84 protein-coding genes and 7 pseudogenes are annotated in these 85,320 nt (G+C 47.5%); 55 read left to right on the top strand and 36 right to left on the bottom strand.

Features of this window, described 5'->3' with window-relative positions; genetic code table 11:
• The first annotated feature begins 74 nt into the window (after positions 1–74).
• A complete protein-coding gene (locus tag C7M51_RS22195; RefSeq protein WP_160623818.1) occupies positions 75–638 on the top strand; it encodes a hypothetical protein in 564 nt (187 codons plus the stop codon).
• 585 nt (positions 639–1,223) lie between these two features.
• Here C7M51_RS22195 and C7M51_RS22190 read toward each other — a convergent pair.
• Together C7M51_RS22190 and C7M51_RS22185 are read right to left on the bottom strand one after the other, a co-directional pair.
• Entirely contained in the window at positions 1,224–2,156 is a 933-nt protein-coding gene (locus C7M51_RS22190; RefSeq protein WP_160623817.1) for an S-4TM family putative pore-forming effector, read from the bottom strand.
• Positions 2,157–2,159: 3 nt separating this feature from the next.
• Positions 2,160–3,155, bottom strand: coding sequence for a nucleotidyltransferase family protein (locus C7M51_RS22185; RefSeq protein WP_160623816.1), 996 nt, complete (start codon positions 3,153–3,155; stop codon positions 2,160–2,162).
• 518 nt (positions 3,156–3,673) lie between these two features.
• On the opposite strand from C7M51_RS22185, the gene C7M51_RS22180 reads away from it, so the two are divergent.
• The 3 genes from C7M51_RS22180 to C7M51_RS22170 all read left to right on the top strand — a co-directional run bounded on the left by C7M51_RS22180 (position 3,674) and on the right by C7M51_RS22170 (position 6,188).
• A complete protein-coding gene (locus C7M51_RS22180; protein ID WP_160623815.1) occupies positions 3,674–4,006 on the top strand; it encodes a hypothetical protein in 333 nt (110 codons plus the stop codon).
• Between the two features lie 30 nt (positions 4,007–4,036).
• Complete coding sequence (locus tag C7M51_RS22175; RefSeq protein WP_160623814.1) at positions 4,037–4,363, top strand: hypothetical protein; 327 nt, start codon at positions 4,037–4,039, stop codon at positions 4,361–4,363.
• A 553-nt stretch (positions 4,364–4,916) separates the two neighbouring features.
• On the top strand, positions 4,917–6,188 hold the full coding sequence (locus C7M51_RS22170; protein ID WP_160623813.1) for a colicin-like pore-forming protein: 1,272 nt from the start codon (positions 4,917–4,919) through the stop codon (positions 6,186–6,188).
• A gap of 17 nt (positions 6,189–6,205) precedes the next feature.
• Here C7M51_RS22170 and C7M51_RS22165 read toward each other — a convergent pair whose 3' ends face one another.
• The 4 genes from C7M51_RS22165 to vapB all read right to left on the bottom strand — a co-directional run bounded on the left by C7M51_RS22165 (position 6,206) and on the right by vapB (position 7,601).
• A complete protein-coding gene (locus C7M51_RS22165; protein WP_160250113.1) occupies positions 6,206–6,550 on the bottom strand; it encodes a colicin E1 family microcin immunity protein in 345 nt (114 codons plus the stop codon).
• Between the two features lie 69 nt (positions 6,551–6,619).
• Positions 6,620–6,898 carry a hypothetical protein gene (locus C7M51_RS22160; protein WP_160623812.1) on the bottom strand — a complete coding sequence of 93 codons (279 nt, stop codon included), beginning with the start codon at positions 6,896–6,898 and terminating at the stop codon, positions 6,620–6,622.
• 23 nt (positions 6,899–6,921) lie between these two features.
• Complete coding sequence (locus C7M51_RS22155; RefSeq protein ID WP_160623811.1) at positions 6,922–7,374, bottom strand: type II toxin-antitoxin system VapC family toxin; 453 nt, start codon at positions 7,372–7,374, stop codon at positions 6,922–6,924.
• On the bottom strand, positions 7,371–7,601 hold the full coding sequence (vapB, locus tag C7M51_RS22150; protein ID WP_160623810.1) for a type II toxin-antitoxin system VapB family antitoxin: 231 nt from the start codon (positions 7,599–7,601) through the stop codon (positions 7,371–7,373). Before vapB ends, C7M51_RS22155 begins: the two co-directional genes overlap by 4 nt.
• Before the next feature lie 619 nt (positions 7,602–8,220).
• Here vapB and C7M51_RS22145 point away from each other — a divergent pair.
• The 5 genes and pseudogenes from C7M51_RS22145 to C7M51_RS22125 all read left to right on the top strand — a co-directional run bounded on the left by C7M51_RS22145 (position 8,221) and on the right by C7M51_RS22125 (position 11,762).
• A complete protein-coding gene (locus C7M51_RS22145; RefSeq protein WP_160623809.1) occupies positions 8,221–9,144 on the top strand; it encodes a FitA-like ribbon-helix-helix domain-containing protein in 924 nt (307 codons plus the stop codon).
• 64 nt (positions 9,145–9,208) lie between these two features.
• A pseudogene (locus C7M51_RS22565) lies at positions 9,209–9,349 on the top strand (hypothetical protein); the annotation flags it as partial.
• Between the two features lie 95 nt (positions 9,350–9,444).
• Positions 9,445–9,990 (top strand): hypothetical protein, encoded by a 546-nt coding sequence (locus tag C7M51_RS22135; RefSeq protein ID WP_160623807.1) that lies wholly within the window; start codon positions 9,445–9,447, stop codon positions 9,988–9,990.
• A gap of 274 nt (positions 9,991–10,264) precedes the next feature.
• Positions 10,265–11,038, top strand: a complete 774-nt coding sequence (locus C7M51_RS22130) for a site-specific integrase (protein WP_160623806.1) — start codon at positions 10,265–10,267, stop codon at positions 11,036–11,038.
• Between the two features lie 55 nt (positions 11,039–11,093).
• Positions 11,094–11,762: a DUF6710 family protein gene (locus tag C7M51_RS22125; RefSeq protein ID WP_160623805.1), complete on the top strand. Its 669-nt coding sequence runs from the start codon at positions 11,094–11,096 to the stop codon at positions 11,760–11,762.
• Positions 11,763–12,003: 241 nt separating this feature from the next.
• Here the strand turns inward: C7M51_RS22125 and C7M51_RS22120 are convergent, their stop codons facing one another.
• Positions 12,004–12,933 (bottom strand): Rpn family recombination-promoting nuclease/putative transposase, encoded by a 930-nt coding sequence (locus C7M51_RS22120; RefSeq protein ID WP_160623804.1) that lies wholly within the window; start codon positions 12,931–12,933, stop codon positions 12,004–12,006.
• A gap of 272 nt (positions 12,934–13,205) precedes the next feature.
• Here C7M51_RS22120 and C7M51_RS22115 point away from each other — a divergent pair, with 272 nt between their 5' ends.
• Together C7M51_RS22115 and C7M51_RS22110 are read left to right on the top strand one after the other, a co-directional pair.
• On the top strand, positions 13,206–14,411 hold the full coding sequence (locus C7M51_RS22115; RefSeq protein WP_160623803.1) for an AAA family ATPase: 1,206 nt from the start codon (positions 13,206–13,208) through the stop codon (positions 14,409–14,411).
• Positions 14,408–15,370 carry a ParB/RepB/Spo0J family partition protein gene (locus C7M51_RS22110; protein ID WP_160623802.1) on the top strand — a complete coding sequence of 321 codons (963 nt, stop codon included), beginning with the start codon at positions 14,408–14,410 and terminating at the stop codon, positions 15,368–15,370. Before C7M51_RS22115 ends, C7M51_RS22110 begins: the two co-directional genes overlap by 4 nt.
• Positions 15,371–15,877: 507 nt before the next feature.
• Here C7M51_RS22110 and C7M51_RS22105 read toward each other — a convergent pair.
• On the bottom strand, positions 15,878–16,060 hold the full coding sequence (locus C7M51_RS22105; protein WP_160623801.1) for a ribbon-helix-helix domain-containing protein: 183 nt from the start codon (positions 16,058–16,060) through the stop codon (positions 15,878–15,880).
• A gap of 242 nt (positions 16,061–16,302) precedes the next feature.
• On the opposite strand from C7M51_RS22105, the gene C7M51_RS22100 reads away from it, so the two are divergent.
• Positions 16,303–16,629 carry a chromosome segregation protein ParM gene (locus C7M51_RS22100; protein WP_244323862.1) on the top strand — a complete coding sequence of 109 codons (327 nt, stop codon included), beginning with the start codon at positions 16,303–16,305 and terminating at the stop codon, positions 16,627–16,629.
• 1,392 nt (positions 16,630–18,021) lie between these two features.
• Here the strand turns inward: C7M51_RS22100 and C7M51_RS22090 are convergent.
• From C7M51_RS22090 to umuD, 3 genes are all read right to left on the bottom strand, one after another.
• Positions 18,022–18,876: a replication initiation protein gene (locus C7M51_RS22090; protein WP_160623799.1), complete on the bottom strand. Its 855-nt coding sequence runs from the start codon at positions 18,874–18,876 to the stop codon at positions 18,022–18,024.
• Positions 18,877–19,173: 297 nt separating this feature from the next.
• Positions 19,174–20,442 carry a translesion error-prone DNA polymerase V subunit UmuC gene (umuC, locus tag C7M51_RS22085; RefSeq protein WP_160623798.1) on the bottom strand — a complete coding sequence of 423 codons (1,269 nt, stop codon included), beginning with the start codon at positions 20,440–20,442 and terminating at the stop codon, positions 19,174–19,176.
• Between the two features lie 2 nt (positions 20,443–20,444).
• A complete protein-coding gene (gene umuD, locus C7M51_RS22080) occupies positions 20,445–20,858 on the bottom strand; it encodes a translesion error-prone DNA polymerase V autoproteolytic subunit (protein ID WP_425281027.1) in 414 nt (137 codons plus the stop codon).
• Positions 20,859–21,143: 285 nt separating this feature from the next.
• On the opposite strand from umuD, the gene C7M51_RS22075 reads away from it, so the two are divergent.
• The 4 genes from C7M51_RS22075 to C7M51_RS22065 all read left to right on the top strand — a co-directional run bounded on the left by C7M51_RS22075 (position 21,144) and on the right by C7M51_RS22065 (position 24,111).
• The gene (locus C7M51_RS22075) at positions 21,144–22,100 is read left to right on the top strand and encodes a plasmid segregation protein ParM (protein ID WP_160623823.1); all 957 of its coding nucleotides are present in this window, start codon (positions 21,144–21,146) and stop codon (positions 22,098–22,100) included.
• 5 nt (positions 22,101–22,105) lie between these two features.
• A complete protein-coding gene (locus tag C7M51_RS22070; protein WP_160623796.1) occupies positions 22,106–22,459 on the top strand; it encodes a plasmid partitioning/stability family protein in 354 nt (117 codons plus the stop codon).
• Positions 22,460–22,862: 403 nt separating this feature from the next.
• Positions 22,863–23,066 carry an AcrVA2 family anti-CRISPR protein gene (locus C7M51_RS22885; protein WP_482805588.1) on the top strand — a complete coding sequence of 68 codons (204 nt, stop codon included), beginning with the start codon at positions 22,863–22,865 and terminating at the stop codon, positions 23,064–23,066.
• Positions 23,067–23,685: 619 nt separating this feature from the next.
• Positions 23,686–24,111: a hypothetical protein gene (locus tag C7M51_RS22065; protein ID WP_160623795.1), complete on the top strand. Its 426-nt coding sequence runs from the start codon at positions 23,686–23,688 to the stop codon at positions 24,109–24,111.
• Positions 24,112–24,458: 347 nt separating this feature from the next.
• Here C7M51_RS22065 and C7M51_RS22560 read toward each other — a convergent pair.
• Positions 24,459–24,615: pseudogene (locus C7M51_RS22560) on the bottom strand (hypothetical protein); the annotation flags it as partial.
• A 242-nt stretch (positions 24,616–24,857) separates the two neighbouring features.
• On the opposite strand from C7M51_RS22560, the gene C7M51_RS22060 reads away from it, so the two are divergent.
• The 6 genes and pseudogenes from C7M51_RS22060 to psiB all read left to right on the top strand — a co-directional run bounded on the left by C7M51_RS22060 (position 24,858) and on the right by psiB (position 29,544).
• Positions 24,858–25,133, top strand: a complete 276-nt coding sequence (locus C7M51_RS22060; RefSeq protein ID WP_425281026.1) for a DUF905 domain-containing protein — start codon at positions 24,858–24,860, stop codon at positions 25,131–25,133.
• Positions 25,134–25,178: 45 nt separating this feature from the next.
• Positions 25,179–27,166: pseudogene (locus C7M51_RS22055) on the top strand (ParB/RepB/Spo0J family partition protein).
• Between the two features lie 49 nt (positions 27,167–27,215).
• Positions 27,216–27,698 (top strand): annotated as a pseudogene (locus tag C7M51_RS22050) (plasmid SOS inhibition protein A); the annotation flags it as partial.
• Positions 27,698–27,931, top strand: a complete 234-nt coding sequence (locus C7M51_RS22045) for a hypothetical protein (RefSeq protein ID WP_160623793.1) — start codon at positions 27,698–27,700, stop codon at positions 27,929–27,931. The pseudogene C7M51_RS22050 and the gene C7M51_RS22045, both read left to right, overlap by 1 nt.
• A gap of 462 nt (positions 27,932–28,393) precedes the next feature.
• A complete protein-coding gene (locus C7M51_RS22040) occupies positions 28,394–28,942 on the top strand; it encodes a single-stranded DNA-binding protein (protein WP_160623792.1) in 549 nt (182 codons plus the stop codon).
• A gap of 95 nt (positions 28,943–29,037) precedes the next feature.
• Positions 29,038–29,544, top strand: a complete 507-nt coding sequence (gene psiB, locus C7M51_RS22035; RefSeq protein ID WP_160623791.1) for a conjugation system SOS inhibitor PsiB — start codon at positions 29,038–29,040, stop codon at positions 29,542–29,544.
• Between the two features lie 730 nt (positions 29,545–30,274).
• Here the strand turns inward: psiB and C7M51_RS22030 are convergent.
• Entirely contained in the window at positions 30,275–30,625 is a 351-nt protein-coding gene (locus C7M51_RS22030; RefSeq protein WP_160623790.1) for a hypothetical protein, read from the bottom strand.
• A gap of 212 nt (positions 30,626–30,837) precedes the next feature.
• Here C7M51_RS22030 and C7M51_RS22025 point away from each other — a divergent pair, with 212 nt between their 5' ends.
• The 4 genes from C7M51_RS22025 (at position 30,838) to C7M51_RS22010 (ending at position 33,802) form a co-directional block, all read left to right on the top strand.
• Positions 30,838–31,233: an ammonia monooxygenase gene (locus C7M51_RS22025; protein ID WP_160623789.1), complete on the top strand. Its 396-nt coding sequence runs from the start codon at positions 30,838–30,840 to the stop codon at positions 31,231–31,233.
• A 53-nt stretch (positions 31,234–31,286) separates the two neighbouring features.
• Positions 31,287–31,631, top strand: a complete 345-nt coding sequence (locus C7M51_RS22020) for a hypothetical protein (RefSeq protein WP_160623788.1) — start codon at positions 31,287–31,289, stop codon at positions 31,629–31,631.
• Between the two features lie 1,073 nt (positions 31,632–32,704).
• A complete protein-coding gene (locus C7M51_RS22015) occupies positions 32,705–33,082 on the top strand; it encodes a hypothetical protein (protein ID WP_160623787.1) in 378 nt (125 codons plus the stop codon).
• Between the two features lie 312 nt (positions 33,083–33,394).
• Positions 33,395–33,802, top strand: coding sequence for an LPD29 domain-containing protein (locus C7M51_RS22010; RefSeq protein WP_244323861.1), 408 nt, complete (start codon positions 33,395–33,397; stop codon positions 33,800–33,802).
• 74 nt (positions 33,803–33,876) lie between these two features.
• Here the strand turns inward: C7M51_RS22010 and C7M51_RS22005 are convergent, their stop codons facing one another.
• Positions 33,877–34,494 carry a lytic transglycosylase domain-containing protein gene (locus tag C7M51_RS22005; protein WP_160623786.1) on the bottom strand — a complete coding sequence of 206 codons (618 nt, stop codon included), beginning with the start codon at positions 34,492–34,494 and terminating at the stop codon, positions 33,877–33,879.
• A gap of 293 nt (positions 34,495–34,787) precedes the next feature.
• On the opposite strand from C7M51_RS22005, the gene C7M51_RS22000 reads away from it, so the two are divergent.
• Entirely contained in the window at positions 34,788–35,189 is a 402-nt protein-coding gene (locus C7M51_RS22000; RefSeq protein WP_160623785.1) for a relaxosome protein TraM, read from the top strand.
• A gap of 52 nt (positions 35,190–35,241) precedes the next feature.
• Here C7M51_RS22000 and C7M51_RS21995 read toward each other — a convergent pair whose 3' ends face one another.
• The gene (locus C7M51_RS21995; RefSeq protein ID WP_160623784.1) at positions 35,242–36,549 is read right to left on the bottom strand and encodes a helix-turn-helix domain-containing protein; all 1,308 of its coding nucleotides are present in this window, start codon (positions 36,547–36,549) and stop codon (positions 35,242–35,244) included.
• Positions 36,550–36,824: 275 nt separating this feature from the next.
• Between C7M51_RS21995 and C7M51_RS21990 the strand changes: the two genes are divergently transcribed.
• The 24 genes from C7M51_RS21990 to repA (C7M51_RS21875) all read left to right on the top strand — a co-directional run bounded on the left by C7M51_RS21990 (position 36,825) and on the right by repA (C7M51_RS21875) (position 64,451).
• Positions 36,825–37,151, top strand: a complete 327-nt coding sequence (locus C7M51_RS21990; protein WP_160623783.1) for a type IV conjugative transfer system pilin TraA — start codon at positions 36,825–36,827, stop codon at positions 37,149–37,151.
• 10 nt (positions 37,152–37,161) lie between these two features.
• Entirely contained in the window at positions 37,162–37,458 is a 297-nt protein-coding gene (traL, locus tag C7M51_RS21985) for a type IV conjugative transfer system protein TraL (RefSeq protein ID WP_160623782.1), read from the top strand.
• 19 nt (positions 37,459–37,477) lie between these two features.
• The gene (locus C7M51_RS21980) at positions 37,478–38,050 is read left to right on the top strand and encodes a TraE/TraK family type IV conjugative transfer system protein (protein ID WP_160623781.1); all 573 of its coding nucleotides are present in this window, start codon (positions 37,478–37,480) and stop codon (positions 38,048–38,050) included.
• Positions 38,043–38,768, top strand: coding sequence for a TraK domain-containing protein (locus C7M51_RS21975; protein ID WP_160623780.1), 726 nt, complete (start codon positions 38,043–38,045; stop codon positions 38,766–38,768). The genes C7M51_RS21980 and C7M51_RS21975 overlap by 8 nt, the downstream gene beginning before the upstream one ends.
• Positions 38,758–40,125, top strand: a complete 1,368-nt coding sequence (locus C7M51_RS21970; protein ID WP_160623779.1) for a TrbI/VirB10 family protein — start codon at positions 38,758–38,760, stop codon at positions 40,123–40,125. The genes C7M51_RS21975 and C7M51_RS21970 overlap by 11 nt, the downstream gene beginning before the upstream one ends.
• The gene (locus tag C7M51_RS21965) at positions 40,122–40,478 is read left to right on the top strand and encodes a hypothetical protein (protein ID WP_160623778.1); all 357 of its coding nucleotides are present in this window, start codon (positions 40,122–40,124) and stop codon (positions 40,476–40,478) included. Before C7M51_RS21970 ends, C7M51_RS21965 begins: the two co-directional genes overlap by 4 nt.
• Positions 40,471–41,022, top strand: coding sequence for a TraV family lipoprotein (locus C7M51_RS21960; protein WP_160623777.1), 552 nt, complete (start codon positions 40,471–40,473; stop codon positions 41,020–41,022). The genes C7M51_RS21965 and C7M51_RS21960 overlap by 8 nt, the downstream gene beginning before the upstream one ends.
• Before the next feature lie 7 nt (positions 41,023–41,029).
• Positions 41,030–43,636 carry a type IV secretion system protein TraC gene (gene traC, locus C7M51_RS21955; RefSeq protein ID WP_160623776.1) on the top strand — a complete coding sequence of 869 codons (2,607 nt, stop codon included), beginning with the start codon at positions 41,030–41,032 and terminating at the stop codon, positions 43,634–43,636.
• A complete protein-coding gene (locus tag C7M51_RS21950; protein ID WP_160623775.1) occupies positions 43,633–43,986 on the top strand; it encodes a TrbI F-type domain-containing protein in 354 nt (117 codons plus the stop codon). The genes traC and C7M51_RS21950 overlap by 4 nt, the downstream gene beginning before the upstream one ends.
• Before the next feature lie 55 nt (positions 43,987–44,041).
• Positions 44,042–44,671 carry a type-F conjugative transfer system protein TraW gene (traW, locus tag C7M51_RS21945; protein WP_160623774.1) on the top strand — a complete coding sequence of 210 codons (630 nt, stop codon included), beginning with the start codon at positions 44,042–44,044 and terminating at the stop codon, positions 44,669–44,671.
• A gap of 11 nt (positions 44,672–44,682) precedes the next feature.
• A complete protein-coding gene (gene traU / locus C7M51_RS21940; RefSeq protein ID WP_160623773.1) occupies positions 44,683–45,696 on the top strand; it encodes a conjugal transfer pilus assembly protein TraU in 1,014 nt (337 codons plus the stop codon).
• A 10-nt stretch (positions 45,697–45,706) separates the two neighbouring features.
• Positions 45,707–46,129, top strand: coding sequence for a type-F conjugative transfer system pilin assembly protein TrbC (gene trbC / locus C7M51_RS21935; RefSeq protein WP_244323864.1), 423 nt, complete (start codon positions 45,707–45,709; stop codon positions 46,127–46,129).
• 114 nt (positions 46,130–46,243) lie between these two features.
• Positions 46,244–48,088, top strand: coding sequence for a conjugal transfer protein TraN (locus tag C7M51_RS21930; protein ID WP_160623772.1), 1,845 nt, complete (start codon positions 46,244–46,246; stop codon positions 48,086–48,088).
• Between the two features lie 2 nt (positions 48,089–48,090).
• Complete coding sequence (gene traF, locus C7M51_RS21925) at positions 48,091–48,870, top strand: type-F conjugative transfer system pilin assembly protein TraF (protein ID WP_160623771.1); 780 nt, start codon at positions 48,091–48,093, stop codon at positions 48,868–48,870.
• Between the two features lie 3 nt (positions 48,871–48,873).
• Positions 48,874–49,416 carry a type-F conjugative transfer system pilin assembly thiol-disulfide isomerase TrbB gene (gene trbB / locus C7M51_RS21920; RefSeq protein WP_160623770.1) on the top strand — a complete coding sequence of 181 codons (543 nt, stop codon included), beginning with the start codon at positions 48,874–48,876 and terminating at the stop codon, positions 49,414–49,416.
• The gene (locus C7M51_RS21915) at positions 49,416–50,777 is read left to right on the top strand and encodes a conjugal transfer protein TraH (RefSeq protein ID WP_160623769.1); all 1,362 of its coding nucleotides are present in this window, start codon (positions 49,416–49,418) and stop codon (positions 50,775–50,777) included. Before trbB ends, C7M51_RS21915 begins: the two co-directional genes overlap by 1 nt.
• Positions 50,778–50,783: 6 nt before the next feature.
• Complete coding sequence (gene traG, locus C7M51_RS21910) at positions 50,784–53,633, top strand: conjugal transfer mating-pair stabilization protein TraG (RefSeq protein ID WP_160623768.1); 2,850 nt, start codon at positions 50,784–50,786, stop codon at positions 53,631–53,633.
• A gap of 5 nt (positions 53,634–53,638) precedes the next feature.
• The gene (locus C7M51_RS21905; protein WP_160623767.1) at positions 53,639–54,169 is read left to right on the top strand and encodes a hypothetical protein; all 531 of its coding nucleotides are present in this window, start codon (positions 53,639–53,641) and stop codon (positions 54,167–54,169) included.
• Between the two features lie 168 nt (positions 54,170–54,337).
• On the top strand, positions 54,338–55,243 hold the full coding sequence (locus C7M51_RS21900; protein WP_160623766.1) for a DUF6012 family protein: 906 nt from the start codon (positions 54,338–54,340) through the stop codon (positions 55,241–55,243).
• A gap of 126 nt (positions 55,244–55,369) precedes the next feature.
• The gene (gene traD / locus C7M51_RS21895; RefSeq protein WP_160623765.1) at positions 55,370–57,457 is read left to right on the top strand and encodes a type IV conjugative transfer system coupling protein TraD; all 2,088 of its coding nucleotides are present in this window, start codon (positions 55,370–55,372) and stop codon (positions 57,455–57,457) included.
• 8 nt (positions 57,458–57,465) lie between these two features.
• On the top strand, positions 57,466–62,613 hold the full coding sequence (gene mobF / locus C7M51_RS21890; RefSeq protein ID WP_160623764.1) for a MobF family relaxase: 5,148 nt from the start codon (positions 57,466–57,468) through the stop codon (positions 62,611–62,613).
• A 277-nt stretch (positions 62,614–62,890) separates the two neighbouring features.
• Complete coding sequence (gene repA, locus C7M51_RS21885) at positions 62,891–63,139, top strand: replication regulatory protein RepA (protein WP_160623763.1); 249 nt, start codon at positions 62,891–62,893, stop codon at positions 63,137–63,139.
• 228 nt (positions 63,140–63,367) lie between these two features.
• Complete coding sequence (tap, locus tag C7M51_RS21880) at positions 63,368–63,445, top strand: RepA leader peptide Tap (RefSeq protein WP_160623820.1); 78 nt, start codon at positions 63,368–63,370, stop codon at positions 63,443–63,445.
• The gene (gene repA, locus C7M51_RS21875) at positions 63,438–64,451 is read left to right on the top strand and encodes a plasmid replication initiator RepA (protein WP_160623762.1); all 1,014 of its coding nucleotides are present in this window, start codon (positions 63,438–63,440) and stop codon (positions 64,449–64,451) included. Before tap ends, repA (C7M51_RS21875) begins: the two co-directional genes overlap by 8 nt.
• A gap of 881 nt (positions 64,452–65,332) precedes the next feature.
• Here the strand turns inward: repA (C7M51_RS21875) and C7M51_RS21870 are convergent.
• A complete protein-coding gene (locus C7M51_RS21870; protein ID WP_160623761.1) occupies positions 65,333–65,851 on the bottom strand; it encodes a hypothetical protein in 519 nt (172 codons plus the stop codon).
• Between the two features lie 189 nt (positions 65,852–66,040).
• Here C7M51_RS21870 and C7M51_RS21865 point away from each other — a divergent pair.
• Positions 66,041–66,202 (top strand): annotated as a pseudogene (locus C7M51_RS21865) (transposase); the annotation flags it as partial.
• A 191-nt stretch (positions 66,203–66,393) separates the two neighbouring features.
• Positions 66,394–67,002: a 4'-phosphopantetheinyl transferase superfamily protein gene (locus tag C7M51_RS21860; protein ID WP_160623760.1), complete on the top strand. Its 609-nt coding sequence runs from the start codon at positions 66,394–66,396 to the stop codon at positions 67,000–67,002.
• Here the strand turns inward: C7M51_RS21860 and C7M51_RS21855 are convergent.
• Genes C7M51_RS21855 through C7M51_RS21800 form a run of 12 tightly spaced genes read right to left on the bottom strand, consistent with a single transcriptional unit; the run spans position 66,980 to position 75,839 of the window.
• On the bottom strand, positions 66,980–67,420 hold the full coding sequence (locus C7M51_RS21855) for an SRPBCC family protein (protein ID WP_160623759.1): 441 nt from the start codon (positions 67,418–67,420) through the stop codon (positions 66,980–66,982). The two genes, C7M51_RS21860 and C7M51_RS21855, sit on opposite strands and share 23 nt — an antisense overlap.
• 22 nt (positions 67,421–67,442) lie before the next feature.
• Positions 67,443–68,591 carry an MFS transporter gene (locus tag C7M51_RS21850; protein ID WP_160623758.1) on the bottom strand — a complete coding sequence of 383 codons (1,149 nt, stop codon included), beginning with the start codon at positions 68,589–68,591 and terminating at the stop codon, positions 67,443–67,445.
• Positions 68,592–68,600: 9 nt separating this feature from the next.
• On the bottom strand, positions 68,601–68,978 hold the full coding sequence (locus tag C7M51_RS22350; protein ID WP_208852155.1) for a hypothetical protein: 378 nt from the start codon (positions 68,976–68,978) through the stop codon (positions 68,601–68,603).
• The gene (locus C7M51_RS21840; RefSeq protein ID WP_160623757.1) at positions 68,978–69,391 is read right to left on the bottom strand and encodes an EVE domain-containing protein; all 414 of its coding nucleotides are present in this window, start codon (positions 69,389–69,391) and stop codon (positions 68,978–68,980) included. The genes C7M51_RS22350 and C7M51_RS21840 overlap by 1 nt, the downstream gene beginning before the upstream one ends.
• Complete coding sequence (locus C7M51_RS21835; protein ID WP_160623756.1) at positions 69,391–69,849, bottom strand: SRPBCC family protein; 459 nt, start codon at positions 69,847–69,849, stop codon at positions 69,391–69,393. Before C7M51_RS21835 ends, C7M51_RS21840 begins: the two co-directional genes overlap by 1 nt.
• Positions 69,833–70,483 (bottom strand): hypothetical protein, encoded by a 651-nt coding sequence (locus tag C7M51_RS21830; protein WP_160623755.1) that lies wholly within the window; start codon positions 70,481–70,483, stop codon positions 69,833–69,835. The genes C7M51_RS21835 and C7M51_RS21830 overlap by 17 nt, the downstream gene beginning before the upstream one ends.
• Entirely contained in the window at positions 70,476–71,624 is a 1,149-nt protein-coding gene (locus C7M51_RS21825; RefSeq protein WP_160623754.1) for a beta-ketoacyl synthase N-terminal-like domain-containing protein, read from the bottom strand. Before C7M51_RS21825 ends, C7M51_RS21830 begins: the two co-directional genes overlap by 8 nt.
• Positions 71,621–72,358, bottom strand: coding sequence for a cyclase family protein (locus C7M51_RS21820; RefSeq protein ID WP_160623753.1), 738 nt, complete (start codon positions 72,356–72,358; stop codon positions 71,621–71,623). Before C7M51_RS21820 ends, C7M51_RS21825 begins: the two co-directional genes overlap by 4 nt.
• Positions 72,351–73,280 (bottom strand): hypothetical protein, encoded by a 930-nt coding sequence (locus C7M51_RS21815; RefSeq protein WP_160623752.1) that lies wholly within the window; start codon positions 73,278–73,280, stop codon positions 72,351–72,353. The genes C7M51_RS21820 and C7M51_RS21815 overlap by 8 nt, the downstream gene beginning before the upstream one ends.
• Positions 73,277–73,705 carry a hypothetical protein gene (locus C7M51_RS21810; RefSeq protein ID WP_160623751.1) on the bottom strand — a complete coding sequence of 143 codons (429 nt, stop codon included), beginning with the start codon at positions 73,703–73,705 and terminating at the stop codon, positions 73,277–73,279. Before C7M51_RS21810 ends, C7M51_RS21815 begins: the two co-directional genes overlap by 4 nt.
• The gene (locus C7M51_RS21805) at positions 73,698–74,423 is read right to left on the bottom strand and encodes an SRPBCC family protein (protein WP_160623750.1); all 726 of its coding nucleotides are present in this window, start codon (positions 74,421–74,423) and stop codon (positions 73,698–73,700) included. Before C7M51_RS21805 ends, C7M51_RS21810 begins: the two co-directional genes overlap by 8 nt.
• Positions 74,424–74,438: 15 nt before the next feature.
• Entirely contained in the window at positions 74,439–75,839 is a 1,401-nt protein-coding gene (locus tag C7M51_RS21800) for a coproporphyrinogen-III oxidase family protein (protein WP_160623749.1), read from the bottom strand.
• A gap of 1,048 nt (positions 75,840–76,887) precedes the next feature.
• Here C7M51_RS21800 and C7M51_RS21795 point away from each other — a divergent pair.
• A complete protein-coding gene (locus C7M51_RS21795; RefSeq protein ID WP_280116116.1) occupies positions 76,888–77,214 on the top strand; it encodes an HTH domain-containing protein in 327 nt (108 codons plus the stop codon).
• Between the two features lie 55 nt (positions 77,215–77,269).
• The gene (locus C7M51_RS22840; protein WP_160623819.1) at positions 77,270–77,593 is read left to right on the top strand and encodes a WYL domain-containing protein; all 324 of its coding nucleotides are present in this window, start codon (positions 77,270–77,272) and stop codon (positions 77,591–77,593) included.
• Here the strand turns inward: C7M51_RS22840 and C7M51_RS21785 are convergent.
• The 8 genes and pseudogenes from C7M51_RS21785 to C7M51_RS21750 all read right to left on the bottom strand — a co-directional run.
• Positions 77,536–78,143 (bottom strand): annotated as a pseudogene (locus tag C7M51_RS21785) (Tn3 family transposase); the annotation flags it as partial. The gene C7M51_RS22840 and the pseudogene C7M51_RS21785 sit on opposite strands and share 58 nt — an antisense overlap.
• A 96-nt stretch (positions 78,144–78,239) precedes the next feature.
• Entirely contained in the window at positions 78,240–78,773 is a 534-nt protein-coding gene (locus C7M51_RS21780) for a hypothetical protein (RefSeq protein ID WP_160623747.1), read from the bottom strand.
• An 829-nt stretch (positions 78,774–79,602) separates the two neighbouring features.
• On the bottom strand, positions 79,603–80,544 hold the full coding sequence (locus C7M51_RS21775) for an Rpn family recombination-promoting nuclease/putative transposase (RefSeq protein ID WP_160623746.1): 942 nt from the start codon (positions 80,542–80,544) through the stop codon (positions 79,603–79,605).
• 172 nt (positions 80,545–80,716) lie between these two features.
• Complete coding sequence (locus C7M51_RS21770; RefSeq protein WP_160623745.1) at positions 80,717–81,022, bottom strand: hypothetical protein; 306 nt, start codon at positions 81,020–81,022, stop codon at positions 80,717–80,719.
• Between the two features lie 60 nt (positions 81,023–81,082).
• Positions 81,083–81,364, bottom strand: a pseudogene (locus C7M51_RS21765) (Rpn family recombination-promoting nuclease/putative transposase); the annotation flags it as partial.
• A gap of 65 nt (positions 81,365–81,429) precedes the next feature.
• Positions 81,430–81,693, bottom strand: a complete 264-nt coding sequence (locus C7M51_RS21760; protein WP_160623744.1) for a DUF1003 domain-containing protein — start codon at positions 81,691–81,693, stop codon at positions 81,430–81,432.
• Positions 81,694–81,788: 95 nt separating this feature from the next.
• Positions 81,789–83,117 carry a DUF1173 family protein gene (locus C7M51_RS21755; protein WP_160623743.1) on the bottom strand — a complete coding sequence of 443 codons (1,329 nt, stop codon included), beginning with the start codon at positions 83,115–83,117 and terminating at the stop codon, positions 81,789–81,791.
• A gap of 170 nt (positions 83,118–83,287) precedes the next feature.
• Entirely contained in the window at positions 83,288–83,686 is a 399-nt protein-coding gene (locus tag C7M51_RS21750; protein ID WP_160623742.1) for a DNA-binding protein, read from the bottom strand.
• Positions 83,687–85,320: the final 1,634 nt, after the last annotated feature.

The raw sequence follows: 85,320 nt of genomic DNA, 5'->3' as shown, positions 1-85,320 counted from the left end.
AGCTTACCATTCGTTATAAGTTCAGAGGAAAATGGCTGACCGTATCGCAGCTGGCTAAAGAGCTGAAAGTTTCAGTGCCTCACATTCGACGCAGGCTTAAAAAGTTCGGGGTCTTACCGGGTGATGATGTTACAACTGTGAATTTTGAGAAGACATCACGCTATAACCTCTACAGACTAAACGGAAAGTTAGTTAATCTGGGATTTCTGGCAGAGAAAAATCATGTTTCTGTAAATTTTTTAAGAATGAAATTCAAGGCGTTAGATGTGGTTCCGGGCGATGATATCTCAGGTTTAGAACTGTCTGATAAATATGCAGGTAAAATTGTTTACCGATTTAAATACCACGGCAGAGATATTAACCTCCAGGAGATAGCTCAGAAATTCGATATAAAAGTTACCCTGGCAAGAAAAAAAATCCATCGAATGGGGATTACTAATGGAGCCGATATTACTCACATTGACTTCTCTCCTGAAAGAAAAAGAAATAAATTTATACTCAACGGGAATGTTGTAACAGTAAAAGACCTGGCTGCATTACTGGACGTAACGACTGCTGTGATTTATGCGAAAATAAAGAAGCACAATATACTGCCTGGAGATGATGTTACTGAATTTTTTAATTCAAAAACTTTCTGAACCTTGCACTCATCTTAACGCCATACTTCATATGGCGTGCCACCGGCAGTTTGCGCCATTCCTGCCTGCCCTTCGAAACTGGTTGAGGTTAGTTTCTAACTATTGTTCCTACTTTGATTTTTCCCCGTCAGGCTCTTAAGCTGGCCTTAGCACGCCGGTAATCAGGGTCAGTTTTCATGCCTGGCCAGCATGTTTGACTGGTCAGGCAAAGGGTGGAAATCACGCCAGTCTGATAGCAGAGTCAAACCAGATCGTTTTCAGCCAGACTGATCACTTTCCACACGGCCCTGGTGTACCCGCTCCAGCCTGAACTGAGATGTTGGTCAGTTGATCCATCGCCTCCAGTCCCCCAGAGCCCTCCCCTTGCAGGATGAAACCCGGACATCACCACCAGTTAACTCCCGTCAGCCTCACTATTCAGCAGACAGTGGGTACGGTGTAACTGCATCAAAAGGTAAAACCGGATGCTGTCCATCTGAGGCGAAGATGGCTATGAGTTTACGCTGACATTCATTCAGGCAACCTGAATGGTTTATTATGATGTGGCTCCGGCATAAATAAACCATTTACCGGAGCTAAGGGGTATCACTCCTGAAGGTGCAATTCTTTCAGATTCGTTTCAAAGTAATCAACATAAATTCGCTCATTTTTGGGCTTCATTATCAACTGAATACCGTTAGGTACGGGCGGGCATGAGGCGCGGTAGGCGAAAATTTCATCCTGAATATTCCGGAGTGTATAACCCAGTTGCTCTTCTTCTGCCCTTCCGGAAATCCTGATGCCGGATAATTCCTTCTCAACGTACTTTTTCAGCTTCTCGCTTCTTTTCATACTGCTGCGATTATCCAGAAACTGAAGCAAGAAATAGCGGATGACCGGCAAAGTGAACACTACATAGAAAAGGATTTCATTCAGCCCGGATTTCATGGCGATGCCGTAAACAAGCATCGCGACAGGCGAGACAATGAAAGCTGAAAGATAAAACACGTGCAGCACCTCCCTGAGCGATTTGTCCCAGCCGAGGTTTTTTCCGTGGCACAGAAGCGCCATTACGGACTGCGGCGCATCATACACCTTACTGACGTACCACCCCTCATCGCCAAATCGCTTTCGTGCTTTTTCCGGACTGTCTCTGAAATATGCAGCTGCCCGGATGATCTCATCCCGGGAGATCTCCTCCACCTTCAGTTCATTGCGCCGGATGCCAAGTACCCGGCAGTCGTACATTTCCTGGATTGAGGCTGCCTTCCTGCGCAGTGCCGAAATGTGTCCGCTGATAGCAACGTTAAAGGTAAGCATTAGGAGTCCATACAACCCCAACAGCGAAGACAGCAGCTCTGAATCGACAAATCCCCGGCTTTGGTTGTATACGGTAACGAGCGAAAGCAGGAGTGGCACAATGATGCTGAAGAGAAAATTCAGCCTGTTCCAGTTTTTTACCCTGTCGTAGACACGGGCCTGCGCATACAGTAAATCCAGGTTTTCTCTGGTCGACTGGTTCGTGTAAATGGCATTCATGGTTCACCCACAGGCCGGAAACTGCGGTCCGAATACTTCACGCCACATACTGACAGCTTCCTGATGGTTCTGTTGCCGCTCAAAAATGCAGGCAACGGCAGCTTTATCTGCATCGAGGAAACATCTTTCAGATATTTTCAGACGATCCTCTGCCTCCAAGGTGTTAATGTCTCCCTGAATACCCTTCGGATCGTTCACGCCAAACAGAACGAACCCGCCAAGATAGCGGAAAAGCTTCTCCAGCTCCACTCTGACAAACTTTGAGCAAAAATTTTTGTTGCTGTAATAATTAAGGATTAGCGTTTCCAGAAGATAGGAACTCATTGAAGGCATCGTCGATCTCCGCTGCCAGTATTTAACGGCCCTGATTACATTGAGGACATTGCCCTGATTCTGAACATTAACAGCCGTGACCCTGTCCCTGTCGATCCGGGGATCAGTAAACTTCCAGTGTCCTTTACCATCCGGGATCAGATAATAGTTTCGTCCATATACATCATATCGGGTGCAAAAGCATGGCACGATATCAAAATTCCAGTCCCTGCTGACCAGCTTAAGCGTGACCGCCTCCTGGTTACGCCTTATTTCAGCCTGGGCATACTGGGCAATATTCTGCAGACGTCTTTTAAATGCATTCAAAATTTTAACGGAGCAGATGGTATTTGCACCGTCATGCCGGTACCGGTGGAGACGGGAATACGTTCCTGGTGAGATGATAATGATTTGGTTGCCCAGACTGAAGTATCGGGCATTATCACCGGATAAACCAAACATCAGGTCGATATCGTCAAGAGGCCTTATTTTTGTTCTTCTGGCAAACGATCCAAAAGCAATATGTATATCCGGATAACTGACAGGAAAAAGTCCGTCCTTTTCAAAATCATTCACCTTATAGATAAGCCAGTCCCGGCTGGCCCTTGCAACATCATTATCTTCTTTTCTGATATTTACTGTATCTTTCATCAATTCATTGAAGGCAGTCGTTACGGTAGTGGCCATAGTCAGTTCCGTGATTTTTTCTGATGAGGAAATGGCATCTGGTAATTACATTCTCCGGAGGAAACCACGCCAGCTGTCCGGATGGTAAAGGGAACCCAACCGGAATAAGTTGGCAGTAAAAGGCGGCGTACCGGACACATATTACGCAGTGGTTATCGGGTTAAGTATTTTAACCAAAAGCCCGGCAGAGTGATACCGGGTCCTGAATATGAACCGAAAAGCTGATACAGGCACGGTTTAAACTGACAGGGAAAAATAATTGTCTTCTCCGTATATCCCGGAAATATTACAGCAACAGCATATAATCTAACTGAAATTAATAATTAAAAATTAATAAGCAGGCAAAGCAGAAGCGTCAAACATGACAGAAATAAACCTGTTAACTGACCAGCTTTGCTTATATTCGCACGACATAAACCCACATTCTTGACAGGGAAAAAAATGGGGTGTAGCTTAATACTGTATATATATACAGTTATTTGTTTAATGTATTGTTTTAACTAAAAAAAGGAATTTTAATGTCTAAAGAACTTGGTGGATATGGGCCAACCGCCGGTGACTATATGGGCGGGACCGGTGGTAATCTGAACCAGCAGACCGGAAAAAGCAGCAGCGTAAACTGGGGGGGCGGATCAGGAAACGGCAATAGTGGTGGCCAACGCGATACTACCAGCAGTAGTTCGCTAAGCCAGCAGATTTCAGCCATTCAGCATGATCCGAAAATTAAACAGAAGTTGGTAGGTATTTTGTGTGCTGCAAGATTAATGAATCCCGCAGCGACAATGATCCTGAGGAGTATTTCTCCTTCAGGCATGATGGCAGTTACTATAGACGGAATTAACGCGGATTAGGCCAAAAAAGTTGGCCTGGTCGGTTTCATTATGGGGGTTGAAGCTCCTGGCCATATAGGGGCAGTTGGTGATATTGATACAGGCCATCCTCTTAATCAGTCAGGAGCAATTATTCCAGGAAGTGAAATAACCGTTGATAGCCTTGAATTCGTCCGGAGGGTATATCAAATATCTTTTATGATTTTTATGAAAGGGCGCTGGATTAATAGCAGGAGCCTGGCCTCCGGAAAAAATAAAAACTTTTCACTGGTTCAGGGAGGAATCTTGAATAAATCAGAGATGTTCAGTCTGGCTCATCACTTTGCCCGGGCATGCAAAGCAAAAAAAATTATAAGTTGTCTTTTTCGCGTGCGCTGAAAGTTTTACATGACAGAAAGAGTCGAAAAAACTGCGTGATACTTTTAAATCATGAATACTGATTTCGTTATATATCCGCGTTTCAGCTGACCGGGTGAGAAATCCGGCAGGGTTAAAGATATCTTATCGGGAACAATCCCAAATATATGAGCGGCGAAGCCATTTTTATTAAACAGGATAATACTGTATGTTAATGATGCCCGGTGGGTTTAATCAAATTTTGTCTGAAGATTATGTCGATAAAATCATTAGTATCCTGATGCTTTTTATTTACTGGTTAACTAATAAGTTTGATTTATAAATAATTGTTTCAGCTTTTCATTAAATCATTCAGGGCGCGTTATGCGTCAGGAAAAATAATTTACGTCTGGCTGCCTTTTATATGCTCATAAGCAGGGAAGGTAACTTTTTCACATGAAGACAGTTTATGAAAAAAACAGGAGGGGCAGATATGGAAAAACTATAAATAGCAACCGTAAGCGGTTTTGTGTTTTTTACTAAATATATAAGTGACTAATAATTTCTGAAATTTAAATAAGTAAGGATATATATTATGGCGAATGTTGCCTACTATGTAAATGGTGTACCCTATACCTCTGATGGTTCTGTTATTATTACGATAACGCATGGCCCACTTAAACCTGCGTCTAATCCTTCGGTTTTCGTCAACTGGCCGGGGATGAATCCCGTACCACGTGGTGCAGGTGCGATTGCTTATAATGCCAAAAAACTTTCCTTCCACGCATTATATTCCCTGCAGGAAGGAAGAAAAAAAATTGACCAGATACTGGAGCAGGCGCAAAAAAACGCCCCGAAGGAGGCCTCCAGGCTCAGGGATGAAGCTAATGCACTGATTAGTGCACTGAAAAGTAACGGGATGTTTTCCAATCCTGCACTCAGTTTTCTCATCAATGATTTACAGGATGCAGTGAATTCCCTGAAAATTAATATAGACCTGATGAATACATCGCAGCAGGCAGTAGTCAGCAAGCATGCAGATACTGAAAAGGCATTCCTGAATTTCATGACAAAATATAAGTTAAAAAACTTTATTGGTAAGCCTTACAATATGATTGACTTAGCAATTTCAACTACAGGGCCTTTTCTTATTAAACTATGGGAAAAAGAAGTTACGCCAAAGTTCAGTGCAGAAATCCAGGAAAAGAACCGGCTGGTTAATTATCTTGACCGCGTAAAAATTGCGTGGAACGACGTTATGTTAAAGAAAAAAAAGGTTGAGGACACAAAGAAAAAAGAAGAGGAAAAGAAAAAAGAGCAGGAAGCTGTCCAGGCCGCCATGAAAACCACAGCTAACTTCTATAAAGAGCTGACGGAAAAATTCGGTGACCGGTATGCAGATGCTGCCAGAGAGCTGGCAGAATCTGCAAAAGGAAAAAAATTAAAAAATGCTGAGGAGGCTCTGAAGGCATTTAATAAATACAATAATGAACTGAATAAAAAATTCGGCGCCAAAGATCGGGAGGCGATTACCAAAGCCCTGAGGGCCCTGGATCGTAACCAGATAGCCAGTAATCTGAAAAATTTCAGTAAAGCATTCGGCTACACGGGTAAGGCGATTGATTTTTATGATATTTTCATTGTTGAACTCCCGAAAGCTGTTGAATCGCAAAATTTCCGGCCTTTTTTTGTCAAGATGGAAACCTATGGAGCCGGAATGGCCGCAACGGCATTAACCGCATTCAGTTACAGTATTATGCTGGGTACGCCGTTAGGTATATTTGGGTATGTCTTAATGATGACGCTGGTCAGCGTTCTTGTTGATGAAAAACTGATGGAAAAAATTAACAAAGCCGTTGGGATCTAAAAATATATGCAAGGCTGTCAGACAGCCTTGCGTTTTCTTCTGAGGCCGATTATCAGATATATCAGACCAACCGGCAGAGCAATGACAAAGCACAACATGTAATACAGTACACAGATGGGGTTTTTGCCAACAGTGTCGACAAATAACCCCCTGTGCCAGAACTCCCGGCTGGTGAATTGCAGTGCCAGTTTCTCAAGGCCGGATTTGCTGAAGGGATAAAGTATCAGGCTGAGGACGGCGATGATTACACACAGTTCTGTGCTTAAATTAAAGCGCTCATGGAACCGGAACACGTAGTAAAGAGAAAGCAAAAAACAGGGTATGCCCCATAACTGACTTTTCCAGTAAACGCTTTTTGTCATGGCAGTTTCCTCGCCTCTTATTCCACAGTATCTCCGGAATTTATCACAGAAAAGGCATGCGTATCAGCTTCAGAGATCCCCGTAAATACAGCGCAGGCTTTCCAGCGTCTGATGCAGCTCGCCGCGTTCGCAGCGCGTCACAAAATCCCCGGCCAGCGCTGTAAACACCTCTTCTGACATAAACACCCGCAGCGCATCCAGTCCCAGGATCACCTCGCCGACCGCGGTCGCACGGGTCGAAAACATGGCGCCATGCCCCTGCCAGCCCTGCGGAATGATATCCGGATGGTGATGATAGACCGTCAGCAGGCGCAGCAGCTCAGCGAACTGCTCCCAGCCAAACGGCATGATAAACTCGCTGCCGGTCACGGTCAGGAACAGGCGGGGCGCCTCATACCAGCCTCCCGGACGTTCGCCCAGTCTTCAAGTACTAACCCCGGCACCCGCGCAAACTCCCTGACATTGTTCGTCACCAGAATCGCCCCTGCCGCAATGGCATGCCCGGCAATCGCCGTGTTGTTCGGGCCGATCGGCGTGCCGGCGAGGCGCAGCGCCACCTTAATCTCCGCGGTCGCATCCACCGCAGCGCGATCCCAGGGCAGGATGGCATCGAGGCGGGAGCAGAACGCGTCAACCAGCTGCATGTGGCGGGGCGAGGCCTTCGGGCCGGTAGCGCCGAAGCGCATCTCGGAGTAAGTGATGGCCGAGACCACAATACGGTGGCCGCGCAGCACCGCCTGCTCCAGGCGCGTCAGCACCGCTTCCGGCTGCTCGCGCATGATGAACGAGCAGATGTTCGTGTCGAGCATATAGATACTGTTCACAGGTTAACCCGTCCTTCGTCGCTGACAACATCCTCGCGCTCCGCCATAAAGTCCGGGTTTGCTTTTTCCATCTGCGCGAACGAGCCCCAGGTCGGCCGGACGGGACGCAGGATGATGCTGTCCCCTTCCCGGACGATCTCCAGCTCGCTCACCCCCTCAAAATCCAGATCGCGGGGTAAGCGGATGGCGCGGTTGTTGCCGTTTTTAAAAATGGATACGGTTCTCATATTTAACTCCCGAATAATTTGGATATGCTTGACATATCCGATATGAAGTCCATGCACCGGGTGTGCACATATGCTAAGTATAGGCAGATGTTCGGCATATGTATAGATAAAGCATATGCAGATGGTGAGTATATGCGTATGTCATACCTATGCAGATGCCAGGCATATGGATATGTCATGCCTATACTCTTTTACCTCTTTCTCCGCGCAGATCCGAAAAAAGGCAGAGCCGGATCTGCCGATCGTCGTCACCCGCCGCCCGGCCTCAGATGCTGTATATAGTGGTAATGGCAGCTGGTCATGCCACCACATGTTGTGGTTTCCGGTCAGATCGATAACCGGTCCTGCGCACCGGAAAAGGCCGCTTTGCTTATTCCGTGCGCTTGGTAAACTTCCGGAAAATTGTGAATACACTGAAAACCGGATCACTCCCGGACCGGCGTCCGGTAATTTCACAGCGTTACTTTTATCAGGGTAATAATGTGTACTTTCTCAGGTATGCATGCACTGCGGAGACAATTTTAATTTTTTACACCACCTGGTTCCCTCTTTTGCTGCAATGATTCATTATGTACTCATTGTGCCATCGAATTACGGAATTCAACGCCGGGAGGACCACGTGGCAAAAATACAGGCCAGAAACATCGAGGACGCGCTGCACGAGCGCATTGAGCAGGCGGCCATGAAAAATGACCGTTCAGTGGAGGCGGAGGTGCGCGTGGCGCTGCGGGAAAAATACATGACCCCGCCGAAAAGCAACGTCCCGCCTCCCTCGATGCGTGAGCGCTGGCAGCAGGAAACCGGCGAGCGCCTTCGCCAGCTGTTCGACAGGCTGACGGCAGATAACTGGTTCAGGACGCCAGGGCACCCTGACCGCGTCGGCGTACCCGAGCTGATCCGTCTGGCCAGACGGCTGGACGTCATGCCCGGACTCCTGATGGATATTCAGGAAGGGCACCAGCCGCTGACGCTTTCCCTGGCCGACGCGATCGCCGCAGAGTCTGACGCCAGCGCCGACTGGCTGCTCAGCGGCAGTGGCTCCCCGTTCCCCACCGTCAGCCTGGGCATGGATTATCACGACTTTTTCCTGCCTGACGGCGGTAACATCGCCCACGTTTTTGAATTTATCCGCATCAGCCGGGGACGTCACGCGGGCACCCTGCTCTGCCTGCGCATTCATCCGCAGACGCGGAGCATGGCCCTGGGCGCGGTGACCGCGGAATTTATGCTCTGCAACGACGGCACGGGCGGTACCGGGCACGGCAAACTGCTGGATTTTCTGCTGTTCCTGAAGACGCGCTGCGCCGGGCTGTCCATGAACGCGTTTGATTTTGTTCCCGACGATCCCGATTTTGATTTCTGGTCCGTTGTCGGCTGGCATCACCCTGTCTGGTTTCAGGACTTCCGCCGCCGCACGACTGCGGGCTGGCTCGCCCAGCTGCTGCGCGGGGAAGATCCGGACCGCTGGTTCCGGGGCTGGGAGCCGGACCTGGAGAAAATACGGGACACACCGTTCGGCGGCGACAACAGCGTATCCGGCTGAATTTTTAAAAACACAGAAACCAGATGAAAGCACCGATGATGAACCACAGACAGGAACGGGCGTGATGGCCACCGCCTGCAGCATCATGTGCAGGTACGGCATGAATATTTTCACCGCCGCCCAGCATATGGATATTAATGCTTACATGAAATCCGATCCGCGAATGCCGGGAACGCGGCTGCGCGGCTACCCGGGACAGTATGGCCAGCCCTCCGTCACCGCGCCGGTGATTAACCCACCGCTGAGGATCTGGCGGAGCGGAGCCAGCGGGCTGTGCAGCCTGACGAAAGGATTAAAAGGATGATAAACAGAATCAGGAGGATTGCGCGCGGATGTTGTGCGGTGGCCGCTTTATCTGGCGCGGCGTCTGATGCCGGGGCTGCAACACGGGAAGAGGTTCAGCGCCTCGATGCCGCCTACCCACCAGGCAGCGTCGTTGTATGCCGGGCCGATCTGCCGGGTGACGGCAGGGACCGCCTGCCGACCCGGCTGGAGAGCCGGGTAATCGTCGTGACCCGTACGGCAGACCAGACCGTTGGTCGTGGCACCGTCTCATGGATTACCGGGGGCCACACGAGCCCCGGCCTGACGCTCACGTTCACCGTCACGCAGAGAAAAAGTGAGTCCGGTTATTACTCGCGGATCGATCCCGCCAGCATGGTTGTTTCAATGCCGGGTGCAGGGCCGGAAGGCGAAAAACTCGTGCTCGATGGTATGCGCCAGCGCTTGCCGGCAGGTGAAGAATTTGCGCCTTTCTCACAGACAGAAATTACGGATTTTCCGTCTTATATTACCCGTAAACCGGGTGAACCGCCGATCTACTGTCACAAAGAAAAGCAGGAATGACCATGACGCTCCCGTCTTTCTTTCTGCCGCCGCCCGATTTACTCTCTTTTTCCCGTATCGCTGCGCCGAAAGCTCGGCGCTTGCTGGCACTGGCTGTGTTAAACGTTAACAGTACGAACAGTTTTTTACAGCGGAGAGTGAGATGGAGAATTCACAAGATGAAAACGGTGTGGCGACGGGGATGCCGGATGAGCCGGTTCCTGTCGTCGTTAAAGCTCGCTTGTGTGAGCCCACACGGCGGTCCGCGATATTAACACCAGAGGTACTGTGAGCTATGAGTTATCCTGCCCTTCCCGGCAATAATTCCCATAATGCGGCGCTGCCGGTGGCGTTAGACTACCCGGCAGCGCTGGCCCTGCGTCAGATGGCTTTGGCTCAGAACGAACTGCCGAAATACCTGCTGGCACCCGAAATCATTGCCTTGCTCCACTACGTGCCCGATCTGCACCGTAAAATGCTGCTGGCGACGTTGTGGAACACTGGTGCCCGTATTAATGAGGCGCTGGCGCTGACAAGAAGTGATTTTTCGCTGACACCGCCATACCCTTTCGTGCAGCTGGCCACCCTTAAGCAGCGCATCGAAAAAGCTGCCAGAACGGCTGGACGAGTGCCAGCCGGCAGTCAGACCCATCGTCTGGTGCCGCTATCCGACAATCAGTATGTCAACCAGCTGGAGATGATGGTGGCCACACTGAAGATTCCGCTGGAGCGGCGAAACAAGCGTACAGGAAGAACAGAAAAAGCGCGGATCTGGGAGATAACGGACCGTACTGTTCGCACCTGGCTGGGCGAGGCCGTGGATGCCGCAGCTGCAGATGGGGTGACGTTCTCAGTACCGGTGACGCCACACACGTTTCGTCACAGCTATGCCATGCACATGCTCTACGCAGGCATTCCTCTGAAGGTTTTGCAGAGTCTGATGGGACACAAGTCGATCAGCTCGACGGAGATCTACACGAAAGTGTTTGCGCTCGATGTCGCGGCGCGCCACAGAGTGCAGTTTCATATGCCGGAAACCGATGCTGTCGCCATACTTAAAAAAGTATGACGCTGTCAGGTATCTGTCTGCCCATGCCATGTTTTGAAAAAAATAAACAGGGACTGTGATGTTCTGGAAATTTAACCGGGAAAACACCGCCGCGATTAGCAATAAAAAACATTTTGACCACCTGCTTTCAGTCGCGGCATCTTTGCCGGTAACTGCGTTACCTGATTTCATACGGGCAGTAGTTCGCCCGCTGCAGAGTGAGTTTCTTCTTGCGGTTGCAGAAGAAGGCTCTGATGCCCGCCCTGACATGACACCAGGAGAGTTCTTTTTCTGTGATATTGGGCGGGTTCAGGACTATGCATTTATGAAGGCACATGAGCTTAATCCTGATGATTACCCACTCTCTCTGGCCTGCGATATGGTTCTTCCGTGGCCTTGGAGTCTGTCACGTTTTATTGATAATGTATCCAGTATAGGCTTAAACAAAGGAAGGCCCTGGAAGCAGGATCATTCTAACCATTATGTCGAACTGTGGCTTCCATGGCGTATTGGTTTTGTGATGGGAGGAAATCATTCGATCGCTGCGGGCATACTTGCCGGAGAAGGAACACTTATACCCAAACATGTGTGGGACATGAATTATCTGCTTGAGCGGATAAGCACTGACGGTGTTCACTGGTTTGTTGACAACATAAAAACAGAGGCGGTCAGATCTTGGCGATCCGCAGCGGTCTTTGAAACGGGACGATTTATGAATAAGGGAAACAGCAAGACGCAACGCTGACAGAAAATCAGGCCATCTGACATGGTGCGCCCTGGTAACGTCAGCGCAGAAATGGCTGACATGCTGAATAGTTTCTGGCGTCTGAGCAAATGATCTGTTCTGGCAGAAAGGCTGTAATACTGAAAGCAGGGGTGATGACGCTAGTTTAATCGCAGTAGCTGACAGGCGGAGCCTGAATGGGATACTTCCCGGCCACACCAGTTTACGCTGATGGCCCGGCTGAGGAGTCGGGAAATGGTGTTCAGTGGCGGATTTGCGCCAGTTCGTCTTCAGTCAGACCGGTCATTTTCATGACAGTAGTGCGGTCAATGCCGTTCTGGAGCATGGTACGTGCGATTTTAATAGTGGCTTCGCGCTCGCCTTCTGAACGGCCTTCCTGTCTGCCAAGCTGGATACCTTTCTCTATACCCTTCTGCTCGAGTTGTTGTGCGATGGTCATAAGTACGTCTCCGTGTTGCGGCACACGCTGTGCCAGTTCGCGTACAAAGGCTTCGGCGTCAGATGTTTCGCCTGCCTGTACAATATAGTGTACCAGCGATATCACCTGCGATGAAGACAAGTAGCCGGCCAGCAAAATAGGCGCAAGCCTGTCCACCAGTTCTGCCAGATCCCGCTGATGAATATGTTTCTGCAGCAGTGTCAGCGCCGCCATGCTGCGATGGTCAGCTATTTCCTCATCCGGAATAACAGTCACATCAACGAGTGGAAAAACACCGCTGTAGAGTCTGCCTGCCAGTTCCGGATTGTCAAACTCATCCAGCCACCGGGTAGAGTAAGGATACGGGCTGCGCTTACCGGTATAGAACAGCACCGGTATTACCAGTGGCAGCATCTTATGACCAGTATCAAGATGACGCTGCATGGCTGCCACCGCATAGCGGATCAGGCGAAATGCCATATGTCTGTCCGGCGTTGACTGGTGCTCGATTAGCACATGAATGTATCCGTCGCCGGCTGATGTCTTCAGGCTGTAAAGCACGTCGCTAAAATACTGACGAAGGTCATCCTCGACGAAAGAACCAGATTCCAGCTTCAGTGTGCTGAGATCGCAGATGGCACGCAGATCTGCAGGCAGGTGTATTTCCATGAAATCGCGTGCAATATCCGGCTGTGTCAGAAACTGCCGGAACGTAGCATCATGGGGAGTCGGTGAGCTGCTTTTCTTCTTCATTGACTCAGAACCTAAAAATGACCCCTGTACGGTATCACATCCCTTAAATCCTAAATCCTGTTTCGTCCCTGCTCAATGAATATAGAGCTTTTCCTTTCGAAAACTGGTCTGATGCATTATTACCCACTGTTAAAACCTGAGCCTAATCACTGATTACGTACAAAATTTATCTGCCTGTCATTAAAATATTGTACGTAGCTTCTTATGGTGTACCATGACGCTGTGGTTACACTATCACCGTTGTTCAGGGATTTAGCTTCAGGAGAATTTTAATGAAACGTGATTACGGCGGCGTCGGTACGATAGCTTTAAGGGCCAGCACATTGCTTAAAGAAATGAGCCGGGATATTGAAGAACAGCGTAAAGAATTTAATCTCACCGAATATCATCAAACGTATACCCGCAACGCTGTGGCGAAACTGCCCAAACTGAGTCGTCGCATCGTTGAGCAGGCCATCAAAGAGATGGAGGAAAGTGGATATGAGTTCAATAAAAAACAGGTGGGCAATGTCGAGCAGTACGCGCTGACTATCCAAAATGTCATTGATATTTATGCTCACCGTGGCATTCCGAAATACCGCGATATCCACAAAGAGCCGTACACCATTTTTGTCGTAAACCTCAAAGGAGGCGTTTCAAAAACAGTCAGCACAGTCACGCTGGCGCACGCACTGCGAGTACATCAGGATTTGTTGCGCCACGATTTACGCATCCTTGTTATCGATCTCGATCCGCAGGCTTCGAGCACGATGTTCCTGGACCATACACGCAGCATCGGGGCGGTTCTTGAAACGGCTGCTCAGGCGATGTTGAACGATCTGGATGCGGAAACCCTGCGTGAAACGGTTATTCGTCCGACAATCATTCCCGGAGTGGATGTTATTCCTGCCTCTATCGATGATGGATTTGTGGCCAGCCAGTGGGAATCACTTGTCGCTGAGTATCTGCCGGGAATGAAGCCCTCTGAAGTCCTGAGAAAAAAAATCATTGATCGTGTTGCCAGTGATTATGACTTTATTTTCATTGATACCGGACCACATCTCGATCCTTTCCTGCTGAACGGACTGGCTGCCAGTGATCTTCTGCTGACTCCCACTCCGCCAGCGCAGGTTGATTTCCATTCAACACTGAAATACCTGACCCGTTTGCCTGAAATGCTGGAACGTCTGGAAGAGGAAGGCATTGAACCGCAATTGAAGGCTAATATTGGATTTATGTCAAAAATGACTGGTAAACGCGATCATGAGACATCACACAGCCTGGCGCGGGAAGTTTACGCCAGCAGCATTCTTGACTCGTCTCTGCCTCGTCTGGATGGTTTTGAACGCTGTGGTGAATCATTTGACACTATCATTAGCGCTAACCCGATGTCCTATCCAGGCAGCGCTGAAGCTCTCAAGAAAGCGCGTACTGAAGCCGAGCGTTTCACTAAAGCCGTTTTCGATCGTATTGAATTCATCAGGGGAACGGCAGAATGAAAAAGGTTTTAGCCCGTGGCCGAACGCTGGGAAACAGCAGTTCTGAATTTGCGCGCATGCTTGAAAGCGACGGAAGCTACAAAACGTTTACGCTGAAATCAGGCAGGCAGGCGAAATTTGTCAGTACCGTGATCTTAAGCGGTGATATTGAGCGCCAGACCTACGTTGATCCCACAGTGAACGGGCGTGATCAGACTATGTTGACGCCTGAATCTGTCAGCGACATCAGTCGTACAATCAAACTTCAGCAGTTTTTCCCGGCTATTGGCCGTGAGATAAATGGCCGAATCGAAATACTCGATGGAACCCGTCGTCGGGCTGCCTGCATTTTTAATCAGGTTAAATTTGAAGTTCTCGTTACGAAAGATGACATAGATCTGGCCGACGCACGTCAGCTGGCCAAGGACATTCAGACGGCCCGGGAACACAGTCTGCGTGAGCTCGGAAAACGCTTCGAAGTGATGTACGGTAACGGCATGACAAAAGAGGAAATCGCGCAGGCAGAAAATATTTCTCCGGCCAAAGTAACCCGTGCGTTTCAGGCTGCCTCGGTTCCTGATGAAATGATTGCCGTTTTCCCGGTAATCAACGATATTTCCCTGGCAGACTATCAGTTTCTGCTTCAACTGTCAGAGGACTCAAAGAAAAAGCAGGTGCCGGTGGTCGATCTGATGACCAAAGTTCGCCAGCGACTCAGCGAACTGCCTGAACATATGCAAGTCGATAAGGCTAAAATTTTGGCTATATTCCGGACAGAGTGTAAGGGACTCAAAGCTCCGCCTGCTAAAACAGTGGAAACTGAAAAGCTGGGCGCTTTCTCTGGCCATAACCAGTTTGCCCGTAAGAAAACGAATTCCCAGAAACGGCTCGTCATTTATGAGTTTTCCCGTTTGCCTGCTGAGATACAGGCTGAAATCGATGAAGCGATCAAAAAAATAGTCGAAAAGACGTCCCTCTGAAGCTGTGCCGGAAACATAAAAGGATGCCATTGGACATCCTTTTCACTTAAAAATTACCAGGCCAATTTCACATGTAATTCATTGAATAAGGCGGTTATTTTTCTTTTCTTTCATACTGAAATTACCACGATTAACGTACCTCATCAGCGCTTTTACGCCTGGTTACCGGTTGTCCTGCAGCCGTGTTTTAATACGGCTCCACAGGAAAGTAATTTTTACCGCTTATGACGGAACGTGAAATTGCTTACGTCTGATTACCACAGCCCTTTACTCAGTTTTATCCTTTGCCTTAATCTGCATAACCGTGCTGTTTGAAGGCTAGCAAATGCAGGCTGAAAGGTATCTGAATATCTACAAATCACACGTTATTCAATGCGGGGTTGTCCGCTGTTCCTGAAGACGTCGCGCAGCACCTGATGCGTTTATATATTTCTGAGCTGAAACTTTTCATGCTTAAGTGAACAGGACTGACGCTGTTATCAGCCTCATCAGCTTTATTCTCAGCAATCAATTCTGCTCATCTGAAGGTATGGTCAGAGCATGCTTTTTAAGTAGATCTTCGATTGCCTCGTCTAACAAACGGCTCTTGGGAATGCGGCTTTTACGCGACAACTCATCGAACAGAGGTACAAGTCTATTATCCAGTGATGAAGTAAAACGTTTACGATTTTTCAGATATGGCTCAGCCATAGGTTGCCTGTCCTGTTACTGTCAAACCGTTAGTGTATGGCGCACAAAAATAGAATAAAGTGGTTGCACATAGGCACTATATAATGATTATATGATGCTTGGTTATTCGTCCAAACCAGGGAAATTAAAGCCGCCATCAAGAGCGGCTTCTTTGCCTGTCAAATCATCCTCAAATTCATCCCTGTTGATGTGTCACATCATTTAAGATAAGTTCTGGTTATAATCGTAAAATAGGGTGGTTCATGGAAGATTCAGATACTCTTAAGTCCGTAATGCGCCTGTCTGGTATTCAGAAGGACATATTATTTGTTTTATACGGATTCAGTGAACATCAGGCGGGTCCAGTGCCTGCGATATGGCTTCTGGATATCCTCAACAAAAATCGCCAGCAGGTAGTGGCCGATACAAATTTTCGTCGTTCATGCCATACGCTGGTTAAGCACGGATTACTCTGTAAGTTCCGCAATCAAAAGTCGCTCCATCTCGCGTTCAGCCTGACACCTTTGGGCCTGATAACTGCAGGAAAAATATATAAGGAACGGATGAGCACGATTCAGGAAGAGGGGTGAGCCTGAATCCGGAAGGAGGCATCAGCTTGCCTGATGGCTTATTCCGGATTGGACAAGTCCGGCACGGGCCGGACGCGTCAGCTGTCAGGAAGAGGGCATGGTAACAATAACTAACCACACCGATAAACATTACCAATGATCAGTTTTAATGAGCATTTAAAACTTTTAGCGAGCGCTATGAACTTAACCAGGCGGGATATCGCAGAGATCGTTGAGTTGGGAGGCGTGAGTGTTTCTAAAAGCCGTGCAGATATGTGGATGAGAAACCCTGCTTCAACAAAGATTAATGTAAGGGGCACTCGATCGTCACTTTACAGGGAGATGACGGAAGAAGAATTCACTGCGTTTTGTGCAGGACTAAAGCCCTGGCTGAATGAGCTCCGCTAATTCACCATTCCACTAAGGACACCGGTCATGGCAGTTAGTCATATAATATTGCCGGACGATACGGTGCAGAACATTTTCAAATAAAGGAAAAAGTACGTATGTCCAGCATATATATCGTAGGTGATGGCTTTCAATAATACAATATGACAAAAGCTGCATATCCTGTTATGCCTGTAAATTTAATAATCCAAATGGTAAGGATAAATCATGGTCAGCATAAAGATGTGATTTTTTTGAAAATCTTTTAAAATCATTGGCTTACATTGATTTAATATGATACATCACAAGAGCCAAATTACTTTAAGGCAACATAATACATACGATTTTATATAGCTTAGAAAGCTATATAAAAAGAATTTGAAAGATAGCAGTACCGAATTTTAGTAATCCATGTATTTTTTAAAAAAACCGTGATTATTAGTGTGTTAAACCAATTCGGTACGAATTTTAAATTTACTGAAAATACATCAATCCCCCGTCGCTCGACATATCCCATACAGATGTGGGAAAGACATCAACATCAGGAGCGGGACACATGCCTGGCCGATGTGGGAAACACATCAACATCAGCACCGGGACACATGCCTGCCAGATGTGGGAAACACATCAACATCAGGAGCGGGCACATGTCTGTCAGATGTGGGAAATACGTCAACTTTACGAGTTGAACACAATTCTCACGGGTATGGGAAACACATCAACTTTTCAGGCTGGATTCAGTTAACCCGGGTATGGGAAACACATCAACATCATGTCGAGGCCGGTATAAGTACCTTCCACAGAAGCGCGGCCCCGGCTGTTGGTCAGGTGGCCGGGCTTTTTGTTCGGCTGCGTGATGATATTTCTGTCCAACCATGTGGGAAACAGGTCAAGTCTGAAACCGGCTGTGTGGGAAACAGGTCAAGTTCGGGCAAACTGCAGAGCCAGGGAAGCGCCATATCAGGTCAGGTTGATGTTCTAATATGGGAAAAAGGTCAACTTAATGGAGCACTGTGCACAGGGCTGTTATTTTCCAAGAGGCTTGTCCATGACAGAAAAAAGAATTCTCCCGTCTTCCTCAATCCGGTAACTTACCTTAAGAGGTGTTTTTTCGTTGATCTTCTTGATGGCGGGCTCCAGAAATGTGCGCTTCATTTCAGCCTTGTTATGACGCTGTGACGCTGGCAGAACAAAGCGTTCACAGAGCCAGTCATGAGAGGTAATCCATGTGCCGGTGCTGCGAAACTGGCACAGGCTTTCGTATAAACGTATAACCCGCACACTGTTAAGCTGGCCACAATCGTACAGAGAATAGGTAGTGAACTGAGATGAAAGTCCGACAAGGAAAGGCATCACCTTATAGTTGAATTCGATCTGCCAGACCCCGCGCCCCTTTTTCAGACCCGCCTCCGAAAGCCACGGTCGCTCAATCTGCTCAAATTCCCCTTCACGCGGATAAAAAACCACTACCGACTGACCAAGTGCTTTGACGCCAGCCCGGACATCCCTGCTGGCTACCGCAGTAGCAACGTTGAAATATTTTACGTAGTCCGAGACGCTGACATTAAACAGTGGCAGGACGTCATCGTCCATATCTTCAACATTGTCACGAAAATAGGCCTGCAGCAGGCACAGCCAGAGTACACGTTTTGCCTGAAGGGGCAGGTAATACGCAGCCTCAGTTAATTCGTTCGACTGTTTAATGTTCGCTTTTTTCTTATACGTGCGTAAAACAGTTGATGGAATTCCCTTCATTTCCGTTCCGGTACCTGTGGGCAGAAAAATATTCGCCCATAATGGCAGACTGACTGTAAAAATCAACGGAAAGTCGGGTTTATCCACAGGTGGATAAACTGCCCACGAAGTTGATGTCTTTCCCATATCAACTTGACGTATTACCCATAAGAAGTGATCGGATTCCCACAATGAGTTGATTATTTTCCCACATTGAATGAACCTGTTTCCCATAATGACCCGGCTGAAAAGCACGCCACATGCGGGCTGGCACAGGCTTAAAAGGATAAAAAGCTAAAAAGAAAGTAAAAAGGTATTAAAAAATGGAAGGGGGATAAGTGGACAAACCGGACTCTGCAAATGACTACCGCCCTCGCTTCGCTCGGTTGGTCAACGGCGGCACCGGCCTCAGAACAAGTTCTGAGACCTCCCGCCGTTCTCTCTTCACAGACGTGCTACAGGTAACTCGTCCCACCGGGTTGTGTAACCTGGAGAAAGCAGCTGGCGTTTCATCTGCCACTCAGGAGAAATACCCTGTCCTGCAAACCATACCGAACCACGTCCGTTCAGATTGATTGCATCGATAACCGACATCAGCTGTGCACTGTTTGCCTGCGGCTGATAGTCATCAAACAACTGCAACTGAGCGGCAGGATCAGTTATGAAGTCGCCCAGCATAACGCCCGCTTTCGCATAACGGTATCCGGGACGCCAGATACGATCGAGGCTCCTGGCCGCAGCGCCAATAATATCGCGTGTGTCCTGTGACGCCAGGACCAGACGCTCGCTGGCGACATTTGCATAGAACGGATCATCACCAAATGATGCAGTTTTAATAAAAACGGCAATATTTAGACAATACTGCCTTTCAGAGCGCAGTTTTTCAGCAGCTCTTTCAGCGAAACGACAAACAGCCTGCCTGACTGACTCATATGACTCCGTTCTGGTACCGAATGAACGACTGCAAACGATCTGCTGTTTTGGAACTGGCGCATCAGCCAGACTGATACATGATTCTCCCCGCAGTTCCCTGACCGTTCGCTCAAGAACAACGCCGAAATGTTTACGTATAAACCGGGTATCAGCGCCTGAAAGCTCGAGAGCAGTTGATATGCCCATCCGGGCCAGTTTCTTACTGATCCGCTGACCACAGCCCCAGATCTCTTCCACCGGCTGCAGGGAGAGTAATTTTTCAGTCCGGCGCGGGTTTCCGGGTTCAAGCGCCAGAATGCCATTAAACTGGGGCCAACGTTTTGTCGCCCACTGGGCGGATTTTGCCAGCGTTTTGGTTGGTCCCATTCCAACTCCAACCGTCAGGCCTGTATGGCTCTTTACGGTATGACGTACCTGGCGACCAAAATCTTCACAGGGTAAACAGTTACTGATGCCACCGACGTCCAGAAAACATTCGTCAATGCTGTAAATTTCGGTTCGTGGTGCGAGCGACTCCAGTATCTGCATCACCCGGCACGACATGCTGGCATATAACGCATAGTTGCTCGAGAAACAGTGAATTTTTTCAGGAAAGGATTTTGCGCGCAGCTGAAACCAGGGTTCGCCCATTTTTACACCGAGGCGTCTGGCCAGCGCGCTCCGGGCAATTACGCAGCCGTCATTGTTACTGAGCACCACAATGGCCTTGTCCCGGAGATCGGGACGAAACACCTGTTCACATGAGGCATAGAAGCTGTTTACGTCCGCAAGTGCAAACATGGCTATTTACGTGTCGAATGGATGAAATGCGTGACCACACCAAAAATCTCAAGCGTATCTGGTTCCGGATAGATGGGACTGTATGCCGGATTCATCGGAAACAATGCTATACGTGGCCGCAAATGCAACGTCTTGACAGTAAACTCGCCATTCAAAGCGGCAATAACAATATCCCTGTGCTGTGGTGTTAAAGCCCTGTCTACCACCAGTAAATCACCATCGCTGAGCCCCGCATCCGTCATGCTGTCACCGGCAGCACGTAAGAAATAGGTGCTGGTTGGATGACGTATGCAGTAACTGTTTAAATCCAGCTCCGCCTCAACATAGTCCTGTGCAGGTGAAGGAAAACCTGCCGGGACCCTGCTTGCAAAAAGTGGTAAAGGTAAAACAGAAGGGCTGGAGATAAAAGTACACATCATCCGTCTGTTCATAACTGCGACTCACATTATACTGTTGTTTTGTACAGTATAATGACTACGATAATTATATCAAATAGTGCCGTTTCGTTTGTTTAACCGGCAAGCGGGTCAGACAGGTCTGTCTGAGTTCAGTCTTCATTCTTCCCATAGTTTTCCCAAATTTTTCCCTCATATGGTTCTGATATGTGTATTGAATGAGAAATTGTTTTGATATATCATCCATTTGTCTCTAATTTTTCCCATAAACGTACAAAATCCGGGAAGGAACACCTTATGGATAATCTGAAGATTTTTATTGATGACGGCTCCACCAACATCAAGATGATGTGGAGAGATGAGGAAGACGTTAAGCAACATATCAGCCCTAACAGTTTTAAACGAGAATGGTCCGTCGCCTTCAGCGGTCAACCTGTTTATAACTACACATTTAATGGTGAAAACTATTCTTTTGATCCCATCGCTGCCGATGCGGTAACCACAACAAATATTGCGTGGCAATACAGCGATGTTAATGTGGTGGCGATTCACCATGCTCTGCTTGGTACCGGTATGGCACCGACAGATGTGGATATTACAGTTACACTGCCCCTTACCGAATTTTATGACCGTAATAATCAACCTGATAACTCTAATATTGAACGCAAAAAGAAAAGCCTCATGCGCGAAATATTATTGAACGGTGGGAAGACATTCCGTATTTGCAGCGTTTCTGTCATGCCGGAATCCATACCAGCCGGGTATGACGTTCTGCGGCACCTTGACCCACTGGAATCCCTGCTCATTATCGATTTAGGTGGTACAACACTGGATATTTCGCAGGTCCGGGGAAAAATGTCCGGAATAACACGGATATATGGAGATGCCACTATTGGCGTTTCATTGATGACGTCAGCGGTACGGGATGCGCTTCGCGCTGCAAGAACACAGGGAAGTAGTTATCTTGCCGATGATATTATTATCCACAGAAATGATGATAATTACCTCCGCAGTCGAATTAATGATACCAGCCGAATTGATTTGGTTAAAGAAACGATTGCTGAAACAGAACAGCGTCTGGTCCAGCGTGTACTGAATGCCATAGACTCATTTGCCGGATATACACACGTAATGGTAATAGGTGGCGGAGCCGAAATCATTGCTGATGCAGTCAAAAAACATTGTGGCATACGGTCAGAAAGATTCTATAAAACAATGACATCGCAATATGATCTGGTAAACGGTATGTACGCCATTGGGTAACTGAAATGTCAACTATTCGCCGTAAAATTTTATTTAACCTGAATCCTGAAAATAATCCGGCAGACAGGTATGTTTGTGAATGTCTTGCCAGAATTGCTCAGGGTGACCGCGGAAGAATGAATCGCGCTGCTTTGCTCAGCGGTTTCGCATTACAACGTATTGATCCACGCCTGCCACATATTCTGGCTGAATTACTGACCAGTAATACTACTGTTGATGAAATACTGCAGGTGATACGCGCTGTATTACCTTCAGAAAAGTCCAGGGAAATTAGCCAGAGTTCCGGTAAGACTGAACCGGATGAACCTGCCGGGGATATAACAAGAAAAAATGCTCTGAATATATTTGGACAAAAATGAGCAATAAATATGGATTCGGTTAGGCCGTTCCAGTTCGGTAAATTAATCAGACGGGCATAGCCCGTCACCACTATTTACCGCGAAACAGTGCTGCCCCTGTAATGGTTGTGACGCGCAATAAACGCGCCGCAGGTCTGCGACCTGCCCGATAAAAAAGCAGGGCACCTGGCTGCGTCCTGCGCATTCTCTGTTTTAGGCCTGTTATGGTGGAAATGCCTGTAATCCGGACTTACAGCGTCCGTAGCCGGACGCACCGCATGTCGCGCCGTTACCTGCGCTCCGTTCAGTCGGCAATGCCGACTGTAAAGCTTGGGACGCCAGGGACGCCTGGCTCCAGCTGTTTATCTGTGATCAGGGCTTAATACCTTTGCTCATAAAAACGAGCGGGAACCTCTGAGCAGACCTGGCTGGCTTCCCGCAACCCAAAAAGATCAGGCGTAGCTGGAGACAGTTCTCACCAGACAGAGCCCGTTTGTGGTCAGTTGGCACTACTGCGGGGCAACAACTTCGACAACACCCGGTCGGAGAATCAACCGGCAGGACGATTAAGGCTCATCTGCGACGTGGCCACTGGCATGGTTACTGGACTGGTTCACGCAACAGCTAACAAAAATTTGTATACAGGTGGATCTCCCCCCTGGTGGCCGGAAGCTGAAAACAGCATATAACCTGTAAGACCGAAATTTTCAGGCCCGGACCGCACTGCGGACCGGGCCTGAACTGAAAAAGTGGTTTACTGGCAAAAACAGGATCATCTGCTGAAAATGCAGAAGGAGGAAAGAAAAACACAATATATAGAGTGTGATTATTCAAAATGAACAATATGTTGATTATCCACAGATTCAGGGGATAAGTGCGGGATAACCCGGGAGAACCTTTAATTAAAGGATAATTAAGCATTCTGCAAAACTTAGATTAAAAAATTATACCATAATCATATTATTAGAAAAGTAGCGGGTCAGTTAATAACGAATATTAGCTATGTAAGGTCAATGTCGGGCAACCCGACGAAACAGATGTGAGATAAAACAGGTAGGCATGTGTAATATTACCGCCAGTAAACGCAGAAGCAGCCCGTAAAATAATAAAGTTTATGTGCATATATTGATTAATGTGGAATTTATAAGATATACTGCATTAAGTTTTGATAACCGTTCGTACAGAGATGATGCTTATTTAATACAGCAGAAATATTTACATGCCGCAAAAAAAATGGAGATATATAAATGACTGACATGGAAGCTAATGGAAACCGGTTCTGGACTACAAATGTGATTATATTTGCAGTTTTACAGTTCATATTTTACATGACCGCTTTTTTTATATTATATAAAACCAGCGGAAATTTCCCCGGCATTTTCTGGCGAGTAAACCTGTTAATAGCTCTGGCAGCAGCTGCGTACACTTCAGTAGTCCCGGTCCGGGTCAGAAAATATTCAGAAAAAATCCTGAATGGCAAAGGCATAAATATGGGGTATTGTTGTGTTGTGCTTCCGGTAATGTATTTGCTTATTAAATGTTTGCTGTTTGCATACTTTAAATGGGAACTTGAAGTTACAAATAAATTAATTGGAGGATTTTGCAGGACATATATGCTTTTAGCACCATTTACCGGATTTTTCATAATAAAGTATTATAAGGATTTAAAATAATATAAAATTTAAATTATTCAGGTATTTTTTTTCATAGCAAATTATGTCGATGGAAAAATACATTAAAGACCGAATAAAATAAATTATCCGATCCAGACCGTGAAAGGACATCTTATCCGGTCTGCCATCATTTTCTGTTTGCCATTGTTTCTGCATCTGTTATCTGGTCACTTAATCTTTACTCTCTTTGCCACCCCGGGCGACTTCCCTGCGGGAACCGGGGCTGTCATGCTGCGCACTGAGCCAGCTTCGCTGTCTCCGCCCGGCCCCTGCGGGGCAGCGGGTTTCCATCCCCTGTCGCAACGTCAACACCGGCTTACAGCGTCCGTAACCGGACGCGCCGTTACCGCAACATCAGGGCTTGCAGCCTCCGTTCCGGATGCGCCGCCCCTTTTACGCGCCGTATCCTGCGCTTTCTGCACCCCGGCAAACTGACGCCGGGCTGTAAGGCGCAACGCCGTTTCGCGCCCGCGCTTTCCGTCGTTGCGGCGGGTTCCTGCTCATTCCTTGCCTGGTTTTTTCACCCTTTTGAGTCCTTTCGCCGGGGCTGAGACAAGCACAGTCGCTGTCAGCTGTCCAGGGTAAATGGCACGCGGTAAACCGCGCCCTGGACATCCGCCATCGCCCGCGCTGGTTTACGCCCTTGCGGCGAACGGCTCTCAAACGGGTGAAGGTAACAATCAGCGGGCGCGTTCAGCAGGTCCCCGCAAAACGTCAAAACCGCGGCCCCGGCAACTCAACGGGTGATGGTTTTTAAAAGCAAAACAACCGGAAGGAGATTCATCATGATGCCTGACGGCACATTCACCCGCGAACAGGCTGAAGCGGTCGCAGCGCAGTATCAGGATGTCGCGATTGAAGACGATCAGGGGACGCACTTTCGCCTGGTGGTTCGTCAGAACGGCGAAATGGTGTGGCGGTTATGGAATTTTAAGCCGGGTGGTGAGTACCTGATGAACCGTTATATCCAGGACTATGGCATCCGTAAACAGCAGCAAAAAGGTGCCCTGCCGGAGCTGTAACTCCGCAGGGCCGGACAATCATCAATATCCAGTGAGGTATCAACTATGTCAGTAACCGAGTCTAAAGCAAAAATCCCCGCGAAAACCAGCAAAAAAGCAGTTAAACCTGCCGAAGCCGCAGCCCTTAAGGCGGCGCTTGAGGCCACTCAGATTGAAATGGTGCCGCTGTCGGCGCTCGTCAAATCCCCGCTGAACGTCCGTATTATTCCGTACCCGGCTGAGAGTGTCAGGGAAATGGCAGACTCCATTCTCGCGATCGGCCTGATCCAGAATCTGGTGGTTCACTCGCTGCCTGATGACCTGTCAGGCGTTGCAGCGGGCGGTCGTCGTCTTGCTGCCCTGCAACTGTGCTCAGTGAACAGCGCATCGATGCCGGGTATCTCGTTGTCGTCAAGCGCGTCAGTGACGACCTGGCTGTGGTCGCCTCAATGGTGGAGAACAACCAGAGGGCGGCAATGCATCCGGCAGAACAAATCAGCGGGTTCCGCACGTTGTCTGAGCAGGGTAAGACCCCGGCGCAGATTGGTGACCTGCTGGGGGACGGCTCGCGCCACGTCCGGCGCATGCTGAAGCTGGCGAACCTTGCCCCTGAACTTCTCGCCCTGCTGGCAGAGAACAAGCTCGACGTGGAACAGTGTCAGGCGCTGAGTCTGGAGAACGATCCGGTGCGTCAGGTGGAGATTTACGAGCGTGTGAAGGCGCAGCACAGCTATGCCCCCGCGCACATGCTTAAACGCGCTGTCACTGATACCGAAATCGGTGTGAACCACTCCCGCTTCGTGTTTATCGGGCGGGAGATGTATGAGTCTGCAGGTGGCGTGGTGCGTGAAGATTTGTTCAGCGCTCAGGAAGGGGATGGTACGGCAGACGGTGTGCTGGTTGAGCGTCTGGTGCAGGAGAAGCTGGAGTCCGCCGCACTGGCAATCGAACTGCAGGAAGGGTGGTCATGGTCACTGGCCCGGGAGGGCGCGATCAGAAGTTACGGTGACGACCGCGAATATTATCTGCTTTTACCAGAGCCGGAGGCACAGTTCACCACTGACGAGCAGCAGCGTCTCGATGAACTGTACGCCACTCAGGAGGCCACTGAAACGTTTGAAGATGAAGCCGCGATTCAGGTGCTGATTGACGAAATTGAAAATGCGGCATCGATCCGGGCGTGGACACCGGAGCAGAAATCGGCCTGTGGCGTGGTAGTCAGCCTGTATGACGGTGAGCTTTGTGTCCAGCGAGGGGTGCAGAAGAAGCCTCAGAACGAGGATAAAGAAGGGCAGGGAGAGAATGGCAGTAGCGGCTCCCTCCATGTGGTCAGCAGCAAGCCGGATGTGACGAAGGGGATCAGCGCCCCGTTACTTAAGAAGATGTCTTCAGAGAGAACATTGGCAGTGCAGGCAGCCCTGGTACAGCAGCCTGAAAAAGCGGTGGCCCTGATGGTATGGCGGCTGTGCAGTTGTGTTTTCGATTACTGCAACACCACCCGTCATCCGTTCGTGATGCGTCTTGAGGTGCATCACAGTGGGCTGACCAGCGAAGCGCCGACCGGAAAAAGTGGTCAGGCATGGCTGAGTCTGATGCAGGAGAAAGCCCGCCTGGAGGCGCTGTTACCGGATGGCTGGAAGAAGGATTTCACCAGCTTCTTTACGCTAGACGGACAGACTTTGATGAGTCTGATGGTGTTCTGCACGGCCTGTTCGGTGGACGGGGTGCAGATCCGGACAACGGGGCATACCACACAGAGCAATCTCGATGGCGTGGAAACGGCGCTCGGGTTCTGCCTGCGCGACTGGTGGCAGCCAACGGCAGAAAACTTCCTCGGTCTGCTCAGTAAGAACCAGATTGTGGAGGCGCTGAAAGAGGCCGGACTGACCGGAGCCGCCTCGGATGCCGAAAAAATGAAGAAGGGAGATGCCGCCAGTCATGCCGAACAGTGGCTCTCTGATACCCGCTGGGTGCCTGGCTGGATGCAGTCCCCGGATGCAGCGAAGCCTGACGATGCGCCAGCCACTGAAGAACCGTCCTCACATGCAGTCTGATAACGGAGACGCCGCCCTGCGGGGCGGCGATAAGGAGACCATTATGCGAAACGTAATTATTGAGAGCCGTGGCGCGTGTTGCTGGTTACCGTTGTCTGCGCAGGATGGCTGGCGACTGTTCCCTGAAATGCGGTTTCAGTGGTCGGAACGTTGTCGCAGGCAAAGTGAACTGAATGCCGAAAAATACACCCGTCAGCGCCGGAAAGAAGCGTGCCAGCGCGAAACCGCGTATCAGGCGCTGGCGGGTCAGGCGGAAATTGAGCTGGCTTTTCATACCCCGCAAACGGTCAGCAGCTGGAGCGCACGCTGGTCGGGTACTGAACTACGCCAGTACGACCTGGAGGATATGTTCTGGCGCTGGAGTGAGCGTTTCCCGTCACTTGAGCCAATGGAGCGCAGGATGATGGCGAGCCAGCCTTTCTGGAGTGTGATGGTCGAATCTGATGCCCTCGCAAAAGAAAGCCCGGAATCTGTCCGGCAACTGGAGCGCTGGATGGTACCCAACAAGCTGATGCATCAGGAGGCAAGCTGATGAGAAACAATCCCTGCAAAACAGTGCTTAAGGTAGCCCGAAGCCAGCGTAACCGGCTTCGTACCATTGAGAAAAAACTGACTGATATGTCCAGTGAGTGGGACGGACTCAGCGGCTGGCTGGAGACAGAAAGCGACCGGCTGGCCAGAGAGGTCGGTCAACATCTGCAGGCACTGGAAGAACAACTTCAGGAATGGGCTGAGGGGAGCGGCTACCGGGAGGATGACGAATGATTAAGGAAGCGGTCGCTGAAATCGCGACGAACACGCCCGTAAGTGGCCCTGAAGGCCCGCTAACGCGGAGATACGCCCCGGCCCGGCTTCGCCAGTCCGTGACCACTCCGACGGCGCACAGACGCATCTGTGAGGCTGACAGCGGGTCTGGCCTGGCAGGGTGAGGGGCGGGTGCGGCAAAACCTGACAGCCCGCAACCGGCTTCGCCGGGCCCCGGTGCCGTCACGAAAATAAGCCCCCTTCAGCATCACCAGGCACCTTATATGCCGCAGGCAGCATGGGGGGGAACGCTGCGCACTGCTCGCGTTACAGGCCGATCGGGGAAGTATTTCTATTTATCGTGACGTTAATTACTAATTGATAATTAACGAAAAGATTAAAAGTGACTAATCACATATAATTAATCCGTGAGCAAAGCACAGTGAAATATATTTTCAAATCAATCCGAAACAGGAGTTACACATGGCAAGCAGGGGCGTAAATAAAGTGATTCTTATCGGCAATCTGGGACAGGACCCGGAAGTTCGTTATATGCCGAACGGTGGAGCAGTTGCGAACATTACGCTGGCCACCTCTGAAAGCTGGCGTGACAAGCAGACCGGAGAAACCAAAGAGAAAACAGAATGGCACCGCGTTGTGCTGTTCGGAAAACTGGCTGAAGTGGCAGGCGAATACCTGCGTAAAGGTTCTCAGGTTTACATTGAAGGTGCTCTGCAAACGCGTAAATGGCAGGATCAGCACGGCCAGGAACGCTATACCACGGAAATAGTGGTGAACGTAGGTGGCACCATGCAGATGCTGGGCAATCGCCAAAATGGCGGAGCGGGCACTCAGGCGAGTAGTGGCACGGGACAGGCTCAGTACAGCGGGACACCTGCCCGGGATGAAAGTAAATCTCAGGCCACCAAAAAAGATAAGAAAAGCGCTAAAAGCGATGCAGCGCCTGATCCAGCCCCCGCTCAGAGTGAACAATACCCGCCAGTGGATTTTGATGATGATATTCCGTTCTGAATGGGCTGAAAAGGAGATCCAGTTCAAAGAGGTGCCGGACAGGTGGGCTGTCCGGCAGACATTAACCAATACAGATTTTCAGAGAGGTATCGATTATGTCAGTGACAGAGTCTAAAACAAAATTACCGGCCAGAACCAGCAAAAATGCAGAAGCAGTTTCCGAAACCATTCATCCCGGGCTTGATGAACTGGTATCTATGGCCCCTTACGAATATGAAGATCTCCGCGACTGTGGCAATGATTTTCGTCATAAACTTAACTGTGCCGTGCTACGTTACCTGCATATTCCGGAAAGCTGGGGTGTCAATGCGGAATATAAAAATGAATATGGCGGGCTGTATCCTGTGCAGTGTCGCTTTACTCCGCCAGGAGAGGAATTTTGTATTGCCTTATGTAGCCCGGGTGAAATTACAGATAAATGGCTAATGATCCTGGCTCCGTATGAACAGAGCCGGATCTATTTACTGAAAAGCTTCGCCAGGTTTGACTCTGGCTTTATAAACCAGGTTCTGAGCGAGGCCGAAAAACTGGTCCGAAATGGTGCAGGACTGGATCAAATCATTTACGCACTTCTTGCCTGCAAGGGAGGCGTAAATGGCTGATTTCGTTAATAATCACCTGGAATGATAAACATGATATTATATTAACCACTAGAGCTGGTTATATAATTAAATACGGGACAGTCGCTGCCGTGATGGTCTTCGCTGTATGGGGAGCTGGATACAAGCTGAAAATATGGGGAGATCACAGTTCAGAAGGTGATTTTATAAGCGTGTTCCGTCTTGGCGGCATGATGAGTTCCGTGGCCGTGTTGTCAGGTACCATCATGCTTTGCTTCATTGGTTTCCGGGCGCACTTTCAATGGAGGTGACACGGCATTTATAGCAACAGGGTACAGGACACAGTAACGCTGCAAAGAAACCGGATTGCTGATTAATCAAAAATAAACAGATGCACATAAGTTACAGATAATTTAACTGACTGCCAGAAAGTCAGCAGGGAATATGGACCGTTCAAAAGGAGATTTGAAAATGTGGTGCTGGTTCCAGGTTATATTGTACAACATTTTTTTTATAACAATCATAGACTTTATTGCACCAGAAATGTACAACAGCACAACCTACTACGCTGGAATGGTTGTTGGAACAGTGTGGATTTTGATTACTAACAGATATGAGAAGTCGAAAAAAACGGATTCCGTGCTGAAGAGATTCTTAAAATGGATAGGTCGGATCGTTGTTTTCTTTCTTCTGATATGGAGTATTGGATCATTACTGGACATCATTATCTGGGGTATCGGATGCATGCTGGAATAAAACTGCAGCGTTAACCTCAGGTGCCCCCACGCTGTATTTTTTGAAAGGAGGGTATGCGGTGTACACGATTACTGTCGACGTAATTCTCCTGCCCATCCACTTCATTCTCTTTGCCACCCCGGGCGACTTCCCTGCGGGAACCGGGGCTGTCATGCTGCGCACTGAGCCAGCTGCGCTGTCTCCGCCCGGCCCCTGCGGGGCAGCGGGTTTCCATCCCCTGTCGCAGGGTCAACACCACGCTTGCAGCGTCCGGTAACGGACGCGCCGCTTTCACCGTGCCAACGGTAAATCTGTCGGCACTCTGATGACGCCACGCCGTTCCGCCGTGTCGGGTGTGTTCATCCTCTTCCACCTCTGGTACAGCCATCTCACGGTCGGTTCCCGGGCGAGGGGCCGGTCGTAGCACCGCCGTGTCGTCCTGCAAGGGGTTAAATGAACTCCGACAAAACTTTTTGCGCGAGGCTGCAAAAACTTTTGTCTCCGCCCCCTGCACTCCTCCTTACGTCGTTGCTCCTTGCCCTTTGCCGCCAGGGAACTCACCGAGAGATGGATTAACAACCAGACGAGAGGAAAAGAAGGATGAACACACAGAACGTCAAGGTCAAAACCGCCACCAAAGAATCTACCGAAAGATGGGATGAAAACCCGTTGTCCGGCGTGATTGCAGAACAGAAATTATTTCTGACTGAAGTCTGCGGCCTGTGGAATCTTCAGTTAGAAGGAGCGGCCCTGGAGAAGGAACTCTCACGCATTCTCGTTGCCATGAGCGTGAATATACTGAAATACGGGGTGCTGTGCTGGTTTCGTCCGGCTCCGCTGATTTCACTGCCGGTTGTTCAGCCGTGGCTTCAGGCAAAAAGTCAGGTTATCCGACTGTATGGGGTATGCGGACGGGAGGCGTGGGAGTTATCACGCAAGCGTCTGATCGAGGAAATGGATCTCGCCAGGAGTTTGTTAACACTGGAAGCGCGTTAAAACAGTAACCCGTGGCGGCAGGGAATGTCGCCATTAAATGTAAAGGAGAAAATATGCACCAGATGTTTGATCATTCGGTTACAGAGCATGGAATGTCCGACACCGCCGAAGCGGAAAGAGCGTACTGGCAGAGCCGTGAGAAAGCTGCGGTTAAATCACCGGAAGAAATTGATGTTCATGCGTTCCATGACGCGCTGGGAGTAATGTACCCAATGAACTGGCAAGGCAGCGGGGAAGGCGAGTATGAAACATTCATGTTGGCCGAAATGGTTTGTGGCGATGTTACGCAGATTTATGCCCGACTTGGTAACCGTTATTACCGGATGTGCGACAAAAACACTCTCCGGCACGCTGACATTCTGGCACGCGTCAGGGAAGAATGGCGAAACGTTAAATAAAAAAGCAGGCTTACGCCTGCTAATTCCACGCCGGATATTACGCGCCCGCAAAAGCTGTATCCGGCATATACACATAATGGAGATAACAACACGAAGTTTGATTCGTAAATCGTCTCACAGGCGAAGCCGTTTGTAAATATCCGGGTAGCAGCCGTATCCGTCACTGGAATGGCAGGAACGTGAAAGCGGGCTGATGATCCGGACTGATTGCAACAGTAAAGCGCCAGGCCGGGCAGGCTCAGGGGGTACGGTCTGGCCCCGTCCAAAAGCAAGCGGCCCTCCGGGCCGGAAAGAAACCTGCGCTGACGCGCCGGTTTTCCCCCTCCGCCTGCGCTTTTTCCGCTTTGTCGTCAGTTAATGCTGGCGTTCAGTCTGTTTCCTGCTGTTCCTGCTGTTCCCGCCTTCCGGACGCTTGCCCTTATTCCTTTTGCCACCCCGGGCGACTTCCCTGCGGGAACCGGGGCTGTCATGCTGCGCACTGAGCCAGCTGCGCTGTCTCCGCCCGGCCCCTGCGAGGCAGCGGGTTTCCATCCCCTGTCGCAACGTCAACACCGGCTCGCAGCGTCCGTAACCGGACGCGCCGCCCTGTCGCGCCGTTACCTGCGCTCCCTGCCCACGGCTGTCGCCGTGCGTAAGGAAGCGGTCGCTGAAATCCTGACGAACACGCCCGTAAGTGGCCCGAAAGGCCCACTAACGCGGAGATACGCCCCGGCCCGTCTTCGCCGGTCCGTGACCACTCCGACGGCGCACAGACGCATCTGTGAGGCTGACAGCGGGTCTGGCCTGGCAGGGTGAGGGGCGGGTGCGGCAAAACCTGACAGCCCGTAACCGGCTTCGCCGGGCCCCGGTGCCGTCACGAAAATAAGCCCTTTTCAGCATCACCAGGCACCTTATATGCCGCAGGCGGCATGGGGGGTAACGCTGCGCACTGCTCGCGTTACAGGTCTGTTGGGGAAGTACTTTAATTATCGTGACGTTAATTACTAATTGATAAGTAACGAAAAGTTTAAAGGTGATGCATCACGTATAATGATCACATCAAAAGAAAGATGCTTACCAGGAAGGGGATCGCAATGAAAACAGCAAACAGCTCTAATCAATTCCGCGTAGTGGTAACAGGAAATATGGAATATCCGGAAGACCATAATGATTACGGAACATATTTTAAACGTTCTGAAATATTGCTGTGTTGCGCAGACTCGTTAGCTAAAGCGATGGAATGTGTTGCTGAAGCCTGGTCAAAAAATCAGTGGAAATTCAGGGAGGATAAAGATTATTTTGATCCCGATTTAGGTAAAGATTGTGGGCCAATAAATTTTTTGCCTGAAATCATTTTAATCAAAGATAAAAATGAAAAACTCGTTTTAACAGGACACGCAGCGGATTTAAAATGGTTTCAGAAAGGTACTCCGGAAGAACGTCAGCGTGCAATTTTTGAAAAAAATCATTGACTGAAGCTGCTGAAAAAGCAAGCAGAGAGGATTTTTATACAACCGCTAAGGATCTACGACGCAGAGCGGAAGAAGTAGATTCAACGTTAGTAGATGACCAATAGTTTAAACATCCGGATGTATTAGCTGCCATCAAAAATTTTATCCATCCATTCGACGCGATAGCATCAGAAACTTTTTTTGAAACCGATCAGCCTGAAAGCTGGGGCTAATATTTCGATAACTGGTTAAGAACACACTCAAAAAACTTAGCCAGATTTTCTGTCTTGGATTTTTGGATCAGCTGTTTAACTTACACGGTGGAGATTTATTTTGATTCAGCGCAGCCAAGGAAGACAAGTTGTATCACATATCCGCAAGGACTTAAAAATAGAATTTCCAGGCGTAAAGTTTTCAGTTAAAAAGCAAAGTATAGACAGCATTAGCATTAACTGGACTAATGGGCCTACTGAAAAAGAGGTAAGGAGAATTATAGTTAAATATTCCTCCGATTTTGTGGAAATAAAATATATTTTCACAGATCGCCATTATTCAGATGTTATGAAGAGAAAAGCTGTCGAGATGATCATACGGAAATTTGGCCGCTATCTTGATGGAGAAGAGATAACGTTAGAACGTTTCAACAAAGGTGAACTGTACCATGTAGGCCAGGTTTATTTTCGGCATGGTCAGGGAGTACAGGGAGAAATAAAGGCAACTCTGGAAAATATGAAGGAATAAAATTAGCTTGAAATTTATTTCACATTATAACCCACTCTTAATAGAAAGCTGAGTGGGTTATCATTTCGTTTATATTACTGTATTATTGGTCTTGGAACTTTACCGTTCTTGATATCTTTGTAGTGTCCATCAATAAGCATTGCGTAATTATAACGATTTTGAATCGTTACCGGGCTGTTTTTCATTCCGGCATTATACATGCCTACAGCAAGCCATGTCGTTCCGTACTGATTGAAGTTACGGCGCAGAAGCATTGCACCGATGAAAATATTCAGGCATGGATCATCAAGAAGCATTTCCTTACTCAAACCTGGGTATTCTTTCTGTAATCTCCACATGGTATTTGAATTTATCTGCATGATGCCGTAATCACTGCTAACGGTTTTCCCATCCTTCGATTTATTCTTATTTATTGCAACTGGATTATAACGGGACTCCTGCCAGGCGATAGCACGAAGATAATCTAGATCTATAGAATACCATTCACCCGCTTTAGTAAAGCAATCCGCTTCCACACATGCTGAAAAAAAACTGTTACCAGCAGAGCTATTGTACGGGTAAATAAACGCATAGCCGCCCCTTTTTTGAAAATTACAAAGTTCCGTCTTTCCACTATAATACCATAAGAATGGGGTCTTTACACACCACTCGCAAATTAAAATTTGCAGGTTATTCTTTTTGATATCATGCATTTAACTATAAAATTTCGTTTTTTTAGATAATTAACCGGTTGCCAGATGGATGCTCGTTTAATGCTTAATGGCATCCATAAAGTTGCTTTATGGCAAATAATTTTAAATCAACAAGTTAAGCAGTCCGTTTATCTGGTAGTTGCCAAATGGTTGCTTTGTAATATCCTTTTGGTGGCTATGTGGTTGCCTCGTGGCATCCTATAATGCCCATTATTTTGAGCAAATCATTTCGTCTCGTAACTCATCAGATGAGTGATTTCACGCTGGTAATAAGCCGTTAAGGGAGATTTTAAATGAATGAAGAGAGTGCAAATAAAAGAAACCGTATCTATCTCACGTTCCCGTTCTCTGCGTTAGAAAAGGTTGATTATTACGTTGATAAAAGACTTGAAGATGGGGAGTCTCGCGATACTGCTAACAGGTCAGCTTTTGTAATGGACATGTACAAACTAGGATTAAGAGTCCATGAAAATAAACTGAAAAAGGATGCTTCAGAGAAAACATTAGATCAAAAACTGGAGTTAATTGCCAGGAATGCACTCATGAATGGCTTTCTAATTGATGCGATTTTCGGGATAATCAAAGAAACTGTGGACTCATCTAAAGTTATCAAAAATGAAACATTCCTCGATCCTGACTGGCCGAAGGAAATGAAGGAAAGGGTTGCCGGGAAATTACTGGAGTATTTTAAATGATGTTCTGAATAATTTTTATGCACAAAAGAGAGCCAGTTGCAGTAGCAACAGTTCAGCTATCATCATTTTTATCGCTATCCTCTGCTTTTCTACTTAACGCTTCTGCTTCTCTTTTTTGTGCAGCACGAATATAACGGCGCAATGTAAGTGCATTAATACCATATTGAGTATATATCTGATTTCTTGTGTGGCCACCCTTCAAGACAGCATTTACAGCCTGTTCACGATCACGCTTGGTTAGTGCATTCCTGTTGTCATATTTCAACCGTTTCTCAATTACAGTCGGTGAGTGTTTCTTTTCCCGCCATACTTTTTTCACCCAATGAAGATTTACGCTAAGGATATCAGCTGTCTGTTGCAGCGTTTTTCCCTGTATGCGAAGCCTAATCGCTGCCTCCTTTAATTCTTCTGGTATAACCCTGTAGTTCTCACGTCTTCCTATATATCTGATTAGTGTTTCCCTGGTAATGCCGTATTCTTTACATATCTCCTTTCTTAAGGCTCCGTTTTCAAGTTTCTGTTTTATGTTTTCCACATCCTCTGCTGAAAGTTTTTTAGGCCTCTCACGATATTCATTTTTCTTACCGTCACGTTCGGCCACTTTTCGGAGAGCGTGATAAATCGCTGCACGTGTCACTCCGCATGTTTTTTCTATTTCTTCAAGCGTTACCTTTGGTTCTGCGTGATACATAAAAGAAATCAGCTCCCACTGTTTCCAGCGGTAATCCATAGCGGAGCAACCATTACGCTTTTTAATAAGCTTATAAACATATGCCTCAGAGCACCCTTGCTCTTCACAAATATCCCTGACGCGCCAGCCAAGCTGAACACGTTCTATCACTTTATCAGCATCCGGTGATCCTTTTCTTTTAGATGTCGCGGGAGATTTTACTTTTACCGGTTTAACACTTTTTTTCTTACCTAAAGCTTCCTTTTCCTGTTCAGGTTCGATGAAATCCATCTTGCTGAGGCTGTTATTTAGCTTTTGGGACAGAAACTTGTTTTCTTCAGGAGAGGGGATTGGTGTAAAAAAGTTCTCGTTAACCATAATCCAGGTTTCAGGAACTTTTTCTTCATAATTAACAGCAATATTTGCCATTACACGTTCAGCTTCGACCTGTAAACGTTTGTCCGGCACCCGTTTTTTAATGTATGCAAGTAAAGGAATAGTAACAAGCTGACACGCATAGTAGCGGTGTTTTTTAACTATGACTTTAATCCAGCCCGGGTTTCGCATGTAGTGAAAGAGGGCCTCATTCAGTAGCTTGGTTAAGACCTTCTCATGCTTATACCCATATACCTGCATTGCAAAGCCAGTTGCATCGGTAACGAAAATAACCAACTCGGCTGTTCCAGTCATGGCTTTTAATTTCCATTCAACAAGCTAGTGAATCAAGTGAAAATACTTACTTTAACGATAAACGAAATTGATCGATAAGATCAATAACTTATGTTGAAGTATATGATCCGAAAGCGTAAAAAACCTCAATCAGTGAGGAAACTGTAAATTTCTGTTGCAAAGTCATAAATATGTAAACGGGGAATGACTGTTAAAACAACCGTTTGCCTATAGACCATACAGTTTTAAATAGTTTCATTCACTGAATATTATATCCATAACAGAGGAAAAATCCTATGAAGGGCACACTCTCTTCGTCTGTAAATTACTGTCGTAAGGCAGGGGCGGTAGCGTGGAAGAAAACGAAAAAAACTGCGGTGGTAGCTGCGCTGGGGGCGCTGGCATTTTATATGGTGCCAGCCCACGCCGTGGACTACTTTGCTTCAGCTAAAACAGATGTTGGTGATACTTTCGGTAATGGGTCTGCTGCTGTATATATTCTCTATATTCTTGAAGTTCTGGCTGTTCTATTTGCTTATATCAAGACCAAAAACCTTGCTATCTTCGGCAGTATTGCCGCAGTTCTCGTCTTCATTAACATCGCCTTTAGCTTAACTCCTTAAGTATCCGTTTATGGAAAAACGTGACCGGTATACCTTCGCGGCTACGTTTTCCGAGCAAAAGCGGTTCTTGGGGCTGCCACCTGATGAATTTTGCGTGTATGTGCCGCTGGCATTACTGGCCATATTTATCAACATTTGGGTGTTTGGCCCCTCCCTTATAGCTGCTGTTGTTGGAATTCGATACCTCAAGAAAGGCCGCGGCTCTCAATATATTCTCAATCTCGCGTACTGGTGCCTGCCTACCTCCGTGATGCGTTTCTTCCTCAGCATCTTGCCTGATAGCTATAAACGGCACTGGATCGCCTGATTTACTCCCCGGAGACAACATGGAATTAAAGCTACGTTCAGCGGGAAACCGCAATATGGCCGTGGCTATTCTGGTGCTGCTTGTAATCACTATCCTTGCGCTGGGGCTTTGCTGGCGCATTTACAGCGATAACCAGGCGCTCACGAATAAGCTTTTGAATAACCGACAGACCATTATCATGCCCTACGGTGCGGATACGCCATTCAGCTTTACTGGCGAACGTGGCGATGCCCGTTATCTGCGACTCATGGCACTGGCATGGCTGAATCTGCGCCTCAATATCTCCGATAAAAACGTTGATAGCAGCCACGAGATATTGCTGGCAGGCGCATGCGACGGCGCGGATAAAACCCTTAAAGGGATACTGGCTAATGAAGCCTTACGCATAAAAGAAAATAACGGTGGGTCTGTATTCTATCCAAGAGATATCAGGGTATGGCCAGACAGTGGCATCGTCGATATTACTGGTGATCTGCACCTGAGTTACGGAATACAGGATGGCAATCCAGTAGCGAAACATTACCGGCTACGAACTGATACACGTAACAGCCGTCTTTGCTGGAATGCTTTCCTGGAGGTGTCCGATGTATAAATGCTTTTTTATCAGCGCAATTGCATTACTTACCACATTCCCTGTCCGTGCTGAGCAAATTACGCTGAACCCCGGTGCACGTGTCAGTGCTGCTGTCAGTAATACCAATCCTAACTACCTGCGTGTAAACGATGATCGCATTCTCAGCGTGCAAGCTGCGAAAGGAGTACTGAGTGACAAATCTCCGACACCGGAAGGTGCGATTGTGTTTTCTACCCTAACCGACAAACCTTTCACAATGTTCGTACAGACGGCATCAGGTTTTGCTTTTTCGGTGCAGGCCACACCTGGCAAGCGTGCTGGTCTTAGCCTGACGGTAGATAACCTGGAGGTGCGTGGCACTCATGAGGCGCAAGAGTATGAACAAAAGCAAGACACTTACAGTGCACTCATCAGCAGCCTGATTGGGCGCTTTATTACTAACCGTAAGCCTGCAGGTTATGTCTTCAGCAAAAACACCGACATCCCGGTAAGTAAGGCGGTCAAAAGTGTGTTTGCGCTGCGTCCCGTAACCGCGTGGCAGGGGGATCGCATCCGCATCGTGCGCACAGACCTTACCAGCCTGTCCTCACAGCGTATCCAACTGAGTGAACGCTATTTCTGGAGTCCGGGCGTGATGGCTGTGTCATTCCATCCGCGGCTCGATGTGCTTGAGCCGGGAAAGAGCGTTTCTCTCATTACTGTCTTTCGGACGACAGGGGGGGCAGATGAACCTTAATAATCTGATCCGCAATAATCAGCGCAAACTCTTTGGCATCATTTTGGGTGTCGTAATTGTCATTATTGGCACTTTGTATCTGGCTAACAAAGGCATGCTAAATGATTCCGGCGTGGGTGAGGAAATACTCGATACCGCTTCCCCGGAACCTGACCTGACCGGTGGAGGTGTAGTTAACACCTTTGATGGTACCGGACAAAACTCTCTGCTGGTGAGTGCTCAAAGCCGCGAAAAGGAAGCCCGGGAACAGCTCTCAGCAATGCAGAAGGATTTTAAAGCGCTCAAAGATCAGCTGACTGAAGTAATACATAACAACACGTCTCTGCAGCAGAAAGTAAACGATCTGATGGCGCAGATCCAAAACCAGCCTAAAACACAGTCAGTCGGGCAACAGACACCGCCAGCTTCACATCAGGCCACGGGCTATACGCCGCCACGTCAAGAATACTCTTTTGGTCCCGCGCCGGTGCAGAAAGGTCAAATCGATAACCAGGTATTTGATTACTCAAAATTTGAGCCGGAGAAGAAAGACACATCTTTCTGGGTACCAACCGGCACATTCTCCAAAGCCACCGTGATTGAAGGTGCTGACACTAATGCTTCAGTACGCGGTGAACAAAATATGGTGCCTATGCAGTTCAAGCTTCAGGGAGAAGCTCATCTGCCGAACAACCACAAAATGGGACATCTTAAAAACTGTTTTCTAACAGGCGCGGCCTACGGAGATATCTCCAGCGAACGCGCTATTGTTCTGGCGCAGCGCCTGTCATGTGTTATCAACGGCAAACATATCGATCAGGAAGTGGAAGGCCACGTTACGTTCTATGGCAAAAACGGCATCAAAGGCATACCGGTGATGCGAAACGGAAAAATACTCGGACTCGCTTTTACTTCAGGGGTATTTGGTGGTTTAGGGCAAAGTGCTTCACAGGTAGGCCAGACTGTTGCAGGCCTTGGTGCAACAACCAGTATAAGTGGTGGAGATGTGGCCCGCAGCGCCATAGGCGGCGGTCTGGGAAAGGGCGCGGATAAGCTGGCTGATTATTACATCGAGAGAGCCGAGCAATATCATCCGATTATCCCGATTGGCGCAGCAAACCGCGTGGAAGTGGTCTTTATCAAGGGGTTCCGGGCAAAGTTTATAGAAGATGAAGAGGCCAGGAAACAGACGAAAGAAAAAAAACGCTCTGAGGGAGAGCCGACAGACAAGCTGACACGCGAAATCGGTAACAGCGGCCTGTCGCCAGATCTTGTCGGTAAACTTGGTGACGCGGTCCGCCTTAATATTAATGACTTCGTGACGCCGAACAGTAACGGTCAGGCTAAAAACAATGTTCAGGAGGAATTTAGAAAATGAGTGACAACAAAATTCGTTTTCGTCACGCAGAACACTGTGGCTGGATGATTTTTACCGAACGGACGGTTACCTGTTTTGGGCGTGATATCGACTCGCGTATTCCGGATCTCAAAGCGCTGGGCTACGGCATAAAAAAACTTTACTGCAAGCCAGGACTTATTCCTGACGACGGTTACATCACACTGTTAGGAGAAGCGCTGCGGCGACTATTAGAGATCGCACCAGGCGATACCTTTGCTTTAAACATACTGTCCCGCCTCGGAACAGGCAGCAATGACAGCAATATTTATATTGAAATTACAGAAATTGATGCGTTACCCACAGGAAGCGCAGAAGGGGGGCTTTGTGATTAAAACGAATCCGTTTCTTATCAGCATACTTGCGGTTACTTTGAGTGGCTGCTCGGGCATGAACAGCGATTTTGAATTCAATGAGCCTGCGAAAGATAATGGCATCTGGATGTCAGAAGCTGATGATATGTCTGCAGGCAGCAACGATATACCAGCAGCTGCAACCGTGGCAGGTGGTTACAGCAATACAGGTATCCGTCTGAACGATTACCGTCTGATCGATACCGGCGCTATCCGCCTCGAACCTCATAATGATGTCACGGCTGACCGGGAATATCTGACCGGGAGCATGTCTGAGCCTCTGGCATCATCTGGCCAGGTTCGCCCTTTTACGCGTGAAAACGGCGAATTACGCACAGTCCTGCAGCAGAGCGCGTACTGTAACGCAGCTCACTGCTTTCCTGAACCAACCGCTGCATTTCGCCGTCCGGATGACGTAATGCGCATCTGGATAGCCCCTTACGTTTCTCCGGATAACAATGTTCATATGGGCGAGATCATATACAGCGTTTCCAGTCATGGTGACTGGAATGGCATTCTGATGTGAGGGCTGTATGAAATTTTTAAAAGGCTTCCGCTTTGATCCGCTGAATGTGGTGGAAACGGTAACGGGAATATTGGGGGAGCGCGACACGACCAACGAGACGCGCCAAAAGCTGCTGGATATGGATTATCCTCATATTCGTGACCTGCTGCCTTATAAAGACTACGACTCGGAAAGTCAGATCTGGGTTAATAAGGACTCAGTAGGTTTTGTCGTGGAATCTCAGCCGCTGATTGGCGCTAACGAGAAACTGGCCGAAAGCCTGGAGTATTTGTTGCGCGATATAATACCTCGTAATATTCCACTGCAGGTGATGCTGGTTTCAACCCGGGCGGTCAAAGAACAGGTTAAGCAGGGACTAAAAGATTTTGCATGGAAGGGACACCGCGCAGATGAATGTAATGACGTTACCGCCCGATTTTACCTGAACGGTGCCCGCTACACTTTCAGCAACGGTCTGGATCATCCACTTACGCTGCGTGACTATCGTCTGTTCTTTATCTGGGGCATGCCAGTAAAGCATCTGACTGAAACGGATCTTATCCGTGTTCGCGAAGTGCGACGTAACCTGCTGAACGCTCTGAACGCCGCCGATATCTGGTCATCCGCCATCGGTGTCAATGAGTTTAGCAGCGTACTGCGCGAATTTATTAATCACGAGACTGCGCGACTGGAGCGTTATGACAGCGAATACGATCCGGCAGCGGACCTCGGCACACAGTTCGTTGATCGCACCACGTCCTGGCACGTAAAACCGTCACATATATGCATCCGGGGTAATAATAATAAAAACCAGCCGTTTGTGACGCGTATGGTTAACCTTAACCTGGATAACAACCCGCAGGAGCATTACCTCTGGCAGAATGGCAATATAATCCAGGATCTGATGTCTCCGACAAATGGCATACCCTGTCCCTTTATCTGTACGATGGTGCTTACCACTGAAGAGCAGGTGAAAAGCCAGGGTGAAGCAAACAGCCGCTTTCTGGCGCTGGATTCACGTGTAAATACCAGTTATGCCAAGATTATTCCCTCTGTCACTCGTCAGCATGCCGAGTGGAAAGACGCACGTGCACGCCTGCTGTCAAATCAGACGTCACTCACCAGCTACTTTTACGGTATTACGCTGTTCTGCCCGGATGATGACGATCTCACATCACGCTATACGGAGAAAACGCGCAACGCCTTCGCTGCTCAGGGACTACGTTTTGTCAGAGCCGAGTTTATGCAACTACGCAACCTGCTTGCCACGCTGCCGTTTACAATGGTGAATAAAAAACTGCGCGACGACTGCCGTAAAACTGGCGCTATTCAGCGTGCAGAAACTTTTCACGCAGTAAACCTGATGCCGATGATTGGGGATAATAAACTTTGCTCATCAGGTATTCTGATACCGAGCTACCGCAACCAGATCGCCTTTGTTGATGTATTCGACGAAAGCCTGCCGAACACCAATTTTAACTGGTTTATGTCCGGCACTTCGGGAGCGGGTAAATCGGTCCTGGCTAACTCCATAGCCCGTTCGGTGCTGGATAAGGGGGGAACAGTCGCGATACAGGACATCGGTGACTCCTATAAAGCAGCCTGCAGTAGTCTGGGTGGCACTTATATCAACGGCGAATCACTACGCTTTAACCCATTTGCAAACGTCACTGATATTACGCTGGCAGCCGAACGTATCCGTGACCAGTTGTGTATTCTGGCCAGTCCAAACGGCCTTCTGGATGAGGTGCATGAATCCCTGATACTGGAAGCTATCTGCGAATCATGGCCAGCTTATCAGCAGGACATGCGCATTGATCACGTGATTATGTATTTAAAAGCGCGTCAAAAGGATATTACGCTTAAGCATTCTCAACTGATAGGCGGACGCATTGATGAAATCCTCACGCTGCTCAGTAAGTACAGTACCACTGGCATTTACGGCAAATTCTTTAATTCCTCAGAGCCAACGCTGAAGCCGGATCTGCAATTTGTGGTTACAGAACTTGGCGATCTCCGTAAACAGCAAGATCTGCTATCGGCTATCCTGTTCACCATCATGATCTGGAACGAAAACATGATGTATACCACGCCGAGAAGCATGCGAAAAATGAACATCATTGATGAGGGATGGAAGCTGCTGGGTGGATCAAGTACAAAAATCAAGGATTTTATAGAGGAAGGTTATCGCACCGCCAGACGTCATAATGGCTCTTACGGCACGGTTACTCAGGCCATTCGCGATAAAAATCTTTCCACGGCGGCGCTGGCAGCTTATGACAACAGCTCGTTTAAATTTACCTGTATGCAGGACTCCAAGTCTTTTGCCACCTTCCAGAAAGAGGAACCGCACACCTTTAACGAACTTGAATGGGAAATGATCCGTAAGTTTCCACCTGCCAAAAAAGCACGCTACAGCTCGTTCCTGCTGAGCGTAGGTGAGTTCTCAAGCTTTCACCGCCTGATACTCGATCCACTGAGTGACAGTCTGTTTTCCTCCAGAGGGGAAGACTTTACTTATCGCGAAAAACGCCTGCGTGAAGGCGCGGATATCAAGGACATCTTGTTTGAGATGGCCGAAAACGATGCACATAAGCGCGACATTATTCACATGCTTAAGGAGATGGAGCTGTGAAACTAAAACAGACCGTGATCTGTGCCGGAACATCTGTTCTGATGAGTGTGACCATCTGTATGACCGTATGGTTTATATGGTTTAAACCCCCCGCAATGGTTACTTTCGATATAAAAGGGACAACAAATGCTTTTCTTCGACAGAGTGCAAAGCTTAACCTGAACTCCGATGAACGCCGTCAGATTCTTACACGCTTTGACCATAGTGTTATCACGGCTACCCGGGAGTATGCAGATGAACACCACGTGGCAATTCTGGTTAGCCCAGCAGTGGTCACTGGTCTACCGGATGCCACGCCAGAGATTCAGGCGCGTCTTGCCGAGCTAATGAAGGCTGGCTCACAGAAGTAACCCTGCCCGATCATCTTAAACCGGAAATATCTCGATGAAACACGTTACTCCGCTGGTGCGTCTGGCCGCTGGCGCGCTGTTCGCTACCTTCAGTCTGCAGTTATTCGCCTCTGAACTTGGTACATATGGCGATACATGGGATATCCATGAGCGAAACCTTATTGCTGCCCTGAAAGATAACCTTACTCAACACTTCGGGAACCGAACACAGGAAGACATTGAGCGGGAGATGCAGCGAAAAGCTGAAGAAAGGGCATTACGTCCAACGCCGGTACCCGGGCTGACAACCGCCCGCGAAACACACAGCCGCCTGTTTGACCCGTCTTTCACAGTTCAGCGTGATATTGCCGACCATAACGGCGTTGTATTCGCGCAGAAGGGGCAAAAAATAAACCCCTTTGACGTTATCCCCGTTTTTGATGAAACGCTCTATTTCATTGATGCCGATGACAGCCGTCAAATGGCCTGGATAAAGCAGCAGGTACCGCATACCACTTCATCGCGTGTAATTCTGGTCAATGGCAACGTGCGTGACAGTGCCACAGCTCTCGGCATGCGGGTTTACTTCGATCAGACAGGCAGCATTACTAAAAAATTCGGCATTTCGCAGGTGCCAGCAGAAGTGAAGCAGGCACCTGGTCAAAAACTCTTCCTTATTACTGAATTCGGCCTTCCCGATCCATAACGGAGCCAGAGATGAAGAAACCATTTCTTACCATCGCTTTAATGTTAACAGTGTGGATTAGCCAACCGGCAGTAGCAGCTGGCAGTAGTGGCAATACCTCTCTGACATGTGACGGACGCTGGGTTAATCCCATTACTGATGTGTGCTGGGAGTGCCTGTTCCCAATGAGCATCGGAAACGTAAAGGTATCAATGTCGTCACTACCGGATACAGAGAACCCGTCTTCACCGATCCAGTTCTGCCCGTTTCCACCACCAATCTTTGAGCGTCCGGGCATCGCTATTGGCTTTTGGGAGCCTTTCGCGATGACAGATGTAACGCGATCACCAGGATGCATGGTGAACATGGGCGGATTCAACATCAATATTCCGAACACTGGTACGGGAGCTGGAACAAAAACAGCAAATGAGCATCCGGGTACGTTTTATCACGTCCACTGGTATAAGTACCCATTGATCTCGTGGCTCAACATCATTTCCTCGGAAATGTGCATGCAGGGCGGTGAATACGACATCGGCTATCTTTCTGAACTGGACCCAACCTGGCAGAACGATAACCTGGCCTTGTTTCTCAATCCGGAGGTGATGTTATTTGCAAATCCAATAGCGCAAATGGCCTGTGCCGGAGATGCAGTAGCAGCCAGTACAGGTAAGCCAATTGACGAGCTGTTCTGGTGCGCCGGATCGCACGGTTCAATGTACCCGTTCACCGGTAATATCGTGAATGAGTCAAGCAGCCTCAACAGCGCAGTGCTTCTTTCCGAACGCATGGACTTCAAACTGCACCGGGAGGGACTCATCCTCGATACCGTACCACGAAACACAGCAGTCTGCTTCGAATACCCGTCTGCAATTATGCCAAAAAGCCGCTATCGCTATCAGATGGTGAATACCATTCCGGACGTGGGCGCGTGCCATCCGTTTGGGCGCAATGTGATGCTGTGGCAGACAGGTAAAGAAATGCCGAACAGTAAAAAAAATTACGGCTATCTCATATGGAAAAAGCGCAACTGCGTTGTGCTTTAAGAGAGGGAAAATGAAGAAATCACTCGTCCCGCTGTTTGCCGGAATTACGGCAGTAATGAACGTGCAGGCACAGGGCTTACAGGTAGACAGTACGGTAAACGAGACTGCCTACTTTTTGTCTGCCTCTGTACCGGAAAAGGATCTGGCCATGCTTATGAAGGCTGCAGAAGAGCATGATATTCCCGTGTATTTCAGAGGGCTTATCAGTGACAGCATGGAGAAAACTGCAAAGTACATTATGTACATGGTGACAACATACAGAGTGAAAGGAATACAAATAGATCCTGTGCGCTTTGACCGCTACGGGGTAAAGCAAGTGCCAGCACTGGTTAAAAAATGCGGCGATCGCTTCGACATCGTTTACGGCAATATCGCGCTGAAACAGGCAATTGAGATGATTAACACACGTGGTGAATGCAACTTTACAGAGTGACGTTGTGATGAAAAACAGAACGCTATTAAGCCTTACCTTACTTGCACCATTGTAACTAAAACCCTTCCAGCCTACTGCGGTGGGCATTCCCGTTAACCTCAACCGGGATCTCTGATGAAAAATTTAAATCACTCAGTACTGCTGGGCCTGCTAATGGCCTGCATGCCATTAAGCGCTCAGGCGACATCAATGGATGTCTCAAACCTTGAGGGAATTAACGCTGGTAAATCAGCCAATGGTAAGACCAGCGCTGACCCGAACAGTTATTTCGATGACTATACCTCAGACGTGCCGCAGCGCGACTGGTATGAGGGACCTACACATACGTCAACGAATATTGACCTGCAGGGACAAAAAGAGCTGAGCGAATCCGAGCTGGGGCAGATAGCAAACGAGTCCTATGTGAATAACCCAGCCGATAAACTCAGTTATGACTCTGACATGATGAAGTACAGCGATGAGATCCGCGAAAACGCCAACGCTATCACTGGCGTGAATGGCAATCAGTGTGTGGCGCAGGAACTCAATAAAACCACGTACACCATACACCATTGTGAGATGGCGAGGTCGCTTACACAGACATGCAAGCGTAAGGCGTCCATAGTGACTACCGGTTCCAGGGAAGAATACAGCACACAGCTGAAACTGGATGCGCGGAGCATTACAGGAAAAAAAGGGGATGGGTACTGGATAATTTATGACTTTGTGGTCCCCGAAAACGGCACTATCAGTAGCGGAACATGGGAACTACTTTATCCAAGAGCACCTGACTGGCATGGCGACCGGCTGTGGTATTCCATCCGGGCGTTTGGTCAGCAGTTCAGGACCAAGCTTAACAACACAGGCGTAATAAATATTCCCACACAGCAGGTGACTCAGGGACAAATCATTACCTTGCAACTGCATTATGACACGGATGGTTACCATGAATCATCGCGTGACAGCCTGATGAAGCTGGTTGCTGATGGTACCACCGTATTTCGCATGTCGTTTCCAATGCAGTCAGTGCGCGATACGGTAAAAACCGAGCTGCAGTGGACCAGCAGCTGCCCCACAGACATGCAGGATGCGGTGAAAATGAGCGAGGCCTGCACCGATCCGGGAGGCACCCGCTCTGTAACAGTCGGTGGCAAGGCCTACAACGTTTACAGTGACTGTTGGGAGTACACAACTAAGTGGAACGTTTATGAGGACGATACCAACACCTGTCAGGCTTACATTGATAATCCGAATTGTAGTGAAGGTACCCGTACATGCACTCAGAAAATTGGTAACTTCTGCGTTAACGGCAAGCTGACTTACCAGTGCGCCCATACCGTAAAAAGTACTGGCTACATATGCGGCTCTGAATTCTATTGCTCAGACGGCAGCTGCCTGGCTATGCAGGCTGGACAAAACCAAAATTTTGAAGCGGCTGTATCACAACTGGCTGCGCTGGCAGCTGCAGGTAAAGACTTCGCAGGGATGGACCCCAACTCAGTGTCAGCATTCACCGGTACAGCGATGGCATGCCGCAAAAGTGCAGCCGGTTTCAGCAATTATTGTAAAAGCGGCGGCTGGGGCCAGGACGCAGGGCTGGCACACTGTAATAGCGAAGAAAAAGCAATCGGTACCGGCAAGGAGAAAAAACTTGTCGTGAAAGTAGGCTCGTACTGTTCGAAAAAAGTGCTTGGCGTCTGCCTGCAGAAAAAAGAGGGCTATTGCGTGTTCGACAGTAAGCTGGCACGCATCGTACAGGAGCAGGGACGTCGCGATCAGCTTGGGGTAGGTTTTGGCTCAGGCAGTTCACCAAACTGCCGTGGAATAAAAATAGCTGAGCTGCAGGGAATCAAGTTTGACCACATCGATTTCAGCGATTTCTACGACGATCTCAACAGCAATATCACACTTCCCGATCAGGATGCGCTGAACCAGCGCATTACTTCAGACATACAGAACAGCCTCAAATCAGGAGAATAAGGATGAGAAAACTCATCAGCCTGACGCTGCTGATTAGCACGTTACCGCTGCATGCGGCAGAAAAAAACAGGTCCAACGGTTACTACTACGACCCGGCAGTAGGCTGGTACTGGTACAACAAGCCGGTGGAAAAGGAACAGGACGAACAACAAATGCCGCTTCCTTCATCACCATCACAACAGGAAAACGCTACACAAAAGATGAAGCGTTTGCAGGCATATCGCGACAATTTAATAAACGAGGCGATGCTCAATCCTACAGTCGAAAACATCAGGCGCTACAAGATCGTTCAGGACTGGATGGTCAATCAGGCCAGTGTGTTTGCATCACGCTGGGAGAAAGTACTGCTGGATAACCCTGAGCTTGATTACAGCCTGAAACACCCGTTCTACAACGGGACAGCCAATATCCAGTACACAGAGCAACGCCGGAAACAGCAGACAGCTATTCGCTATGTGAACCAGCGCTACGGCGTATTTTTCTTCTATCGGGGTAACGAACCGCTCGATAACCGGCTTGGCAGTGTAGTGAAGGAATTCAGCGAAGAATTCGGTTTGCCTGTCATTCCAGTCACTGTGGATGGTCGCGTAAATCCGGATTTGCCGGATACCCGACAAAACAGAGGCCAGGCTGAAAAAATGGAAATCGGGCACTTTCCTGCCATTTACCTCGTAGAACCGCGTACAAAAAAATATCAACCGCTGGCATACGGCTTTATTACACAGGACGACCTGGCGAGACGCGTACTCAATATCGTAACTAACTTTCAGCCCGAGGATTAAATAATGTTTTATAAATTGTTTGCCGTACTGCTGATGCTGATCCCGGTGTTTACTGAGGCCAGCACAATTGATGATATTGCCCGCCTGGAAGTAGCAAAAGAACGCGCCGGTGCATCTCCTGCTACTGATACGCAGAGCACACCGCAGCAGACGACACCGTCCAGGACGGTATGGTATCAGCTGGGTAACGGACAGCGCGTGGATGTGGGGAACTGGTTGATCGTGCACTTTATCCGCTCTGACTGCCCCTACTGCCATCGCTTTAACCCAATACTGAAATCGGTTTCAGAACAAACAGGCATCGACGTGTTTGTCTACAGCTTTGACGGTAAGGGAGACAACACATTTCCGAAGGTTATGCCCGTGAATGACAGCGTCCTGAAGGATTTTTTTGCAGAGCTGCCACAAGCAACACCCACCGACTTCGTTATCAATACGCAGTCTCTGGTAACCATTCCGCTGTCACAAGGGGAAATGAGTGCAGAGGCGCTTAAACAACGTCTGGATGAATCTTTCGCACTGGCTGTGCGTCTGGGAGTTCTGTAATGATTAAACCAGCATTACGCATCGGCATTACTGCCGGTCTGCTCCTCTCTGCTACCGCTCGTGGGGACGTGCAGCACGATATCAACCAGTTCTTTAACGATATGGGCGGCGGAGGCGGTAACTATACACAGGCCGCTGCGTGGCAGGGACAGTCAGCGGGCTACCTTACCGGCGGCAACCTGTTTATCCGCACGCCAGTACGCAATATTCAGCTAATCTCCGTCACACTTCCGGATATTAAATCGGGATGTGGTGGCATTGACGCATACCTCGGTTCCTTCAGCTTTATTAACAGTGACAGCATCAAAATCATGGGTAAGCAAATACTCAGCAATGCTGCTGGCTATGCCTTTGACCTCGGGCTGGAAACCATTTGCCCACAATGCAAATCCGTAAAGGACTACCTGCAGAAGCTTGCCGCAGATACCAATAATATGAATATTTCCACCTGTCAGGCGGCACAGTCTATTGTTGGTGGCCTGTGGCCCAAAAGCCAGGTGGCCAGCGCACAAATCTGTCAGGATCTTGGTACCAAACATGACGTGTTCTCCGACTGGGCTGCATCCCGCCAGGGCTGTGGCGTCGGTGGTGAGACAAACAGTGTATTCAGCAAAGCGAGCGCTGAGGAAAAGAAACGTATCCCACGTAACCGTAATCTGACATGGGATACCTTCGAAAAGCTGAACCAGTTCTTCAGTAACGATCGCGAACTTAAAGAATTCATCATGTCGATAGTCGGTACGGTGATTTATGACGCTAACGGTAACCCGACGTTCCTCCAGCCACGTGGAGGCAGTGAATCAATGTTTAACACATTGCTGAACGGCGGTACCGAGAAAATCTATCGCTGCAATGACAACAATACCTGCCTGTCACCAACAATCGCAGAGCTAACCCTGTCCGAATCAAGCGGCATGACAGGGCAGGTCCGTAATTTGCTTAACGATATCTTCGACAAAAGCCGCCGTGACATAGCATTGACGGCAAACGAAAAGGCCTTCATAAGCAGCACCCGAGTAAGCATCCTGCGTTATACCATCGATTCTGCATCGGTAGGTCTGGATCAGAGCGTGGTCAGCAGTCTGGCTGAGTATATTGCGGCAGACATGGTGATGTCCTATATCAACGGGCTTATTGATGTGGCCGCAAGCGGCGCTGCAGGTTCACTCGATACTGAAGAAGAGAGTAAACATTTTCATGAGAACCTGCGGCTGGTACGTAACGAACTGAGCCAGCGTGTGGCGCGCATTCAGGTACAACAACACGGTCTTGCCGAATACGAACGTAGCCTGTCAGAAATGCGCAAGCAGCTCTCTTCATCCGTCTCCGACAGCATGCTGTCAAATTATCATTGGGAGTAGTTGCTGATGGCACTTGATATCTGGGTAGTCAGCTCCGGCGGGATGATCACGATGGGGCTTAATGCCGTTGCAACAGTAATGGAGAATGAAGGCTGGCGAAATGTTCTGTGGGTGGCAGAGACGCTGGGCATCCTGGTCTGCCTGATTACTTATTTGCGAACGCACAGTCTGACCACCATGTTCAAATGGGCTTTGACGTTCGTACTTGTTACGGCATTGCTGTTAACACCGAAAACAACGGTGGTGATTAACGATCTGACTGTTCCTGACAGGGTCGGGCGGGTGGATAATGTCCCGGTAGGCCTGGCGCTGCCACTTTTTCTCACCACGAGTCTGAGTTACACAATTGCAACAACGTATGAAGACACTTTCCATTTTCCAGACGAACGCTCTTACTCCAAAACCGGCATGATGTTCGCAAGCAGGCTTATGCAGGACAGCTTTACCATAGGGAGTCGCAACCCTGTGCTTACCTATAATATGGGGGAATATACTAAAAACTGCGTAGTGCCGGATATTATGCTGAATCAGAAATACAGCATGCAGGACGTTATGATGTCCGAAAATGTACAGGCACAAATATTCAGTAATCCAAGCCCGCTGCGTGCTATCTACTGGCGTGATGCTACCGGCACTACGTTCATGGTATGCCGTGATGCAGCACCACGCCTGAAACGATTGATAGAAGCCGAAAGTAACTATTCGGGCAGTACATTTATGGCTCACGCGGTCAGAATGCTGCCGGGCAATAGCGCGCCGCAAACCGTATACGCAGAACAGCTGGCAGGATCTTATGAATATTTCTTCGGCAGCAGTAAATCAGCACAGTCCATCATAATGCAAAACATTGCGGTTGCCGGGTTAAGGCGCGGTTTTAACAGCTATGTGAAGGGCATGGACGATACTGCTTCAATGGTGGATATTGCCTCTGAACAGTCGCTGATGAAGCTGCGTCTGTCACATGCAGTGAGTTATACCATTGCTACCGAAGTGCTTCCGCAACTGCATACGGTGTTACTACTGTTCTGTATTTGTATCTTTCCGGTGATGGTACTGGCGCTCTACGTTCGGGAAATAGCCTGGTCCGTTATCAAGAGCTACCTGAATTTTATGGGGAGCCTGATGCTTTGGCCAGTAATGTTCGCCGTCTTTAATTTCGCGGTAAATTTCAGCACCAGAACCAGCTTCAATGTTTCCGGACCGACACTCTCTAATATGAACAGGTTGATGGAAACCAGCACTACTACGGGAGGTATTGCTGGCTGGTTAATGCTTTCTATCCCATTTCTGGCGTTCCGTCTGTTTACCGGGCTGGGTCAGGGATTTGCCAGTCTCAGCTCCAGCCTCGGAAGCGCACTCAGCAGTGCTTCAGCGGCAGATTCGGCAGCTGTGGCATCGGGTAACCTGAGCATGGGTAATGTACAACTGGATAATATCAACGGGCATAAAACCGATCTGAACCGTATGTATCGCGAGGGAATGACGACGGTGCAAATGGACAATGGTGCCACCCGCACAATAACGCCGGAAGGACAAACTGTGTTTGATTCCTCCGGGGCGACCAGTCGGCTACCGGTCGATCTGCATCTTGACCGTAATCTGGCAAGCGCCGCCCAGCGTTCGGTACGTGACAGTATGGCGCAGACTGAAATGGCGGCCCAGGGCTATAATCACTCCGTCCAGCAAACCGGCTCAGTCCTTAAACAGTTTCATGAGCAGTTTGGTAACAGTGACTCGAAAATGCTTTCAGCCTCAACTGGCCTGAGCGTAACTGATGCTGAACGTGTCAATAAGATGCAGAACGTAGTGAAGGATTACGCAACCAGAAATAATATCAGTTTTAACGAGGCCTATTCTGAACTGGAAGATAAGTCGCGCAATGCCTCGGTCACCACTGGAGCGCGAGTCCAGGCAGGCATTGACTCAAGTAAATCATTGTTGGGTAAAGCAGGCGAATGGATAACAGGAGCCTCGGCCAAAGGAAATATACATACAGGTTCCGAACTGAGTGCAAGAACAGGGTCCGCCTCACAGGTCACTCAGGGTGGACAAAGTGGAAGCGATAATTCTGAAACACTCTCCGCACGTGAATCACAGGACTTCAGCCAAGGAATGGATGTGTTACGTAATTACAGTACGACCTATAATGGACAACATATTGACAACAATGCTGCTGGCCTGCTGAACCAGATATCCTCCGGCATCACAACTTCTGACAGCAAATACGCGCAATACTCTGCCAGCCAGTCGCACACTCATGAACTGCAGAAGATGGCCTCGCAGACTGAAACGCTCAGCGCAGGCGCACGTGATAACTATACGCAGCAGTTCGTACAGTGGACAATGCAGCGTTTACCAGGCAATGCCGAAACTATCCTTACCAACACCTCAGATGAGAACGTTCAAAAGCAGCGTGATGCTCTGGTACAGGAATTCTTTGCTGATAAGCTTAAAGGCCGTATTGACGAGGACTATTCACGTAATGCTAATAATACCAGTCAGGGTATGAGGTCACCGGCAAATACTGCAAAAACTCAGTTTGGGGTGGCATACGATAACGCAAACCAAAGCATTGAGGCGGGAGTTGCCAGAAACAATATCCGTACAAATGTAAGCGGTGAAGTTGAAGCTCAGCAGTTAATAGTTGAAAATAAAGCTGATGATGCTCAGTCATTAATTGAAGAAGGTAAAAGTAATACGGGTGGCGGGATGGTTTCTCGTACAGGAGAGTATATTTCGAGTGCAGATACTTTCTATGATAATAAGAAGGCTGCTGATAAACATCAGGATAAGAAATTAGTAAATCCATTTAGCAAGTACACTTATAAAGATTACAAGGAAAAAGATAAGGAATAATACGCATGATGACATATGAAGAAATACAAAAAGATTCAAAAGAAATAATTAATATAATATGCTCTTCTCAGCGGAAAATACCGGGTTTTTTTAGTATGTTTGGGAAGGTGAAGTATCATTTTATTATTTACTGCGTATTGGGCGGGGTAAGTTATTTTTCGCTTCCTTTACCAAAAAATATCGGGTTGTGGTTGTTTTTTGTAGCGTTTGGATTGTTCCATTGGGTTGTAATATTTTCTTTTATTGCTACATATGCAAATTTGTCCAATATGATAGGAGATGAGAGACTAAAGGAATTAAGTCTAGTTAAAGTTATTGCAAGGAAAATTAATTTTTACGGTTTAGTGTGGCTTGTGCTATTGATTGTTTGTGGTGTGTCAGGAATTTTCACCGAATGGAGCATTTTGCCTCTTGTAATAGGTAACATGATAGTTACTTTTTTAATGGCGATTGTTTTTAATATAGATATTTCTCGATATCAGATATCAAGTATCATTGGCGCTGTAAAAGCAGTACGTAATAAATCTTATAACTAACATATATGAGAGTTCTTGATTAAGGTTTGCCCGGTTACATTGGGTAAACCTGCACTTTATTCACTTGAGATTGAAATGAAATAAATTAATCAAGACATAAAAGTCTTAGCTTAGCCCTGCTTTTCGGTAGGGTGTTCACATCATGTTATTTGAAATGTTGAGGTTCCCATGCTCATACATCTGACCCCATCTTATTTTCTGAATTACTCAAACATCTCGGTTAATTTAATTGATGTTGAAATTCCTGAGTTAGGTCTGCGCTTGCAAGAAGAAAGAGATATTACTGTCAGGTTCCCGTCGCCTAATAAACGTCTGCATTATGTTTGTCGAAAAAAAGGACGTAAAGCTGTTAAGGGAATTTTACTTAATACGGATAAACACGTGTCTGACATTACTGTTATTACTCGCTGGGCTGTACAGGGCGATGTATCGGTACATCGGGTGCATATGCACATTGTAGGCAATGACGATGCAGCAACAGACTTAATTCAACTATGGAGTGGGTTTTACAATTCACCTTACGGTGATAAAACTCCGGAAGTAGCCATGAACTGGATACCTGCTTCCTGTCAGCCTCGTTTGACCGTCAATGCCGGTGACAGACCATCAGTGCGCGAAACTGCCATCTGGCGTCGTGCCGATCCGGCTGGAATTATCCGGCAGCAAACCGAGTATTACACTGCTGCGACCGTGGAGCCTGAACGCCTGATTTCTCCCTGGCGTGGTAATAAAAGCCTCCCGGCTCTGGAGGATGCGTTTGACTGTAAAGTGCGTGAGTGCTCTGACACATTGCGCGTACTGTTCTCCACTCCTGGCGTAACCGTATGCCCGGTTACCGAGCAAGAAGAGCTTATAAAAAACGACCTGAAGGAAACAGGCAGGCTCGATGCATTCACCTCGCTTATTCAGCCCGTAATGCAGGAAGTACGTACAGTCTGCCCGGTCTTTTTTACGAATACTAATAACCTGATGAACGTTATCCGTCAGTTCTCCTCGCATTTTCGCGCCCTGACCGACTCAGAAAAACATTTTGTTGAAAGCCAGATTAACCAGCCGCTGTTTCAGGTGGATTAAGCAGAACCTCACATCAGCCCGCATGGGCCAGTTTGTATCGTAATAATCTCTTCGCAGTCACCTGCCTGGTTTTGGGTACCCGAAACTTTGCAAGTAAGTCTTTGACTTCAAGAAAAGGATTTTCCTATGAGCCTTAACGCCCGCGATTTCACCCAGGGCGGTCAGGTGATGAAATACATGATTGGCATGTTTCTGCAGATCATGAACATCGCCTCATACTGGGTTGTGCTTTTTTCTGTACTGATATTTTTAGGCTGGATGCTCCTGCGGCTTACGCTGCAGGAATTTTTACACGGCTGTGCCTACTGGTTCGCAAAACCACTGGCTAAATTAAATGAAGGGCCCAGCTGGACCTTTCATTTTGAGCGTCCGGGCGGCGAAGTCGTGGAGTTCAAACACACCGCACTGCAGGTATTAAACGATCCCTATTTTGTGCTGATGGGGGAACGTGTCAAAGACAACGCTTTTTACGGTTGGGGTATTGCATCAATCAGCTTTTTGGCCGCCATGATGGCTGTTACCTGGTATCTGGGTAGCAAAGGAGCCAGTCAACGCAAGAGCGAGATTACTGGGGGCAGGACGCTTGCTGACAACCCGGAAGAATTAAACCGACTGCTCAAAAAGGCAGGCCTCAAATCGCCTCTGTCTATATGCGGTCTGCATATTCTGCAGGATTCAGAAATCCAGAACTTTGGCCTGCATGGTACTGTAGGGACCGGCAAAACTACTGCGATGAACGACATGCTACGCCAGCTACGTGAACGGGGCGATCGCGTCGTTATTTATGATAAAGGTAATAACTTTATTCCCATTTTCTACCGACAGGATAGAGACATCATTCTTAATCCTTTCGAAGTGCGCTGTGCTTCGTGGGACCTGTGGGAAGAATGTCAGACAGTGGGCGAGTTTGAAAACTTTGCGGTCTCACTCTTACCCGACAGCAGCGGTAGTAGCGATCCGTTTTGGGTGCTGTCGGCCCGCTCGTTGTTTGTGGCCACTGCGCGGAGAATGGCCCGTGAGAAGAACCGTAGTATCAGCGGACTGCTGAAAAAATTAATGTCCATTAGCCTGGCAGAACTGCGCCAGTACCTTGATGGTACAGACGCGGCAAATCTGGTAGATGGCAGCATCGAAAAAACTGCGATGACCATTCGCACAATCCTTACCACCTATGTTCGATCGCTTCGCTACCTTCAGGGACTCGATCAGAAAGGGCGTCGCCCCTTCAATATCCGTGACTGGCTGCATACCGAGGACGCTAACGGTGATAATTCGTGGATTTTTATCTCGAGCGACGGCAGTAATCACAACGCGCTAAAACCACTGTTGAGCGCATGGCTCTATATAACCATGTGCAACATTCTGGGCCTGAAAGCTAATCGCCAGCGGCGCATCTGGCTTTTCCTTGATGAGCTTCCATCCCTGCACAAACTGCCTGTCTTGCCGGAATTTTGTGCAGAGGCGCGTAAGTTCGGCGGTTGTACCCTCGTAGGTTTGCAGAACTACCCGCAACTGGAGCAAATCTACGGTAACTACATGGCCAAATCTATCTGGGATTTGCTGAATACCCGTATGTTTTACCGTGCACCCAGCGGTTCTGTCGCAGAATGGGTGCAGAAGGAAATCGGTGAAAAAAAACATAAAAAGTTCAAGGATCAGTACAGCTATGGCATCGACATTATCCGCGACGGCGTACAGTACTCCAAAGACGAGATCAACGAATACCTGGTCAGCTATTCAGACGTGCAAAAACTGAACGATCTCGAATGTTATGTCACTTTGCCAGGTAGTTGGCCGGTGGTACGCATGAAACTGCCCTGGAAACCCTATCGCGAAATCGCAGAAGGTCACATTTCACGTGATGTTGAAGAGGCGTTAGATCCAGATATTGAGGCAAAGCTTGCGAACCAGGACAGTGATAGCCGGATAAGTCAAATTATGGGCCGACTCTTTGGCGACACAGTGTGTCCCGCTGAAGGTGCCGATGCAACCGCCAAAACAGAATCTTTACCAGCTGTGCAATCTGAACAGGAAGAATCTGGCGGACGCGTAGTGGTAGTGACCTTACCAGTACTCACTGAAGACAACACAGCCTCTGCTGTTACATTGCCGACCAAAGAGCCAGCTGCAGCGCCACAACCGGAAGCAGATAAACCCCTTCAGTCGGTGGATGCTGTAAAACACCGCGATTTCGACCCTGACGATCGTTTCTGAGGTGGATTATGCTGTCTGTTTCTTCAGTCAAAAATGCCGGTAAGGCTGGTGCTTATTACACCAAAGAAGATAACTATTACTTTCTGGGCGAGCAGTCCACTGAATGGTATGGAACTGGTTCAGAAAATCTGGGTCTTGAAGGCCCGATAAACCCTGAAACCTTTATGGCCGTACTGGAAGGCAAGCTTCCGGATGGCACAGATATGAGCCGGATGGAGGGCGGCGTAAATAAACATCGCCCCGGTTATGATCTCACGTTTTCAGCACCCAAAAGCGCTTCGGTACTGGCGCTGGTGACCGGCGACACTTTTCTGATTGATGCGCATAAAGAGGCTGTGCGCCGCACGCTGGATGAGGTGGAAAAGCTCGCTACCACGCGCACTATGTCAGACGGCATCACCAGTATGGAGCAAACCGGCAATTTAGTGATCGCAACCTTCATGCATGACACCAGCCGCAACCTTGACCCTGCAATGCATACCCATGCAGTTGTAGCTAATGCAACACTTTCAAAGGATGGATGGAAAACTCTGTCTACCGATACTAAAGGCAAGCAGGGTTTCACCGACATCGTGTGGAAAGAACAGGTCAGCATCGGCGCTCTTTATCGCGGACATTATCGCTCAATTATTGAGCCAGCAGGTTATCAGACAGAAGATACCGGTCCCCGTGGTGAATGGGATATCACTGGTGTGCCGGTGACACCCTTTTCTTCCCGCCGCCAGGAGATTATCGATCTCGTTGGAGAGGATGCCACGGCGAAGCAAAAGAGCATAGCTGCGCTTGATTCGCGACAGGCGAAGCATCTGGAAGACCCTGAAGCTCTGCGCGAACACTGGCAGGAGAAGTTGAAGGAAACCGGCTTCGATGTCGGGAAATTCAGGCAGGAGGTGCTCGAGAGGCGTCTGAAATACCAGAAAAATGATATTGAAAATACCAGAGTCAAAGGAAAAGCTGCCGAATCCATCACGCCTTCTGAGTTAGATGGTGTGGTACGGGAGACAATTGATCGCTTGTCTTTAAAAAACGTGCGTGTGACTTACGATGACGTGATGACAAATTTACTTAACCACATCCCTATGGAGCGTGGTGTCTACGTAAAAGCGCGTCAGGCAATCAACAATGCCGTTTCTCGTGGTCAGTTAATTGCTGTGGACAAAAATCAGACGCTGTTTACAACTGCTCTCCACGTTCGCGACGAAGCGCGTCTGGCACAGCTTGCAGCCGGACTTGCAGAAAAACGCGGTATGCTCGTAATGCCAGCAGCTAAAAAAGGTGTGCTGGCACAAATAGCTGATGCTGATCGCGCTGTATCACTCATAGACGTGCGTGGCGGCACGCAGTTTATCAGTGAACTGAACCGCAGTGTCATAACAATGGCCAGCGAAAATAAACGTCCGCTGATCGTTGTGGCCGCAGATGGAGCTGCATATAAACGCCAGAAAAATGATTTTCAGGATAAACCAGGCGTAATGCTCATGACAGCGGAAGAGATAAAAACGGCTGAGTTACCGTCGCGTCCGCTGGTGATGGTAGCTGAATCAGAACGATTTAATACATCCGGATTACACGATGTGTTGAAAATAGCGGCACAGCACGACGCTACCACCCTGGTCTTCGATACTCACGCAAGGCGAGCAGCAGGCTTTGCTTCCGCAGTACTGAGCAGTGCTGGCGTGAAGCAGTTTACCGCGACACCGAAGAGCGAAGATGTACGTGTAACAATGGTTCAGAAAGACACGGTCCAGGATCGGCTCCGTGTTGCTGCACGCTATTACGCACAGGAAAAAGCGCAAGGAAGACCTGTGTCGCTGCAGGCGGGCAATGCACGTACGCGTGACCAGCTTACGAACCAGACCCGGGAAATCCTTACTGAAGAGGGGGTGCTTGGAAGGGTACTGGGCGAAGTTACTGTTCGGGTACCGGTATGGCTTGATACCTCTAACCGTAACGATCGCAGCATCTATCGCAAGGATATGGTGCTCGAGAAACATGAGGGAAAAGGGGAGAAGACCGTTTTCACCATCACCGGCGTGAGCGAACGTCACAATTTGCTGACCGTGTCGGATGAGAAGGGACAGAAGCACGGGATCAGTATCAGCAGTATCGACAGCCATTACCGGCTGTTTCGCGAGAAAAAACTGGAGCTGCGGGAAGGCGAGCAACTGCGTGCTACTGCAGAACTTAACATCCGCGCCGCCAGTGGTGAAAAACTGACTGTCACAGGTGTAAAGGAGGGGCGCTGGTTGTTCAGGGATGTTATCACAATGAAAAACTCAAAGGGGCAGAGCGTAAGGGTGGATCGTAATGCGCCGCTGTATGTTGACTATGCCTATGCAGAGTCTTTTGGTAATACGCGGCGTAGCGAGGGCACCGTGTTAGCCGTGCTGTCGGGCAAAGATGTAAACGATTCAACCATTAACATGCTACGCCGCAGTGGGTCAGACGTGATCGCATTCACTCCGCTTGATGAAGCGACCATCAACAGACGGCTTAAGGAAAACGGTCCGGTTGTGAGCGTGACACAAAGTATCAGGTCACTCGCTGGTGAAAGTGATCTGACTGATGCGTTAAGAGAACTCGAGTCCCGGAAAATGTCGCGACCGGAGCGCGTGGTACGACTGGCCATAGAGAAGGCCACTGGCACGAAAGTGACGTTTACCGGCGTCAATGTAATGGCTGAAATGATTAACACCGACAGCAGTATCAGCCCTCAGCGTGCGGCAAATGAACTTTTGCGGTTAGTGCAGCGCGGAGAAATTTTTGCGCTGAGTGCGGAGCAGGGACCAGCTGGCACGTTTGTTTCACGTGAAAATTTTGAAAATGAGGTAACAATCCTCCGTCACATTGCTGAAGGCAAAAACAGTGTAAAACCACTTCTTGAAGGAGGATTGAGCAAAGACAAGGCTGCAGGACTGACGGATGGCCAGCGCGAATCTGGCAACCTTATTCTGACGACCCGTGACCGTTTCATCGCAATACAGGGTTATGCCGGAGTGGGTAAAACCACGCAGTTTCGAGCTGTGGCAGCGGCGCTGTCGGCTGTGCAGAATGCTCCCGAAATTCGCGGTCTTGCCCCTACGCACCGCGCTGTCAGCGAACTTTCTGGCGCAGGTATTCCTGCACAAACTATTGCCAGCTTTCTTAGCGAAAGTAGTAAGTGGCAAGCCGCCGGGCAGCCGCGTGATTTTAGCAACACCGTTTTTGTAATTGATGAATCATCCATGAACGGTAATGCTCAGATGGCTTCACTGATGAATCTTATAGCTGAGGGCGGTGGTAGAGCTGTGCTCAGCGGTGATAAGGACCAGTTGAAGTCTCTGGAGTCCGGTGCACCATTTACGCTTACCCTTGAACGCAGTGCGGCTGATATTACTGTAATGAAAGAAATTGTGCGCCAGATCCCCGCATTAAAGCCTGCAGTAGAAGCAATTATCGCTGGCAACGTCCGTGAGGCAGTTCGGGTTTCGGAGAAAATAAGTCCAAAAGTTGTACCGCGTCTTCCGGGCGCTTATGTGCCGAAAAGCAGTGCTATTGATGGTGTTAGTAAAATCGAAGGCGTGTCCGATCCGGATAATAATTCGGCACTGAATCTTATCGGGCTTATAGCAGATGATTACACTGGCCGGACGCCGGATGCCCGAAACAACACTCTTATTGTGTCGGAACTTAATGAAGATCGGCAGGCTATAAACGATGCGGTTCATGAAAAACTGAAGAAACAGGGCGCTCTTGGTGACAGTGTCACGGTGCCGCTGCTGGTACGCATTAATAACAGTAACGCAGATCTTGGTCGTCAAAAGTTCTGGGCCGATCATTTTGGTAGCGTGGTACGTCAGGGCGAAAAATATTATCGGGTTAGCATAACTGAAGTTGAAAGCGGCATAGTACATCTGACCGGGCTGGACGACACAGCGAACCGGTGGATGAGCCCAGCTGAATTGCGTAAAGAGAATGTGGCGGTTTTCGATGAGGTGAAGCGTGAAATCAGCGTTGGAGAAAAAATCCGTCTTACGTCTACCGATCGTGAGCGCAACCTGCGAGCCAGCGACATTGCGGTTGTATCAGGTATCAGCGACGATGGTAAAATCACACTTGATACGGGTCATCAGCAGGTTCTCCTTGATCCCACAGCCCGCCACGCAGATCGACATATGGATTACGGCTACGCCGTTACGACATACAGCTCACAGGGCGCTTCAGTAAAATATCTGATAGGCCTTTTTGGTGAGTCTGGTGCCAGAAAACGAATGGCCGCTCTGGACAGTACCTACGTGCAGCTGTCCCGCTCAAAAGAACATATTCAGACTTATTTTGACAACATGTCAGGCTGGATTAGCCGTGTTGAGAGAAACAGCGGGCGTCGTCAGACGGTACACGACATTCTGATGCAAAATGAAGACGTGCGCGCCGGGCGGGAGATGCTGGTATGGAATAAAAGCTTGCCGGTATCTGATACTCGCCTGGCCGATCGGGTTGATCAAGCCCTGACGGCAGATGCGCGCTTTATGGCTGGGAAATCGCCTGAAATGATTTGGCCTGTTATTAACGAACATGGCAGGCAGCGGGGTAACTGGCATGTACCCGTGTCGCCTACTAGCGGGAATGTAAACTTTGATGCCGCGCATTATGAAGGCGCAGCGGACGGCAACCATATAGTTCTGCAGCGCGGTGAAAAGCATGGGAAGGTGCTGGAAGCGGCGGATATTTCAGAAGCGCTTCAGTTAATGAAAGAGAATCCCGAAAGCCCGGTGGTGCTGTCTGCTGACCACAGTAAACCCTCTGAGAACAAAAGCCTGCCGGTTGAGGCTGAGTCTTCCGGTGATGAACTGGACCGTCGCGAGGCCGAGGTGCTGGAAAAAGCTATTAAGGCCGCACAGGAACAGGAAGAGAAAATACAGGAACCTTCCATCGATGATGAACGGCACTCTCCGGATGTCAGTGACAGGGATTATGAGGCCACGCTTGAATCTGCACTTGAAGCAGCTCTGGAGGAGCTGCAGGCAGAAGAAGAAATTGATTACCGCGACTACGAGCTCTGGACAGAGCGTGAAAACCATACCCCGATGATGAATGAGGAAATCAATGTCATGCGCCATGAGCGAAGTGAACCTGAGCCGGAACTGGAAAATAAAATTCAAAAAACACTTGAGTAATGTTCTCTGGATTAACTGTCACCGTCCGCTGAACTTTCGGTACTTCTTTCACCCCTGAAGTCGTCTGGGATGAACCAGTCTTAGCCTGCAGCTACCTGAACAACTGGACATCCCACTGGACGAAGGGAACGGACTGGTAACAGACGTACTCCCTGAAAACGATCCTGAAACGTAACCGTGCGCCAACACGGATTATGTTAATAAAGTAAGTCGCTGATTTCTGGAATCTGTAGTATTCTCTGCGAATGATCCACGTTTGATCCTTGAGGAGGCAGAGATGTCACAGCCCGGAGATACGGTATCTTCCTCATCGAAACCTAAACGGTCTTACCGTAAAGGCGCTCCTTTGAGCGTCAGTGAACGTAAGATGCGCTCAGTATCGCGTAAACGAGAAACTCACAAACCTGTCAATGTGTTTATCCGCAATGCTCAGAAAGACAAACTGGATGCATTGTGTAAAACACAGGGGCTGACCCAGGCAGAAGCGATCGAATACCTGATTAATCAGGTATGCGGCAGTGAGTAGTCACAATTCGTTGCTAATGACCGGTTTAAGTGATAGTTTAATGAGCAATTGAAGCATTTGGCTGGCCACGCCGTAAGGTGGCAGGGAGCTGGTTCAGGCAAAGATTCGCCCGGAACCAGAAAAGCAAAAACCCCGAAAATCTTCACCTAGTTTGGCGACGAGTCGAAGATTAACGGGGCCCAACTAATCTGTACAGAAGCTGTTGCTCTGTACGGGGAGTATAGTTTTATGCTCAGAAAACTGCAATACCCGTTTCTGTGCTATTTGCTCCTTCTGTGCAACATAAGCGCAGGAAGTTGTGGCTAACGGAACGCAGCACTGGAGTCAGCTTAGTCAGGACGATCAGATTCATTTCTGGCAAGACGTTGATGATGGACACGTTAATTCTTTTCTGGTAGCCCCGGAAAAGAAACGTACACGTCGTCGTCGCGGCGAGCATTCCACCAAACCTAAATGCGAAAATCCTTTCTGGTTCCGCCCTGCGCACTACAAGGCGCTTGGCGGCCAACTTGGTTATGCCTATAACCGTCTGGTAAAAAAAGATCCTGCAACAGGACAGTGCAGTTTACGTATGCATATGTCCCTGCATCCATTTTATGTCCGCGAGCGACTTCGGGCAGGGCGAAAGTACGCATTTCGTCCTGAGAAAAAACGTTTGCTGGATGCCCTGTGGCCAGTGCTTGTTAGTTTTTGCGATGCCGGCAAGCATACCGTAGGTATGTGTATTTCCAGGCTGGCCAGAGAACTCAGCCCAAAGGACACAAAAGGGAATGTCATACCTGAAACGGAAGTTACGGTTTCTCGTCTTTCCAGCCTTATCGCTGAGCAGGTGCGCTTCGGCACGCTTGGAGTGTCAGAAGAAACCGCCTGGGACCGTGAATCGCGTAAGAGGCTGCCTAAATATGTCTGGATAACTACGACTGGCTGGCAGATGCTGGGTGTGGATCTCACGAAACTGCAGGCACAACAGAAGAAGCGGCTGCATGAAAGCGAAGAGCGCCGTCGCCTCATTGAGGAAGGTATTTTAGATGAGGATGAGGAGATTTCTGTACATGCGGCCAGACGGCGTTGGTATCTTCAGCGCAGGCATGAAGCGTTGATATATCGCCGTGAGAAAGGGGCTGCCCGTAAACGTGCCAACCGGCTGGCCAGACTGCCTCTGGATAGCCAGATTCATGAAATGTCACGGCATATCCTTAAAACGCTGCCGCCAGATGAAGCCTACTGGTGCACCCCTGAACGTCTGAAACAACTGGCTGTTCAGCATCTTTACCAGCTCGAATTGTCACTGGCCATACCGCCACCCCATTAACCTGGATTCTTTTATACAAATTTTAGCGCCAGCCCCTCCGGGGCTTTTGGTGCTGGCAAGATCCGTCCTTTTTTCACCTGACTAAAGCCTTCCCAACAGAATCTTCAGATTTCCGTCTATTTTTACCGTCGAGTATCGCGCTTCCGGATGAATCGTTCCGTTTATCCACAGAATTCCGCAAACATATAAATTGAGTTTTACGCAAACGGATAACGACGAATCCGGAATATCATCTAAAACCCCTTATAAATCCCCTGCAACGCAAGCGTGCAGGGAAATTCTTTGTCTGTTGTAACTCTGTGGAAAAATAAAAAGGACCGGCTTTGCAGCGGACTAGCGTCCTCGCCAGCCTGGAAACAGCAAAAGTACCTCCCACCGCAAGCGGCGGGCATAACACGATTAGTTACAACACTCAAGAATTGCATCCCGTACTGAAACCAGAAACCTCAGCACCGGCGACAACATTCGGAAGACGATCGGGGAAACCTCACCACCTGAGCAACATCGACCCACTAAAGAGCCGCCCCCGCCCGGGCCAGAGGCCCGGAACAGGAGTGGCTTTAATGAATGATGTAACTAAAGCTCTAACTCTCAGTTGCCCTGGACGGGCAGCTGAGAGCAAGACCCCGGAAATCACGCCCTTAACGCCGCTCTGCGTCGTTAAGCCCGCTCACCGGGGCTTTGGCTTTAGAGACACTAATTTATCGCTGTAAGTCCGCTGGGCTTAGCAGGAAGGAGGGGGATTGAAGATCCTGTACGATCGGAACCGGCTGCGCCGGGCTACCGGTGCCATTCTGTTTTCGAGCTGCCCTCAACATCCACTGGCACCTTCATGCCGCGAAACGCGGCATTTATCCTTACATGGAAGTGAACACCTGAAGTTAATTACTGGTAACGTCAGTAATTACTACACCGTTACCATCAGAGCCACCACCTATTGTTACTTCGTATGTATGCCCGGTTTCAGGCGTCACGCTTCCTGAAAATGTCCGGTCAAAATTGTGATAAATTCCCTGTTCTCTGTGCACCCATTTTATGCTATATGTGTCGCCAGCTTTGACTCTGTATTCCATATAACTTTTATTGGACAGATTTGAGGAAACGGGGGCACTACCTTCCACTTTTTTCCCATAACTGGACTTTATCCCCATAATCGCAAACCGGGCGTTAACACTGAATTCTTTATCAGGGTCGGCAGCTCCAGACCACCTGACACTAAAGGGTACCGGCTGAAGCACCTGACCTGAAGCTTGTCGAAGTTTCGTATAAACGGGGCTGTTATTAAACCGCAGATAAGCTGCATTTTCTCCTGTGTAGTCTGGTAAAACCGGCTGAAAAGACGCTGCACAACCAGCCAGAGAAAGAGATAAGAGAACGGTGGAAAGTGAAGATAATTTCATATAATACATCCATGATTAATGAATTTTAATGTCAGAACCTGGCCCGATATGCAGATAAATAATCTGCACGAGCACCACTAAAACTTATATTTATCAGTAGTTATAATTATTATTTGCATAATACAAAAATAATTTATTTCATCAAATAGTTAATTTGTGAAACTCACTATTTTTCGGAATGTATCAACCTCAGCTTTAAGGTTGTTCAGTAAGTTTTCATATCTGCGTAAGTATAAGTTGTGGGGAAACCACTTCTGGGCCAAAGGTTACTGCGTGGACACCGTAGGTGTGAATGCGGAAATGATCCGTAAGGATGTAAAACATCAGGAAAAGCACGAATATGATGAAAAGAAATTATCGAAAAAATGGAGAATCGTATGTCCCCTGCCCCATTTTTATGCTGTCTTAACCGCCAATGGAAATATTCTGATATGTCAGATAGTCCTTGGTTAACCAGGAGCGGATACCTCAGTCTGAGTCACGGAATAATTTTATGGCGTGCTCATTATGACCCTTTGGGGCAGGTGGAGGAGACCGCTGTTATGACCGAAGCCCTTTTACAGGCCGGACTTATTGATTCCACTCCGAGGAGAAGAAGAGAATTTATCTGTGGCCGCCAACTGCTTATGTACGCCCTGAAGCTGACACATCCGCCTGGCAGGCTTCCCTCTGGCGCACCTGATATTTCTGCCGGGTACGGAGCTTCTCTGTCACATTCAGGAGACAGCATAGTAATGATCAGTGGCCCTGACGATTTTCTGTACGGTGTTGATATTGAACCTCTGCTGAATTTCAGATCATTCCCTGCTGTTGTAAACCGAATGGCTACACAAGCCGAAGCTACTTGGTTTTACGGACTAGCAGAAGAAGAAAAATCACGGGCAGCCACATTGCTTTTCTCTGCGAAGGAAACACTGTTAAAAATGGTGAGCGGTTTGAACCCTAGCAGGATCAGTTTCCGCGCTCTTCGGTCTGTCAGGTTACCTGAAAAAGGACAGTGGCGGTTTTCTGTACCCTATAGCATTCATAAACGCTGTGAAGTGGTTGTCTATTACAAATTTTCGAAAGATGATGTAATAACATGGACATTTCTTCACAGGGAAGGGAGGCTTCCCTGTGAAAGGAATTTTACTTTTTACGTAATGCGGTAGCGCATTTTGTGAGAGCAGTCATAGCATCACGTAAATGAAGACGTATTTTCGACCCAATCACCCGTCCAAATAGCGGGGCCAGAACACCAGTCATTGTTACGGTGTGCCTGATTTTTGCATGGTGACCGGTTTCAGTAGCTGGCAAATATTCATGCTCGAAAACCACCCGGGTAAGCGGCAACTTGGCTGAATCAGAGAAAAACCGGTTAACAACTACCTTATCCAGTGTGAAAGCCACTTCCGGCCCACTGATTGGCTTCATTCTTCCCGTTGTGCCCTTTTCAAATTCGCCGTTGAGCCTGACCCATTCTAGTTCTTTATCCCAGCGAGGCCAGTTGGTTGTATCTTTCCATTGTATCCAGATTTCAGAAGCAGTAGCTTCTGTGCTGACTTCTTCACTGTGTTTCCATACAAACATAATTAATTTCCTAATACGTATCTTATTTAACCGAAAGATGAGTCTTTCCTGACAAGCAAAATGGAAGTGCAAACAGTACAATAATGGCTGCCGTCACCGGAAGATATTTTAAGCCACCGAACGAAATCTGACAGGAACCAATAAAAGAGCTGAAAGATATCCCGAGATTAAAGGCGGATACATTCAGTGCAGCGGAAACACGAGCAGGAAGTATGCCAGATGAGACCACTACCCAACTTTGAACAATAGGAGCTGTGGCAAACGCACCCATACTCCAGATGAACAATCCTGCTGCAGGGTATAAATACACGCCTAACAGACCGACAACTTGAAGCAGCAAGGTAACGCAAAGTGTCAACCTGATCCCTAACCTGTCAGGTAGTATTCCACCAAATATGTTTCCGGCAAGAGAACCTACTCCAGCCAGTCCCATCATAAGGGCCACCTGTTTTGTATCCAGTCCGGCACTAAATGTCAGCCAAGGAGCTACATATGCAAAGAATACAAACCCTCCACCAAAAGCCAAGATCGTAAAACATAAGGGTTGGATTAACGCCAGGGTAAAAGTAGGTTTCAGTCGGACTTCGTTGCTAGTTGTCACGGTAATACCAAAAGAAACAGGCAAGACCTTCAACAGCAGCAGTGCACTGACACCTGATATGGCTGAAATACAGACAAATGGCCATTGCCAGCCATACTGCTCTGCGGCTAACATACCCAGTGGCACACCTCCCACCACAGCCAGCGTCAGTCCGGAGAACATGAGAGCTATTGCAAGAGGGACTCTCCGGGCGCTGATGACAGATGCGAGGCTTGCGCTGGCCACACTAAAATATGCACCATGAATGATGCCAGACAGAAATCGGAGCGCGAGTAACGCCCAAGAATGACTGGCTATCACAAACAGCGCATTTAATAGTGCGAAGGTAGCTATCATAATAATACACAGTAACCGACCGGACTGTCTGCGTGTTAACAATATAAGCACGGGGGCACCGATAGTAATACCCAGCGCATAAATGCTGATCAGCAATCCAGCTTCCCCGATAGGAACAGACAAAGCACTGGCAGCGGAATCAAGCAGTCCAATAATGATAAATTCCGATAAACCAGCGGCGAATGCTGTCAATGCCAAGACGGGAACAACCGTGCTAAATATGATTTTAGACACGCAAGAACCTCACCTAAGAAACGTGGTAAAAATGAAATCGGACAGTCGTTCCCGGAGCGTGGTGGCCAGCGCCGCTTTATATACGCGGCGATAACAGACACATAAACCACTGTCGGTTTCATATTCCCATATACCCGACTGGATCAACTCTCCGGCACTATCACGTGCACCGATGAAAACACGATCCCCTCGACGTCGACGGGTGATAATCAGTGAATCGAGTCCGTCCAGGCCTTTTAGTGTCAGCTCGACTTTATGAGGAGATAGCTGATACCAAGCAATGGTTCCGGACCAGGCATTTACTAAGCTGGCCCATTCCAGTTTGTCAAAAAATGTGTTTTTTGATATCTGATCGAAAACCACGATTACAGGATAATATTGGGCCATTACCCCCCCTTCATCGCAGTGCGAATCAATTCCGCATCACTGGGGCCTATTTCAAAAAAACCCCGTCTGGCTAGCATCCCCCATCCAGAATGTGAAGTGAACTGTAACCCAGCAACGTCTTTGAGTACCACAGCACGGAGGTTTTCTGTAAAAGTTACATCTTTACGGAAAGGCATGAAACCCGGAAACTGTTCAACCTGGTAAACAACGTCGTCTCTGAAGACACAATGATATTCCACAGTTTTTAACATCTCTCCTTTGCCCATTTCAGTGCGGGGGCAGTATATAAATACTTCATCCCCCGCATGAGTCTGGCGCAAAGGGGCTGCTTTTCCATGGCATACTTGGAGAAATCCGGAGCTGGCTGCGATAGACGCATGCTCACGTGAAATAACAGCAACCCAATGTTTCATTACAGTGAATCTTCCTTCTGCTGCACAAAATCTGCCAGTTTTTCAACGCTGTCCACCACATCAGCTTGTAACTTTTCAAGTAATGGATGAGGGAGTGTACTTGGAGAGTTTGCTGTGGCCAAAATAGAGTGGGTCAGTTTTACCAACTCCTCATTTTTATCCGGGGACAGCGTATGACCAAATGACAGTGAGCCAAATGAAGTCTGGGCTGTCGTGGTAAAATGAAAGCCTGCGATCAATGCAGTAACACACACCGGCACAGGCCCTTGTCCAGTAACAATTTCAAAACGTTTCCCCAGAGTAAGTCCGTTATCTTGGGCACGAGTACCTTTTAGTGAAGCATCCCACTTATGCCAGTCTTCAAGAGCTTCCCAAACATCCCAAATCCGGGACGCATAAAGGGCTGGTATGGTAACACTGGATTCAAAAACAAAAGTCATATCAGATATTGAAGACATGTTGGTAAAGTTCCTTATGTAAAGTGAGTGTTTCTATAACTGTGCTCTCGTTGTCCTGTGAGAGCACAATACTGAGGGCCCCGAATGCCACCGTTGAATTGACAGAAAGTTGACTACTGCCGATTTTTTGCGGCAGACATTCGAAGGTTCCGACAATGACACAGCCCATGCGCATACCATTACGATCCCGCTGGAAAATGCTGTCGATCGCTGCAGCCTGAATACCAGTATCTGTTGTGGCCAGTGTCAGGGCTTCAGCTGTATTACCGTGTTCTATGGTCAGGTAACCCTGCAGAGTGGCAGGAAACCACGCCGTTGCTACGTAACAGTTTATCGCTTCAAGTATTGCTGACTGACTACCGCACATCATTTCAGCAACATAATCCCAGTTAGCAAAACGATTCAGAATAAGTAGTGGGGTTTGCGTGGGATCACCTCCAAACTCTTTCAGCCGTTTATTCAAAGAAAAATGCTGCCACATTGCACCAGCCATTCTGTTATTCACTGGCAATTTTGGACGTTCCCGACGAGGGGTAAGTGCCTCAAACTCTCTGACAGTGAGCGTTTTTTTATCCTGATCACAAATAAACTCAGCAGCGCTGGGCTTAAGAAAACAACGATAAGTTTCAGCCATTGACTAACTCCAGTATCAGTGCTGCATGAATACCTGAAAAACCACTTGCCGTTTTAAGGACAGCGTTGAAATCAGAATTTATAGGAGCATGTCGAGCCGTGATCTGCGGATAAGCGTTTACCGGCAGTCCATAGGGAGTGGGAGGTAAAATACCGGTCATCATCATTTTCCACGTCAATGCTACTTCAATCATATTTGCCCCTCCCAAAGCATGTCCGTGATTACCTTTGAATGCAGTTACCGGAGGAATATCATGACCAATAACATCCAGCAGAGCCTGATATTCAGCCAGATCGTTCTGCTGAGTACCCGACGCATGAAGGTTGATATGAGTGATGGCTTCTGCACTTATGTCTGCATCTGTTAATGCTTTTTCGATACTCTGACGTATGGCACGGCCATCTGTTTCGATATCAGTCATATGAAAAGCGCTGGAAACACAGCCGTAACCGGTAACGGCCACTCCATCGCCTTCAGGACGATTGGTTGTGATAAGTACGGCTCCGCCGCCATCCGCAAACAAAAAACCATCGCGATCAGTACAGAATGGCCTGGAAGGATTGGCAGATAGAGAATCAGAATAACTTCGGGTAGCATTGATTTTGTTAAATGATTCAATTGCCAGAGGAGTTAGTCCAAAATCCAGCGACATAACCAACCCACGGGTTACGTTCAGCTGGTGCATAAGTGCACGGGCTAACCCCATAGCTTGTAAGCCAGCACAGCATCCGGTGGGTATGGTAACAAAACGCGTATGCTCTCCCCATGCAGCGGTCTTTCTAAATACATTTTCAGTTGCAGCGAAATCAAGCAACTCTGAAGAAATAGTATTACAGCTGTAAACTTGATGTTCTGCTTCGGCTAGGTTCCCTACCGCACTTGCAAAAAAAATCACATCGACTGACGTTGTCAACTTAAGCTCGCTAACAAGACTGATTATCTTCTGGCTGAAAAGCGAACCATAATCGGAAAGATTTTCTCTCGTTCCTGGTTCACATTCCGCAACTAGATAGGACTGACCATTAGCCAAAGAGATAGTCGAGTGAACGGTGTTTCCGTCAATGATATTTTGCCAAATGTCGTCAAGAGATGAACCCAACGGACTAACAGCTGACGCTCGTTCAATATAAACAGGTTTCATTCAATTATCCTTGCTACTGCTCGCGTCCAAGCAGCACCACAATGAAGTTTCACTGGCAGCGCGATGAAATCAACCAACCTTGCACACTCGAAATGTTCAAGATTTGCCAGACGTTCTATCTGGTAATAAGGGCGAGTTCTACCAAGTACATGAGCAGGCCAGAGAACTGATGGGTTTTTCGTTTTCATATAGGCCTCTGACATCACGGAAAAAGGAGGATCAACGCTGAAACCGTCTGTGCCTATCAATGTGTATTCACGATCAAGTGCGGCGTTGATATAGTCGACCGGAATTCCCTTAAAGTCCGTAAAATAGCTAGTTTGGCCATAACGGCTGTATGCCCCGGTAATGAAAAATACTGCATGGGCCCGATCTGCATATTCGTCAAGTCGGGCGATGTAACTATCCCAATCCAGACTGATTTCGTATCCGGAACGGGCACTATCGGTAAATATCACGGCCCTGCCAATAAACTGATTAACGTCTGCAGCGGCGATGTCCTGTCCGTCCGGCGAATAATGAAGAGGCGCATCAATATGTGTTCCTTGGTGTGTCGACAAAGTGACAGTTTCATTTGATATGCCATATCCGTCTGGCCAGTCAGCTGGATGGATATCAAATCCTTTGCACAGATGCGAGATACCTTCCTTATGGCTCAGTGTATCAATTCTTATTGGCACCGGCTCACCATTTCCCGGGTAAAGGGTGCTGGAAATACATATGTACTTATTCATAAAATAGTTCCATAGGCAGGTGTGGATCACTCACATTGTGGAACTGGCGAGAAATGTTTAACTTCGCTGCCGTCATGTTTCCTGCCAGTATGCCTACTTGTTTTAACGCCGCCAGTGTGCCGTACTCAGTTAATGGACAGGGGGAACGTTGAGCGTCGCCAAGGGAAATAACATGGGGCTGATTGCACCTGAAAGTGTTTATATGTGGCGTGACGAAACCACGATAAAGGATGCTGCCTTCATCCACAGGTAAATCCTTCGTGTCAAAAAAGGCCAATAGCTCATCTTCGCTGACCGGATCTGACGGATGAGAGGAACAACCAAACGACACGTTGCTCTGAGATACCGGAATACGGAAATAGGTCCTGCCTCGTCCGCTCTGGACTGTGTCAGTCCAGAATCGCATCACGGTATCTGAGACTTCTCCAACAGAGCGGGTAATCAGGTAACGACAGGCTGTTATAGCCTCTGACGTTTTATTGATCCCGTAGGCTGCATCGTGAGTGACTGCGCGAGTTCCCCTGCAATCATAAATGCGGGCATAACCGGACAAGTCTGCAATTGATACAACCTCTTTTGTCTCATTACTAATTTTCTTACCTGTATGCATAAATAAGTAATCGGCGAGACGAAACTTATCGTAGACAAAAAAATTCTTGTTAGACGACAGAGGTATTTCACGCACTCTACCGTTATACTCCCAGATAATTGTTTTTTGTAGCGGCTTACAGAAATTGATCATCTCCTCCTCATTAAGCTTATTAAGCACAGTAAAAAAAACACGGCGAGGAATAATCTCCGGGATCTGTCCTACTGAAGATGAGGCCGGGCGATAGAGCGTTACAGGAGCAGCACCGACAAGGAAATAAGTAGAAAGCGCGGCGGTTACTCCACCTCCCACTATCGCAATGGAATTTTTCATAACATATTTCCAGTCAGAGAGGTTATATTTTCACGTAGAATCAAAAACATTTTTTTGGCTAGGGATGGCGAATAGGCGCTCTCTTCTAGTATTATTTTTCTTCGGGAAAATAGCTGGCTGGGGATAACATCATCAACCCACCAGTCGGCTTCCAGGGACAGGATGCCAGGCGGGGGAACAAGATGTTTTACCGTAATGACGGAATCCGAAAACCAACGTTCAATTTCAACAGTATCAGGTTGGTCATAGCCAGCCTCAAAAAGCATAAAAAAATGCTGGTACGTAGCCGTGGAGGATACAAGCCGGATATCTCTAACCCTACTGAGTGAATTTTTCCAGTTATCTAGATCCCAGATTAGAGCCAATGGATCACACCCTTCAGGGACTTCGGCGCGTGTCAGCAGGGTGAGGCTGAGTTTATTCACTCGTATCACCACTGCTGTGTCGTGCCCAAGTACTGAGAGCCACATTCATATGTTTACGGATCATGGCCAGCGGTCCTTCCGGGTCCACACCTTTATTAAGGGAAAATCCGTGGTAACTAACCAAGCGGGTCTGATTATCATTGCCAGAAATAAATCGCCACCCACCTTTATGACAACGAAAACCTTCTGGCGGTAAAGGTTGAGCAAAGTCAATGATACCGGCTTGAGAATTAAGGTAACGCATGGATTTCACGTGATATTCTTTTCCAGAACCGAATTCATCAATATACATGGAAAAAGTCTGTAAGCGGCCGTCATCATACTCTGAGTCAATTTTAATAACATGGTTAATAATTCCAGGCCAATTTCTATAATCTTTAATATAAGAATAAACAGTTTCCACATCCTTATTTAAAAGGACACTTCCTTGCATTATATAGGGTACGTCGTTAAACAACCAGTCGTCACGATTTACAGCTAGAAATCGGATTAGATCATCAACCGTAATAACCTCTTCTTCTTGAAGTGGCGAGTGGTTTATTGCTAGTGATGATACAAGATCCAGAAGCGTCATTAATTCCTGACTATCCAGATCATATTTTTTTCTGAGACTATCACTAGGGTTGATATTATCAGTAACAGATTGAATGAGGCCGAGTTCAAAAAACAGGTTGGTAATGTCTTTTTTTGCCAAATTTAAATCGAAATTCCTTTCCATATTTATCCATTTTAATTAAATTTTAGCCAGCCAGAAACTTTTACTTGATGAACCTAAATCAATCATATGATTATTCATGGCCCATGAACTCTGCTGTTGTTCAAGAGCAGTAGAATTCTCCCACATGCTGTCATCAAAAAACTCAAGCATTATATTCTGGAGCCATTGTTTCCCTTTTTCGGTTACCACCAGATAGGGGCCTTCATCATAAACCATACCATCCTGAATTAACCCGTTAAGAATATGACCAAAGTCAACGACAGGCTCAGCCCCCCATAAAGATTTATAATGCTCTTTATCTATTCTGTAATAAAGTAAGTTAAATATGATGTAACGCTGTCTGCTTATTATCGGCGACAACGGGGAACTGGCAGTAGTAAACGTATTTTCACCCGACATAACGTCTCTGATATAGCGTTCGACATCTTTTGAGGTACCAGTTCGTCGTTGGTTGATGAAACTATAGGCTCCGGGACCCACCCCAAGAGCATCCACACATTCCTTCATCGTCCAGTGATTGTACCGCGACTCAAAGCCAGGTAATGAAAAATGCTCATACATATAGTTTTGCATTCCAGCATCAGCTGCAAACTGGCGGATCATGAGCTGCATTTCTTTTACCATCATACTTTCAGCATCAGCGACCGGCACCACTTTACCTGATTTTATCAGTGCGTCCTGTCGTGTTCCCGGCGTTATACGATAAAGGTATGTTGTAAGGTGCTGAATACCAAGCTCATGAAGTACCTTAAAATCTTTTTCCCATTGTGAGACCGTGTGCTCAGGCATATTGTACATCATGTCGAGTGAAATATGGTTCACCCCTGTATCCTGAAGCATTTTAATCGTACTGATGGTTTGACGGGCTTTATGTGGTGCGCCCACCACTTTCAGTACTTCAGGCTGAAATGACTGCGCTCCCAAGGAAACCCGGTTTATTAATGAACTGGCAATAAATTTTGATTTTTCTATATCAAAATCTTTAGCATTACCTTCAAGCGTTATTTCACAATCTTCAGAGAGGTTAAATCCTTGCTCTAAGGTTGTAAGTATTTTGTCAAGGTGTTTAATTTCCAGTAATGAACCGGTTCCACCCCCTATATATACACCACGTAGCTTTGCTGTACTCCAACGCTTGGTTGACGCATGATTACGCAAATCGGTAATCAACGCATCCACATATCTATCCAGCGTTTCATGTGTTTTGTAACTGTTCATCGGAAGCAGTTCCATAAAATACGGGCATGCTTTACAACACACACGACAATATGGAATAGATATATACATGACAAAATCTGTGCCACTGGAATTCAGCGCTAAAGAGTCGACAAGATTATTTTTCATTTCTTGCCCAAACACATCATACATATCCGGAGGGTACAGAATAAAAGGCATATAGCAACGGTTTTTATACATCAGGTATCCTTGTAGGTAAATATCAATCCATTTTTACTCACGAGTGTTATGAATAAATGTTTTATTTGGATTGCACAATTTCCTTAATCTATTTATTCGATCTAAATCACATTTTTGCAGAGTGAAAATTAGGAGTTATTAGGGGGGGATTGGAATTATAATGGCGTTTATTTCTTTCTTTTTAACCCATCATAAAGAACTAACATGACAACATTAACTTTGACTTTTGGTAATCGTTTGATATTAATTGATTTTTAATAGGAGTCAATAAGGTGTTTTTGGGTGGTTCATCAATATAACTAATCGAATAGCATTTGATTAGTGGCCTGATAAAAAATGCAGAAAATTAATCAATAGAATTGGCTGCGGAATTCTTTATGATTATACCTAACTATCGAACACACAAGGAGAGCAGGGAACGGTGGTCATCGTGTTACGTTGATGATGTTCAGTAGGCGGCAGTATTCGCCGATTCTCGACCCTCATCATATAAGCAAACTTGGTTTCCATCAGCGACAACCATTCCGCTAATGTAACTTGTGGTACTGCTCAGCAGAGAGGATTACCGGTTGACCGTTACCGTCTAATCCCTGAACAGCACCAGCTTCCATATACCCTTCATATCCTGCCAAATCCGGGAGATAGGATGAGAAATAAACAGTAACTACAGGAAGAACATAAACGGAACAAAAACTTGGCCCTATGGAAACGAGACACTTACTGATTGACAGCCACCACAATGATATTTATAGATCGCCGAGCAACGGCGACTTGAAGTTTCTACAGCATGGCAGACTCTGACAGCTACAGTCCCAACTAGATATGCCGTATCCAAGATATGCCGTATCCAAGCCCTCTATAGGTATAGGAGATTGGGAACCTGTATAATGTCATTTATAAACAATAGCTTGGTACCATGACTATACTGCGAAAATACATAATATCAGCGCTGTTGCCGGAGAATTAAAAAATGCCAATAAATAATGAGATAATACTTGAGAATAAAATTATATGACAAGAACCCAGCGTCTTTTGAACTGATAAGAAACTGCGTTCTCGTCGCTATTCAGTGACTGCTATGTTTCTGTCACAGGAACTCAATGTGAGTGTCCGCAGTAATTATCGTGATATCGCTATACTGGGGCAACAAGGAGCTGAAATTGAAGAATGTGCTGGTATTGGGTATATCCTTAAGTCAGACTTCAATCTTTCGCCCCTGTTTTTTGAAAAAAATGAAGTTGAGGCTCTAGTTCTAGGTTTTAAATTGGGTTATACAAAACACAGATATGGAATTAAACATTGCAGCAAAAAGCATGATGAAAAAATCCATTTCATTTTACTAAGACACCTTGCAGATGAAATAGATAATAAATAACTAACTAACTAATTCATCTGGAAGTGATCATGTAAAAAGCAATTATCTCAGTGACATACGAAAAGGAATAGCTTGTCGAAATGGAGTAAGAATCATTTATACTGATAAAAATAATTCGATAACGTTAAGAGATATCTGGCCTATTGCTTTGTTTTTTGATTCATCACGGATGTTGGCAGGGTGGTGTGAATTGCGTCAGTCATTTCATGATTTTCGTCTGGATAGAATTAAAGAGCTCATTGTCTCTGATAGGTTAGGGGTCAGTTTGGATATCGAAAATTATTGTACGTTAAGGTTGTTTTTTGACCTTTCTACTTTAGCTGGCCTCAGCCGACGAAACTTACCGGAAGCCGGTATCCGGTTGCTTTTCCAGTTATAATCGTCTGTCAGGTTGATGTGTTCCCAGCCTAGCGGAGACAAATGCGACAACAATTGTTCGTTGATCTTCACCCCTTTACGCTTCAGGGCATCGACTGCTCTTTCCATATAGACGGTATTCCACAGGGATATGGCGGCTGTCAGGAGCGTCAGTCCACTGACGCGATAGCTCTGATTTTCCGATTTACGATCCCTTATTTCACTCAGGCGATGCAGGAATACCGCATGCGCCAGCGCGTTACGGGCTTCTCCCTTATTCAGACTCGCCTGTACCCGCCGACGCAGTGCAGGATCGCGAAACCAGTCGAGCATAAACAGGGTTCGCTCAATGCGGCCAATTTCTCTCAGTGCTTTGGCAAGTCCGTTTTGCTTGGGGTAGCTGGCTAACTTTTCAGCATCAGAGATGCTGTCACGGTTCCCTGCTTTATCAAGGTCGCCAGACGCAGCACTTCACGCCAGTGAATTTCGATCTCTTTCAGATTCAGGCTGGTCGTTGATATCAGTGACTGAAGCGCCGGGTACTGGTCCGCTTTCCCTTTGATAAACAGCTTTTATGGTGGAGAATACAGAAGGCTCAGCTTAGGAGTAAGTCAGTGTGCTGCACGCTATCTGTGCTGAGCCGGGGCTTAAGCCCCGACCCATATTCATCAACTGGCGTTTGTATCTGGGCCAGCTGCATCGTTTGCCGCGCGCTTGATAAGCTCAAGGACACCATCCTCACCGTATTCTTTCACTAAGCGCCTCATCTCTTTCTGCGCTTGGCTTTCCTTTTTACGGCAAGCACTATCATGACGTTCTTTGAACACTGCTTCCGGCTCTGCTTTCAACCTTTCTTGATCTTCTGGTGTAATGAAGAACAGAGATTGCTTTGTTCTATTACCTACATCTGACTCAGTTTCAACACGGCGGCTCGAAATTGGAAATGAGTATTCCTTTTCCAAAGCATGTATTACAGCAGAAGCTCGCTTCACGCCGTAATCCGCTGGGATTGTATAGCCAGAGGTTGTAATGGATTTGCTGTCCAGCAATGCAGCAAGCACACATGCTTGTGTACGGTTGAGCCTTTGGACTGCTTCTAAAGCGGATGGATGACCTTCGAAGAAGGAAGCTAACTTGATGCGGGCTTGCTCGGGTGCGTAATCGTCAGTTACTTTACGCTGATTAAAATGTTCTGTTGTCATAAGGAGTTACTCCAATCTTGACGGATTAACCCAGAACAGAGGTGCGATCAACGTCAGCTATAACGCAAAATTTTCTGGAAATCCGCGCCGAATAGCCGTAATCTTTCGCCACGGCTTAACCAGATCCGCAAAATTTGGTTGAGCCGCTTCAGTCTCTAAAACTGGAGAAGGAGCAGCTATCGGGCGGGCCTGAGAAACCTATTTGCCTGATAGCTGCTTTTTTGTTTCTGCGATCCATGATCATCAGAAAATCAATTCTATCACGTCCCGCTGCGTTGCATAGCCCTATATTTGTACAATCTGGTAAAAAATCGATTTTAAGAGCCTCTGTGGCCACGCTGTGCGTTTATCTTATAAAAGATAGTTTATAGGCAGCTTAACGCCTGCAACTCAATACAACTCGATACAACGCGATCTATACGCATTCATTATTCCTGACTGAATCCATCTTATCTCTCTGCCGAGGGATCGGATTCGTTTGGCTTTTTGGAGGCAACCTGAAAAAGAAAAATCGAAGAGCTACTGACAAAATACGGCATAAGTAGCACGCCAAACCGTATCTGGATTATTGCTCAACTAATGCAGACGCCAGATCTACAGACCGATTCAGTAACCAAACTGCCCCCTGCATCACGACAGGAAACAGGCAAAAAAACGCCTGGCGGTCGTTTATTCAACCTGGTTATGAGCTTCATTGAACGTAACCATTTTCATATCTGTGTGATTCCTGGAAACTGTTTAATCGCTGTAGCTGGCAGGCCGCGGTTGAGAATAGTGCTTCCCTGCCCCATCGGTTACACGGATGATCAGACAGGGGGGCAAATAATAATTAGTGGCGAATCTGCGCCAGGTCCTCTTCAGACAGACCAGTCATTTTCATGACGGTATTACGGTCAATGCCGTTCTGCAGCATAGTGCGGGCAACTTCCAGCTTGCCTTCCAGTTTGCCTTCCAGTTTGCCTTCTTTGCGCCCTTCCTGCCTGCCTAGCTGGATACCCTTCTGGATGCCCTTCTGTTCAAGCTGTTGTGCGATGGTCATGAGTGCGTCTCCGTGTTGCGGCACACGCTGTGCCAGTTCGCGTACAAAGGCTTCGGCGTCGGATGTTTCGCCTGCCTGCATTATATAGTGTACCAGTGATATTACCTGCGATGAAGACAGAGATCCGGTCAGTAAAATGGGCACAAGCCGGTCAATTAGTTCTGTCAGGTCCCGCTGATAAATATGTTTCTGAAGCAGTGTCAGCGCCGCCATACTGCGATGGCCAGCTATTTCATCATCCGGAATGACTGTAACGTCAACCAGCGGGAAAGCGCTGCTGTAGAGTTTGCCTGCCAGCGCCGGATCGTCAAACTCATCCAGCCAGCGGGTAGAGTACGGATACGGGCTGCGCTTACCTGTATAGAACAATACCGGTATCACCAGTGGCAGTGTTTTATGCCCTGCCTCCAGGTGGCGCTGCATGGCGGCCACCGCATAGCGTATCAGGCGGAAAGCCATATGTTTGTCCGGCGTTGACTGGTGCTCGATCAGCACATAAATATAACCGTCACCGGCTGTGGTTTTCAGACTGTAGAGGACGTCGCTGAAATACTGGCGGAGATCATCCTCAACGAACGATCCTGATTCCAGTTTCAGCGTGCTGAGATCGCAAACTTCACGCAACTCTGCGGGCAGGTGTATTTCCATGAAGTCCCGTGCAATATCCGGTTGCGTCAGGAACTGCCTGAACGTGGCATCATGTGGAGTGGGTGTGCTGTTTTTCTTCTTCATCAGCCTTGACTCTGAAAAATGCCCCAGAGAGGTTTGGTCCCCTTCCTGAATCTTCTTTACTCATCATCGGTTACTGCCTTAACAACTTTCTTCCCTCTCTCAGATATTCTAAAGCCTCTTCTCTCCTTCCTTCTGCGGCAGCTGTATATAATGCGGTTTCGTGCGCACGAAATTAACTGTTCACAAATTCATCCAGTAAATTTTTTGGCGTCAAGGGATAAACTTGAAGAATGTAGCTGAAAGCCGCTTTAGCAGCACTGTCTACATCATTGTAAAAGGTTGGTTCTGTATCAAGATCTGAACCTGATTTAACGACTCCGGGAAATTGGCTGTATTCTTCGCCAAACTCTTGTTGAATGAACCATCGCCCATCACTACATTCCACTATCATTAGAGCTGATTCTGGATAATTATTTTCCGTATCCAAGAAATCAAAATGATGATGTTCGACAGTCATATACTTTTCATGAGTGTTCATTGAGGTGGTTCCTGTCGTTCATCTTGATTCTGCTTATCCACTTTCCGATTGTAATTATTATTAGTGGCGGATCTGCGCCAGGTCCTCTTCAGACAGACCGGTCATTTTAATGACGGTATTACGGTTAATGCCGTTCTGCAGCATAGTGCGGGCAACTTCCAGCTTGCCTTCCAGTTTGCCTTCTTTGCGCCCTTCCCGCCTGCCTAGCTGGATACCCTTCTGGATGCCCTTCTGTTCAAGCTGTTGTGCGATGGTCATGAGTGCGTCTCCGTGTTGCGGCACACGCTGTGCCAGTTCGCGTACAAAGGCTTCGGCATCGGATGTTTTGCCTGCCTGCATTAATCACCAGTGGCAGTGTTTTATACCCCGCCTCAAGGTGGCGCTGCATGATATGCCAGTTGGCCGCGTCACTTGTCGTACTTCCGGGCTAACGCTGTTTTGATTTCCTGCAGTTGTTCATTCAGTTTGTCGATTTTTGCATGAAGATGTTTTATCTCTTCAATAAAGTCACTCCCTGACTTTGTATCCGTTGGTTTTCTCCTGGGATTCTCTCCGGTTTTTTTTCTCAAACGATACAGGCGCGCCCGCTCTGCATCAGACATGCGGTTTTCACTTTTGGGCCTTCCACGTTTCCGTTTAGTCTCGTTTTCTGTCTGTTCTGTATGGGACATAGTACCTTCCTTTGATTGGCCCGAATTATAGGTGATGCATCACATATAATCACTGATATTACAGGAAGTAAGTTTTATCCGTACAGTTCAAAAGGTTATGCCTTCACGGTCTTTTCCGGGAAGGGGGGAATGTTATCAGCTGCATTTGGTTGACAGGCATTCCAGCACCACCAGTTACCTTCTCCATACTCTTTACGATAGTGAGCCAGTTTTATTTCCTTCCTGTTGAGATATTCATCTGTTTCCATCCCAAAAACTTCGAGAGGAACAGCTTCCCTGCCCGGAACGTCATTCAGTATGAAATCAGGGAAAACTTCAGACAAACCGTCATAGCGTAACGGTTTGATAAAAGAGCGCTTTTCCTTCCAGAGTTTCTCTTCTATCAGTTCTTCATACGAAGAGTCATACGGTATGAAACGAGGACTAACTGTCATTAATGCCACATCAATTACTTTACTGGACACATTAGGCACATTCTTCCCGTTAACTCTGCTGAACGTCCTTTCAGGTACATCTGATTCAGCAATCAGTATTACTTTCTTTCCCTTTCGCCAGGCTTTAAGTTCCCTGTGAAAGCTCGTCTTAAGCCTGTAGAGTACGTCAGACGTTAATAACAGGTTTGGAAAGCCACCAAAGTAGGCCAGCGGAAGTGTGGTGTTTAACCGCTCTTCTGCATTCTCAGAGTAAGTGGCCAGCGATGAAATGATTACAAGACGTTTTTTATTTTTGATCGCTTCATCAACAGTAGTGCGATTGGTAACTACCTTTTTGGAGCTCGTTGTAGTCATGGTAAGTAACACATCACTCAGCGCAGTACGTCCGGCAATGATTTCGCCAGCAGTAACATTCAGACGCCAGGCAACATATGAATAATCACGAGCCTTTTTACTTTCATAGTAAGGATGCCATGTATTCAGTTTTGACTGTTCCCAGAGGAAATGTAACAAACCTAAAAGACGCATTGAAGGATGACGCCTGGAAGGGCCTTTCTTACCTTTATCTGCCTGCTGGATTTGGTCCTTCTTTTGAACATCGCGTTGTTGCAGGCCAGTGTTTAGCTTAATTCTGAATTTGCCATCAGGCAGAACTTTAACAACGTCATCGCTGTAAATCTTACTGTGGTCTTCATCAGACCATACGGAATAGAACTTACAATCAGGTGCATGCTCATTACCCGTATACTGCCAGAGAGCCAGCCAGTAGTTGTCCGTCTTTTCGGAATAACAGGCTTTCAGACGACGTTGTGTCCTGGTTGCATCAAATTCCCGGCACAGGCAGGTTATTACTGTGGTAGCTTTGTTTTTTCGGGCATAACAGATATACGAACGCCATTTTTCAGGGTCTTTCGTTCGCAATTGAGGATCACAGTCCACTTCACCTTTCCGTCCAGTAAATCTGACAGAATATATCTTTTTACCTCCCATTCATTATCTCCTTATAGAACTATTGAAGAACTAAATCAGGAATATTACATGCTGATACCACGGAGATCGATAATCCGTTCATTGATAATGACTAACTGGCCAGAACATCGGATACAGTCTATTTAACTATCATCAGGTTTTATGAAGCAGTAAGCTTTTGTTAAAACGGTTCAGCTGTGGATATCATTCGATACTTTAAAATTTTCTGCCCATTTCATGTCAAGACGTCCTGAACTTACTATTTTGGTAGCTATAGCGTAAGGTGTACGGCCCAGCTTGCCCGCCAGCCATTCAATCTGATGGGTAATTTCATCATTCGGAATGCTCTCAGTTAAATCAAACAGAAACGACTCATCTTCTTCTGACCACCGCTTTCCGGCATTAGGATATAATGGATCAATTTTATTTTCCGTCTTAGTTTCACGCTCCTTAAGCATCCCTATTATCGCTACAGATTTTACGAGAATGGAGCGTTCAGTACGTTTAAGCTTATTATCATTGCAAATTAGCGAATTTAGCGTGTTCAGTATCTCATCGAACTGCTTTGAATTTAGAACCTTCTTGCTCATGCCTGAATCCTTATCTTTATAGATGTGTCTGACCACAATGATGTTTTAGATATTCTGCACGGGTTAGACCATAAAATGCTTTAATACAGATACTCTGCAAAGCTACCGCAAGCCACCAGGTTGATACTGGCCCGGCACGCTAACACTCAGCCAGCGCGGCAAGAGTGATTAAAATAATCTGCTGCAGAGGTGACGGATAATGTGGCGTCAGAGACGGCTATTCGTTTACTTTTTAAAGCGATACGATTTATTCACTCTGTAAAAATGATATCACACATCATTAAGCAGTTTATGAGAGTTCATTACTATGTTTTCAAAAAATGTTTTCTGGTTGGTTTATCGGTGTGCAGGACAAAATACAAGGAAGATTTGAGCAGCTAAACAATGGCTGACAATGCTGACTGTAAGGATCTTTGTAGAGTTAAAGATAAGATATGAGAAGGCTGTTATGGGTTTTCGTTTAATAAAACCTGTATCACCGGGCTGGCAATACAGGCAACCTAAAAAAACACCTTACATCAAAGCTAACTACAGTATTCCAGTACCAGAATAATAATAGCCACTATTGGATGAATTAGTTTAAACAAAAACAATAACTTATTAATCACGGTATTGTCTCACATAAAAAGCAATTTTTTTTGCGCGAGTGCTCCTGAGTTTCCCTTCGCGCCTGGTGAGACACTGACCTACAGACGTCACACCTGAATTGCCAGGACAGAGCGGCATACCAGACCCCTCTGGTATACCTGGGATAAGTGTTCAAAGCTAAATAAAATTCAGTCCGATACCATGCATTTACCTCCTTTTTATTTATTGTGACACAAATCATTCTTGATACCCGCCCGGGCGCACGCTATTCTTGATAGCACCTACAGACGTCACCCCTGATTCAGGTTGATGTCAGGACAGGCAAATACCCAAATTTGTACTATCCATAAACCCGCTTCGGCGGGTTTTTTTTTTGCTTATTGAAACTGTTCTGAGTAGTTCATTTAAATGGATTATGACATCTTTCCGTACTGACATATCACCCATTTTAGTATTATCTCAATTTCATAACAAGAGGAGCAAGTTCGTCATAATAACTTAAACAGATACATCTTGCCTAACTTCATGTATTGAACTGAGTTATTCCTCAAGACCCGAAGAAGAAAGACTGGAAAGACAAACAATAAGCGGTTAATAGTACAGTGATAATGACCTTATAACATTTCTGTTATTACGGTCTTATATGCTCCTTCGCGATCGGCATGTTGCCGGGTTTAAAAAATTTTTTTCTGACTCATGAGTGAGCAGTAAACCAGTGGCTTAATTAAAAAATGGAAAAAAATTTTTTTAAACTGAATGTGTGGTTCCTGAATGTTATTAATCTTAACACTTTTAACTTTTATTTAATAACCAAGTGGTTGTAAAATATAAGATGCTTTTTAAAAAAATTTACGGCAAACTATATTCGATATTAATGAGGAAACTGAAAATGTAAGCTATATATGGCCAGCTATGTTTTAAATGGAAAACTGATAAACATATTTGAACTTGCAAAGTTACACAGGGTAACTCCTTATTATATTTCTAAAACGCTACGGGCTAAAAATATTCAGGATGGTAATGATGTAACCGGAGTAACGTTCACA

It is taken from the genome of Mixta intestinalis, assembly GCF_009914055.1.
Classification (GTDB): Bacteria; Pseudomonadota; Gammaproteobacteria; order Enterobacterales; family Enterobacteriaceae; genus Mixta; species Mixta intestinalis.
This window is presented reverse-complemented; position numbering and strand designations above follow the sequence as displayed.

Bases quoted from the DNA above. Each gene is read 5' to 3' on its own strand.
- C7M51_RS21780 (WP_160623747.1), bottom strand. From the start codon at position 78,773: ATGACAACAGAACATTTTAATCAGCGTAAAGTAACTGACGATTACGCA.
- C7M51_RS21860 (WP_160623760.1), top strand. From the start codon at position 66,394: ATGACCGAAGCCCTTTTACAGGCCGGACTTATTGATTCCACTCCGAGG.
- C7M51_RS21775 (WP_160623746.1), bottom strand. From the start codon at position 80,544: ATGAAGAAGAAAAACAGCACACCCACTCCACATGATGCCACGTTCAGG.
- C7M51_RS22120 (WP_160623804.1), bottom strand. From the start codon at position 12,933: ATGAAGAAGAAAAGCAGCTCACCGACTCCCCATGATGCTACGTTCCGG.
- repA (WP_160623763.1), top strand. From the start codon at position 62,891: ATGTCACAGCCCGGAGATACGGTATCTTCCTCATCGAAACCTAAACGG.
- C7M51_RS21970 (WP_160623779.1), top strand. From the start codon at position 38,758: ATGAACCTTAATAATCTGATCCGCAATAATCAGCGCAAACTCTTTGGC.
- C7M51_RS21815 (WP_160623752.1), bottom strand. From the start codon at position 73,280: ATGAAAAATTCCATTGCGATAGTGGGAGGTGGAGTAACCGCCGCGCTT.
- C7M51_RS22070 (WP_160623796.1), top strand. From the start codon at position 22,106: ATGTCAACTATTCGCCGTAAAATTTTATTTAACCTGAATCCTGAAAAT.
- C7M51_RS22175 (WP_160623814.1), top strand. From the start codon at position 4,037: ATGGGGGTTGAAGCTCCTGGCCATATAGGGGCAGTTGGTGATATTGAT.
- psiB (WP_160623791.1), top strand. From the start codon at position 29,038: ATGTCAGTGACAGAGTCTAAAACAAAATTACCGGCCAGAACCAGCAAA.
- C7M51_RS21870 (WP_160623761.1), bottom strand. From the start codon at position 65,851: ATGAAATTATCTTCACTTTCCACCGTTCTCTTATCTCTTTCTCTGGCT.
- umuC (WP_160623798.1), bottom strand. From the start codon at position 20,442: ATGTTTGCACTTGCGGACGTAAACAGCTTCTATGCCTCATGTGAACAG.
- C7M51_RS22170 (WP_160623813.1), top strand. From the start codon at position 4,917: ATGGCGAATGTTGCCTACTATGTAAATGGTGTACCCTATACCTCTGAT.
- C7M51_RS22160 (WP_160623812.1), bottom strand. From the start codon at position 6,898: ATGCCGTTTGGCTGGGAGCAGTTCGCTGAGCTGCTGCGCCTGCTGACG.
- traU (WP_160623773.1), top strand. From the start codon at position 44,683: ATGAAGAAACCATTTCTTACCATCGCTTTAATGTTAACAGTGTGGATT.
- traD (WP_160623765.1), top strand. From the start codon at position 55,370: ATGAGCCTTAACGCCCGCGATTTCACCCAGGGCGGTCAGGTGATGAAA.
- C7M51_RS21835 (WP_160623756.1), bottom strand. From the start codon at position 69,849: ATGTCTTCAATATCTGATATGACTTTTGTTTTTGAATCCAGTGTTACC.
- C7M51_RS21760 (WP_160623744.1), bottom strand. From the start codon at position 81,693: ATGTCCCATACAGAACAGACAGAAAACGAGACTAAACGGAAACGTGGA.
- traL (WP_160623782.1), top strand. From the start codon at position 37,162: ATGGAAAAACGTGACCGGTATACCTTCGCGGCTACGTTTTCCGAGCAA.
- C7M51_RS22040 (WP_160623792.1), top strand. From the start codon at position 28,394: ATGGCAAGCAGGGGCGTAAATAAAGTGATTCTTATCGGCAATCTGGGA.
- C7M51_RS22180 (WP_160623815.1), top strand. From the start codon at position 3,674: ATGTCTAAAGAACTTGGTGGATATGGGCCAACCGCCGGTGACTATATG.
- C7M51_RS21805 (WP_160623750.1), bottom strand. From the start codon at position 74,423: ATGGAAAGGAATTTCGATTTAAATTTGGCAAAAAAAGACATTACCAAC.
- C7M51_RS21930 (WP_160623772.1), top strand. From the start codon at position 46,244: ATGAAAAATTTAAATCACTCAGTACTGCTGGGCCTGCTAATGGCCTGC.
- C7M51_RS21965 (WP_160623778.1), top strand. From the start codon at position 40,122: ATGAGTGACAACAAAATTCGTTTTCGTCACGCAGAACACTGTGGCTGG.
- C7M51_RS21840 (WP_160623757.1), bottom strand. From the start codon at position 69,391: ATGAAACATTGGGTTGCTGTTATTTCACGTGAGCATGCGTCTATCGCA.
- C7M51_RS21830 (WP_160623755.1), bottom strand. From the start codon at position 70,483: ATGGCTGAAACTTATCGTTGTTTTCTTAAGCCCAGCGCTGCTGAGTTT.
- umuD (WP_425281027.1), bottom strand. From the start codon at position 20,858: ATGTGTACTTTTATCTCCAGCCCTTCTGTTTTACCTTTACCACTTTTT.
- C7M51_RS22185 (WP_160623816.1), bottom strand. From the start codon at position 3,155: ATGGCCACTACCGTAACGACTGCCTTCAATGAATTGATGAAAGATACA.
- C7M51_RS21820 (WP_160623753.1), bottom strand. From the start codon at position 72,358: ATGAATAAGTACATATGTATTTCCAGCACCCTTTACCCGGGAAATGGT.
- C7M51_RS21905 (WP_160623767.1), top strand. From the start codon at position 53,639: ATGATGACATATGAAGAAATACAAAAAGATTCAAAAGAAATAATTAAT.
- C7M51_RS21750 (WP_160623742.1), bottom strand. From the start codon at position 83,686: ATGAGCAAGAAGGTTCTAAATTCAAAGCAGTTCGATGAGATACTGAAC.
- C7M51_RS21980 (WP_160623781.1), top strand. From the start codon at position 37,478: ATGGAATTAAAGCTACGTTCAGCGGGAAACCGCAATATGGCCGTGGCT.
- C7M51_RS21975 (WP_160623780.1), top strand. From the start codon at position 38,043: ATGTATAAATGCTTTTTTATCAGCGCAATTGCATTACTTACCACATTC.
- traG (WP_160623768.1), top strand. From the start codon at position 50,784: ATGGCACTTGATATCTGGGTAGTCAGCTCCGGCGGGATGATCACGATG.
- tap (WP_160623820.1), top strand. From the start codon at position 63,368: ATGCTCAGAAAACTGCAATACCCGTTTCTGTGCTATTTGCTCCTTCTG.
- C7M51_RS22060 (WP_425281026.1), top strand. From the start codon at position 24,858: ATGGTTTTTAAAAGCAAAACAACCGGAAGGAGATTCATCATGATGCCT.
- C7M51_RS21900 (WP_160623766.1), top strand. From the start codon at position 54,338: ATGCTCATACATCTGACCCCATCTTATTTTCTGAATTACTCAAACATC.
- traF (WP_160623771.1), top strand. From the start codon at position 48,091: ATGAGAAAACTCATCAGCCTGACGCTGCTGATTAGCACGTTACCGCTG.
- vapB (WP_160623810.1), bottom strand. From the start codon at position 7,601: ATGAGAACCGTATCCATTTTTAAAAACGGCAACAACCGCGCCATCCGC.
- C7M51_RS22000 (WP_160623785.1), top strand. From the start codon at position 34,788: ATGAATGAAGAGAGTGCAAATAAAAGAAACCGTATCTATCTCACGTTC.
- C7M51_RS22065 (WP_160623795.1), top strand. From the start codon at position 23,686: ATGACTGACATGGAAGCTAATGGAAACCGGTTCTGGACTACAAATGTG.
- traC (WP_160623776.1), top strand. From the start codon at position 41,030: ATGAAATTTTTAAAAGGCTTCCGCTTTGATCCGCTGAATGTGGTGGAA.
- C7M51_RS22190 (WP_160623817.1), bottom strand. From the start codon at position 2,156: ATGAATGCCATTTACACGAACCAGTCGACCAGAGAAAACCTGGATTTA.
- C7M51_RS22110 (WP_160623802.1), top strand. From the start codon at position 14,408: ATGAAAAAGGTTTTAGCCCGTGGCCGAACGCTGGGAAACAGCAGTTCT.
- C7M51_RS21770 (WP_160623745.1), bottom strand. From the start codon at position 81,022: ATGAACACTCATGAAAAGTATATGACTGTCGAACATCATCATTTTGAT.
- C7M51_RS21855 (WP_160623759.1), bottom strand. From the start codon at position 67,420: ATGTTTGTATGGAAACACAGTGAAGAAGTCAGCACAGAAGCTACTGCT.
- C7M51_RS22135 (WP_160623807.1), top strand. From the start codon at position 9,445: ATGATAAACAGAATCAGGAGGATTGCGCGCGGATGTTGTGCGGTGGCC.
- C7M51_RS21995 (WP_160623784.1), bottom strand. From the start codon at position 36,549: ATGACTGGAACAGCCGAGTTGGTTATTTTCGTTACCGATGCAACTGGC.
- C7M51_RS22105 (WP_160623801.1), bottom strand. From the start codon at position 16,060: ATGGCTGAGCCATATCTGAAAAATCGTAAACGTTTTACTTCATCACTG.
- C7M51_RS22115 (WP_160623803.1), top strand. From the start codon at position 13,206: ATGAAACGTGATTACGGCGGCGTCGGTACGATAGCTTTAAGGGCCAGC.
- C7M51_RS22025 (WP_160623789.1), top strand. From the start codon at position 30,838: ATGAACACACAGAACGTCAAGGTCAAAACCGCCACCAAAGAATCTACC.
- C7M51_RS22020 (WP_160623788.1), top strand. From the start codon at position 31,287: ATGCACCAGATGTTTGATCATTCGGTTACAGAGCATGGAATGTCCGAC.
- C7M51_RS21915 (WP_160623769.1), top strand. From the start codon at position 49,416: ATGATTAAACCAGCATTACGCATCGGCATTACTGCCGGTCTGCTCCTC.
- mobF (WP_160623764.1), top strand. From the start codon at position 57,466: ATGCTGTCTGTTTCTTCAGTCAAAAATGCCGGTAAGGCTGGTGCTTAT.
- C7M51_RS22030 (WP_160623790.1), bottom strand. From the start codon at position 30,625: ATGGCTGTACCAGAGGTGGAAGAGGATGAACACACCCGACACGGCGGA.
- C7M51_RS21825 (WP_160623754.1), bottom strand. From the start codon at position 71,624: ATGAAACCTGTTTATATTGAACGAGCGTCAGCTGTTAGTCCGTTGGGT.
- trbB (WP_160623770.1), top strand. From the start codon at position 48,874: ATGTTTTATAAATTGTTTGCCGTACTGCTGATGCTGATCCCGGTGTTT.
- C7M51_RS21990 (WP_160623783.1), top strand. From the start codon at position 36,825: ATGAAGGGCACACTCTCTTCGTCTGTAAATTACTGTCGTAAGGCAGGG.
- C7M51_RS22090 (WP_160623799.1), bottom strand. From the start codon at position 18,876: ATGGGAAAGACATCAACTTCGTGGGCAGTTTATCCACCTGTGGATAAA.
- C7M51_RS22015 (WP_160623787.1), top strand. From the start codon at position 32,705: ATGAAAACAGCAAACAGCTCTAATCAATTCCGCGTAGTGGTAACAGGA.
- C7M51_RS22045 (WP_160623793.1), top strand. From the start codon at position 27,698: ATGAGAAACAATCCCTGCAAAACAGTGCTTAAGGTAGCCCGAAGCCAG.
- C7M51_RS21755 (WP_160623743.1), bottom strand. From the start codon at position 83,117: ATGGGAGGTAAAAAGATATATTCTGTCAGATTTACTGGACGGAAAGGT.
- trbC (WP_244323864.1), top strand. From the start codon at position 45,707: ATGAAGAAATCACTCGTCCCGCTGTTTGCCGGAATTACGGCAGTAATG.
- C7M51_RS22005 (WP_160623786.1), bottom strand. From the start codon at position 34,494: ATGCATGATATCAAAAAGAATAACCTGCAAATTTTAATTTGCGAGTGG.
- C7M51_RS22100 (WP_244323862.1), top strand. From the start codon at position 16,303: ATGGAAGATTCAGATACTCTTAAGTCCGTAATGCGCCTGTCTGGTATT.
- C7M51_RS21800 (WP_160623749.1), bottom strand. From the start codon at position 75,839: ATGTATAAAAACCGTTGCTATATGCCTTTTATTCTGTACCCTCCGGAT.
- C7M51_RS22165 (WP_160250113.1), bottom strand. From the start codon at position 6,550: ATGACAAAAAGCGTTTACTGGAAAAGTCAGTTATGGGGCATACCCTGT.
- C7M51_RS22130 (WP_160623806.1), top strand. From the start codon at position 10,265: ATGAGTTATCCTGCCCTTCCCGGCAATAATTCCCATAATGCGGCGCTG.
- C7M51_RS22350 (WP_208852155.1), bottom strand. From the start codon at position 68,978: ATGGCCCAATATTATCCTGTAATCGTGGTTTTCGATCAGATATCAAAA.